Source organism: Actinacidiphila sp. bgisy160 (assembly GCF_057707815.1).
On the sequence record NZ_JBYIQW010000025.1, the window covers coordinates 1 to 100,522 of the forward strand.

96 protein-coding genes, 4 pseudogenes and 1 riboswitch are annotated in these 100,522 nt (G+C 72.8%); of the genes and pseudogenes, 45 read left to right on the forward strand and 55 right to left on the reverse strand.

The window, feature by feature from the left end; genetic code table 11:
* Window positions 1-6 precede the first annotated feature (6 nt).
* Window positions 7-1,185 carry an acyl-CoA dehydrogenase family protein gene (locus AC3EUJ_RS20285; RefSeq protein WP_431963296.1) on the reverse strand — a complete coding sequence of 393 codons (1,179 nt, stop codon included), beginning with the start codon at window positions 1,183-1,185 and terminating at the stop codon, window positions 7-9.
* A 354-nt stretch (window positions 1,186-1,539) separates the two neighbouring features.
* Between AC3EUJ_RS20285 and AC3EUJ_RS20290 the strand changes: the two genes are divergently transcribed.
* Window positions 1,540-1,980: a hypothetical protein gene (locus AC3EUJ_RS20290; RefSeq protein ID WP_431963298.1), complete on the forward strand. Its 441-nt coding sequence runs from the start codon at window positions 1,540-1,542 to the stop codon at window positions 1,978-1,980.
* 98 nt (window positions 1,981-2,078) lie between these two features.
* Here the strand turns inward: AC3EUJ_RS20290 and AC3EUJ_RS20295 are convergent, their stop codons facing one another.
* From AC3EUJ_RS20295 to AC3EUJ_RS20315, 5 genes are all read right to left on the reverse strand, one after another.
* A complete protein-coding gene (locus tag AC3EUJ_RS20295) occupies window positions 2,079-2,453 on the reverse strand; it encodes a hypothetical protein (protein ID WP_431963300.1) in 375 nt (124 codons plus the stop codon).
* Between the two features lie 116 nt (window positions 2,454-2,569).
* Window positions 2,570-2,962, reverse strand: coding sequence for a roadblock/LC7 domain-containing protein (locus AC3EUJ_RS20300; protein ID WP_431963302.1), 393 nt, complete (start codon window positions 2,960-2,962; stop codon window positions 2,570-2,572).
* A gap of 80 nt (window positions 2,963-3,042) precedes the next feature.
* Window positions 3,043-4,056: a transcriptional regulator gene (locus AC3EUJ_RS20305; RefSeq protein ID WP_431963304.1), complete on the reverse strand. Its 1,014-nt coding sequence runs from the start codon at window positions 4,054-4,056 to the stop codon at window positions 3,043-3,045.
* Window positions 4,053-4,436: a hypothetical protein gene (locus tag AC3EUJ_RS20310; RefSeq protein ID WP_431963306.1), complete on the reverse strand. Its 384-nt coding sequence runs from the start codon at window positions 4,434-4,436 to the stop codon at window positions 4,053-4,055. The genes AC3EUJ_RS20305 and AC3EUJ_RS20310 overlap by 4 nt, the downstream gene beginning before the upstream one ends.
* A 135-nt stretch (window positions 4,437-4,571) precedes the next feature.
* Window positions 4,572-5,912, reverse strand: coding sequence for an aminotransferase-like domain-containing protein (locus tag AC3EUJ_RS20315; protein WP_431963308.1), 1,341 nt, complete (start codon window positions 5,910-5,912; stop codon window positions 4,572-4,574).
* Window positions 5,913-6,046: 134 nt separating this feature from the next.
* Between AC3EUJ_RS20315 and AC3EUJ_RS20320 the strand changes: the two genes are divergently transcribed.
* Window positions 6,047-6,865: an alpha/beta fold hydrolase gene (locus AC3EUJ_RS20320; RefSeq protein ID WP_431963310.1), complete on the forward strand. Its 819-nt coding sequence runs from the start codon at window positions 6,047-6,049 to the stop codon at window positions 6,863-6,865.
* Here AC3EUJ_RS20320 and AC3EUJ_RS20325 read toward each other — a convergent pair.
* The 3 genes from AC3EUJ_RS20325 to AC3EUJ_RS20335 form a co-directional block, all read right to left on the reverse strand.
* Complete coding sequence (locus AC3EUJ_RS20325; RefSeq protein WP_431963312.1) at window positions 6,862-9,018, reverse strand: putative bifunctional diguanylate cyclase/phosphodiesterase; 2,157 nt, start codon at window positions 9,016-9,018, stop codon at window positions 6,862-6,864. The genes AC3EUJ_RS20320 and AC3EUJ_RS20325 overlap by 4 nt on opposite strands.
* Window positions 9,015-9,830: an SAM-dependent methyltransferase gene (locus tag AC3EUJ_RS20330; protein ID WP_431963314.1), complete on the reverse strand. Its 816-nt coding sequence runs from the start codon at window positions 9,828-9,830 to the stop codon at window positions 9,015-9,017. Before AC3EUJ_RS20330 ends, AC3EUJ_RS20325 begins: the two co-directional genes overlap by 4 nt.
* 204 nt (window positions 9,831-10,034) lie before the next feature.
* Window positions 10,035-11,165 carry a transglycosylase family protein gene (locus tag AC3EUJ_RS20335; protein WP_431963316.1) on the reverse strand — a complete coding sequence of 377 codons (1,131 nt, stop codon included), beginning with the start codon at window positions 11,163-11,165 and terminating at the stop codon, window positions 10,035-10,037.
* 2 nt (window positions 11,166-11,167) lie between these two features.
* Window positions 11,168-11,358: riboswitch (cyclic di-AMP (ydaO/yuaA leader) on the reverse strand.
* Between the two features lie 633 nt (window positions 11,359-11,991).
* On the opposite strand from AC3EUJ_RS20335, the gene AC3EUJ_RS20340 reads away from it, so the two are divergent.
* Window positions 11,992-12,999 carry an aldo/keto reductase gene (locus tag AC3EUJ_RS20340; protein WP_431963318.1) on the forward strand — a complete coding sequence of 336 codons (1,008 nt, stop codon included), beginning with the start codon at window positions 11,992-11,994 and terminating at the stop codon, window positions 12,997-12,999.
* Between the two features lie 69 nt (window positions 13,000-13,068).
* On the opposite strand, the gene AC3EUJ_RS20345 is transcribed toward AC3EUJ_RS20340, so the two are convergent.
* Window positions 13,069-13,701 carry a GNAT family N-acetyltransferase gene (locus AC3EUJ_RS20345; protein ID WP_431963320.1) on the reverse strand — a complete coding sequence of 211 codons (633 nt, stop codon included), beginning with the start codon at window positions 13,699-13,701 and terminating at the stop codon, window positions 13,069-13,071.
* A 93-nt stretch (window positions 13,702-13,794) separates the two neighbouring features.
* Between AC3EUJ_RS20345 and AC3EUJ_RS20350 the strand changes: the two genes are divergently transcribed.
* A complete protein-coding gene (locus AC3EUJ_RS20350; protein WP_431963322.1) occupies window positions 13,795-14,292 on the forward strand; it encodes a peptidylprolyl isomerase in 498 nt (165 codons plus the stop codon).
* Between the two features lie 64 nt (window positions 14,293-14,356).
* Here the strand turns inward: AC3EUJ_RS20350 and AC3EUJ_RS20355 are convergent, their stop codons facing one another.
* From AC3EUJ_RS20355 to AC3EUJ_RS20405, 11 genes are all read right to left on the reverse strand, one after another.
* Complete coding sequence (locus tag AC3EUJ_RS20355; protein ID WP_431963324.1) at window positions 14,357-14,806, reverse strand: phospholipase; 450 nt, start codon at window positions 14,804-14,806, stop codon at window positions 14,357-14,359.
* Between the two features lie 271 nt (window positions 14,807-15,077).
* Window positions 15,078-15,731, reverse strand: a complete 654-nt coding sequence (locus AC3EUJ_RS20360) for a cytochrome b/b6 domain-containing protein (RefSeq protein WP_431963326.1) — start codon at window positions 15,729-15,731, stop codon at window positions 15,078-15,080.
* Window positions 15,715-16,425, reverse strand: coding sequence for a molybdopterin-dependent oxidoreductase (locus tag AC3EUJ_RS20365; RefSeq protein WP_431963328.1), 711 nt, complete (start codon window positions 16,423-16,425; stop codon window positions 15,715-15,717). The genes AC3EUJ_RS20360 and AC3EUJ_RS20365 overlap by 17 nt, the downstream gene beginning before the upstream one ends.
* A gap of 82 nt (window positions 16,426-16,507) precedes the next feature.
* Window positions 16,508-17,689 (reverse strand): 4-hydroxybenzoate 3-monooxygenase, encoded by a 1,182-nt coding sequence (locus AC3EUJ_RS20370; protein ID WP_431963330.1) that lies wholly within the window; start codon window positions 17,687-17,689, stop codon window positions 16,508-16,510.
* 8 nt (window positions 17,690-17,697) lie between these two features.
* Window positions 17,698-18,873 (reverse strand): bifunctional 3-oxoadipate enol-lactonase/4-carboxymuconolactone decarboxylase PcaDC, encoded by a 1,176-nt coding sequence (gene pcaDC / locus AC3EUJ_RS20375; protein ID WP_431963332.1) that lies wholly within the window; start codon window positions 18,871-18,873, stop codon window positions 17,698-17,700.
* A gap of 144 nt (window positions 18,874-19,017) precedes the next feature.
* Window positions 19,018-20,445 (reverse strand): 3-carboxy-cis,cis-muconate cycloisomerase, encoded by a 1,428-nt coding sequence (pcaB, locus tag AC3EUJ_RS20380; RefSeq protein ID WP_431963334.1) that lies wholly within the window; start codon window positions 20,443-20,445, stop codon window positions 19,018-19,020.
* Window positions 20,414-20,980, reverse strand: coding sequence for a protocatechuate 3,4-dioxygenase subunit alpha (gene pcaG / locus AC3EUJ_RS20385; RefSeq protein ID WP_431963336.1), 567 nt, complete (start codon window positions 20,978-20,980; stop codon window positions 20,414-20,416). The genes pcaB and pcaG overlap by 32 nt, the downstream gene beginning before the upstream one ends.
* Window positions 20,977-21,759 (reverse strand): protocatechuate 3,4-dioxygenase subunit beta, encoded by a 783-nt coding sequence (gene pcaH, locus AC3EUJ_RS20390; protein ID WP_431963338.1) that lies wholly within the window; start codon window positions 21,757-21,759, stop codon window positions 20,977-20,979. Before pcaH ends, pcaG begins: the two co-directional genes overlap by 4 nt.
* A gap of 10 nt (window positions 21,760-21,769) precedes the next feature.
* Window positions 21,770-22,963, reverse strand: coding sequence for a thiolase family protein (locus AC3EUJ_RS20395; protein WP_431963340.1), 1,194 nt, complete (start codon window positions 22,961-22,963; stop codon window positions 21,770-21,772).
* Window positions 22,960-23,616, reverse strand: coding sequence for a CoA transferase subunit B (locus AC3EUJ_RS20400; protein WP_431963342.1), 657 nt, complete (start codon window positions 23,614-23,616; stop codon window positions 22,960-22,962). Before AC3EUJ_RS20400 ends, AC3EUJ_RS20395 begins: the two co-directional genes overlap by 4 nt.
* Window positions 23,616-24,386: a CoA transferase subunit A gene (locus AC3EUJ_RS20405; RefSeq protein ID WP_431963344.1), complete on the reverse strand. Its 771-nt coding sequence runs from the start codon at window positions 24,384-24,386 to the stop codon at window positions 23,616-23,618. The genes AC3EUJ_RS20400 and AC3EUJ_RS20405 overlap by 1 nt, the downstream gene beginning before the upstream one ends.
* Window positions 24,387-24,522: 136 nt before the next feature.
* On the opposite strand from AC3EUJ_RS20405, the gene AC3EUJ_RS20410 reads away from it, so the two are divergent.
* Both AC3EUJ_RS20410 and AC3EUJ_RS20415 read left to right on the forward strand, forming a co-directional pair.
* A complete protein-coding gene (locus AC3EUJ_RS20410) occupies window positions 24,523-26,184 on the forward strand; it encodes an IclR family transcriptional regulator domain-containing protein (RefSeq protein ID WP_431963346.1) in 1,662 nt (553 codons plus the stop codon).
* An 83-nt stretch (window positions 26,185-26,267) separates the two neighbouring features.
* Complete coding sequence (locus AC3EUJ_RS20415; RefSeq protein ID WP_431963348.1) at window positions 26,268-28,193, forward strand: M48 family metalloprotease; 1,926 nt, start codon at window positions 26,268-26,270, stop codon at window positions 28,191-28,193.
* Between the two features lie 25 nt (window positions 28,194-28,218).
* Here the strand turns inward: AC3EUJ_RS20415 and AC3EUJ_RS20420 are convergent, their stop codons facing one another.
* Window positions 28,219-29,610 carry a C39 family peptidase gene (locus tag AC3EUJ_RS20420; RefSeq protein WP_431963350.1) on the reverse strand — a complete coding sequence of 464 codons (1,392 nt, stop codon included), beginning with the start codon at window positions 29,608-29,610 and terminating at the stop codon, window positions 28,219-28,221.
* 292 nt (window positions 29,611-29,902) lie between these two features.
* Between AC3EUJ_RS20420 and AC3EUJ_RS20425 the strand changes: the two genes are divergently transcribed.
* Window positions 29,903-30,160, forward strand: coding sequence for a hypothetical protein (locus tag AC3EUJ_RS20425; protein WP_431963352.1), 258 nt, complete (start codon window positions 29,903-29,905; stop codon window positions 30,158-30,160).
* A gap of 126 nt (window positions 30,161-30,286) precedes the next feature.
* Window positions 30,287-30,556, forward strand: coding sequence for a chaplin (locus tag AC3EUJ_RS20430; RefSeq protein WP_431963354.1), 270 nt, complete (start codon window positions 30,287-30,289; stop codon window positions 30,554-30,556).
* A gap of 90 nt (window positions 30,557-30,646) precedes the next feature.
* On the opposite strand, the gene AC3EUJ_RS20435 is transcribed toward AC3EUJ_RS20430, so the two are convergent.
* From AC3EUJ_RS20435 to AC3EUJ_RS20445, 3 genes are read right to left on the reverse strand one after another with little or no spacing between them, the layout of a single operon-like run.
* On the reverse strand, window positions 30,647-31,744 hold the full coding sequence (locus AC3EUJ_RS20435) for a threonine aldolase family protein (protein WP_431963356.1): 1,098 nt from the start codon (window positions 31,742-31,744) through the stop codon (window positions 30,647-30,649).
* Window positions 31,723-32,487 carry an SDR family oxidoreductase gene (locus AC3EUJ_RS20440; protein ID WP_431963475.1) on the reverse strand — a complete coding sequence of 255 codons (765 nt, stop codon included), beginning with the start codon at window positions 32,485-32,487 and terminating at the stop codon, window positions 31,723-31,725. The genes AC3EUJ_RS20435 and AC3EUJ_RS20440 overlap by 22 nt, the downstream gene beginning before the upstream one ends.
* Before the next feature lie 26 nt (window positions 32,488-32,513).
* Window positions 32,514-33,932, reverse strand: coding sequence for a DUF6421 family protein (locus tag AC3EUJ_RS20445; protein WP_431963358.1), 1,419 nt, complete (start codon window positions 33,930-33,932; stop codon window positions 32,514-32,516).
* Between the two features lie 228 nt (window positions 33,933-34,160).
* Between AC3EUJ_RS20445 and AC3EUJ_RS20450 the strand changes: the two genes are divergently transcribed.
* Entirely contained in the window at window positions 34,161-34,856 is a 696-nt protein-coding gene (locus AC3EUJ_RS20450) for a glycerophosphodiester phosphodiesterase (protein ID WP_431963360.1), read from the forward strand.
* Window positions 34,857-35,034: 178 nt separating this feature from the next.
* Here the strand turns inward: AC3EUJ_RS20450 and AC3EUJ_RS20455 are convergent, their stop codons facing one another.
* Window positions 35,035-35,580, reverse strand: a complete 546-nt coding sequence (locus AC3EUJ_RS20455) for a GNAT family N-acetyltransferase (RefSeq protein ID WP_431963362.1) — start codon at window positions 35,578-35,580, stop codon at window positions 35,035-35,037.
* 40 nt (window positions 35,581-35,620) lie between these two features.
* Entirely contained in the window at window positions 35,621-35,902 is a 282-nt protein-coding gene (locus AC3EUJ_RS20460) for a hypothetical protein (protein WP_431963364.1), read from the reverse strand.
* A gap of 145 nt (window positions 35,903-36,047) precedes the next feature.
* Between AC3EUJ_RS20460 and AC3EUJ_RS20465 the strand changes: the two genes are divergently transcribed.
* Together AC3EUJ_RS20465 and AC3EUJ_RS20470 are read left to right on the forward strand one after the other, a co-directional pair.
* Window positions 36,048-36,482, forward strand: a complete 435-nt coding sequence (locus AC3EUJ_RS20465; protein ID WP_431963366.1) for a hypothetical protein — start codon at window positions 36,048-36,050, stop codon at window positions 36,480-36,482.
* Window positions 36,483-36,532: 50 nt separating this feature from the next.
* Entirely contained in the window at window positions 36,533-36,919 is a 387-nt protein-coding gene (locus tag AC3EUJ_RS20470; RefSeq protein ID WP_431963368.1) for a VOC family protein, read from the forward strand.
* A 14-nt stretch (window positions 36,920-36,933) separates the two neighbouring features.
* Here the strand turns inward: AC3EUJ_RS20470 and AC3EUJ_RS20475 are convergent, their stop codons facing one another.
* Window positions 36,934-38,394 (reverse strand): aminotransferase-like domain-containing protein, encoded by a 1,461-nt coding sequence (locus AC3EUJ_RS20475; RefSeq protein ID WP_431963370.1) that lies wholly within the window; start codon window positions 38,392-38,394, stop codon window positions 36,934-36,936.
* Here AC3EUJ_RS20475 and AC3EUJ_RS20480 point away from each other — a divergent pair.
* The 7 genes from AC3EUJ_RS20480 (at window position 38,393) to AC3EUJ_RS20510 (ending at window position 43,987) form a co-directional block, all read left to right on the forward strand.
* Window positions 38,393-39,298, forward strand: a complete 906-nt coding sequence (locus AC3EUJ_RS20480) for a DMT family transporter (RefSeq protein ID WP_431963372.1) — start codon at window positions 38,393-38,395, stop codon at window positions 39,296-39,298. The genes AC3EUJ_RS20475 and AC3EUJ_RS20480 overlap by 2 nt on opposite strands.
* Window positions 39,299-39,401: 103 nt before the next feature.
* The gene (locus AC3EUJ_RS20485; protein ID WP_431963374.1) at window positions 39,402-40,001 is read left to right on the forward strand and encodes a DUF5134 domain-containing protein; all 600 of its coding nucleotides are present in this window, start codon (window positions 39,402-39,404) and stop codon (window positions 39,999-40,001) included.
* A 72-nt stretch (window positions 40,002-40,073) separates the two neighbouring features.
* Window positions 40,074-41,012, forward strand: a complete 939-nt coding sequence (locus AC3EUJ_RS20490; RefSeq protein ID WP_431963376.1) for a M56 family metallopeptidase — start codon at window positions 40,074-40,076, stop codon at window positions 41,010-41,012.
* Window positions 41,013-41,022: 10 nt separating this feature from the next.
* The gene (locus AC3EUJ_RS20495; protein ID WP_431963378.1) at window positions 41,023-41,733 is read left to right on the forward strand and encodes a phosphatase PAP2 family protein; all 711 of its coding nucleotides are present in this window, start codon (window positions 41,023-41,025) and stop codon (window positions 41,731-41,733) included.
* 136 nt (window positions 41,734-41,869) lie between these two features.
* Entirely contained in the window at window positions 41,870-42,403 is a 534-nt protein-coding gene (locus AC3EUJ_RS20500; RefSeq protein WP_431963379.1) for an SMI1/KNR4 family protein, read from the forward strand.
* A gap of 84 nt (window positions 42,404-42,487) precedes the next feature.
* Window positions 42,488-43,183, forward strand: coding sequence for an HAD family hydrolase (locus tag AC3EUJ_RS20505; protein WP_431963380.1), 696 nt, complete (start codon window positions 42,488-42,490; stop codon window positions 43,181-43,183).
* 165 nt (window positions 43,184-43,348) lie between these two features.
* Window positions 43,349-43,987 (forward strand): TetR/AcrR family transcriptional regulator, encoded by a 639-nt coding sequence (locus AC3EUJ_RS20510; protein WP_431963382.1) that lies wholly within the window; start codon window positions 43,349-43,351, stop codon window positions 43,985-43,987.
* Here AC3EUJ_RS20510 and AC3EUJ_RS20515 read toward each other — a convergent pair.
* Entirely contained in the window at window positions 43,978-45,342 is a 1,365-nt protein-coding gene (locus AC3EUJ_RS20515) for an LVIVD repeat-containing protein (RefSeq protein ID WP_431963477.1), read from the reverse strand. The genes AC3EUJ_RS20510 and AC3EUJ_RS20515 overlap by 10 nt on opposite strands.
* 143 nt (window positions 45,343-45,485) lie before the next feature.
* Between AC3EUJ_RS20515 and AC3EUJ_RS20520 the strand changes: the two genes are divergently transcribed.
* The 3 genes from AC3EUJ_RS20520 (at window position 45,486) to AC3EUJ_RS20530 (ending at window position 49,152) form a co-directional block, all read left to right on the forward strand.
* The gene (locus tag AC3EUJ_RS20520; protein WP_431963384.1) at window positions 45,486-46,133 is read left to right on the forward strand and encodes a DUF305 domain-containing protein; all 648 of its coding nucleotides are present in this window, start codon (window positions 45,486-45,488) and stop codon (window positions 46,131-46,133) included.
* Between the two features lie 141 nt (window positions 46,134-46,274).
* Complete coding sequence (locus AC3EUJ_RS20525; protein ID WP_431963386.1) at window positions 46,275-47,621, forward strand: FAD-dependent oxidoreductase; 1,347 nt, start codon at window positions 46,275-46,277, stop codon at window positions 47,619-47,621.
* 118 nt (window positions 47,622-47,739) lie between these two features.
* Entirely contained in the window at window positions 47,740-49,152 is a 1,413-nt protein-coding gene (locus tag AC3EUJ_RS20530) for a nucleobase:cation symporter-2 family protein (RefSeq protein WP_431963388.1), read from the forward strand.
* Here AC3EUJ_RS20530 and AC3EUJ_RS20535 read toward each other — a convergent pair.
* Window positions 49,054-49,344, reverse strand: a pseudogene (locus AC3EUJ_RS20535) (ArsR/SmtB family transcription factor); the annotation flags it as partial. The gene AC3EUJ_RS20530 and the pseudogene AC3EUJ_RS20535 overlap by 99 nt on opposite strands.
* 144 nt (window positions 49,345-49,488) lie before the next feature.
* On the opposite strand from AC3EUJ_RS20535, the gene AC3EUJ_RS20540 reads away from it, so the two are divergent.
* From AC3EUJ_RS20540 to AC3EUJ_RS20555, 4 genes and pseudogenes are all read left to right on the forward strand, one after another.
* Complete coding sequence (locus AC3EUJ_RS20540; protein ID WP_431963390.1) at window positions 49,489-50,574, forward strand: sialidase family protein; 1,086 nt, start codon at window positions 49,489-49,491, stop codon at window positions 50,572-50,574.
* A gap of 31 nt (window positions 50,575-50,605) precedes the next feature.
* Window positions 50,606-51,214, forward strand: a pseudogene (locus AC3EUJ_RS20545) (uracil-DNA glycosylase); the annotation flags it as partial.
* A 50-nt stretch (window positions 51,215-51,264) separates the two neighbouring features.
* Window positions 51,265-52,044, forward strand: a complete 780-nt coding sequence (locus AC3EUJ_RS20550; protein ID WP_431963479.1) for an LURP-one-related family protein — start codon at window positions 51,265-51,267, stop codon at window positions 52,042-52,044.
* A gap of 126 nt (window positions 52,045-52,170) precedes the next feature.
* Complete coding sequence (locus AC3EUJ_RS20555) at window positions 52,171-53,046, forward strand: sirohydrochlorin chelatase (RefSeq protein ID WP_431963392.1); 876 nt, start codon at window positions 52,171-52,173, stop codon at window positions 53,044-53,046.
* A 91-nt stretch (window positions 53,047-53,137) separates the two neighbouring features.
* Here AC3EUJ_RS20555 and AC3EUJ_RS20560 read toward each other — a convergent pair whose 3' ends face one another.
* The 3 genes from AC3EUJ_RS20560 to AC3EUJ_RS20570 all read right to left on the reverse strand — a co-directional run bounded on the left by AC3EUJ_RS20560 (window position 53,138) and on the right by AC3EUJ_RS20570 (window position 57,598).
* Window positions 53,138-54,175, reverse strand: a complete 1,038-nt coding sequence (locus AC3EUJ_RS20560) for a lactonase family protein (RefSeq protein WP_431963394.1) — start codon at window positions 54,173-54,175, stop codon at window positions 53,138-53,140.
* A gap of 78 nt (window positions 54,176-54,253) precedes the next feature.
* Window positions 54,254-55,528: a nitric oxide synthase oxygenase gene (locus AC3EUJ_RS20565; protein WP_431963395.1), complete on the reverse strand. Its 1,275-nt coding sequence runs from the start codon at window positions 55,526-55,528 to the stop codon at window positions 54,254-54,256.
* A 564-nt stretch (window positions 55,529-56,092) separates the two neighbouring features.
* A complete protein-coding gene (locus AC3EUJ_RS20570) occupies window positions 56,093-57,598 on the reverse strand; it encodes an FUSC family protein (protein WP_431963397.1) in 1,506 nt (501 codons plus the stop codon).
* 370 nt (window positions 57,599-57,968) lie between these two features.
* Between AC3EUJ_RS20570 and AC3EUJ_RS20575 the strand changes: the two genes are divergently transcribed.
* The 5 genes from AC3EUJ_RS20575 (at window position 57,969) to AC3EUJ_RS20595 (ending at window position 62,928) form a co-directional block, all read left to right on the forward strand.
* The gene (locus tag AC3EUJ_RS20575; protein WP_431963399.1) at window positions 57,969-58,496 is read left to right on the forward strand and encodes a (2Fe-2S)-binding protein; all 528 of its coding nucleotides are present in this window, start codon (window positions 57,969-57,971) and stop codon (window positions 58,494-58,496) included.
* Window positions 58,483-59,472 carry an FAD binding domain-containing protein gene (locus AC3EUJ_RS20580; RefSeq protein ID WP_431963401.1) on the forward strand — a complete coding sequence of 330 codons (990 nt, stop codon included), beginning with the start codon at window positions 58,483-58,485 and terminating at the stop codon, window positions 59,470-59,472. Before AC3EUJ_RS20575 ends, AC3EUJ_RS20580 begins: the two co-directional genes overlap by 14 nt.
* On the forward strand, window positions 59,469-61,676 hold the full coding sequence (locus AC3EUJ_RS20585; RefSeq protein WP_431963403.1) for a xanthine dehydrogenase family protein molybdopterin-binding subunit: 2,208 nt from the start codon (window positions 59,469-59,471) through the stop codon (window positions 61,674-61,676). Before AC3EUJ_RS20580 ends, AC3EUJ_RS20585 begins: the two co-directional genes overlap by 4 nt.
* A 72-nt stretch (window positions 61,677-61,748) precedes the next feature.
* A complete protein-coding gene (locus AC3EUJ_RS20590; protein ID WP_431963405.1) occupies window positions 61,749-62,237 on the forward strand; it encodes an Lrp/AsnC family transcriptional regulator in 489 nt (162 codons plus the stop codon).
* A 25-nt stretch (window positions 62,238-62,262) separates the two neighbouring features.
* A complete protein-coding gene (locus tag AC3EUJ_RS20595; protein ID WP_431963407.1) occupies window positions 62,263-62,928 on the forward strand; it encodes an HAD family hydrolase in 666 nt (221 codons plus the stop codon).
* Window positions 62,929-62,947: 19 nt separating this feature from the next.
* Here the strand turns inward: AC3EUJ_RS20595 and AC3EUJ_RS20600 are convergent, their stop codons facing one another.
* A complete protein-coding gene (locus AC3EUJ_RS20600) occupies window positions 62,948-63,370 on the reverse strand; it encodes a secondary thiamine-phosphate synthase enzyme YjbQ (protein ID WP_431963409.1) in 423 nt (140 codons plus the stop codon).
* A 239-nt stretch (window positions 63,371-63,609) separates the two neighbouring features.
* Between AC3EUJ_RS20600 and AC3EUJ_RS20605 the strand changes: the two are divergent.
* The 4 genes and pseudogenes from AC3EUJ_RS20605 to AC3EUJ_RS20620 form a co-directional block, all read left to right on the forward strand.
* Window positions 63,610-63,878 (forward strand): annotated as a pseudogene (locus AC3EUJ_RS20605) (ABC transporter permease); the annotation flags it as partial.
* A 42-nt stretch (window positions 63,879-63,920) separates the two neighbouring features.
* Window positions 63,921-64,532: an ATP-binding cassette domain-containing protein gene (locus tag AC3EUJ_RS20610; protein WP_431963411.1), complete on the forward strand. Its 612-nt coding sequence runs from the start codon at window positions 63,921-63,923 to the stop codon at window positions 64,530-64,532.
* 40 nt (window positions 64,533-64,572) lie between these two features.
* Window positions 64,573-65,028 carry a hypothetical protein gene (locus AC3EUJ_RS20615; protein ID WP_431963413.1) on the forward strand — a complete coding sequence of 152 codons (456 nt, stop codon included), beginning with the start codon at window positions 64,573-64,575 and terminating at the stop codon, window positions 65,026-65,028.
* A 20-nt stretch (window positions 65,029-65,048) separates the two neighbouring features.
* Window positions 65,049-66,161, forward strand: a complete 1,113-nt coding sequence (locus AC3EUJ_RS20620; protein ID WP_431963480.1) for an NAD(P)-binding domain-containing protein — start codon at window positions 65,049-65,051, stop codon at window positions 66,159-66,161.
* A 363-nt stretch (window positions 66,162-66,524) separates the two neighbouring features.
* Here the strand turns inward: AC3EUJ_RS20620 and AC3EUJ_RS20625 are convergent, their stop codons facing one another.
* Window positions 66,525-67,550, reverse strand: a complete 1,026-nt coding sequence (locus AC3EUJ_RS20625; protein WP_431963482.1) for a LacI family DNA-binding transcriptional regulator — start codon at window positions 67,548-67,550, stop codon at window positions 66,525-66,527.
* Between the two features lie 178 nt (window positions 67,551-67,728).
* A complete protein-coding gene (locus AC3EUJ_RS20630; protein ID WP_431963415.1) occupies window positions 67,729-68,049 on the reverse strand; it encodes an L-rhamnose mutarotase in 321 nt (106 codons plus the stop codon).
* A 186-nt stretch (window positions 68,050-68,235) separates the two neighbouring features.
* Between AC3EUJ_RS20630 and AC3EUJ_RS20635 the strand changes: the two genes are divergently transcribed.
* Genes AC3EUJ_RS20635 through AC3EUJ_RS20645 form a run of 3 tightly spaced genes read left to right on the forward strand, consistent with a single transcriptional unit; the run spans window position 68,236 to window position 71,170 of the window.
* Window positions 68,236-69,000: a (Fe-S)-binding protein gene (locus AC3EUJ_RS20635; protein ID WP_431963417.1), complete on the forward strand. Its 765-nt coding sequence runs from the start codon at window positions 68,236-68,238 to the stop codon at window positions 68,998-69,000.
* Window positions 68,997-70,523, forward strand: coding sequence for a lactate utilization protein B (locus tag AC3EUJ_RS20640; RefSeq protein WP_431963419.1), 1,527 nt, complete (start codon window positions 68,997-68,999; stop codon window positions 70,521-70,523). The genes AC3EUJ_RS20635 and AC3EUJ_RS20640 overlap by 4 nt, the downstream gene beginning before the upstream one ends.
* The gene (locus AC3EUJ_RS20645; RefSeq protein WP_431963421.1) at window positions 70,520-71,170 is read left to right on the forward strand and encodes a LutC/YkgG family protein; all 651 of its coding nucleotides are present in this window, start codon (window positions 70,520-70,522) and stop codon (window positions 71,168-71,170) included. Before AC3EUJ_RS20640 ends, AC3EUJ_RS20645 begins: the two co-directional genes overlap by 4 nt.
* Window positions 71,171-71,181: 11 nt before the next feature.
* Here the strand turns inward: AC3EUJ_RS20645 and AC3EUJ_RS20650 are convergent, their stop codons facing one another.
* From AC3EUJ_RS20650 to AC3EUJ_RS20665, 4 genes and pseudogenes are all read right to left on the reverse strand, one after another.
* Window positions 71,182-72,837 (reverse strand): bifunctional 3'-5' exonuclease/DNA polymerase, encoded by a 1,656-nt coding sequence (locus AC3EUJ_RS20650; RefSeq protein WP_431963423.1) that lies wholly within the window; start codon window positions 72,835-72,837, stop codon window positions 71,182-71,184.
* A 69-nt stretch (window positions 72,838-72,906) separates the two neighbouring features.
* Window positions 72,907-73,226: pseudogene (locus tag AC3EUJ_RS20655) on the reverse strand (DoxX family protein).
* 136 nt (window positions 73,227-73,362) lie between these two features.
* The gene (locus AC3EUJ_RS20660; RefSeq protein ID WP_431963425.1) at window positions 73,363-73,974 is read right to left on the reverse strand and encodes a hypothetical protein; all 612 of its coding nucleotides are present in this window, start codon (window positions 73,972-73,974) and stop codon (window positions 73,363-73,365) included.
* A gap of 9 nt (window positions 73,975-73,983) precedes the next feature.
* Window positions 73,984-75,789: an ABC transporter ATP-binding protein gene (locus AC3EUJ_RS20665; RefSeq protein ID WP_431963484.1), complete on the reverse strand. Its 1,806-nt coding sequence runs from the start codon at window positions 75,787-75,789 to the stop codon at window positions 73,984-73,986.
* Window positions 75,790-75,884: 95 nt separating this feature from the next.
* Between AC3EUJ_RS20665 and AC3EUJ_RS20670 the strand changes: the two genes are divergently transcribed.
* Window positions 75,885-76,352, forward strand: a complete 468-nt coding sequence (locus tag AC3EUJ_RS20670; protein ID WP_431963427.1) for a MarR family winged helix-turn-helix transcriptional regulator — start codon at window positions 75,885-75,887, stop codon at window positions 76,350-76,352.
* Between the two features lie 66 nt (window positions 76,353-76,418).
* Here AC3EUJ_RS20670 and AC3EUJ_RS20675 read toward each other — a convergent pair whose 3' ends face one another.
* Together AC3EUJ_RS20675 and AC3EUJ_RS20680 are read right to left on the reverse strand one after the other, a co-directional pair.
* Window positions 76,419-78,122 (reverse strand): carbohydrate-binding module family 20 domain-containing protein, encoded by a 1,704-nt coding sequence (locus AC3EUJ_RS20675; RefSeq protein ID WP_431963429.1) that lies wholly within the window; start codon window positions 78,120-78,122, stop codon window positions 76,419-76,421.
* Between the two features lie 232 nt (window positions 78,123-78,354).
* Window positions 78,355-79,083 (reverse strand): L,D-transpeptidase family protein, encoded by a 729-nt coding sequence (locus AC3EUJ_RS20680; protein ID WP_431963431.1) that lies wholly within the window; start codon window positions 79,081-79,083, stop codon window positions 78,355-78,357.
* A 175-nt stretch (window positions 79,084-79,258) separates the two neighbouring features.
* Here AC3EUJ_RS20680 and AC3EUJ_RS20685 point away from each other — a divergent pair, with 175 nt between their 5' ends.
* Together AC3EUJ_RS20685 and AC3EUJ_RS20690 are read left to right on the forward strand one after the other, a co-directional pair.
* A complete protein-coding gene (locus tag AC3EUJ_RS20685; protein WP_431963433.1) occupies window positions 79,259-81,061 on the forward strand; it encodes an ABC transporter transmembrane domain-containing protein in 1,803 nt (600 codons plus the stop codon).
* Window positions 81,058-82,839: an ABC transporter ATP-binding protein gene (locus tag AC3EUJ_RS20690; protein ID WP_431963435.1), complete on the forward strand. Its 1,782-nt coding sequence runs from the start codon at window positions 81,058-81,060 to the stop codon at window positions 82,837-82,839. Before AC3EUJ_RS20685 ends, AC3EUJ_RS20690 begins: the two co-directional genes overlap by 4 nt.
* A 73-nt stretch (window positions 82,840-82,912) precedes the next feature.
* Here the strand turns inward: AC3EUJ_RS20690 and AC3EUJ_RS20695 are convergent, their stop codons facing one another.
* Window positions 82,913-83,704, reverse strand: coding sequence for a metal-dependent hydrolase (locus tag AC3EUJ_RS20695; RefSeq protein ID WP_431963437.1), 792 nt, complete (start codon window positions 83,702-83,704; stop codon window positions 82,913-82,915).
* A gap of 134 nt (window positions 83,705-83,838) precedes the next feature.
* Here AC3EUJ_RS20695 and AC3EUJ_RS20700 point away from each other — a divergent pair, with 134 nt between their 5' ends.
* Both AC3EUJ_RS20700 and AC3EUJ_RS20705 read left to right on the forward strand, forming a co-directional pair.
* Window positions 83,839-86,352 (forward strand): DEAD/DEAH box helicase, encoded by a 2,514-nt coding sequence (locus AC3EUJ_RS20700; protein ID WP_431963439.1) that lies wholly within the window; start codon window positions 83,839-83,841, stop codon window positions 86,350-86,352.
* Between the two features lie 37 nt (window positions 86,353-86,389).
* The gene (locus AC3EUJ_RS20705) at window positions 86,390-87,256 is read left to right on the forward strand and encodes an acyl-CoA thioesterase (protein ID WP_431963441.1); all 867 of its coding nucleotides are present in this window, start codon (window positions 86,390-86,392) and stop codon (window positions 87,254-87,256) included.
* Window positions 87,257-87,349: 93 nt separating this feature from the next.
* On the opposite strand, the gene AC3EUJ_RS20710 is transcribed toward AC3EUJ_RS20705, so the two are convergent.
* The 5 genes from AC3EUJ_RS20710 to AC3EUJ_RS20730 form a co-directional block, all read right to left on the reverse strand.
* Window positions 87,350-88,234, reverse strand: a complete 885-nt coding sequence (locus AC3EUJ_RS20710; RefSeq protein WP_431963443.1) for a DUF6397 family protein — start codon at window positions 88,232-88,234, stop codon at window positions 87,350-87,352.
* 96 nt (window positions 88,235-88,330) lie between these two features.
* Window positions 88,331-88,810 carry a macro domain-containing protein gene (locus AC3EUJ_RS20715; RefSeq protein WP_431963445.1) on the reverse strand — a complete coding sequence of 160 codons (480 nt, stop codon included), beginning with the start codon at window positions 88,808-88,810 and terminating at the stop codon, window positions 88,331-88,333.
* 52 nt (window positions 88,811-88,862) lie between these two features.
* Window positions 88,863-89,255, reverse strand: coding sequence for a DUF742 domain-containing protein (locus AC3EUJ_RS20720; protein WP_431963447.1), 393 nt, complete (start codon window positions 89,253-89,255; stop codon window positions 88,863-88,865).
* A 6-nt stretch (window positions 89,256-89,261) separates the two neighbouring features.
* A complete protein-coding gene (locus AC3EUJ_RS20725) occupies window positions 89,262-89,672 on the reverse strand; it encodes a roadblock/LC7 domain-containing protein (protein WP_431963449.1) in 411 nt (136 codons plus the stop codon).
* The gene (locus tag AC3EUJ_RS20730; protein WP_431963451.1) at window positions 89,663-91,939 is read right to left on the reverse strand and encodes a sensor histidine kinase; all 2,277 of its coding nucleotides are present in this window, start codon (window positions 91,937-91,939) and stop codon (window positions 89,663-89,665) included. Before AC3EUJ_RS20730 ends, AC3EUJ_RS20725 begins: the two co-directional genes overlap by 10 nt.
* 239 nt (window positions 91,940-92,178) lie before the next feature.
* Here AC3EUJ_RS20730 and AC3EUJ_RS20735 point away from each other — a divergent pair, with 239 nt between their 5' ends.
* Both AC3EUJ_RS20735 and AC3EUJ_RS20740 read left to right on the forward strand, forming a co-directional pair.
* On the forward strand, window positions 92,179-93,198 hold the full coding sequence (locus AC3EUJ_RS20735; protein ID WP_431963453.1) for an alpha/beta fold hydrolase: 1,020 nt from the start codon (window positions 92,179-92,181) through the stop codon (window positions 93,196-93,198).
* A 34-nt stretch (window positions 93,199-93,232) separates the two neighbouring features.
* Window positions 93,233-93,661, forward strand: a complete 429-nt coding sequence (locus AC3EUJ_RS20740) for a PPOX class F420-dependent oxidoreductase (protein ID WP_431963457.1) — start codon at window positions 93,233-93,235, stop codon at window positions 93,659-93,661.
* 27 nt (window positions 93,662-93,688) lie between these two features.
* Here the strand turns inward: AC3EUJ_RS20740 and AC3EUJ_RS20745 are convergent, their stop codons facing one another.
* From AC3EUJ_RS20745 to AC3EUJ_RS20775, 7 genes are all read right to left on the reverse strand, one after another.
* Entirely contained in the window at window positions 93,689-94,360 is a 672-nt protein-coding gene (locus tag AC3EUJ_RS20745; RefSeq protein ID WP_431963459.1) for a hypothetical protein, read from the reverse strand.
* 147 nt (window positions 94,361-94,507) lie between these two features.
* Window positions 94,508-95,098 carry a GTP-binding protein gene (locus AC3EUJ_RS20750; RefSeq protein WP_431963461.1) on the reverse strand — a complete coding sequence of 197 codons (591 nt, stop codon included), beginning with the start codon at window positions 95,096-95,098 and terminating at the stop codon, window positions 94,508-94,510.
* Window positions 95,079-95,474, reverse strand: coding sequence for a DUF742 domain-containing protein (locus AC3EUJ_RS20755; protein WP_431963463.1), 396 nt, complete (start codon window positions 95,472-95,474; stop codon window positions 95,079-95,081). The genes AC3EUJ_RS20750 and AC3EUJ_RS20755 overlap by 20 nt, the downstream gene beginning before the upstream one ends.
* 14 nt (window positions 95,475-95,488) lie before the next feature.
* Window positions 95,489-95,911, reverse strand: a complete 423-nt coding sequence (locus tag AC3EUJ_RS20760) for a roadblock/LC7 domain-containing protein (RefSeq protein ID WP_431963465.1) — start codon at window positions 95,909-95,911, stop codon at window positions 95,489-95,491.
* Complete coding sequence (locus AC3EUJ_RS20765) at window positions 95,908-98,403, reverse strand: sensor histidine kinase (RefSeq protein ID WP_431963467.1); 2,496 nt, start codon at window positions 98,401-98,403, stop codon at window positions 95,908-95,910. The genes AC3EUJ_RS20760 and AC3EUJ_RS20765 overlap by 4 nt, the downstream gene beginning before the upstream one ends.
* Before the next feature lie 119 nt (window positions 98,404-98,522).
* A complete protein-coding gene (locus tag AC3EUJ_RS20770; RefSeq protein ID WP_431963469.1) occupies window positions 98,523-99,293 on the reverse strand; it encodes an MHYT domain-containing protein in 771 nt (256 codons plus the stop codon).
* 134 nt (window positions 99,294-99,427) lie between these two features.
* Window positions 99,428-99,763: a YnfA family protein gene (locus tag AC3EUJ_RS20775; RefSeq protein ID WP_431963471.1), complete on the reverse strand. Its 336-nt coding sequence runs from the start codon at window positions 99,761-99,763 to the stop codon at window positions 99,428-99,430.
* A 6-nt stretch (window positions 99,764-99,769) separates the two neighbouring features.
* Between AC3EUJ_RS20775 and AC3EUJ_RS20780 the strand changes: the two genes are divergently transcribed.
* Window positions 99,770-100,426, forward strand: coding sequence for a class I SAM-dependent methyltransferase (locus AC3EUJ_RS20780; RefSeq protein ID WP_431963473.1), 657 nt, complete (start codon window positions 99,770-99,772; stop codon window positions 100,424-100,426).
* The last annotated feature ends 96 nt before the right edge of the window (window positions 100,427-100,522 follow it).

Consider the following 100,522-nt stretch of genomic DNA (forward strand, 5'->3'; position numbering starts at 1 on the left):
GTCGTCTCAGCGCTCCTTGCTCTCCGGGCCGGCGAGGCTGCGGGCGATCACCATGCGCTGGATCTGGTTGGTTCCCTCGACGATCTGCAGCACCTTGGCCTCGCGCATGTACCGCTCGACGGGGAAGTCGGCGGTGTAGCCGTAACCGCCGAGCAGCTGGACCGCGTCCATGGTCACCTGCATCGCGGCGTCCGTGCAGAACAGCTTGGCCATGGCCGCCTGCCGGGAGAACGGCCGGCCCGCGTCCCGCAGCCGGGCCGCCGCGAGGTAGAGCGCCCGGCCGGCCTCGATCTTGGTGGCCATGTCGGCGATCATGAAGCGCAGCCCCTGGAAGTCCACGACGGGACGGCCGAACTGCTGCCGTGTCATCCCGTACGCGAGCGCCTCGTCGAGGGCGGCCTGGGCGACGCCGATGGCGCAGGCAGCGATGCCGAGGCGGCCGGAGTCGAGGGCGGCCAGCGCGATGGTGAACCCCTGGCCCTCGTCCCCGACGCGGCGGCTGTCGGGGACGGTCACGCCGTCGAAGTGGACCTGGGCCGTGGGCGACCCCTTCATGCCCATCTTCTTCTCCGGGACCGCCGCGGTGAGGCCCGGCGCGTCGCCGGGCACCAGGTACGCGGTGATGCCGCGCGGGCCCTCGGCGCCGCTGCGGGCCAGTACCGTGTAGAAGTCCGCGACACCGCCGTGGGTGATCCACGCCTTGGTGCCGTCGATCCGCCACGCGTCGCCCTCCCGGGTGGCCCGGGTGCGCAGCGAGGCGGCGTCGGAGCCGGAGGAGGGCTCGGACAGGCTGTACGCGCCGAGCAAAGAGCCCCCGAGCATCGCGGGCAGGTGCTCGGTGCGCTGCTCCTTGCTTCCGAAGTGGGCGACCGCGTGACAGGCCAGGGTGTGCACGCTGACGCCGAGGCCGACGGTGAGCCGGGCCGCGGCCAGTTCCTCGAGCACCTGCAGGTACACCTCGTACGGCTGGCCACCGCCGCCGTACTCCTCCGCGTAGGGCAGTCCGAGCAGCCCCGCCTCGCCGATGAGGCGGAACACCTCGCGCGGGAAGACGCCGGCGTCCTCCTCCTCGGCCGCCCTGGGCTTGATCTCCCGCTGTGCCAGCTCGCGTACGAGCGCGAGCAGGTCGCGGGCCTCCTCGGTGGGAAGCTGTCGGTCCACCGGCTGAAGGCCGTCGTGGGACATGGCGGCACTCTCCTCCCTGTCGGGCGCTGCGGCGGCGTCCGCTCAGGGTGTGGCGGAGCTACCGGTTCGTCGACCGTCGACCGATGGTCTCCCGCCGGGTCACGGCATGGTCCGACCTGCGGCTTCGGCGCGTTGGAGTATGCCCGATCGGAGGCGTCGCAGTCACGGGGTGCCAGGCGCTCCAAGGCGTGCGCCCGCGCATTTTTTCATACCGCGCGCCTGGGAGCGGGCTTTTCACAAGGCTGTACGGGGCAATGGGCCGTTCGGGTTAGCGTCGTCACGCGCCCGGTGCGCTTGCGGGACCTGTGCGGCACATGTGCGGCCCGCGGCAGGAGTCGAGGAAAGGTGTTGCCGGTGTCCGTGTTCCCTGCGTGGGGCCCGAGGGTGGCCGCGGTGGCGGTCGTCGCGCTGGCGGTGACGGGCTGCGGCGGCCAGGACATCGAGACGGCGGGGGGTCCGGTCGCCCTGGAGCGCATCGGAGAAGCCGTCGGGTGCACCCCGCAGCTGCAGACCGACGTGCAGGAGCTGCGCCAGGGAGCGTGCACGACGGCACTCGGTGCCTATGTGATGCTCACCTTCGCCAGCGAAGCCGGCCAGAAGTCGTGGCTGGAGGAGGCGGAGCCCTACGGCGGCTCGTATCTGATCGGGGAGCGCTGGGTGGTGGAGGCCGACCCCGAGGCGCTGGAGCCGGTGCGCGAGAAACTGGGCGGCAGGGTCGAGGAGGGGGCGCACCACGGCCACTCCGCCACGTCGCCCTCGGGTCCCTCGTCCTCCGCGACCCCCATGAACCGGTAGCGGCCCCTGCGGGACGAGGCCCGGCACACGGCGGCCCGCGCCCGATGTGCCGGGCCGCCGTCGGCCGCGGGCTCGTGGGAAGGCGGGTCAGTAACGAATCAGACCTCCAGGTCGGATTCGATGCGCTTGAGCTGGTGGCGGGCCATCGCCAGGTTCGCGCGGTCCTTGTCCAGCGCGACGTAGAGGAACAGACCCTTGCCCGAACGCCCGGTCAGCAGCCGGATCATGTGGATCTGCGTGCTGAGCGTGATCAGGATGTCCTCGATGTGCTCCTTGAGGTTGAGCATCTCCATCGTGCGCATCTTGGCGCGGACGACGTCGGTGTTGCCCGCGGCCGCGACGGTCAGGTCGAGGTCCTTGGAGCCCCCGAGGGTGCCCAGGGCCATGCCACTGCCGTAGTCCACGAGAGCGACGCCCAGGACGCCCTCGATCGACGTCATTACATCCTTCAGCGCGGTCTCGGTGTTGGCCATTGCGGTCTCGCTTCCTTGTCGTTGTGTTCTCTGACGTGACGAATGCCTGGGTCCGGTGGCGGCGCGGCCGCGTCCCGTGCCCGACGGCTTGTCGGCTGATGTGCTGGGTCGTTCGGTCATCTCCGCTCCTGACGTTGGAGCGCGAGGTCGACGAGATCCTCGATCCGTCGACCGGAGCGACGGGCCTCCAGGTGCAGGCGGCCCACATTGGAGGCAGGTCCCGCCACCAGGGCGAGGGCCATGGCGCCGCCGGCGGCGTACGCGGCGATGTAGCCGCTGTCCCCCCTCACGAGCAGTTCCCGGAAGCCGCCGCGTCCGGTGGCCTCCGTGATACGGGCCGCCACGCCCAGTGCGGCGGCGGTCAGCGCGGCGACCCCCTCCGGTTCCGGCCCGCTCAGGTCGTGCGCGACGACCAGGCCGTCGACGCTGGCGACGAGACCGCCCGTCAGGTGCGGCACCCTCGCCCGCAGACTCCGGAGTTCGGACAGTACGTCGGCTTCGAGTGCCACCAGCTGTCTCCTTCCGGCGAGCTGCCGCAGAGCCTTCCTCCACGGTCGTTCGGCGGGCGCCGGGCGGGTCGGCAGGGCGCTCACAGGCGGGCCTCCAGGGCGGCACGAAGTCGTAGCAACAGGGCGACTGAGGGGTCGGAGGACAGCAGGACCGCCGGCTGCGGTCCGCCGTGGGCGTAGGGCGTGGGCGCCGCCGCCGGTGGCAGCCGCACGCGCGGCCCGGGCGCGGGGGGTGGTGGGGCGGGGGGCGGTGGCACGACCGGTGGGGGTGCGGGCGGGACGGGGGCGGGAGGCGGCGGGGCCGCGGCAGCCTGGGTGCGGACCGGCATGCTGATCCGGCCGCTCGCGGCCAGCCGGCGTACGTCCAGCAGGGTCGCGAAGGCGGAACGTCCCAGGTGCCATGCGATCTGGACGGGTGTACGGGATCCGTCCGCCGCTGCCAGCACCGCCAGCTGAGCGGGCGTGGGGGCCCTGGCCCGGCCGCCCGGTAGCTCGCCCCCGGAGCGGGGGACGACGGGGCCGGCGTCGGTGTCGTCCCACGGCCAGGCCCGCTCCAGTTGCGTCCGGCGCCGCTGCGTCTCCCTGGCCACGCGCTGGGCCGGGACCGGCAGGGAGATGGGGCCCAGCCGGGAGGTGGCACCCGGCTGGAACCGGTCGGGTTCCGAGTCGGGCAGCAGGGTGAAGTAGGCGGCGTCGAAGAGGGCCAGCAGATGGCACAGTTCGAGTTCCCCGCGGGCCACCCGCCCGGTGTCGACGAGGTGCCCGCCGACGCCGCGCCCGGCGCTCGCGGTGGTGACCGCCTCACGCCATTCGTCCGGGGAGAGCAGCCCGCAGGCCATGAGTCGTACCCCCAGGTCGGGGGCGCAGGGACTCTCGGCGTGCACGATCCCCCCGTCGCGCAGATAGACCGCCCCCGCCGATCCGTACAGCGCCCCGCTGGCCCTCGCCTCCGCGAGCCGGGCCAGCGCGGCGGTGAAGGCGTACGCGCCCACCACCCCTGCGCGCACCTGGGCCGGAGCGCCGCCGCGCGCCGGAGTGCGCCGGGGCAGACCGCGCACTGCCGGGGTGGGCCGCGCCGCCTCCGTGCCGGTCATACGAGCACCAGCCGCTCGGCGAGGGACTTGAGGCCCAGCCGGGCGACCGCCAGGTTGGCCATCGACCGGTCCAGCCACAGGTAGAGGATGACGTCGCTGTCGAAGGAGGTGTCGAGGAAGCGGATGAGGTGGTAGCTCCCCGGGGCCGTGATGATGATGTCCTCGACCGGCACCCTTCCGGACTCCTTGGCTGTGAAGGTGGCGCCCTCCACGACCGCCCGTGCCGCCTCGGTGGTGTCCGCGGCGGCCGCCTCGTGACCGTGTCCGGGCTCCTGCCCGACCGCCCCGAGGAGGAGGCCGCTGCTCCAGTCGACCACGCTCGCCCCGAGCACACCGGGAATCGCCAGCGCCTCGGAAAGGCACTCGTCTATGCCGGGCACGCGCACCCCTTCGCCGCCACTTCTGGTATATGGAACGACACGGAACGTTACTCACCCCGTACGCGAAAAAGGTGAGTTGGGGCATTTTCCGGAGGCATGTGCGGGCGACTCGCTAGGATTCGCCGCCCCTTGTGATCAGTCGGCGTAATTGTCCTCGGGACCGCCCCGTGCGATCCGCGCCAGGACCTCCAGCGCGTCGCCCAGGACCTGCGGAGACGGCGAGGCGAGGCCGATCCGCACGGCGTGCGGCGCGCTGCCGCGGCCCGCGGCGAAGGCGGCGGCCGGGGTGACGGCGATGCCCTGCCGCGCGGCGGCCGCGACGAAGGTGTCGGCCCGCCAGGGTCCCGGCAGCCGCCACCAGCAGAAGCAGGCGCGCGGATCGGCAGTGACCGAGAACCCCGCGAGGCGCTCGGCGGCGATGCGGGCCCGCGCGGCCGCGTCGCGCCGTTTGGCCGCCACCACCGCGTCCATGGCGCCGTCGGCGATCCACCGGCAGGCGGCGGCCAGCGCGAAGCCGGAGGGAGCGGCACCCGCCGAACGCAGGGCCGCGGAGAGGGGGGCGGACAGCTCCCGTGGAGTGAGCGCGACACCGACGGTGAGCCCGGGGGCGAGCCGCTTGGAGAGGCTGTCGACGAGGACCACCCGGTCGGGGGCGAACGCCGCGAGCGGCGGCGGGGCGTCGACGGCGAGGAAGCCCCAGACGGCGTCCTCGACGGCGTGCAGGCCCAGCCGGCCGAGGACGTCGGCGAGTTCGGCCCGGCGGCCTTCCGGCAAGGTGACGCCGAGCGGATTGTGCAGGGTGGGCTGGGTGTAGAGCGCCTGCAGCGGGGCGGCGCGGTGGAGTTCGGCGAGGGCGTCGGGACGTATCCCGTGCTCGTCGCAGGGAACGGGGACAAGGGCGATACCGAGCCGCGTGGCGAGCGCCTTGACCACGGGGTAGGTGAGCGCCTCCACGGCGAGCCGGCCACCGGGCGGGACGAGCGCGGCCAGGGCGGCGGCGATGGCCTGGCGTCCGTTGCCGGCGAAAAGCAGCCGCCCGGGGTCGGGGCGTGGGCCGGTGCGGGCGAGCAGCCCGGCGAAGGCGTCACGCGCGGCCGGGGTACCCGCGGCGGTCAGCGGGCGCAGCGCGGCGTCGAGGACGTCGGGTCGCTGCAGAGCGGCGAGCCCAGGGGCCAGGAGCCTCGACTGCCCCTCGGCGACGGGGTGGTTCAGCTCCAGGTCGATCCGCTGGGACGCCGGCTCGGCGAGGGCGGGTCCCGCGGCGGGCGGCGCCGCACGGACGAAGGTGCCGCGTCCCACCTCGCCCGTGACCAGGCCGCGGCGGGCGAGTTCGGCGTAGACGCGGATCGCCGTGGAGTTGGCGATGCCGTGCTGCCGTGCGAAGGCCCGCTGCGGCGCCAGCCGGTCGCCGGGGCGGAGCCGTCCGGCGGCGATGTCCGCCGCCACGGTGTCCGCGACCTTGCGGTAGTCGTCCATCGGCCTTCCCCCTTTGAGGCAATTCCCGCATTGCACCGAGAGCAAAGATCCTATTGCACCGAGCAGGGAGGGGAACCTAGCATCGCGGTCAACTCCCCTGCGGGGAGGTGACGATGCGAGGCGAGGAGATTCCCTTGGCGACGGCGGTGGTGGGCGGCGTCACGTTGGCGTACGACGACGAGGGGGACGGGCCCGGCTCCCCCCTGGTACTGGTGCACGGCCATCCCTTCGACCGCTCGATGTGGGCCCCGCAGCTCCCCGCGGCGGCGGCGGGCCGCCGGGTGATCGTGCCGGACCTGCGGGGCTACGGCGCGAGCGAGGTGGTCTCCGGGATCACCCCACTGGAGACCTTCGCCCGCGACATCGCGGCCCTGATGGACCACCTGGACGTTCCGGAGGCCGTGGTCGGCGGGCTGTCGATGGGCGGGCAGATCGTCATGGAGTTCCAGCGGCTGTTCCCCGCCCGGGTGACCGGGCTCGTGCTCGCCGACACCTTCCCCGGCGCCGAGACCGAGCAGGGGCGGCGGGCCAGGGACGCGATGGCGGACCGGCTGCTGACCGAGGGGATGTCCGGCTACGCCGACGAGGTGCTGGACCGGATGATCACACCGCACAATGCGACGGCGCTCACCGAAGTGGCCGCGCACGTCCTGCGGATGATGCGCGGCACCTCCCCCGAGGGCGCCGCGGCGGCCCTGCGCGGCCGCGCCCGACGGCGCGACTACGCGGCCGTGCTGACCGGGGTCCGGGTGCCCACGCTGATCGTGGTCGGCCGGGAGGACGTGTACACCCCCGTCGCCGAGGCCGAGGCCATGCACGCGGCCGTCCGCGGTTCGCGGCTCGTGGTCGTCGAGGGGGCCGGGCATCTGCCCAACCTGGAGCGGCCCGAGGAGTTCAACGCCGCGCTACTGCGGTTCCTCCGCGCGTGTCCCCCGGTGCCGTCGCGTCCCTAGGTCGTGGTGTCCACCAGGGAGAGCGAGTGCAGGCGGTCGGGCGGGCCGGGTCTGGCGTAGTACCAGCCCTGCGCGGTGTCGCAGCCCAGCGCCCGCAGGTGCTCGGCCTGGGTGCCGGTCTCCACGCCCTCCACCGTCACCGAGAGCCCGAGGGTGTGCGCCAGGTCGACGACGATCTCCACGATCTTGACGTCCACCGGGTCGGCCGGCTGCTGCTGCATGCCGCGGGTGAAGGAGCGGTCGAGCTTGAGCGTGGTGATGGGCAGCCGGCGCAGCGAGGCGAGGTTGGAGTAGCCGGTGCCGAAGTCGTCGAGGGCGATGGCCATGCCGAGTTCGGCGAATTCCCGCAGCGGGCGCATCAGTTCCTCGTCGGCGCCGATGAAGGCGCTCTCGGTGACCTCCAGGCACAGCGCGGTCGGCTCCAGCCCGGCGTCCTTGATCACCGCGAGGGTCTCCGGGACGAGGCCGGGGTGGCCGAGCTGGGCCGGTGAGAGGTTGACGTTGATCCGCAGCGGATGGCCGTCGCTGCGCGGGAACTGCCAGTCCCGCGCCTGCCAGGCGGCCTGCTGCAGCACCCAGTGGCCGAGCGGCACGATCAGCCCGGTGCTCTCGGCGAGCGGGATGAACTGGTCGGGACCGAGGATCCCGTGCACCGGATGACACCAGCGCACCAGCGCCTCGGCGCCGCGGACGCTGCCGTCGCCGAGCCGGACCAGCGGCTGGTACTCGATGAAGAACTCGCCGCGCTCCAGGGCCGTCGGCAGCCGGTTGGTCAGCCCGTGCCGTGTGATGGCGCGTGCGTCGGAGTCGGGGTCGGCCAGTTCGAAGCGGTTGCCGCCCGCGGCCTTGGCCCGGTACATCGTGATGTCGGCGCTGCGCAGCACCTCGGCGGGGCCCAGGGAGCCGGCCTGGCCCTCGACGATGCCGATGCTGCACCGCACGGTCAGCTCGCGGCCGTCCACCCGGATGGGGTCGGCCAGCGCGGCCAGGATCAGGTCGGCGAGGCCCGTGATGTCCGCGCGGCTGGCGGGGTTGACGACCAGGGCGGCGAACTCGTCGCCGCCGATGCGGGCCACGAGCTGGTCGGGGGTGGTGACGCAGGCCTGAAGGCGTTCGGCGACGGCGACCAGGAGCCGGTCGCCGACGGCGTGGCCGAGACTGTCGTTGACGTCCTTGAAGCCGTCGAGGTCGAGGTAGCAGACGCCGACGCCCATGCCGTCGGAGGCGTTCAGCGTCTGCTCCAGGCGCTCGAAGAAGAGGTTGCGGTTGGCCAGGCCGGTGAGCGCGTCGTGGGTGGCCTCGTACCGCAGACGCTCGCTGAGCAGGCGCTCCTCGGTGATGTCCTCCATCAGCGCGAGCATGTACTGCGGGGTCCCGGCGGGATCGCGCAGCAGGGAGACCGTCAGGTTGGTCCACAGGGCGCTGCCGTCCGGCCGGTGGTAGGCCTTCTCGATGCGGTAGTGGTCGCGCTCGCCCCGGTTGAGCTGGCGCTGCAGTTCCCAGACCTCGGGGGCGTCGTCCGGGTGCACCCAGTCGTAGACGTTCTTGCTCCGGATGTGGCGTTCCAGGCCGCCGAACATGGCGGTGAGGGCGTCGTTGACGTCAAGGATGCGGCCGTCCATGTCGGCGATGCCGATGCCTATGGAGGCGCCCTGGAAGACGGCCCGGAAGCGGACCTCGCTCTCGTGCAACGCCTGTTCGATGGCGGCCCGGGCGGCGAGCGCCGCGCGGGACAGCGCCTCCTGCTCGGTCCGCGTGCGTTCCTGCAGGGCGCGGGCGTACCCGGCGGCCACCCAGTGCTGCAGGCGGTTGCAGCGGGTGCGGCTCTCCTCGGGCGGCATGGCGGGGCCGGGCGGGCAGTACAGCAGCAGGTAGGCGTCGACGACGTCGAGGATACGGGCCAGCGCCTCGGGGTCGGTGCAGTGCGCGGCCACGAGCGCGGCACCGATCTCCTGGGCGGGACGGGGGTCGAAAGGCTGCGCGCGCAGGGTGGCGTTGAGGCGAGCGGCGAGCGGGAGCAGGTACTCCTCGAACTCGCCGCGCGTCATGGAGGTGGCGGTGGCCGGGTAGATCGCCCGGCTCCAGATGATCGCGAAGCGCCGTAGGCTGTCGACGGGCTCCGGCTCCGGGCCGGGTTCTCTGGTCACCGTCACGCCTTGCGGCCGACGCCCGCGAAGCCGCTGAAGACAACCGGGTCCGGCGCGTCGTCGTCCGTGCCGTCGGGACGCCACAACGGCGGGGAGACAAGGCCGGGTTCGACGAGGTCGAAACCGTCGAAGAAGCGCCCCACCTCGGCCCGCGACCGCATGATCAGCGGCGAGCTCGCGCTGCGGTAGACGTTCTCGACCCGCTCCCCCTCCTCGGGTCTGCGCGGACCTCCCTCGACCGAGGCGTGGGTGACGACCAGCAGGCTGCCGGGGGCGATGGCATCGCGCAGCTCGGCCACGGCCTTGGCCGGTTCGTCGGCGTCCTCGAGGAAGTGCAGGACCGCGACGAGCAGCAGGGTGACCGGGCGCTCCAGGTCGATGAGGTCGCGCACCTCCGCGCTGTCCAGGATGTCGCGGGGGGAGCGCAGGTCGGCGGCGACGATCGCGGCGTCCTCGCTGCCCTCCAGCACGGCGCGGCTGTGGGCGACGGCGACCGGGTCGTGGTCGACGTAGACGACGTGGGCGCCGGGACTGGCCGCCTGGGCGACCTCGTGGACGTTGCCGAAGGTGGGGATGCCGGAGCCGACGTCGAGGAACTGGGTGATGCCCTGGTCGACGGAGTAGCGCACTGCCCTGCGCATGAACGCCCGGTTGGCCTGCATGATCTTCGGGAGCCCCGGGAAGGCCTCGATGGCCCGCCGTCCCGCCTCCCGGTCGACCTCGAAGTTGTGCGAGCCGCCTAGGTAGTAGTCGTAGATGCGGGACACGCTCGGCACGGAAAGATCGATCCCATGAGGGGCCCAGGCAGGACGCTCCATCAACGGCTCCAGCTCGTCGGCGATCAGGACGCGTGGTCGTGGACACGACCATGTGCGTCAGAGGCTACTGATCGACCGTTCGAGAGGAAACATGAAATGGAAATATTCGATCCGTTTTCGGTCACAGACCAAAGGCATGTGCCCTGTTCCCCGAGAGAGGGGAACAGGGCACACCCTAGCGCCGGATGACGGTAGAACAGTTGATCAGACGTTGACGCCGTGGGCGCGGAGGTACGCCAGCGGGTCCATGTCGGAGCCGAAGTCGGGCGTGGTGCGCACCTCGAAGTGCAGGTGCGGACCGGTCACGTTGCCGGTGGCGCCCGACAGGCCGAGCTGCTGGCCGACGGAGACCGTCTGGCCGGCCGAGACCGACAGCGAGGACAGGTGGGCGTACTGGGAGTACCGGCCGTCGGCGTGCTTGACGACGACCTGGTTGCCGTACGAGCCGCCCCAGCCCGCGGAGACCACGGTGCCGCCGGCGATCGACTTCACCTTGGTGCCGGTGGAGGCGATGAAGTCGACACCGGTGTGGTAGCCCTTGGACCACATGGCGCCGGCCCGGTGGTAGGCGGTGCCCAGGGTGACGCGGTCGAGCGGGGCGGTGTAGCCGGAGGTGCTGGCGGCCTTGACGGCGGCCGGGGCGAACTTCGCGGCCTTGGGCGCGGTCTTGGCGGCGGCCTTCTCACCCAGGGACAGGACCTGGCCCGGGTAGATCAGGTTCGGGTTGCCGCCGATGACGGACTTGTTGTTCACGTACAGCTTCTGCCATCCGCCGTCGACCGACTGGGCGTCAGCGATCTTGGAGAGGGTGTCGCCGCCGGCGACCTTGTAGGAGCCGCCGGCGCTCTTCGGCGCCTCGGCCTTCTTGGCGGGGGCAGCGGGCTTCGCGGCGGGCTTCGCGGCCGACTTCGCGGCGGCGACGGAGGCGCTCGCCGGGGTCGCCGACGGGTTGGCCATCGCCTTGGTCAGACCGGCCTTGGGGCCGCACACGGGCCAGGCCTGCGGGCCCTGGGTCGCCAAAACCTTCTCAGCGACGGCGATCTGCTCGGCCTTGGTCGCGAGGTCGGCACGCGGGGCGTACTTCGTGCCACCGAAGCCGGCCCAGGTGCTCTGGGTGAACTGCAGGCCGCCGTAGAAGCCGTTACCGGTGTTGATGGACCAGTTGTTGGTGCTCTCACAGGCCGCGACCTTGTCCCACACGCTCACGGGAGCGGCGTGGGCACCGGTGGCGCCGACGATCGGGAGCGCCACCGCGGCGCCGGTGGTGCCGGCCAGGGCGCTGATACGGGTGATGCGGGTGTTCCGCGGACGACGGTGCTTTCCCTTACCGGGCATGCCGAATTCCTCTCCGACGCCTGCGAGGTAAGCTGTCGGGTTCGGACTGGAGATGCCCGGCCGCGATTGGGCATGCCAAATAAAGGCACGTCGCTGCGACTTCACCCCTAGCCGTCCCGAGACCAACGGGAACGGCAACTACCTGGGTCCCCCGCTCCTGCCGTGCGGTCTTGTCATCCGGCGTCCGGGCAGCGGCAGGACTAGGCGTTCCACCCGGAAGAATCTCGCAGGAATTGGTCCTGCGAGATCTGGAAGCTAAACGACGGAATCGTTCGGGAGCAAGGAGCGGAATCACGCCACCCGACGGACCGCAAGTCGATCAACAGCTTCTGTGACTTTACGTGAGAAGTGTCCGCTCTGCGTAGGCGAAAAATTGGCGCACGGTAATCGCGCGATATCGTACGGTTAAATCCGGTGGAGAAATTAGACGCTGCGTCGCCTAGGGCTCCCGCCGCGTATTCGGCACGTGACACCCATCACGCATCGATTCGCTATGCATGCACTGTGGGTGCATATGTCCGGTTAGATACCTCAATGCCGGATAAAGCAGGAGGCGTACCGCTCCAACCCGCCCCCGACCACGCCGTCCTGAGGACCCACCCGCAGGAACACCCTCTGAGCCAACCACCGAGCGCATCCCCCGATTCCCGGATGCGCCGCTCCGGCGCGGTCCGCGGTGTGGCGTGCGCCACAACCGCCCCTGCGGCGGGGCGAGAAGAGGGCACTGACGAGCGCCGCCGTCCGGAAGACGGACGTGACAGCGCCGATTGGGCGAAGGTAGCCTCCCAATCCCGCACATTTCCTCACATCGCCCGGGAGCCCTCGCGTGCCCTACCTCGCCGCCGACGACCGCTACGCCTCGATGGAATACCGCAGGACCGGGCGCAGCGGGGTCCTGCTGCCCGTCGTGTCCCTCGGCCTGTGGCACAACTTCGGCGACACCTCGCCGCTGGAGAAGCAGCGCGCGGTGCTGCGCCGCGCCGTCGACCGTGGCGTGGTCCACATCGACCTGGCCAACAACTACGGCCCGCCCGCCGGCTCGGCCGAGGCCAACTTCGGCACGATCTTCGCCCAGGACCTCCGCCCGTACCGCCACGAGCTCTTCATCGCCACCAAGGCGGGGTACGACATGTGGCCCGGCCCGTACGGCGAGTGGGGCAGCCGCAAGTACCTGCTCTCCTCCCTCGACCAGTCCCTGGGCCGCATGGGCCTGGACCACGTGGACGTCTTCTACTCGCACCGCTTCGACCCGGACACGCCCCTGGAGGAGACCATGGGCGCCCTGGACTCCGCGGTCCGCCAGGGCAAGGCCCTGTACGCCGGCATCTCCAACTACCCCGCCGAGGCGCACCGCCGGGCGACGGAGATCCTGCGCGATCTGGGCACCCCGCTGCTGATCCACCAGGCCGCCTACAGCATCCTCCAGCGCGACCCGGAGGCCGGCGTCCTCGACGCCGTCGGCGACACCGGCACCGCCCTCATCGCCTACTCGCCGCTCGCCCAGGGCCAGCTCACCGACCGCTACCTCGAGGGTGTGCCGGCCGACTCCCGGATGGCGCTCGGCCACTTCCTCAAGCGCGACGCCCTGACCGAGCAGAAGCTCACCTTCCTGCACGCGCTCGACAAGCTCGCCGGCGAGCGCGGCCAGACCCTGGCCCAGCTGGCCCTGACCTGGGTGCTGCGCGACCCGCGGGTCGTCTCCGTCCTCATCGGCGCGAGCAGCGTCGCCCAGCTCGACCAGAACCTCGCCGCCCTCGACGCGGGCCCGCTCGGCCCGGACGAGCTGGCCGAGATCGACCGGCTCTCGGCCGAGGCGGGCGTCCGCATCCCCTGACGACCGCCCCGCACGCGCGAATGGGCCGGCCCCCGTCGAGGGCCGGCCCATTCCCGTCGGTGTCGGGACTCAGGCGAGACGGGCCTGCAGGGCGGCACGGACGCCGGCCCACTCGTCAGCGAGGATCGAGTAGTACGCGCTGTCGCGGACGGTGCCGTCCACGGCGCGGGTGTGGGCGCGGCGCACCCCCTCGAAGCGGCCGCCGATGCGCTCGATCGCCGCCCGGGAGCGCGCGTTGCGCGCGTCCGTCTTCAGGGTGACGCGCAACACAGCCCACACGTCGAACGCATGGGTGAGCAGCAGCAGTTTCGCCTCGGTGTTGCAAGGGGTGCGCTGGGCGGAAGCGGCGAGCCAGGTGCTGCCGATCTCGGCGACGGTGGGCACGGCACCGCCGCGGGGCACGGAGCGGCCCGCGGGCCAGGCGGGGGTGGCCGTCCAGTAGTCGAGGTCGAGGAACCGGGTGGAGCCGATGAGGGCGTCGCGCCGGACGTCCCGTACGGCGAAGGGCAGCGCGGCCCCGGTCGCCTGGTCCTGGAGGGCCTCCTCCACATAGCGCGCCATGGCCTCACGTTCGGCCGGCACCTTGGTGTAGGCGTAGGTGTCGCGGGATTCGGTGGCGGCGCGCAGCAGCCCGTCCGTGTGCCGGGCGCTCAGCGGCTCCAGGCGGACGTGCTCGCCTTCCAAGATCACGGGTTCGGGCATGCCCCGGATGGTGGTGTCCGGCCGGGTCACCCGTCAAGCGCGTTTCCGCGGGGCGCGTCGGAGGCCGGGGGCCGCGGATGCGAAAATGGCCTCATGAACAGCAACGACGTGTTCTTCGACATCACGATCGACGGCGAGCCCGCCGGGCGGATCGTGTTCACCCTGTTCGACGACGTGGTCCCCAAGACCGCGCGGAACTTCCGTGAGCTCGCCACCGGCGAGCACGGCTTCGGTTACGAGGGCTCGCACTTCCACCGCGTGATCCCCGACTTCATGCTCCAGGGAGGCGACTTCACCGCCGGCAACGGCACCGGTGGCAAGAGCATCTACGGTGCGAAGTTCGCCGACGAGAACTTCCAGCTCAAGCACACCAAGCCCGGCCAGCTCTCCATGGCCAACGCGGGCCCGAACACCAACGGCTCGCAGTTCTTCATCACCACGATCGTCACCGACTGGCTCGACGGCAAGCACGTGGTCTTCGGCGAGGTCGTCGAGGGCATGGACGTCGTCAAGAAGATCGAGTCCCTCGGCTCCCGCACCGGCGCCACCAGCGCCCGCGTCGAGATCGCCAAGTCCGGCACGATCGGCTGACCCCGGTTCCACGGAAGCGGCCCGGCACCGGAGCTCCCGGTGCCGGGCCGCCGTGTCACCGGGGTCAGCCGAAGGCCTTGACCGCCTGGTAGTAGGTCCAGGCGGTGCTGTTGCAGGCGGTCGCGGTGGCGCCGCCGTAGTTGGCGCAGATGCGCTTGAGGTCCTCGTAGAAGGCGCTGTCGAGGCGGCTCTTGTTGGCGGAGAAGCTGCCCATCGCCTTGTAGTTGCGGTAGCCGAAGTCGTGCCGGGCGCAGGAGTTCTGGAACGGGAAGCCGAAGGGGTTGTCCGGGGAGCTGCTGCAGTAGTCGGTGGACCAGTCGAAGCCATAGGCCGCCCAGGCGCTCTGGTTGCCGCGGGCGGACCACCAGGCGTTGTAGCTGGAGGCGCTGGTCTGGGTCCAACTGGCGAGCACCTGGGCCTTGTCGGCGGGCGCGGCCTGGGCGGGGACGGTGAAGACGACGGTGGCGACGGCGGCGACGGCGGTGGCGGCGAAGCCGGTCGTGATTCGGCGCATGGGGACTCCAGTCACTGACAGGCGCGATGTGACGCGCGGGCATGGCGGTGCAACCGGATGCGGAACCGAACGGGTGGTACTGGTGTGCGAGGCCAGGATGGGGCCGCGAGGGTCTATGCGAGTAGATGCCGGACGGCAAAAATTACATGAACATGACGACGTGCCGTCGGCGACGAACGTCGACGGCACGTCAAGTGGCTGACACCGTTGCCTGGTTCACTTCCCCGTGGAACCCGCGGAGCCCGCGGGCCGCGCCCTCCCCTACGGGGCGTCAGGCGCCGGGGGTGCGCGGCCGGTCCCCGGACTCCCCCCGCCCCGACTCCGCACGCTCCCACCGCGGATGATGGCGGCGCGCCCATTCCGGTGTGACGAACCCGGTGCGCATCCCCAGCCGCGCCTGCGGGTCGCCCGCCGCCATCCACAGGTGTCCCGCGACCACCGCGGCCACCGCCAGCGCCAGCCAGTCGTGCACGAAGGTCGCACCGGTGCGCCACACCACGCCGCTCAGGTGCGGGAACATCATCAGCAGCCCGGTGCCGAGCATGACGAGCACCGCGCCCGCGGCAAAGGACGCGTACAGCTTCTGCCCCGCGTTGAACTTGCCCGCCGCACGCCGCTCGTGGGGCACGCGGCGCAGCGCGTCGCGCAGCCAGCCCCGGTCATACGGCGCGAACCGGTTGAGCAGCCGCAGGTCGTGCCGGAAGGCGCGGGAGGCGAGGCCGGCGAGGGCGGGCAGCGGCAGGGCGATGCCGGACCACTCGTGGACGGTGACCACCAGTCGCCTGCGGCCCACGAGTTCGGCGAGCGGGGGCAGGTAGAGGGCCGCCGCCGTGCAGAGGCAGACGAGCATCAGGACGGCCGTGGAGCGGTGCACCCAGCGCTCGCCACGGGTGAACCGGCGCACGGTCTCAGGACGTGGGGTCATCGTGGCGTCCGTTCGAGCGGCCGACCCAGGCGTCGACGTCATAGCCGTAGTGCTCCCAGTAACCGGGCCGCACGTCCCGGGTGACCTCGATGCCCGAGAGCCACTTGGCGGACTTGTAGAAGTACATGGGTGCCACGTAGAGCCGCACGGGGCCGCCGTGGGCCGCGGTGACCGGCTTGTCCTGCATCCTCAGGGCGACCAGGACGTCGTCCCTGCGGGCCTGTTCGAGGGTGAGGCTCTCGCTGTAGACCCCGTCGAAGCAGGTGAAGCGGACGGCGCCGGCACCCTCCCGCACACCGGCGAGGTCGAGGAGGTGGGACAGCCGCACCCCCTCGAAGGGCGTCCCGGGCACGCGCCACCCCGTCACGCACTGCACGTCGCGCACCAGCCGGGTCTGCGGCATCGCCCGCAGGTCGGCGAGGGTGTGGGCGGCCTTCCGGTCGACGAGGCCGGAGACGGTGAGGCGGTAGTCGGTCGCGTCCCGGCGGGGAACGGAGTTCGCCACGTTGTAGATGCGGAAGCCACCGCCCCCGGGAAGCAGCCCGCTGAGCCCGGTCGGGTCCTTGCCCGCCACCTGTGAGAGCGCCGAGTCCAGGCCGTCCTGGGCGCGGCTGCCGAGCGCCACCCCCAGGGCCCCCAGCCCGAGCATCCCCAGCACCACGCGCCGGCCGACCGGCGTGCCCTTGCCGTCCATGCGTCTCACGGTAATCCCGCGCGACGCGGTTGCGGAGCGCCGGGGTGGCACGTAAGCAAGACGTAAGGGGTCCGGCCCCGGATCAGCCGATCTCCAGACCCGCGTAGTTCTCGGCGAGTTCGGCCGCCGCGTGCGGGGACGCGGCGATCCGGTCGAGCTGGGAGATCTGCAGCCGGGTGTCGAAGTCGCTCTGCGCCGGGTCGGTGTGCAGGGTCGTGGTCATGAACCAGGAGAAGTGCTCGGCGCGCCACACCCGCCGCAGACAGGTGTCGGAGTAGGCGTCGAGCAGGGCGGTGGAGCCGGTCTCCTTCAGGAGGACCAGGGCACGGGCCAGGACGATGACGTCGGCGGCGGCCAGGTTGAGGCCCTTGGCTCCGGTGGGCGGCACGATGTGCGCGGCGTCGCCCGCGAGCAGGACGCGGCCCCAGCGCATCGGCTCGGTCACGAAGCTGCGCATCGGCAGCACGGCCTTGGAGGTGACGGGTCCGCGCTCGATCCGCCAGTCCCCTTCGACGGCGAAGCGGGCGTCCAGTTCGTCCCAGATCCGCTCGTCGGACCAGTCGGCGGGATCGGTGCCGTTGGGCACCTGCAGGTAGAGCCGGCTGACCTGGGCGGAGCGCATGCTGTGCAGCGCGAAGCCGCGGGGTGAGTGGGCGTAGATCAACTCGTCGCAGGACGGCGGGACGTCGGCAAGGATCCCCAGCCACGAGAAGGGGTAGACCCGCTCGTACGTCCGCCGGGCGGGCTCCGGCACCGCCGCACGCGTCACACCGTGGAAGCCGTCGCAGCCGACGACGTAGTCGCAGGTGAGCGTCTTCTCGCGGCCTTCGTGGCGGTAACGGATCACGGGGCGGTCCGTGTCGGCCCCCTCGACCGCCCGGGCATGGGCGCCGAACAGCAACGGAGCACCGTCCTCGACCTGGAGGGCGATCAGGTCCTTGACAACCTCGGTCTGAGCGTAGACCCATACGCGCCGGCCGCCGGTGAGGGCCGGGAAGTCCACCCGGTGGGAGCGGCGGTTCCACCGCAGTTCGATGCCGTCGTGGGCCAGACCCTCGCGGTCCAGGCGCTCGCCCGCGCCGGACGAGCGCAGCACGTCGACCGTGCCCTGTTCCAGGATCCCGGCACGCTGGCGCTGCTCGACGTAGTCGCGTTCACGCCGCTCCAGGACGACGCAGTCGATGCCGGAGTTGTGGAGCAGACGGGCCAGCAGGAGGCCGGCGGGGCCGCCGCCGATGATGCCGACGGTGGTGTGTCGCTGCATGTGTTCTCCTACTCCGCTTCTTCCTCGAGGACTCGGTTCGCGACGGCGAACGCGGCGTTGGCCGCGGGAACGCCGCAGTAGACGGCGGACTGGAGCAGGACCTCCTGGATCTCCTCCCAGGTCAGGCCGTTGTGCCGGGCGGCGCGCACGTGCATCGCCAGTTCGTCGAGGTGGCCGCGGGCCACCAGGGCGGTGAGGGTGACGCAGCTGCGGGTCCCGCGGCTCAGGCCCGGCCTGGTCCAGATCTCGCCCCACGCGTAGCGGGTGATGAAGTCCTGGAAGGGGGCGGTGAAGGCGGTGGTGCGGGCGATCGCCCGGTCGACGTGCGCGTCCCCGAGCACGGCGCGGCGGACGGCCATGCCCTCGGTGTGGCGGGCGCCGTCGTCGGCGGACGGCTCGGTCGCGAAGTGCTGCAGGAGCGCCGCGAGGACGGGCGCCGGACGTTCGACGCCGGCCAGGTGGGCGGCGCGCGCCACCTCGGTCAGGCTCGCCCCGGGGATGCCGTCGGCGAGGACGCGGGCGTCCGCGACCGGGGTCGCCGGGTCGCCTCGGCCCGCGACAACGAGGGTGGGCACGGAGATCCGGGCCAGGTCGGCGCGTACGTCGAAGGCGGCGAGGGCCTCGCAGAGGGTGGCGTACGACTCCGGGTCGGCGGCGCGCAGGTCGTCCAGGAGGGCGCCGGCGGCGGGCTCGTCGGCGAACTCCGGGGTGAACCAGCGGGCGGCCGCGGTGTCGGCGACGGGCCCGGTGCCCTTCGCCCTGACCAGGGCGGCGCGTTCCCGCCAGGGGTCCGGGGCGCCGAAGTCGGCGGAGGAGCAGACGATCGCGAGCGCGGCGACCCGTTCGGGGTGGTGGATCGCGAGCCAGGTCCCCACGGCGCCGCCGAGGGAGATGCCGGCGTAGGCGAAGCGTTCGGCGCCGAGCGCGTCGGCGAGGGCCAGCACCGAGTGGGCCAGGTCCTCGACCGTGCCGTCCTCCGGCAGCAGCGAGGCGGGGCTGCCGCCGTGGCCCGGCAGGTCCCAGCGGATGACCCGGTGGCCGCGGGCGAGGGCCGGGACCAGCGGGTCCCACACGGCGAGCGAGGTGCCCAGGCTCGGGCCGAGGATCAGCGGCGGCAGGCCCGGAGCGCCGTCCACCCGGTGGTGCGGCAGTCGCGGCTCCACGGCCTCGTACGGCGTGTTCATGCGGGCTCCTCGCGGATGGTGCTGACAAGTGAGTGCGGCGGTGTCCCGGCGTCCTTTCGCGGCCCGGCAGCCGGGCGGCTCCGAAGACGGCCCCCGACAAGGGTTACCCCGGCCGGCCCGGGTCACGGAAGGGGGCGAGGGAGGTCACGGGGACGTCGCCGCGGGGCCGGGGCGGCGCAGGGCCCGGTCGACGAGCGCACCGGCGGAGCCCGTGTAGCGGGTGGGGTCGGTGAGTTCCCGGAGGCGTCCTTCGGGGAGGAGGCCATCGAGGGCCGGGTCCGCGGCGAGGGCGTCGTCGAGCGCGATCCCCTCCTCGGCGACGCGCCTGGAAGCACGTGCGAGGGCGGACTTGGCCTCGCCGCGGCCCATGAAAGCGGTCAGGGCCGCGGCGAGACGTTCGGTGACCACCAGACCCCCGGTGCTGCCGAGGTTCTCGCGCATCCGCTGCGGGTGGACGCGCAGGCCCGCCGCGAGTTCGGCGGCTTCCCGGGCGGCGCCCCCGACGAGGCGCAGGGCCTCGCGCAGGGGCTGCCATTCGGCGTGCCAGGCGCCTGCCGGGCGTTCGTCATCGGCGGCCAGGGAGCCGTACAGGACGGCGGCGAGCGCCGGCACCTGGCGGGCCGCGGCGGCGATGAGGGTGGCGCGGACGGGGTTGGCCTTGTGAGGCATGGCCGAGGAACCACCGCCGGCGCCTTCGGTGACCTCGCCGATCTCGGTGCGCGACAGCACCAGCACGTCGGCGGCGACCTTGCCCAGCGCTCCCGCCGCGCAGGCGAGTGCCCCGGCGAGGTCGGCCACGGGCGTCCGCAGGGTGTGCCAGGGCAGCACCGGCTCGGCCAGTCCCGTCTCGGCGGCGTAGGCGGCCAGGAGCCGTGGGCCGGCGTCGCTCCTGCCGGAGGCGGCGCCGTCCGCCTCGGCGAAGGCGCCGAACGCGGCGAGTGTGCCCGCGGCGCCGCCCAGCTGCGCGGGCAGGTCGCCGCGGACTGCGGTCAGCCGGTCGTGCGCGTCGAGGATGAGGGAGCGCCAGCCGGCCGCCTTGAGTCCGAAGGTGGTGGGGACGGCGTGCTGCGTCAGGGTGCGTCCCGCCAACGGAGTGTCGCGGTGCTCCGCGGCGAGCCGCCCGAACGCCGCGGCCGCGGCCGCGAGGTCGTCCAGGACGGGGCGCAGCGCACGGGACGCGACGAGCATCGCCGCGGTGTCCAGGACGTCCTGGCTGGTGGCGCCGCGGTGCACATAGGGTGCGGCCTTCGCGTCCCGCTTCCTGGTGGCCTCGGTCAGGTCGGCCACCAGGGGGATCACCGGGTTGCCGCCGGACCGGGCGCGCAGTGCGAGGTCGCGGGCGTCGAACCGGCCGGGCTCGGCCGCGGCGGCGGTCACCGCGGCCGCCGCGGAGGCCGGCGCGAGCCCGAGCGCGGCCTGCGCCCGGATCAGCGCGGCCTCGGCGTCGAGCATGCCCCGGACGAAGGCGGCGTCCCCGGTCGCCTCCTCCGCGGCCGATCCGGCCCGCACCGGTGAGAGCAGGCCGACGTCCGCTCCGGGGTCAGTCGAATGCAAGGAAGACCGTCTCCTCATGGACCCCGTCGTACTGGAGCCGGACGTCGAAGCGGTGGACGCGCTCGCCCTCCGGAGTGGCGACCAGGGTGGCGCGCCGCACCGGCTCCAGGGAGCCGAGCAGCGGGTCGCCCTCGACGTCGCCGAGGTAGACCCGGGTGTGCAGGTGGTGGAGCAGACCGCGGGCGAAGACGATGAGCGACAGGTACGGGACGCCGCCGGGCGGGAGCGTGCGGATCACGTAGTGCCCGTCCGCGTCGGTGGCGATGCGCCCGAAGCCGGTGAAGACCAGTCCGTCGCGCCCCAGTACCGCGCCGGAGACCGGGTCGCGGCGCAGCGAACCGGGGGCGCCGTGGCGGGAGCCGTCCGGGGCGGGCTGCCAGACCTCGATCAGCGCGTCGGGCACGGGCTGCCCCGCTCCGTCGTAGACCCAGCCGTGGACGGTGACGGTGTCCGGGTGCCCGGCGGGGGCGAGGTCGCCGCCCTTGGGGAACGGCAGCGCGTGGCCGTAGAAGGGGCCCACGGTCTGCGACGGGGTGGGTGCCAGGAAGGTCATCGGCCCTCCTCGATCCAGGTGGCGGCCGGGCCGTCCAGGACGATGTCCCAGCGGTAGCCGAGCGACCGTTCGGGAAGGGACAGGTCGTGGTCGTACGTCGCGACCAGCCGCTGCCGGGCGGAGTCGTCGGTGACGGACTGCAGGATCGGGTCGTAGGCGAGGAGCGGGTCCCCGGGGAAGTACATCTGGGTGACCAGGCGCTGGGTGAACGCCGGGCCGAACAGCGAGAAGTGGATGTGGGCCGGGCGCCAGGCGCCCTGGTGGTTGCGCCAGGGATAGGCACCGGGCTTGATGGTGACGAACTCGTAGGAGCCGTCGTCCCCTGTCAGGGTGCGGCCGACGCCCGTGAAGTTGGGGTCCAGCGGGGCGGGGTGATCGTCGCGCTGGTGGGCGTAGCGGCCGGAGGCGTTGGCCTGCCAGATCTCGACGAGCTGGCCCCGCACGGGCCGGCCCGCGCGGTCCAGGACGCGGCCGGTGACCGTGATGCGTTCGCCCAGCGGCTCGGCCTGGTGCTGCCGCGTCAGGTCGTGGTCGAGGGCGGTGACGTCGGTGACGCCGAAGACCGGGCCCGAGAGCTCGGCGGCCTCGGGATCCCCGGCGGCCGATCCCGCCGCCACGGACAGCCGCTTGGGGTGCCGCAGGACGCTGCTGCGGTAGGGGGCGTAGGCCCGGTCGGGGTGGTGCCGGACGGCGCCGCCGTCGGCGAGGCGCCTGGCGTAGGCAGCGCGCTCGTCGGCGATCTCGGCGGAGATCTCGCCCTGGGTGGAGGGGCTGCTCATGCGGGGTCCCCTACCTTTCCAGGACGAGGGCGAGGCCCTGGCCGACACCGATGCACAGGGCGGCGAGGCCGGTACCCGAGCCCGCGGCCGCGAGCTGGTGGGCGACGGCGCCCGCGATGCGGGCGCCGGAGGCGCCGAGCGGATGGCCGACGGCGATGGCGCCACCGCGCGGGTTGACGATCGAGGGGTCGAGTTCGGGCCATCCGGCCAGGCAGCCGAGCACCTGCGCCGCGAAGGCCTCGTTCAGCTCGACGGTATGCAGGTCGCCGAAACCCTTGCCGGCCTTGGTCAGTGCCCTGCGGACGGCCTCGACCGGGGCGAGGCCGAAGTAGTCGGGCTCGATGCCGGTCACGGCGGAAGCGCGGATGCGGGCCAGCGGCTCGCGTCCGGTGGCCTTCAGTCCCTCCTCGTCGACGAGGAGCAGGGCCGCCGCCCCGTCGTTGAGGGGCGAGGAGTTACCCGCGGTGACGGTGCCGCCGTCCTTGCGGAAGGCGGGCCTGAGCCGGGCGAGCGCCTCCATGGAGGTGTTGTCGCGGATCGTCTCGTCCCGCGGCAGGTCCACTCCGTCGACCGGGACGACCTCGGCTTCGTACAGGCCGTCCTTCCAGGCGCGGGCCGCCTTCTCGTGGCTGGCGACCGCGTAGGCGTCCTGCTGCTCCCTGGTGATGCCGTGCCGGTCGGCGATCAGCTCGGCGCTCTCACCGAGCGGGATGGTCCACCGCGGGTCCATCCTCGGGTTGACCATGCGCCAGCCGAGGGTGGTGGAGTACAGCTCCTGGTGGCCCGCCGGGAAGGCGCGTTCCGGCTTGGGCAGCACCCATGGGGCGCGGCTCATGGATTCCACACCGCCGGCGACGGCGACGGAGACGTCGCCGACGGCCACGGCGCGGGCGGCCTGGATCACGGCCTCCATCCCGGAGCCGCAGAGCCGGTTGACCGTGGTGCCGGGCACGGTGACGGGCAGCCCGGCGAGCAGTGCGGCCATCCTGGCGACGTTGCGGTTGTCCTCGCCGGCGGCGTTGGCGTCCCCGAAGAAGACGTCGTCGATCCGGGCCGGGTCGAGGTCGGGCGTGCGCGCCACCAGCGAGGCCACCACGTGCGCCGCAAGGTCGTCGGGACGCACCCCTGACAGGGCGCCGCCGTACTTGCCGACCGGGGTACGGATGGCATCGACGACGTAGACCTCACGCAGTTGCCCGCTCATCGGGCGCTCCTTTCTGCGGCGACGGCGACGTGCACCGGAGCCGCGGTCTTCTCCAGGATCTCCTCCGTGGTGACCCCGGGCGCGGTCTCCACGAGGACGAGTCCCCCCTCGGTGACGTCGAGGACGCCCAGGTCGGTGATGATCCGGTCCACACAGGCCTTCCCGGTGAGCGGCAGTGCGCACTCCCGGAGGATCTTGGGGCTGCCGTCCTTGGCGGTGTGGGTCATGGTGACGATGACCCGGCGCGCGCCGTGCACCAGGTCCATGGCGCCGCCGATGCCGGTGACGAGCTTGCCGGGGATCGCCCAGTTGGCCAGGTCGCCGCGGGCGGAGACCTGCATGGCGCCGAGCACGGCGGTGTCGATGTGCCCGCCGCGGATCATCCCGAAGGACAGCGCGGAGTCGAAGAAGGCGGCGCCGGGCAGGACGGTGACGGTCTCCTTGCCGGCGTTGATCAGGTCGGGGTCGACGTCCTCCTCGTACGGGAAGGGGCCGGTGCCGAGGATGCCGTTCTCGGACTCCAGGACGACCTCGACGCCCGCGGGGAGGTGGTTGGGGATCAGCGTCGGCAGGCCGATGCCGAGGTTGACGTACTCGCCGTCGCGCAGTTCCCGGGCCGCGCGGGCGGCCATCTCGTCGCGTGTCCAGGCCATCAGGCCCGCACCTCCCTGGCCGTGACCGTACGGAATTCGATCTTCTTGTCGGCGGCCTGCTCAGGGGTGAGCGCCACCACGCGCTGGACGAAGATGCCGGGCAGGTGCACCTGGTCGGGGTCGAGCGCGCCGGGCTCGACGAGTTCCTCGACCTCGGCGACGGTGATCCGGCCGGCCATCGCGGCGAGCGGGTTGAAGTTGCGGGAGGACTTGTTGAAGACGAGGTTCCCGTGGCGGTCGCCCTTGGCCGCGCGGACCAGGGCGAAGTCGGTGGTGATGCCGCGCTCCAGGACGTACTCGGCGCCGTCGAAGGCGCGCACCTCCTTCGGCGGGGAGGCCAGCGCCACGCCGCCGTCCCCGTCGTAGCGCCAGGGCAGGCCGCCCTCGGCGACCTGGGTGCCGACGCCGGCCGGGGTGTAGAAGGCGGGGATGCCGCAGCCGCCGGCGCGCAGCCGCTCGGCCAGGGTGCCCTGCGGGATCAGTTCGAGCTCCAGCTCGCCGGCCAGGTACTGGCGGGCGAACTCCTTGTTCGCCCCGATGTAGCTGCCGGTGACGCGGGCGATGCGGCGCGCGGCGAGCAGGACGGCGAGGCCCGAGTCGAGGGCGCCGCAGTTGTTGGAGACGACGGCGAGACCGCCGACCCCGGCGTCGTACACGGCCTGGATCAGCGTGTTCGGCACGCCGCTCAGGCCGAAGCCGCCGACCGCCAGCGACGCTCCGTCCTGGACGTCCGCTACGGCCTCAGCGGCCGAGGCGACCACCTTGTCCATTCTGCGCCACCTTCTTGTTCGCCTGGTGAACTTAAGTTCACAATTTTTGCCACCCGAGTCTGATCCCCGGGCGCCCGCTGTGTCAACGTTGCGGGGCGGTACGGTTTCGACGACCTTTCGCCATGCTGGAGTGCTGATGACACCGCTGACCACCGCGACCGCTCCCCCGCCGCGGGAGGCCGTCGGCCCCCTGGTCCGGGGGCTGGCGGTGCTGCGCGAGCTGGCCGCGGCCGACGGCCGGCGCTCGGTCGGCGACCTCGTGCGCGCCACCGGTCTGGCGCGGTCCACGGTGGACCGGGTGGTCAGCACGCTCGTCCGCACCGGGTATCTGCGGGTCGAGGGCCGGGACGCCGTCCTCGCCCCCCGGCTGATGGAGATCGGCAACGCCTACCTCGCCGCCAGCCGCTTCCCCGACCTGCTGGGACCGCTCGCCGAAGCCCTCGCGGACGGTCTGGACGAGTCCGTGTCCATCGCCGTGCCGGACGGCGACGGGGTCCGCTTCGTCCACCAGGCGACCCGGCGCCGCGCGATGTCCCTGACCTTCCGCATCGGTGACCAGCTGCCGGCCGAACGCGGCGCCCCCGGGGCGCTGTTCGCCGGCGACTGGGACGACGCGGACTGGCAGCGCTGGCACCGGCGCCGCGCGGCGGACCCGCTGGACACCGGCTTCCCCGCGCTGCCGCGCGGGCGCGGGGAAGCCGCCGCCTCCTTCCAGGAGCGGGTCGCCGCCGCCCGCGCCCACGGCTGGTCGGTGGACGACCAGCTGATCGAGCCGGGACTGCTCGCCATCGCCGTGCCCGTACGGGACACCGCCGGGCAGCCGGTGTGCGCGGTGAGCGTGGTCAGCCACACCAGCAGGCACAGCGCCGACTCGCTGCGCGAGGCCGTGCTGCCCCGGCTGCGGGAGACGGTCGCGGCCATGGAGGACGCCCTCGCACGGCCCGCCGACGTGGCCGCCCCCTCCCCCGCCGGTGCTTCGCCCGCCGCCTGGACACGGGCCTCCAAGCAGGAACTCGGGCCTGAGTTCGTGGAGTCCCTGGCCCGCGGGCTGGCCGTGCTCACCGCCTTCGGCGAGGGCCGGGCCGAACTCCCGCTCACCGCCGTAGCCGAGGCCACCGGGCTGGCCCGCGCCACCGCGCGGCGCTCCCTGATCACCCTGGAGCACCTGGGCTACGTCGCCTCCGAGGACCGCCTCTTCCGGCTCACGCCGCACGTGCTGGAGCTGGGCTGCGCCCACCTGTCACGGCTGACGCTCCCCGAGATCGCCCAGCCCCATCTGATCGAACTGGTGGAGGCGGTGCACGACTCCGCGTCGATGGCGGTGCTGTCCGGCGAGGACATCCAGTACGTGGCGCGCGTCCCGACCGTCCGCATCATGAGTGTCAACATCACGGTCGGCACCCGCTTCCCCGCGTACGCGACCGCGATGGGGCGCGTTCTGCTGGCGGGACTGCCCGAGCGTGAGCGCGAGGCGCACCTCGCGCGCACCGACTTCACGCGGCTGACCCGGTACACCGTCACGGACGCACCGCGCCTGGCCCATGTCCTCGGCCAGGTCGCCGCCGAGGGGCACGCCCTGGTCAGCGAGGAACTGGAGGAGGGTCTGCGGTCCATCGCCGTCCCCGTCCGAGACCGCGGCGGCCGGGTGGTGGCCGCGATCAACGTCTCCATGCACGCCAGCCGCCGCTCCGTGGAGGTGTCCCGCTCCGAACTGCTGCCACCGCTCCGGGAGGCGGCCGCGCGCATCGGCGACGACCTCTGCGTGGTCGGCCGTTACGCGCGCGTACCGGCCGGCTGAGGGGGCCTGTGGACAAGTGGTCCATGGCGTCCGCGAGCGGGCATCATCGAGGGACGAGGGGGGACTCGCGGGGGGGGTGGGCGATGAGCACGGTATGGGCGTCGTTACGGGCGCTGCTGGCGATCGTGCTGCTGGCGGGGCTGGTCGTGCTGATCGGCGGGCTCGGGCTCGGCGTGCTGGGACTGCTCGGCCTCTTCCTGCTCGCGGCCCGTGACGGCCAGGCCGATCTGGCCATACGCGGGGTCGTCGTCGCGGCGGCCGCCGTCCCGCTGCTGCTGAGCATGGTCCAGGGGCTGGGCGCGATCACCCGGTCGGCGCCCCCGCGGACCGATGCGCTACCGGTCACGCGCGAAGAGGCACCCGGGCTGTGGGAGTTGGCCACCGGCATCGCCTGGCGGGCCGGCGCGCGCCCGCCGGACGTACTGCTGCTGACCGGGGACGCCAACGCCTCCGTGTCCGAGGACGGGGCCGCGCTGGGCCTGCTGTCCGGGCAGCGGCGACTCCACTTGGGCCTGCCCCTGCTGGCGAGCCTCACCCACGCGGAGCTGAGGGCTGTGCTGGCCCACGAGTTCGGCCACTTCTCCCACCGCCACACACGTTTCGGCGCGGTCGCGTACCGGTGCGACGTGGCGCTGGCCACGACGCTCGGTGAGTGGGACTCCGGCAGGAGGTGGTGGTTCTCGCTCCCGCACCTCGTGGTGCGCGGCTCCGTGCGGCTGTACGCGCTGGTCTTCCGCCGGCTCACCTTCGCGGTGCGACGCCACCAGGAACTGGAGGCGGACCGCACAGCCGCGCGCCTGGCCGGGAGCGAGGTGACGGCGTCGGCGCTGCGAGCCACGCACGGCACCGCTTCGGCGTGGCGGAGGTTCCAGCGGGAGTGGCTCGATCCGGCAGCCCTGGTGGGGATGCACCCCGACAACCCCTATCTGGCGTTCCGTTCGCTCCTCGGCGAACTGGGCGTCCGGCGCGTGCCGGTGGAGGAGGACCGCACCCGGCCGGGCCGGCGCGACTCGCACCCGCCGCTCGGTCTCCGGCTGCGCCGCCTCGCGGAACTCGACGTGCCGCCCGGGGAGGACGACGGGGCGGGTGCGCTCCGGCTGCTCCCCGAGGACGTGGGACGCGTGGTCGAGGAACTGCGCGGTCCGTCGGCCCACAGCCTGACGACCGTCCCGTGGGAGCGCTGGACCGAACTCTCGGCCAACCGCGTGGCGGGCACGCGCGCCTGGGGCCTGCTGCGCGCCGCCTCCCGCGCGACCGGGGAGCGTCTACCAGGGCTGGACACCGTACTGCGTGTGCTCGCCGAGGACGGCACGGAGCCGCTGGCCCGGGAGTTCGGCGGCACCCGCGAGGAACTGGCGGAGGCGCTCCACGGGCTGGTGGGCCACACCTTGCTCAGGGAGGGGCGGGCCTCCTGGGTCCCGCTGTGGGGCGGCGGCACCCGCCTGGTGTGTGAGGGCCTGGCCGACGACGGGCTGCGCGTGCTCGTCGCGGAGGCCCTCTCCGAGCCGCCCGAACTGGGCCGGTTGCGGCTGCACCTGAGGCTCCTGGACGTGGACCCCGACCGCTCGGGGCCGCCCGACCCGGCGCATCCGTGGCTGGAAGAGGACCCGGACGACGCGAAGGAGACGTCGTTCCAGGGATGGCGGTTCACGACCGTGGTGGACCCCGACGCGGAGGAGCAGAGGAAGCGCCAGACCCGTTTCGGTCTGGTGACGATCGGCGCCGCCGTCCTCGTCGGGATCCTCGTGGGGGTGGCGGGCGGCGGCGACGAGACGAAGCCCCCGCCCGGGATCCGCTGCCCCTACGTCGACGGCGCCCCGGACTGCCAGGCCCTGTTCCCCTCCCCGAACCCCAACCCGCCGCTGTGGAACTGGCGGACGGCCTACCCCTCGTACTACCCGACGTACGTTCCGTCCCTGCTTCCCGTTCCGGGCATCAGCATCTCGCTGCGGCCGGTCCCGAGGGTGTCCGATCTGGTGGTGCCGCTCACGCCCGCTCCCGCGCGCTGAAGCCGGCCGGGTCCCCCAGCGCGCCTTAGAACACCCCGATGCGCCGCAGGGCCCGCGCCTGACCGCCGGCGGGGCGCAGGGGCCAGTACAGGTAGCAGACGCCGCCCGTGCCGCTGCGCAATCGCCCGTCGGCGGTGTAGCGCTTCGTCCTGAGCCAGATGGTCTCGAACTGCGACCGCTTGTAGACGCGGCGCACCGAGGCGTCGTCGGGGCTCGCGGGGTCGTTGGCGATGACGTCGCCGTCGGCGGTGAAACCGATGACGCACATCAGGTGCCCGGAGGTCCCGTACCCCGCTCCGTCCAGCTCCGCGGCGAGGAAGGACTGGGACGTTATCACCGGGATTCCGGCACTGATCAGTAGTTCGACGTCGTCCAGGCTGCGCAGCCGGGTGATGACGCCGACCATGTCCCGGTAAGTGGCCGCGTAGGCCGCGTTGAACGGCCAGTTGCCGCAGCCCTCGTACTGGCTGTCGTAGGTGTGGCGGGCGGCGTGGTCGACCTGGGGGTCGGCGTAGGAGGGGTCGACCCAGGCCAGGTCGGCGGCGGTCGGCTTGCGACCCCAGTACTCGATGACCATCTGGGAGCCCGTGGGGCTGCACCAGGCCTCGCCGCCGTTGTCGTACTGCGGGTACTGCCCCTTGTGGATCTCCTGCGAGTAACGCGGCACGGGCAGTTCGATCCCTCGTCCCACGCCCGGCACGGACGCCGGCACCGTGAAGCGGTCCGGGACGTCGGAGGCCATGGCGCCGAGACGCCACACGGTGGGGGTGACCCGGGAGCCGGGGGTGCGCAGCAGGGTGAGCCGCAGGCGGTACGAGGCGAGCCGCAGGCCCGAGGCGGGGTCGTCGACGGCGAGGGTGTCGGTCCAGACGCTGGTCCTGCCGTCGCTCTGGTCGTCGACCGAGGTGCGCTTGATGTCGGCGTCGCCCGAGGCCCAGCGGCCCATCACGTACCAGGGGGACCGGTTGCCGTCGGTGTACGTGGCGCGCGACTCGACCTGGATCCAGGTGCCGGGAGGGGTGCGGGCGTTCCACGAGGCGACGATCTCGGTCGCCGGATGCCGGGGGGTGTGCTCGGGGGAGGTCCAGGTGGCGCACTCCCACGTGGCGGTGATCCCGGTGTGCGGGTCGGTGTACTCCATGGTGCCGGTGGGACGCACGATGGCCACACCGGGGCGCGGACCGGGCACGACGCCGGTGCCGGAGTCCCGCCCGCGGTACCAGTCGGCCCACCGGGTCCAGGCTCGGTAGTCCACCGCGGCCGCGTCGCCGTCGTGGGCGCCCGGCCTGCCGGCCACGTCGTCGGCCAGGTCGCACACGTCCTCGGCGGACGCGGCGAAGGACCGCGGGGCGGTCGTCGCCGCGGCTGCCGCGATGGCGGCGGCCAGCACCGTACGACGCGGGGTCGGTCGGGTCATGGCGGGTGTCCCCCTGTCATGGGCATGGACGACAGGTGCACAACTATCGCTCCACGCGGGCCTTTCGACCAGCACTCCCGAAAGGATCCGGGCACATTCATTGGTCGATACCTCTGACACAGAGAAAGGCGGGACCCGGGGAACCGTCAAGCATATCGCCGCCGTTTCGGCCCAATTAGTCATATTGAACTACCGAAAAAGCGTCGAACGGAGTGTCATGCCGCGTCGCGGGCGGCCCGATGAGAATGTGGCGCCGCCGGCCGACCTGACGCGGCCCCCGGAGGAATGGCCGATGCCACTCGCCGCCGCCAAGGGCAGACGTACGCCGGCCGGCCTCGCCCTGCCGGCCAACGGCGGCGCCGGATGGCAGGCGACCGCGGGCGATGCGGCCGCGCCGCTCCCGGCGGCCCGCCCGACGTCGGTGGCCTTCAGGTCCGGGACGGAGAAGTACCACGCCTTCCGCATCCCGGCGGTCGTGCGCAACCGCGAGGCCACCGCCCCGTCGAACTCGGTGACGGCACGGTCGGTCTGCTCTACGAGACCGGAATGACCTCCCCGTACGAGTCGGTGACGTTTGCGCGGTTGACGCAAGAGCCGAACGGGTGGATTTCCACATCCGGCCCCGCCACGGGTCGTTGAGCAGGGTCCACAGAGCGATCTTCCAAAAGGAGAACGAATGATGCGCATCGCGAAGGCCGCGGCCCTGACCGCTGTCGCCGGCGCCACCGTGCTGGGTGCCGCAGGCGCCGCCGGCGCGACCGACCACGGTCGCGGCTACGACCACGGCGGTGCCTCGGCGCAGGCAGATGCCGTCGGCTCACCCGGCGTGGCCAGCGGCAACGTCATCCAGGTTCCGGTCAGCGTGCCGATCAACCTGTGCGGCAACACCGTCAACATCTTCGCGCTGCACAACCCCGCGTTCGGCAACGCCTGCGTCAACGCGTGAGACGGCGCCCCCACGAGGGGCACGGAATGACGCACCGAGGGGCGTACGGGAAATCCCGTACGCCCCTCGGGCTTTGCGGAGAAGGCGGATTCAGCCGGAATGGGCGGCCATTTCCTCGGCCAGCGCCGCCGCGAAGGAATCCACGTCCTCCTCGGTCGTGTCGAACGAGCACATCCAGCGCACCTCGCCGGTCGACTCGTCCCAGAAGTAGAAGCGGTAACGCTTCTGCAGCCGTTCGCTGACCTCTCGCGGCAACCGCGCGAAGACCGCGTTGGCCTGGACGGGGTGGACGACGGCGACGCCCTCGACGGCGCGGACGGCCGTCTCCAGGCGCCTGGCCATCGCGTTGGCGTGGCCGGCGCTGCGCAGCCACAGGTCACCGGCGAGCAGCGCCTCGAACTGCACCGAGACGAAGCGCATCTTCGAGGCCAGCTGCATGGACAGCTTCCGCAGGTGCTTCATGGCCCGCACCCGCTCCGGGTTCAGCACCACGACGCACTCGCCCAGCAGCAGCCCGTTCTTGGTGCCGCCGAAGGAGAGCACGTCCACACCGGCGTCGGTGGTGAACTCGCGTAGCGGCACCCCGAGGGTGGCCGCGGCGTTGGCGATCCGCGAGCCGTCGAGGTGCACGGCCAGGCCCCGCTCGTGGGCGTGGTCGCAGATCGCGCGGATCTCCTCGGGCGTGTAGCAGGTGCCCAGTTCGGTGGACTGCGTGATGGAGACGACCTGCGGCTGCGCGCGGTGCTCGTCGTCGAAGCCCCAGGCCTCCCGGTCGATCAGCTCGGGGGTGAGCTTGCCGTCCGGGGTGGGCACGGTGAGCAGCTTGAGGCCGCCCATCCGCTCCGGGGCGCCGCCCTCGTCCACATTGATGTGGGCGGAGGCGGCGCAGATCACCGCGCCCCAGCGCTCGGTCAGCGCCTGGAGGGCCACGACGTTCGCGCCGGTGCCGTTGAAAACCGGGAAGGCCTCGGCCCGCGGGCCGAAGTGGCCGCGGAAGACCTCCTGCAGATGGGCGGTGTACTCGTCCTCACCGTAGGCGACCTGGTGGCCGCCGTTGGCGAGCGCGACCGCCGCCAGCACCTCGGGGTGGACGCCCGCGTAGTTGTCGCTGGCGAAGCCCCGGACCTCGGGGTCGTGGTGCCGGACCGCGTCGGTCGGGTGTGCGGTCACGGGCGGGGTGTCAGCCACTGGCGGGTTCCGTTCACTTCCTCGGCGGGCCGGGTCCATACGTCGGCGATGGCGTCGGCCAGGTCGGTCACATCGGTGAAGCCGGCGAACTTGGCGTTCGGGCGCTCCTTGCGCATCTGCTCGTGCACCAGCGCCTTGATCACCAGGACGGTGGCGGCGGCGGTCGGGCCCTGCTCCCCCGCGAGCTTGCGGAAGGAGTCGCCCATCGCCAGAGTCCAGGCCTCGGCGGCGGCCTTGGCCGCGGCGTACGCCGCGTTGCCCGCGGTGGGCTGGGAGGCCCCGGCGGCGCTGATCAGCACATAGCGCCCGAAGGGGCTGGAGAGCAGGCCGTCGTGGAAGGCCAGCGAGGTGTGCTGGACGGTGCGGATCAGCAGCTTCTCCAGGAAGTCCCAGTCCGCGAGGTCCGTCTCCGGGAAGGAGGCCGAACCGCGCCAGCCCCCGACCAGGTGGACCATGCCGTCGATGCGCCCGTGCTCCTTCTCGATACGGCCCGCCCACTCACGGGTGGCCTCCAGGTCCAGCAGGTCGACGATGTCACCCGTGATCCCGGCGCCGCCGGCGTCGAAGCGGGCCAGGTCCACGGCCTCGGCGAGCCGCTCCGCGTTGGCGTCCGCCGCGATGACCCAGGCGCCGGCACGGGCGAGCCGCTGCAGTGTCGCGCGTCCGGCGGGGCCACCGGCTCCCGCCACCGCGATCACGGCTCCGGCCAGGGGTCCCCTGGCCGCCTCGTTGGCTTCCGTCATCTCCGCCGCCTCCTCGCCTGAATCGGTCACGCGGCCACCTGGCCCGTGCCGTGGGCCGTGATGCCCTTGGTCGAGGCGATCACATCACGCAGCTTCTTGGCCAGGGCCTCGTAGAACATGCTGAGCGGAAACTCGTCCGGCAGCACGTCGTCCACGAGCTTGCGCGGCGGCTGGTCGAGGTCCAGGGCCTCCGGACCCTTGGCCCAGACCGAACCGGGGTGCGGCGAGAGGTAGCCCGCGACGAGGTCGTAGGCGGCGAACCAGTGCACGAGCTTGGGTCGGTCGATGCCGTCCCGGTACAGCGTCTCGATCTCGGCGCACAGCTGGTTGGTCACCTGCGGGGCGCGCTGCCAGTCGATGTGGAGCTTGTTGTCCGTCCAGCGTACGGCGTCGTGCTTGTGCAGGTAGGCGAAGAGCAGCTGGCCGCCGAGGCCGTCGTAGTTGCGGACGCGGTCGCCGGTGACGGGGAAGCGGAAGAGCCGGTCGAAGAGGATCGCGTACTGGACGTAGCGGCCCATGCCGTGGCCCTCGGCCTCCAGCTTCACGGCCTCCTTGAAGGTCGTGAGGTCGCAGCGCAGCTCCTCCAGACCGTACATCCAGAACGGCTGCCGCTGCTTGATCATGAAGGGGTCGAAGGGCAGGTCGCCGTGGCTGTGCGTGCGGTCGTGGATCATGTCCCACAGCGTGAAGGTCTGCTGGCTGAGGTCCTGGTCGCCGAGGAGCTCGACGGCGTCCTCGGGGAGCTCCAGGCCCAGGGTGTCCACGGCGGCGCGGCTCACGGCGCGGAAGCGGGCGGCCTCACGGTCGCAGAAGATGCCGCCCCAGGTGAAGCGCTCGGGCGCCTCGCGGACGGCGACGGTCTCGGGGAAGAGCACCGCGGAGTTCGTGTCGTACCCGGGGGTGAAGTCCTCGAAGGTGATCGGCACGAAGAGGGGGTTGTCGTAGCGGGTGCGCTCCAGCTCGGACAGCCACTCCGGCCAGACCACGCGCAGCGCGACGGCCTCCAGGTTGCGGTCCGGGTTGCCGTTCTGCGTGTACATCGGGAACACCACGAGGTGCTCCAGCCCGTCCTGGCGGTCGGCCGCCGGGTGGAAGGTCAGCAGCGAGTCGAGGAAGTCGGGCACCGCGAAGCCGCCCTCGGCCCAGCGGCGCAGGTCCACGACCAGGGCCTCGTGGTAGGCCTTGTCGTGCGGTACGAGCGGGGAGAGGTCCTCGACGGCGCGGACCACGCGCTCCAGTGCGCTCTCGACGGCGGTGCGCTCGGGCGCGCCCTCCGCGGAGAAGTCGATCGAGCCGTCCTTGCTCTGCCAGGGGCGGATCTCCTCCACCGCCTGCTTCAGGACCGCCCACGCCGGGTGCCGGACAATGCCGCCGCCGGACACACCGGTCTCGCTGGTGGCTGCGCTGTCCATCGATGCCGCTACCGGCGACAGAATTTCCGTCATGACCCCTCCTTCGCTGAAGAACCTCTTGTCGGCTCACCGTATATACGGCAGCTTCTCCCGTTCAAGTGGAGCCGGAGGAGATTCTTCCGCTGAAAGGGTCCCGGACCGAGGATCTTCCTGTGGGCGGCCGCGCCGTTCATTCGGCGTTCGGCCTTGCGCCGCAAGGGGCCGTTAGGCTGCCGGTGTCCGCCGATCACCCGCAGCACCCAGCACGGAAGCGATTCCCCTTTGAGCTTTCTCACCGTCGGCCACCGCGGTGTCATGGGCGTCGAGCCCGAGAACACCCTCCGTTCCTTCGTCCGCGCCGAACGTGAGGACATGGACCAGATCGAGCTCGACCTGCACCTCAGCAAGGACGGTGCCCTGATCGTCATGCACGACGTGAAGGTCGACCGCACCACGGATGGCTCCGGGCTGATCGGCGACCTCACCCTGGACGAGCTCCGCGAGCTGGACGCGGGCCACGGCGAGCGGATCCCGGTGTTCGAGGAGGTGCTGGACGCGGTCGGCAAGCCGATCCAGGCCGAGATCAAGGACGTCGCCGCGGCCCGCGTGCTGGCCGAGCTGATCCGCCAACGCGACCTGGTCGAGCGCGTCGACGTGCTGTCCTTCCACGACGAGGCGCTCGCCGAGATCCGCGAGCGCCTGCCCGACGTCCGCACCGTGCTGGTCGCCCAGGGCCCCATGGGCTCGGAGATCGTCACCCGGGCCCACGCGGTCGGCGCGAAGCTCGTCAGCCTGAGCCTGCGGCGGATCAGCCTGGCGCTGGTGCAGGAGTGCCATCGCGCGGGCATCTCGGTGATCGCCTGGACCGTGAACACCCCCGCCGACCTCGCGCTGTCGCGGGCCCTCGGCCTGGACGGCGTCGTCACCGACATGCCGGCCGTCAAGCGGGCGGTCGAGGGCGGTCTCACCGACTGGTGACCCGCCGGCCCCGCAACACGTCCGACACAGCCGTTCGGTCCGGCATGCGGGACCCGGTCACCAAGGCGTGGTGCCCGACCGCGGCACCGCCGACGTCTTCGGCGCCCCCGCCGGCGCACGAGCGCACCCGGCGCTTCCTGTCGCGGATCGAAGAGGCCGGCCGGCTCTGAGGCGGCCGTCAGCCGAGCTTCTTGACCAGCAGCTCGAAGGCGAGGTCGTCGCGCGTGGGAAGTCCGAACCGCGCGTCGCCGTACGGGAAGGGGCTGGTGCGCCCGGTCCGCGCGTAGCCGCGACGCACGTACCAGGCGATCAGGTCCTCGCGCTGGGTGATCACGGTCATGTGCATCTCGTCCGCCGCCCACTCCTCACGGGCCAGGCGCTCCGCCTCGGCGAGCAGCAGCTTGCCCATGCCGCCGCCCTGCAGGGCCGGGCGCACGGCGAACATGCCGAAGTAGGCATGCCCGTCGCGGTTCTCCAGCTGGCAGCAGGCCACGACGGCGCCGTCCGACTCGACCGCGAGGATCAGGCTGCGGTCGCCCTCGATGACGGCCGCCACGCCCTCGGAGTCGGTGCGCTGCCCCTCCAGCAGGTCCGCCTCCGTCGTCCACCCGGTGCGGCTGGACTCGCCGCGGTACGCCGACTCGATCAGCGCGACGAGCGCGGGGACGTCCTCCCGGGTGGCGGTACGGAAGACGGGGCGGGCGACGGGCTGCGCGGTCTCCATGGCGAGGGCGTCCTCTCTGCGGCGGCGGCTCGATCCGAGGCTAGCCGGTCGTGCCGGGAGGCGGCACGAAGCCCCTGGCCTCCACATGCCGCACGAACTCCTCGGGCGGCGCGCAGCCGCGCCGCCGGACCCCCTGCTCCCAGGCCAGGTCCCACGTCCAGGTGCCGTCGGTGGCCCGCCCGGGGCGGACGTACTCGTACGGCCCCTCGGCCAGGGGATCCGGGGCGTGGCTCACGGCGATCACGAGGATCCGGCCCCCTGCGAGGTAGTCCGCGAGCGGTTCGCGCAACTCCTCGGGCAGGCTCCCCGGGACGAGTCGCACCTGACGGCCCCTGCCGCGGCCGACGCGGGCGGGCGCGGCGGCATAAACGGGGTGGCCGTGGGCCGCCGGATTGGCGGGCCAGCGATGCCCTGGCGCGGTGGGCACGGAGCGCTCCTCGCCCGTGGGCGGCTGACCGGCCTCCAGCGTGACGGCGAACCCGCCCTTCCTCAGGCGGGCGGCCAGCAGCGCCGTCTGCGGCTCCGTGCCCCGCTCGCCCTCCCCCGGCGAGCGCGCGCAACCGTCCGCGGACCTCGGCGAGCGGCACGCCGAAAACCTCGCGGACCGTCTTGAGCGCACGCGCGCCCGCGGCGCCGGGCAGCGACTCGCCGCGCAGCACCACCTCGCCGTGGGCGGCGATCAGGGCGGCGCTGACGTGCGCGGGGACCTCGTCGCGCCCGCACTCCACCTCGCCGGACCCGCAGGCCTCGCAGGCACCCTCCACACCGCAGTGCAGGACGCCGTCGATGACGCACACGCCGGCGTGATAGCCGGCCTCGGCGCCGCAGCCGGTGCAGATCCGCAGCAGTGGGGCGATCGCGCCGGGTCCGTGGTCCATGCGGGGCAGCCTCGCGCAGCCTGAGGCGCCGTGTCAGCCGGTTTTCCCGGCGTCGCGTGGGTAGCTTCGGGCCCGTGACGAACGTATTGAGCAGCAGGATCCTGCTCCGGCCGACGGATCTGGAAAGGTCCCGCGCCTTCTACCAGGACGACCTGGGTCTGGCGGTCTACCGCGAGTTCGGGCCCTGGGAGGAGCGCGGCACCGTGTTCTTCCTGGGCGGAGGCTTCCTGGAGGTCTCGGGGCACGCCGACGGGCCGCCCGCCCCGGGACTCCAGCTCTGGCTTCAGGTCGAGGACGTGGCGGAGTGCCACCGGCGGTTCGCCGGACGCGGGGTCCGCGTCGTGCGGGAGCCCGTGCGGGAGCCGTGGGGGCTCGTCGAGATGTGGATCGAGGACCCCGACGGCGTGCGGATCTGCGTGGTGGAGGTCCCCGCGGATCACCCGCTGCGGTACCGGCCGTAGGACCTGGGTCCCGCTCATCGGTCCGCTCCTGCCACACCGGTCTCGGCGCAGGCCACGGCGAACCGGCGGACGCCCTCGGCGATCTCCTCGGTGCCGCTGGTGTCGGCGAAGCTCAGGCGGATGTACGGGGCCGGGGCCTCGGCGGCGAAGTAGGGACGGCCGGGGGCGACGGCGGTGCCGGCGCGCAGCGAGGCGGCGGCGAGGGCGGACTCGTCCGTGCCGTCCGGGAGCCGGAGCCAGAGCTGGTAGCCGCCGACGGGGACACGGAAGGCCTCGGCCAGGCCCGGCAGTTCGCGGTGAAGCGCGGAGAGCATCGCGTCGCGGCGGTTGCGCAGGCCCGCGGAGGCGGCGCGCAGATGGCGGGGCCAGGCAGGGGCGCCGACGAGTTCGAGGGTCGCCTCCTGGAGGGGGCGCGGCACGAAGAAGCTGTCGACGATCTGGATGGCGCGCAACCGCTCCATGACCGGGCCGCGGGCGACGAGCGCGCCGACGCGCAGGCTGGGCGAGGTGGGCTTGGTCAGCGAGGTGACGTGGACGACGGTGCCGTACGGATCGTCCGCGACCAGGGGCGGAGGTGGCTCGGCGCCGTGGCCGAGGCGCCGGGCGAAGTCGTCCTCGACGAGGAAGGCCCCGGCGGCGTGGGTGATCTCGGTGATCCGCCGGCGGCGGTCGGCGGCGAGGACGGCGCCGGTGGGGTTCTGGAAGAGCGGCTGGCAGAAGAAGACCCGTGCGCCGGTGGCGGCGAAGGCGTCGGCGAGCAGGTCGGGGCGTACGCCGTCGTCGTCCACCGGGACGGGCACGGGACGCAGTCCGGCCGCGCGGGCGACGGCCATGGCGCCGGGGTACGTCGGCGACTCGACCAGCACCGGCGAGCCCGGCGGGGCGAGCGCGCGCAGGGCGGTGGTGAGCGCGGCCTGGCCGCCCGCGGTGACCAGCACGTTGGCGGGGCCGAGGGCGCCGCCGGGGCCGCCCGCCTCGCGGGCGAACCAGGCGCGCAGCGCCGTCAGACCCTCCAGCGGGGGCATCTCCCAGGCGCCGGGGCGGCGGGCGGCCCGGGCGAGCGCGGCCCCGAGGGCCTGTCCCGGCTGGAGCGAGGGGTGCAGATAGCCGCCGTTGAAAGCGATGACCCCGGGCGGGGGGACGGCGAGGCTGGCGGTCACGCCGGAGGCGTCGACGACCCTGGGCACGGATTCGCCGTGCTGTTCCTCCACGGTGAGCGCGACCTGCTGCCAGGAGGTGTCGACGGCACGCGGGCCGCCGGCGGCACGCTGGGCACGGTAGGCGCCCGCGCCGGGGCGGGTGACGAGCAGCCCCTCGGCGGCGAGGGCGGCGAGTGCGCGCGAGACCGTGACCGGGCTGACGCCGAAACGCTCGACAAGGACACGGCTTGACGGCAGCTTCTCGCCTGGCGAGTAGCACTGAAGCTCATCGCGCAGGGCTTCCGCGAGATTTCCGGAACTGCTACCGTTGTTCATGACAGCACAGAATAGCGCTACTGCAGCTCCGCCGATAGCGGTCGGCGGCCGTACGGGCGGCACCGCACTCGCCGGGCTGGGCGTCGCCGCCTTCTCGCTGACCTTTCCCGCGACGCAGTGGGCACTCATGGGGTTCGGCCCCTGGACGGCCACGACCGTCCGGGGCGTGCTGGCGGCGGCCGTGGCGGCCGCGTGCCTCGCGGCGGCGCGGGTGCCGCTGCCCGACCGCCGGCACTGGGCGGGGCTCGCGGTCGTGGCGCTCGGCGTCGTCCTGGGCTTCCCCCTGCTGACCACCCTGGCGCTGCGCACCACGGACACCTCGCACGCCGCCGTCGTCGTGGGGGCGCTGCCGCTGGTCACCGCCGTGCTGGCCGCCGTACGCGTCGGGACTCGGCCCTCGAGGCTGTTCTGGTCGGCCGCCGTCGCGGGCGGGGCGGTCGTGGCGGGCTTCGCCCTGTGGCAGGGCGGCGGCGCCCTGACCACGGGTGACCTCTTCCTCTTCGCGTCGCTGCTGGTCTGCGCCGCCGGTTACGTCGAGGGCGGGCGGCTGGCCTCGGTCATGCCGGGCTGGCAGGTCATCGGGTGGGCGCTGGTCGGCGCGCTCCCCCTGACGGTGCCCGCGGCGGCGGTGGCGCTCACGCTCGAGCCCCTGCACCCCGGCGGGCAGGCGGTGGCGGGGCTGCTCTGGGTCTCGGTGGTGTCCCAGTTCCTCGGGCTGATGGTCTGGTACCGGGGCATGGCCGCCATCGGCGTGGCGCGTGCCAGCCAGTTGCAACTCGCCCAGCCGTTGCTGACGCTGGTCTGGGCGGCCGCGCTGCTCGGCGAGGACCTGGGCGCGCTGACCGCGCCCGCGGCTCTGGCGGTCCTCGTCTGCGTGGCCGTCACCCAAAGGGCCCGCGGCTGAGGCCGGTGACAGCCCCGCCGCGCTCCCCCGGTACGCCCGTGCGCTGGAGTGTGCGCCGCAGGGCCCGGGCATCCTCCGGGCAGGAGCCGAAGGAGGGCCGCTCATGCACGGACCGCCGCTGGTGGCCTGGCTGCTCGTGGTGCTCGGCGCCGCCACGGGGGCGTACTGCCTGTCCCGCACCCGACGCGGGTGTCCGGGCACCGGGCCCGACGTGCGCCGGATGGCGCGTGCCGAGGCGCTGATGGGGATGGGCATGGCCGTGATGGCGGTGCCGGTCTCGGTCCTCGACCCGCCACAGTGGGCCGCCGCGGCCTTCGGCCTGGTCTTCGGCGCGGCCGCGGTGCGCGCGCTGCTGCTGGCCCGGCACGGCGCGCACCATCTGCACCACGCGGTCGGCGCGGGGGCGATGGTCTACATGGCGGTGGCCATGGCCGAGGCGGGTACCGCGGGTGCCGCAGGGGGCACGGCCCACGCCGGTCACGCCCAGGCGGGCACGCCCGCGGCGACCGGGCTGCTGCTGGCGTACTTCGCGCTATACGTCCTGGCGGCGGGCGTCCGCCTGGTGTCGGCCCCCGCCACCGTGACGGCGACCGGTTCGGTGGCCGCGGGAGGCGTCGTGCCGGTGGCGCACGCGCCCGAACTGGCGTCGGCGTGCCGCGTGTCCATGGCGATAGGGATGTTCGCGATGCTCCTCACCCTGTGACGGCAGTGAGGCGCGTCACTTTCCCGTAGAAGACCGTACCCGTGCGGAGTGACGCACTCATAGTGTGGCGGCATGACCGTCCCGCTCGTGCTGCTCCTGCTCGGTGCGGTGGCGGCCGCCACGGCCCCGCGCCTGCTCACCCACGCCGTCTGGCCCGAGCGGGAACCGGTGCTGGCCCTGTGGGTCTGGCAGTGCGTGGTCGGCGCGGTCCTGCTGTGCCTGTTCCTGGCCATGGCACTCAGCGCCTCCGCCACGTGGACCTGGCTGCGCGAAGGGCTGTTCGCCCTCGCTCCCCATGACGTCGTCGACGCGTACGAGCTACCCGGTTACGGCCCGTGGGCGGGTTACCTGGCGGCCCTGCTGGCCTGCGGCGGTGCCTGGACGGCGGCCATGCTCGCCCGCGAGGTCCGCAGGGCCCGCGCGCGGCAGCGGACGCGCCGCGCCGAACTGCGGGCCCGCTCGCCGCGGCTGCCCGGCGAGGCCGCCGCCTCGGACGAGCGGCTGGTCGTCCTGGAGAGCGACCGCCCGGACGCCTGGTGGCTGACCGGGCCGCGACCGCAACTGGTCATCACCACGGCCGCGCTGCGCCGACTGAAGGGACGTCAGCTCGACTCCGTTCTCGCCCACGAGCAGGGCCACGCGCGGGCCCGGCACGACGTCCTCCTGCACTGCGCCGGCGCGCTGGCCTCGGGCTTCCCCCAGGTGCCGGTCTTCGCCGCGTTCCGCGACCAGGTGCACCGGCTCGTCGAACTCGCCGCCGACGACATCGCCTCACGCCGCTTCGGGCGGCTCACCACGGCCCTGGCCCTGGTGGAACTCAACGAGGACCGCGGCGTGTTCGGCCCCTGCCCGGCACCGGGCGCGCAGGTCCCGGTGCGCGTCAACCGGCTGCTGGACCCCGCGCCCCGCCTCACCCGCCTCGGCCGCGCCCGGGCGTCCGCGTGCGCGCTGCTGATCCCGGTCGTGCCGTTGCTCGTGGCCTTCGGCCCGGGAATCGGCGCACTCACGTAGCCTCGGCTGCATGCATGCCCCGCCCGCGCCCTCCGACGTCCGGGACGCCGACCGCGCCCTGCGCACCGCGTGCCTGAGCCAGTGCGCGGCTGCCTCCGCCGCCTTCCTGCTGCTGCTCGGACTCGTCGTGGCGCACTGGGGGCCGCTGCTGGCCGCCGACCGCCGCATCGCGGTGGCCCTGCACGCCGTCGCGGTACGGCACTCCGGCTGGACCCGGCTCAACCGCGTCCTCACCGACTGGGTCTGGGATCCACTGACGATGCGTCTGCTGCTGCTCGCGGCCGTGGTGTGGCTGCTCGTGCGGCGCGAGAACCGCCAGGCCGTGTGGCTGCTGCTGGCCGGCACCCTCGGCTTGGTCCTCCAGCAGGCCACCAAGGCCCTCGTCGGCCGGGAACGCCCGCACTGGCCGGATCCCGTCGACTCGGCCGGGTACGCGGCGTTCCCCTCCGGCCACGCGATGACCGCCGCGCTCGTCTGCGGCGCCCTGCTGTGGCTGCTGCTGCTCCGCGTTCCGGCCCGGTCACCCTGGCGCGTGGCCGCCTGCGCCGTCGCCTTCGTGTCGGTCGCCGGTGTCGGCTTCACACGCGTCTACCTCGGCGTCCACTGGCCCTCCGACGTCCTGGGCGGCTGGCTGCCGGCGGCGGCCGTCCTCGCCGGCACGGCGGCGCTCTGCGAACCATGGCGCACGGGCGCCGGGGAACCGGACGGGGCGTCCTCGTGAGACGCCGGACGGTCCCGCGGTGACGTCGGCGGCCACGTCGGCCGGGGCCGGGAGTTGATGCGAGTTCAGGGCAGATCGGGGCAGCCCGCATACTGCCCTCCCGCGCTGTCGGTACCGGCTGGTGTCCATGGTCGGCATGGACACCGAACACGCGTCCCCCGAGGACCTCGCCGCGCTCCGGGCGGCCTTCGACGTCGGCCACGGCGACGGATCGGCGCTCGGCTGGGAGGCCGTCCGCGCGTTCGAGGCGCGGCACGGTGTCGTCCTGCCCGAGCCCTACCGGACGCTCGTCGCCGAGATTACCGACGGGTCCTTCCAGGGGCCTCCCGACTTCGGGCTCGTGGCATTGGAGGAGTTGCCGGACGACTGGGGCGACGAGCGTCCCGAGCGTGACCTCAGCCGCCCCTTCCCGCTGACGTCGGCGTGGCTCCGGGAGGACGACGACCGGCCCGAGGAGGAACTCGCGCCGCTCCGTGCCCACGTGTTCGACCACGGCTCGATCGTGCTGGGCACGGACGGCTGCGGCATGTACTGGCACCTGGTCGTCACCGGACCGCAGCGCGGCCGCATATGGAACATCACCGGTGAGGGCGCCTGCCCGTTCGACGCGGGGTTCGCCGGGTGGGTCGGGCACTGGGCGGCCGGCAAGCCCTGGTTCGACGTCTCCTGACCCGGTGGGCCCGGCGCGGCGAGGACCGCGCGGCAGGGCGGGGTGCACCGCGTAGCGGCGGCCGGGGCGGGGAGGATGGCGGACATGACCATCAAGGGATGCATGTTCGACTTCTCCGGGACCCTGCTGCGGGCCGAGCCCGCCCGCCGCTGGCTGGGCGCCGTGCTGGAGCGGAGGGGGATCACCCCCGGCGAGGAGGAGCTGGCGACGTACGCGGAGCGGCTGGAGCGGGCCGGAGGGCTTCCGGGCGGGGCGGCGCCCGAGCGGGTGCCGGTACGGCTGGAGCGGCTGTACCGGGAAAGGGACCTGTCGGCGGAGCACCACCGCGCGGCGTTCACCGCGCTGGCGCGGGAGGTGGAGCTGCCGTGGGGGGATGTCCACGCGGCGCTTTACGAACGGCACATGGAGCCCGCCGCCTGGTCACCGTACCCGGACACAGTGGAGGTGCTGGAGGAGTTGCGGCGCCGGGGCGTGCCGGTGGCGGTGGTGAGCAACATCGGTTGGGACCTGCGGCCGGTGTTCCGCGCGCACGGACTCGACGGGCTGGTGGACGTCTTCGTCCTGAGCTTCGAGCACGGCATCCAGAAGCCGGACCCGCGGCTGTTCCGGATCGCGTGCGAGGGGCTGGGCCTGCCGCCGGAGCGGGTCGCGATGGTCGGGGACGACCGGCGTGCGGACGGCGGGGCGGCGGCGCTGGGCTGCACGCTGCACCTGGTGGACCATCTGCCCGTGGAGCAGCGGCCGTCGGGGTTGCTGCCGGTGCTGGAGCTGATCGCGTGACGGGGGCGTGAGGGCGCGGGCCGGGAGGTACCGAGTGCGGTACCCGGCGGTCCCCCGCGCCGCCGGGTACGTGCACCTCACCCCCGTCGCCCGCATGAGCATGCCACTCACACGGGGTCCGCTCTGAGTATATTGGCTCTCAGCCAGTCAACGCAGGAGTAAAGCATGTCCCCTCGGCGACCGTCAGTCAATGAAGCGATGCGCCGGCGTTCTCGGGAGCGTCTGCTGCAGGCGACGGTCGAACTGGTGGAGGAGCGCGGGTTCGAGGCCACGACGCTCGGGGACATCGCCGACCGCGCCGGGGCGGCGCGCGGTCTGGTGTCGTACTACTTCCCCGGCAAGCGGCTGCTGCTGCAGTCGGCGGCCCACCGGCTGATGCACACCGAGCTGGCCGCGGCGCTTGAGCGGGAACCCGGCCCCGCCGACGGCCGCGAGACACTGGCCCGGGCGATCGACGCCGTCCTGGCGCTGCCCGTGCACCATCCGGTCGTCATGCGGGCGCACATGGCCGGGATCCTCCAGACGGAGGGGTTCAGCGAGTGCGAGGAACGGCAGCGCCTGGCCGAACTGCTGCTGGGCGCCATACGGGCCTGGGGCTCGACCGACCCCGAGCAGGACTACCGCATGCTGCGGGCCCTGCTCATGGGCGGGGTGTTCGCACAGTTGATCCCGGGCGCGGCGATGCCGCTGCCGCGGCTGCGGGCCGACATGTTCCAGCGGTACGGCCTGCCCTGGGAACTCGGCGTTCCGCCGGGCGACCTGCCGCCCGGCGGAACGCCGTTGCCCGGGACCGCTCAGCGGTAGTCGGGCTGGGTCTGGACGTTGAGCTCGGCTATCCGGACGCCCCGGGCGCTGTCGGTGCGCCGGTCGGAGATCCTGAGGACGTCGAAGCCCTTGGCGATGTCGTTCGAGTAGATGTAGCCGTTGTAGTAGTAGGCGCTCCAGGAGCCGCCGAGGGTCAGGGTGTCGGCCGAGATGGGCCCGCGCTCGAAGTAGCCGATCTCCTTGGGGTGCGCGGAGTCGGTGAAGTCCCACACGGAGACGCCGCCTTGGTACCACGCCTGGACCATGATGTCGCGGCCCTTGGCGGGGATGAGCGACCCGTTGTGGGCCACGCAGTTCTCGGTGTCGGCCTGGTGGCGCGGGATCTTGTAGTAGTTGCGGAAGACGAGGTCGACCTTGCCGTGCTTGCGGACGATGTCGTAGATGCCGTCGGCACCGCGCTGCGGACCGATCGCGGTGTTGCACTCGGCGCCGCCGCCACCGCCCAGTTCGTCGGTGAAGACGACCTTGGTGCCGCTCTCGTTGAAGGTCGCCGAGTGCCAGAACGAGAAGTTGACGTTGTCCTGGACCCGGTCGAGGACCTTCGGACGTTCGGGGTCGGAGATGTCCATCAGGATGCCGTCGCCCATGCAGGCGCCGGCCGCTAGCCGCAGCTTCGGGAACGCGGTGATGTCGTGGCAGCCGGTGGTCTCACTGACCCGGGCCTGGGTGTCGGTGGGCGGGACGCCCGGGTTGCCGCCGTCGGGGAAGAGCACGGGGAAGGCCGTCACGGCCGCCTTCTCCGGGTGGCTGCGGGGGATCTTCACCACGGAGATGCCGTCGTGCGGCGGCTGGCAGTCCGGGAAGGACGCGCTGGGCGAGTAGGAGGACACATAGACGAACAGGTCGCGCTTGCCCGGAACGAGGGTGTGCGTGTGCGAGCCGCAGGCGGTCTCCACGGCGGCGACATAGCGCGGGTTGGCCTTGTCGCTGATGTCGAAGACCTTGATGCCCTCCCAGGAGGACTTCTCGGCGGCGGACTGGCTCGTGCTCGCGCAGGAGTTGTCGGAGCGCGAGGAGTCGGTGGACAGGACCAGCAGGTTCCCGGAGACCGAGATGTCGTTCTGGGATCCGGGGCACAGCACCTGGCTGACCACCTTGGGACTGGTGGGACGGCTGATGTCGTAGATGACGAAGCCGTCGTAGTTGCCCGCGAAGGCGTATCTGCCCTGGAACGCCAGGTCGGTGTTGAATCCCGCGAGGGATTGCTTGGGTATGTTGACCAGGTGGTCGACGTTGGCGCTCGTGACGACCTCGTCGACACCCGGGATGCTCCCGTCGGCCGTGGCGGGGGCCGGAACCGCCAGTCCGAGCAGCGTGACGGCCGCAGCCGCCAGGGCCGCCAGTCGTCCCGGGCGAGCGAGGGCTGTACGTAAGCGCTTCACCGCGTCCTCCCTTGTATCCGTTCGCGATTGAACTTCATGCGGACCCCGGCAGTATGGCCCTTCTCATGCGCGCGTCAAAAGATGACAATGCACTGGTGTTTTCTTCGCATCGCGTAACGACGCCGCCCCTGCTGGCCCTCGCCGCCTCCTTAGTCCTCACCCTGACCAGCTGCGACGGTGGTTCCGGGAGTAACTCCGCGCCCCCCGCGCCCTCGGTCATCGCGCCGGGCGCACCGGGGGAGAAGGCCACCACTCTCTCCAGGGACGAGGCGGCGAAGGCCCTGCCCGACGACTCCCCGAACGCGGCGGACCTCGCCTACGTGACGAACATGATCGCCCACCACCAGCAGGCGCTTGTCATGACCGCCCTCGCCGACAGCCACGCCTGGGACCAGCGGGTCCGGGGACTCGCCGCACGCATCGACGCCGCGCAGGGCCCGGAGATCGACACCATGGAGGCCTGGCTCAAGACCAACGGCGGCTCCCACGGCACCGCTCACGGCCACGACCACGCCTCGATGCCCGGGATGGCCACCGCGGCGCAGCTGGCGGCCCTGCGCGAGGCGCGCGGCAAGGAGTTCGACCGGCAGTTCCTGCGCCTGATGATCGCCCACCACCGCGGAGCGGTGACGATGGCCACCGACGAGCTCACACACGGCCGCAACGTCCAGGTCGGCGAGTGGGCGAACGAGGTGATCGCCCAGCAGAGCGCCGAGATCGCCCGGATGCGCGCCATGGGCTGACATCCGGCACCGCGACACGCTCCGGTGCCCTCCCCCGGGTGGTCACTCGGTGCGATGCTGGACATGGCCGCCCATCCCGCCCGTTCCGGGCGACGAACGGGCCGCCGAGGTCAATTCAGCCCTCGCCGAAGGGAGGCGCCCGTGCTGCGTGTGGCAGTGGTCGGATCAGGTCCCAGCGGGGTGTACACGGCCGAGGCGCTGACCCGTCAGGAATCGGTGCCGGACGTCGCCGTCGATGTGCTGGACCGGCTGCCCTGCCCGTACGGGCTGGTCCGGTACGGGGTCGCCCCCGACCACGAGAAGATCAAGTCTCTGCAGGGCACGTTGCGGCGGGTCCTGGAGGACCCACGGATCCGCTTCCTGGGCAATGTGACGGTCGGCGGTCCCGGTCTGTCGCCGCGAGCGCTGCTGGGGCTGTACCACGCGGTGGTGTACTGCGTCGGCGCCGCGACGGACCGCCGCCTGGGGGTCCCCGGCGAGGACCTGCCCGGCAGTTGCGCGGCCACCCACTTCGTCTCCTGGTACAGCGCCCACCCGGACGAGGCTCCCGACGGCTTCCCGCTGCACGCCCGCTCCGCGGTCGTCATCGGGGTCGGCAACGTGGCCGTCGACGTGGCCCGCATCCTGGCTCGCGGGGCCGGGGAGCTGCGGCACACCGATGTGCCCGAGGGAGTGCTGCGGGCCCTGGCGGACAGCCGGATCACGGACGTGCACATGGTGGGGCGGCGCGGGCCCTCGCAGGCGAAGTTCACCACCAAGGAGCTGCGCGAGCTCGGCGACCTGCCCGACGCGGACGTCCTCGTCCGCCCCGATGAGCTGGCGCTCGACCCCGCGTACGCTGATCCTCAGGGGCTCGTCCCGGTCGCCCGGCGCAATGTGGAGGTGCTGCGCGGCTGGGCCGCCCGGCCCGCGGCGGGCCGGCACCGCCGCATCCATCTGCGGTTCTTCCTGCGGCCGGTGGCGGTGCTCGGCGAGGACGGCGTGACGGGGGTGCGGTTCGAGCGGACAGCGCCGGACGGGCAGGGCGGGGTGCGGGGCACCGGCGTCCTGGAGGACATCGACGCCGGACTGGTGCTGCGGTCGGTCGGTTACCGCGGCGTGCCTCTCAAGGGGCTGCCGTTCGACGACCGGCTCGGCATCGTGCCCAACGAGCAGGGCCGTGTGCTGCGCGACGGCACGCCGTCGCCCGGCGAGTACGTGGCCGGCTGGATCAAGCGCGGGCCGACCGGCGTCATCGGCACCAACCGACCCTGCGCCAAGCAGACGGCGGCGGCCCTGGTCGCCGACGCACGGGAGCTGCTGGCCCGTGGCGCCGCGGCCGCCGATCCGCTCGAGGGCTTGCGGGCGCTGGGGCAGGACCCGGTGGAGTGGACCGGCTGGGAGGCCATCGAGGCCGCCGAGGCGGCGCTGGGACGGTCGCTGGGCCGCTCGACCGTGAAGATCTCAGACTGGGAAGGGCTGTTGGCGGCCGCTCGCCCCACGGGTTGAGAGCCGCGGGACTCCCCGAACTGCCTCCGCGGTCCACAGACTGTTTACGCTCACCAAGGTCCCGGGCAACCACTTCATCGTTCCACCGCTCACCCGCGCCGCGTTCGAGGAGCTGCCCATGGCGACGCCGCCGCACCGTCCCGCCGTCCATCCCGTCGACGAGGTCCTGCCCGCCGTCCAGCTCGGCGCGTTCGGGCTGCAGCACGTGCTGGCGATGTACGCGGGCGCGGTCGCGGTGCCGCTCATCGTCGGCGATGCGTTGAAGCTGTCGCCGCCCGACGTCGCCTACCTGATCACGGCGGACCTGCTGGTGTGCGGCATCGCCACGCTGCTGCAGTGCGTCGGCTGGTGGCGGTTCGGCGTCCGGCTGCCCATCATGCAGGGCTGCACCTTCGCGGCGGTCGCGCCCATGGTGCTGATCGGCCAGGACGGGGGACTCCCCGCGATCTACGGCGCCGTCATCGCCTCGGGCGTGGCCATGGTCCTGCTGGCGCCGGTCTTCGGGCGGCTGCTGCGGTTCTTCCCGCCGCTGGTGACCGGTACCGTGATCCTCATCATCGGGCTGAGCCTGCTGCCGGTGGCCGGCAACTGGGCGGCGGGCGGTGTGGGTTCGGCGGACTTCGGGGCGCGGCGGAACATCGCGCTCGCGGCCGCGGTGCTCGTGGCCGTCCTGCTGGTCCAGCGCTTCGCGCCCCCGGCCGTCGCGCGGATCGCGGTCCTGGCGGGCGTCGTACTGGGGACCCTGGCGGCCGTGCCGCTGGGCTTCACCGACTTCGGCGCGGTCGGCGACGCCCACTGGGTCGGGGTCAGCACGCCGTTCCACTTCGGCACACCGGACTTCCAGGGCGCGGCGATCGCCTCCATGCTCGTCGTCGCCCTCGTGACGATGACCGAGACGACCGGCGACATCATCGCCGTGGGCGAGCTGACCGGCCGCCACGTGCAGCCGCGGCGGCTGGCGGACGGGCTGCGCGCCGACGGCGTGTCCACGGTGCTCGGCGGGATCTTCAACACCTTCCCGTACACCGCCTACGCGCAGAACGTCGGCCTCGTGGGGATGACCCGGGTGCGCAGCCGCTGGGTGGTGGCGACCGCGGGCGGCATCCTCGTGCTGCTGGGGCTGCTGCCCAAACTGGGGGCGGTGGTAGCGGCGATCCCGGCGCCTGTGCTGGGCGGTGCGGGCCTGGTGATGTTCGGGACGGTGGCGGCGAGCGGCGTGCGGACCCTGTCGACCGTCGACTTCCACGGCAACGGCAATCTGACCGTGGTGGCCGTGTCGGTCGCGGTCGGACTGCTCCCGGTCGGCGTCCCGACGGTCTACGACGCCTTCCCCGACTGGTTCCAGACGGTGATGGACAGCGGGATCAGCGCGGGGTGCATCACCGCGATCGCACTGAACCTGCTCTTCAACCACCTGCCCGGGGGCTCCGGTTCAGGCGCGTACGGGGACGGCGGTCCCGCCGAGCCGCCGGTCCTGCCCATCGGCGGCGGCGAGGACGCCGTCCAGAAGCCCGGGGAAGAGCGCATCTAGGTCCGCCCGGCGCGGCGCGTTCATCCTGGACGTGCCCCGGTGGGTCCGGCTGATCACCCCGGCCTCGCGCAGCACCCGGAAGTGGTGGGTGCAGGTCGACTTGCTGACCGGCAGTCCGACCTCGCAGCACGCCGCCTCCGCGCCCCGCGCCGCCGGCGTCCGCACCACGCGCAGGCGCATGGGGTCGGACAGCGTTCACGCCGCGGAGTGTCGCGCACCACGTCCGGCGCAACCCCCTTCTGCGGGGGAAAAGCGCGCCGCGGCCCCGGCTGTCGGTGGGGCGGTGCAGAATCTGTGATGCAGAACACATACCCCATAGCTTGGAGATGGTGCGTCATGGACGACGTCGTACTCGCGATCGGCACACGCAAGGGACTGTTCCTGGGGCGGCGGGGTGGCGCCGGGTCGTGGGAGCTGACCGGCCCGCACTTCCCCATGCAGGCGGTGTACTCGGTGGGCATCGACACGCGCCGCGCCGTGCCCCGGCTGCTGGTCGGCGCGGACAGCTCACACTGGGGGCCGTCGGTGTTCCGCTCCGACGACCTCGGGCGCAGCTGGGAGGAGCCGGCGCGGCCCGCGGTGCGGTTCCCCCAGGACACGGACACCTCCCTGGAGCGCGTCTGGCAGATCCAGCCCGCCGGCACCGGCGCCCCGGACCTGGTGTGGGCCGGGACGGAGCCGGGCGCGCTCTTCCGTTCCGACGACGGCGGGGTGACCTTCGAGTTCGTGCGGAGTCTGTGGGAACACCCGCAGCGGGAGCTGTGGGGCGCCGGTTTCGGCGGGCAGGCGGTGCACACGGTGATCACCGATCCGCGCGACGCGGACGCGGTGATCGCGGCCGTGTCCTCCGGCGGGGTCTACCGCTCGTCCGACGGCGGCGCGAGCTGGGAGGCGTCCAACACCGGGCTCAAGGCGGAGTTCCTGCCCGACCCGTACCCGGAGTTCGGCCAGTGCGTGCACAAGATCGCCCGGGACGCCGAGGATCCGGACCGGCTGTACCTGCAGAACCACGGCGGGGTCTACCGCAGCGACGACGCCGGCGCGACGTGGACGGAGATCGGGAAGGGGCTGCCCGCGGACTTCGGCTTCGCCGTCGCCGCCCACCCCCGGCGCGGCGGCGTCGCGTACGTCTCCCCGGTCAACGACGGCAGTGACCGCTACCAGCCCGACTACCGCTGCCGGGTCTACCGCACCGAGGACGCCGGTGCCTCGTGGACCGCCCTGTCCGCCGGTCTGCCCAAGCAGGAGCACTACGGCGTGGTCCTGCGCGACGGGCTGCGCACCGACGACGCCGACCCGGTCGGCGTGTATTTCGGCAACCGCAACGGCGAGGTGTACGCGAGCGCCGACGAGGGCGACACTTGGCGGCTCGTGACCTCGCACCTGCCCGACGTGCTGTGCGTGCGAGCGGCCGTGGTCTGAGTGTCGGTGTGAGCCACTAGAGTGACTCACCGTGGCAGCACGACCGTTGAACGAAATCGTCGAAGAAGGCTGGGCCAAGGCCCTGGAGCCGGTCGCCGGGAGGATCGCCGAAATGGGCGACTTCCTGCGCGCCGAGATCGCCGCCGGCCGCACCTACCTGCCGTCGGGGGCGAACGTGCTGCGCGCGTTCCAGCAGCCCTTCGACGACGTCCGGGTGCTGATCGTGGGCCAGGACCCTTATCCCACCCCGGGGCACGCCGTGGGGCTGTCGTTCTCGGTGGCCCCCGAGGTACGGCCGGTGCCCCCCAGCCTGCAGAACATCTACCAGGAGCTGAACACCGACCTCGGCCTGCCCCGGCCCTCCAACGGCGACCTGACCCCCTGGACCCGGCAGGGCGTCCTGCTGCTCAACAGGGCGCTCACCACCGCGCCGCGCACGCCGAGGGCGCACCGCGGCAAGGGCTGGGAGGCGGTCACCGAGCAGGCCATCCGCGCACTCGCCGCGCGCGGCAAGCCGCTGGTGTCCATCCTGTGGGGCTCCGACGCGCGCAGCCTGCGGCCACTGCTGGGAAGCCTGCCGGCCATCGAGTCCGCCCACCCCTCCCCCATGTCGGCCGACCGCGGTTTCTTCGGCTCGCGCAATCGAACACCCCGGCGGGCTGGTACCCGGACCCGCACGGCACGCGGAACCTGCTGCGTTACTGGGACGGGTCCCAGTGGACGGAGCACACCCACGCGGGCGGGGCACAGGTCCCGCCGCAGCCCAAGGACAACCCCTGGGAGCTGGGCGTCGACGGGGGCCCCGACCCCGCGCGCATCCAGCGCCAGGTGCAGCAGCAGGCGGGCGTGGCCCCCACCGGTCCTGGTGGGGGCACCCTCTTCAGCGAGCCCGTCCTGGTGGTCAACCAGAAGGCCAAGCTCATCGAGCTGAACAACGAGTACAGCGTCTTCGACCAGCAGGGGCGCCGGCTCGGCTCGGTGGTCCAGGTCGGCCAGAGCACCGCGCGCAAGGTGCTGCGCTTCGTCGCGAGCGTCGACCAGTTCATGTCGGTGCGCCTGGAGGTGCGCGACGCGCACGGGCAGCCCCAGTTGCTGCTGACCCGGCCTGCGAAGCTCATCAAGTCCAAGGTGATCGTGCAGCGCGCCGACGGCATGACGCTCGGCGAGATCGTGCAGCAGAACGCCATCGGCAAGATCAACTTCGCGTTCGAGGTGAACGGCCAGAAGATCGGCGCGATCAAGGCCGAGAACTGGCGCGCCTGGAACTTCGCCATCGTCGACCACACGGACACCGAGGTCGCCCGGATCACCAAGACCTGGGAGGGCCTGGCGAAGACGATGTTCACCACGGCCGACAACTACGTGCTGCAGATCCACCGGCAGCTGCCGGACCCCCTGCTGAGCATGGTCGTCGCCTCCGCCCTCACCGTGGACACCGCGCTCAAGCAGGACTCGCGCGGACTCGGCTGAGCGTGGCACGCATACGGTGCCGGGGTGCGCGGACCCGGCACCGTATCAGGACAGAACCGGACAGGTAACCCCTGCGATGGACCCGCCCGAACAACAGAGCGCGCAAAGGCACTAGCATGCCTCGCCATGAGCACTGCCGAAGGCCCCGCACCCGGCCTGCCCGTTCGTATGCCCCGCCCCCGCCAGCCCGGGCGGCACCGGCGGCCGGAGCCGCTGACCACGCCCGAGGGCGCCCCCGCGCTGGTCCTCGCCGTGCCCGGCACCCCGTCCTCCGCGATACGCAGTCTCGCCGAGGAGATCGTCAGCATCGCCCGCATCGAGCTCTCCGGACTCGACCCGCGCATCGGCTACGTCGACGGCGACGGCGAGGAGTACCCGACGCTCGAGTCCGTGCTGGCCCAGGCGGCCACCGAGCGTGGCGACCAGGCCCCCGCCGCCGTCGTGGTCCCGCTGCTGGCCGGTCCCGAGGCGTCGGTGATGCGCCGGATCCGCCAGGCCGTGGCGGACAGCCGCGCCGCGGCCGAGGTGACCGACGTGCTCGGCCCCCACCCGCTGCTGGCCGAGGCACTGCACGTACGGCTCTCCGAGGCAGGACTGGCCCGCGCCGACCGCGCGCGTCTGTTCACGGTGGCCACGGCCGCCGACGGCATCATCCTGGCCACCGTCGGTGGCGAGGAGGCCGTCCAGGCCGCCGGTGTGACCGGTCTGCTGCTGGCTGCGCGCCTCGCCGTGCCGGTGCTGGCCGCCGCGCTGGACATCGAGGGCTCGATCACCCAGGCCGCCGAGCAGCTGCGCTCTTCCGGCTCGACCACGCTGGCGCTCGCGCCGTACGTGATCGGTCCCGAGGTCGCCCCCGAGGTGCTGCACGACGCCGCCAAGGAGGCCGACTGCTCCGCGGCCGACGCGCTGGGTCCCTACCCGACCATCGGCAAGCTGGTCGTCTCCACGTACACGGCGGCCCTGGGCATCGCCCAGCCGTCGCAGGGCGCTCCCCTGGGCTGAACCCCCGGGACGTCGACGACAACGGCGTGGTGGTGCGCTCCGGGCTCCCGGGGCGAACCACCACGCCGTTGCGCGTACGGGGCGGCCGCCGTCAGCCGAAGACCACGCAGGACGCGGCCGGCACGGCCACCGAGCCCGCGAGCTTCGGCGTGCCGGTGGCCGGGTCCAGGTCGAACCAGCTGACGTCGCCGGAGCGCTCGTTGGCCGCGTAGAGCCGCTTCCCGGAGGGGTCGAGGGTCAGGTGGCGGGGCCAGTCGCCGCCGCAGTCCACCGTCTCCAGCAGCTCCAGCCGGTCACCGCTCTCGTCGACGGACAGGACGGCGATGCTGTTGTGCCCGCGGTTGGCGGCCCAGGCGAACCGGCCGTCGGGCGAGACGACCAGCTCGGAGGGGTAGTTCGGACCGGAGGCGGCCGCGGGCAGCACGGAGACCTCGGCGACGGGCTTCAGACGGCCCGCCTCCGCGTCCCAGTGACAGACCGTCACCACGGAGTCCAGCTCGTTCATGACGTAGGCGCGGTCACCGCGCGGGTGGAAGGTGAGGTGGCGCGGTCCGGTGCCGGAACGCAGGCCCATCTCGCGTTCCACTTCCAGCTCCCCGCTGTCCGCGTCGAGTTCGCAGACGCGCACGGAGTCCGTGCCGAGGTCCACACTGAGCACCCAGCGCCCGGAGGGGTCGGGCAGCACCATATGGGCGTGCGGGCCCTCCTGCCGCTCCGGGTCGGGGCCGTCGCCCTCGTGCTCCAGGACGTGGCGCGGCGCGCCGAGCGCGCCGCGGTCGTCGACCGGCAGCACGCTGACGGTGCCGGAGGCGTAGTTGGCGGTGAGCAGGTGGCCCCGGTGCAGGCACAGATGGGTGGGCGCGCCACCGCCCACCGGCACCGTGGCACCCAGCGGCTGGGGGCGGGCGGGGTCGCCCAGCGAGAACACGGCCGCGCCGCCGGCCTCGGCGTGCTCACTGACGGCGTAGAGCAGGCCGCGATCCTCGGAGAGCACGAGGAAGGAGGGGTCCTCCACCGCGGAGTCGGCGCGCAGCACCGTCAGCGCTCCCGAATCGGGCTCGACGGCGGCGGTGGTCAGCCCTTTTCCGCCCGCCGAGGTGAACGACCCGATGTAAACGTGCCCGGCCACTGCCGTACCTCTTCCGCAGGTTGTCTGTACGGCGGCTGAGATTAACGCAGTGGCCGGAAACCGATCCCGTTGCCCCCGTCACACCAGCGTCTCACCGCGGGAGAGGGCGAGGGACTGGGGGTGGTGGACGTAGGCGGGGGTCGGATCGCCGGTGTCGTAGTAGCGGTGGAAGACACCGGTGGCCGAGCCGGAGATCGGCGGCACGATCCACGACCAGTCGGCGGGCACGGGACGGCCCTTGCGCTCCTCCCGTTCGATGTGGGCGAGGAAGCGCCGGGACTCTGTGTGGTGGTCGGTGATGCTGACGCCGACGCGGTCGAAGGAGTGCAGTACGGCCCGGTTGAGCTCGACCAGGGCCCGGTCGCGCCAGAGCGAGCGGTCGCTGCCGGTGTCCAGGCCGAGGCGGTCGGCGAAGCGCGGCAGGAGGTCGTAGCGGTCGGTGTCGGCGAAGTTTCGGGCGCCTATCTCGGTGCCCATGTACCAGCCGTTGAAAGGCGCGGCCGGATAGCAGACGCCGCCGATCTCCAGGCACATGGAGGAGATGGCCGGGACGGCGTGCCAGCGCAGGCCCCACTCCGCCAGCCAGTCGAACTCCGGGTGCACGATCGGCACCTCCAGCACCGCGTCGGCCGGCAGCGGGAAGTGGCGCGGCGGTTCGGCTCCGCCCTGGACGACCAGTGGCAGGACGTCGAAGGGGGTGCCGGGGCCGCCGGACCAGCCGAGCCGCCGGGCCGCCTCGGTGATGCCGGTGTTGCCCGGATCGCCGAGCACTCCGCCGTCGGGCCGCGGGTACCCGGCGTAGCGGATCAGCTGGTCGTTCCAGATCCTCGGGCCGGGCCGGTCCGGCGCGTCCGGGGCGAAGACGGTGATGACCGGGCGGATCCGCCCGCCGTTGGTCGCGGCCCTCAGGTGGGCGGCGGCTTCCAGGGCCACCCCGCGCGCCGTCGCGACGTGGCGGCGGTCGCGGACCTGCAGGGAGTTCCAGTACAGCCGCCCTATGCAGCGGTTGCTGTTGCGCCAGGCGACGCGCGCGCCGAAGACGAGTTCCTCGTGGGTGTGCCGGTAGGTGCCCGTCGCGTCGATCTCGGCGAGCACCGCGGACAGGCGCCGTTCGGCGTCGCCGGCGGCGCCGGCGGCGCCGGGCAACTCGCGGTGGTACTGGCCCAGGAAGTCGATGGCAAGCGCGCGGACGTCCACGTCCTTGTGCCGGACGGAGGGGGCACCGTCCCCGCCGGCCGCGCGGTCCACGGGACAGGAGGCCGCCGCGCCCTCGGGAGGCCGCCCCTCGGCACCCGCCTCCGCCGCCTGCGGGTGTCCGGCGGGCCACCCGGCCAGTGGCTCGGGGCCGTCCATCCGCGCGTGCTCCGCCGCGGGAGGCACGCGGCCCGGCCCGGTACTCCGTTCGTTCTTCCCCCCGGTACGGCGCAGAAATCTCAGCACGCCTGGCACCCCCAAGACCGCCTGCGCGAACCGTTTCCCTCACGGTCCGCGGGTACGGCACGAGACTGGAATCGGTATGACCGCTTGTCCGGAGTCAGTCATCCTGGCACGCGGCGCCGAACTGGACGTCGAATCAGGCGAATTGACGACATCGCTTCCCAGGTCGGACACATCCGGTCACGTGATGACCGTGACCGGTCCCGATCCGCCCGGGGCGCGTACGAACCCGCCTCGCGCACGCCCGGCGCCGCCGCTGGACCTCCGCACGGCAGGGGCGCGCCCCTCGGGCGGGTGCGTCGGGCGGGTGCGTCAGCCGGGCCGGGAAGACGCCCCCGGGGCCGGCCGGCGTACGGATACATGCCCGCGGTTCGCCGAGGGCATCGGGCACCGCACCGCGATCTCGACCCGGCGGCACGCCGCCGTAAGCGCTCGTCATGGCAGGCGTACCGGCAGGACCGCGCCCCGCGGCCGGGCGCCTCAGACGGACCCGGCAGGCCGCGCCGGACGCGGGGCCGCGCCGAGGGGCGCGGCCAGGCCGCTGAGCGCCGCCTCCAGACCCCGCAGGTGCTCCAGGGCCCGGTCGGCGTGCGGATGAGAGCCGCTGACCATGACCGACGCCGGGGCACCATCCCCGGCCGCGCCCGGGGGCACCAGACGCCGCACCGCGATCTCGACCCGGCGGCACGCCGCCGTGAGGCGCTCGTCATGGCAGGCGTGCGGGTCGGCCACGACCTCCGCGAGGCCGCGGACCTGGCGGGCGCACTCGTCGAGCAGGGCGAGGACGGTACGCGCCCGGGCCTTGCGACGCCGCAGCGGGCTGAGGGGATGCACCAGCGGGGCGACGGCGGCGCGCACCCGCTCCAGGAGGACGTCGAGCTCGGCCACATGGCGCGCCAGGTCGTGGCCCGGGCCGCCGGCGAGGTGACGGGCGGCCTCGCCGGTGAAGTCGTGGACCGCCTGCAGTGCGCGGCGGATCCAGGCGTCGGTCGCCGCGTGCGTGGTCACCGGCAGCACCATGAGGACCGCGACGGCCGCACCCAGGGCGCCGACGGCGGTCTCGCCCAGCCGCAGCACCAGCAGCCCGGGGTGGAGGATGCCGAGCAGGCCGTAGAGCAGCCCCGCCATCACGGTCACGAAGAACATCATCCAGCTGTACGAGACCGGGGCGGTGTAGAAGATCCCGAAGACGCAGACGGCGACGAGCCCGGCGGTCGGGGCGGGCGCCCCGTGCAGCGGAAGCGCCACGGCGAGCCCGGCGGCGATACCGGTGACGGTGCCGAGGACCCGGCGGAAGCCGCGCACGAGGGTCTCGCCCCGCGAGGTGGTGTTCACGAAGATCCACCAGGCGGTGCCGACGGCCCAGTACCAGCGGTCCTCGGACAGCGCCTGGCCCACCGCCACCGCGATGCCGCCAGCGAGCACCGCCTGGAAGGCCTGCCGGGTCGTCGGTCGGCGCAGCCCCCGCGGCTGGGGCGCGGAGACGGCGGGTGCCGGGGCGGCCGCGCGCTCGTAGCACCAGAGGCCGAAGCGGACGAGGGCGGCGCAGCCCAGCCCGAGGCCCACGGCCCCGTACAGCTCCGGCAGCAGTCCCGGCCCGGCCCGCAGGAACTGGGCGATGAAGAACATCATGAAGGCGAATACGCCCAGCGCGTGGCCGCGCGGCCCCCAGCGGCGGGCGTAGACCCCGGCGAAGACCACCGCGAGGAAGGCCGCGTCCCGTGCGCCCGGGTACGGGTGAAGCCACGCGGCCAGCGCGAGGACGGGGAAGGCCACCACGGGCGTCAGCGCCGTCGTCACGGCCTGGCGGGCCGGGCCGGGGTCGGCGACGACGAAGAGCGCGAGCAGCGCGGCCAGCCCGCCGACCACGACGGCGGGCAGCGGCAGCCCGGCCGCCGCCACGGCGGCGACCGCCCCCGCGATGCCCAGGACCGCGCGCGAGCCGCTGCGCAGCCGCGCGCGCCCCGGGTCCGGTGCGATGAACATCCGCCTCAGCACGTGCGCGTCCCGCCCCTTCGTTCGTGCCGCGGTGTGTGTCCGCGCATGGAAAAGGCGCTGCGGGGACCTCGTGTCCGCCGCAACGCCATCGTCGCCTACAGGAAAACATCCTTCGGGCCCGTGGCTCAACCGACCGCGTCCCCACTGGGCCATTGGCCCAGGCCCCATTCCGCCGGCCAGGGCGGGGACGGACCAGTGGCCCATGCCGGAACGCCCATTCGGCGTATATTGAGGAGAAAGGCGGACGTATTGACGCGAAAAAGTCGATCCCGCCTTTAAAGGCGCCCGACGAACCAACTCACCGGATCCGCCCCAGGAGGGGCCCGAGTCGAAGCCGACCCGTCCGGAGGAGGACGCGATGAGGGACGTGGCGAGCGAGCGGGACGTGGGCCGTCCCGGAACCATCGAGCGCGTCGTGACACTCGACGTCAACGGCCGGTCATACACCCTTCGCCTGGACACCCGGGTGACGCTGTTGGACGCGCTGCGGGACCGGCTGGGCCTGACGGGCACGAAGAAGGGCTGCGACCAGGGAGCCTGCGGTGCGTGCACGGTCCATCTCGACGGCAGGAGAGTGCTGTCCTGCCTGACACTGGCGGCGCAGGCCGAGGGCCGGGCGATCACCACCATCGAGGGCGTCGCGGGCACGGAGGGGCCGCACCCGGTGCAGCGGTCCTTCATGGACCACGACGGCTTCCAGTGCGGTTTCTGCACCCCCGGGCAGATCATGTCCGCGGTGGCGCTGATGGCCGAGGGCCGGACCGGCTCCGACGAGGAGATCCGGGAGTTCATGAGCGGCAACCTGTGCCGCTGCGGCGCCTATCCCAACATCGTGGCCGCGATCCGTGAGGCGGCATCAGGGGGAGGTTACGATGCGCACCTTTGAGTACGTGCGGGCGACCGACACCCAAGAGGTCGTACGGATGCTGGCGGAGGACCCGTCGGCGTCCTGTCTCGCGGGCGGCACGACCCAGCTGGACCTGATGAAGGACGGGGTCCTTGAGCCGCCGACGCTGATCGACATAACCCGGCTCCCGCTGCACGGCATCGAGCGGCGCGGCGAGTCGCTCCACGTGGGGGCGCTGGCCACGATGGAGGAGCTGGCCGCGGACGCCACCGTCGCCGAGCGGCTGCCGGTGGTGCGCGAGGCCCTCCTGCTGGGCGCGTCGACGCAGTTGCGCAACATGGCGACGATCGGCGGCAACCTGCTGCAGCGCACCCGCTGCCGCTACTTCCGCGACCCCAATGTGCTCGAGTGCAACAAGCGCGCTCCGGGCACCGGCTGCGCGGCCGTGCGGGGCGTGGCCAGGATGCACGCCGTCCTCGGCGTGAGCGAGAACTGCATCGCGCTGCACGCCTCGGACCTCGCCGTCGCACTGGTGGCGCTCGACGCGGTCGTGCACATCCAGGGGCTGTCGGGCCGGCGCACCGTCCCTCTGACGGAGTTCTACGTGACGGCAGTCGAGAGCCCCCAGCGGGAGAACGTCCTGGAGCACGCCGAGCTGATCACCGAGGTGGAGATCCCGCTCCCACCGCCGTCCGCCCGCTCGGGCTACCTCAAGGTCCGCGACCGGGTGTCCTACGAGTTCGCCCTGACCTCGGCCGCGGTGGTGCTCGTCGTGGAGGACGGCACGATCCGTCAGGCCCGGGTCGGCCTCGGCGGGGTGGGGTCGAAACCCTGGCGGGCCTACGAGGCCGAGCACGTGCTGACCGGCGCGCCCGCCACGTCGGCGACGTTCGTCGACGCGTCCGAGGCGACGATGCGCGACGCCTGGACCGTGCCCGGCACGGCGTTCAAGGTGCCCCTGGCCCGCCGGACCCTCGTCCGCGAGCTGCAGACAGTGTCAGGAGTGACGGCATGAGCACGGTCGAGAGCAGGCCGTTGGTCGGCGCGGGCCTCAACCGGGTCGACGGACCGCGCAAGGTCACCGGCGCCGCCCCCTACCCGATGGACTTCAGCGTCCCCGGCCAGGCCTACGGCGCCCTGGTGCAGAGCACGGTCGCCTCGGGCCGGATCGTCCGCATGGACACCGAGGAGGCCGAACGCTCCCCGGGTGTGATCTCGGTGCTCACCCACGAGAACGCCCCGCGGGTCGGGACCGGCCCCACCACGGTGCTCGGCGAGTCGCCGCCCGCCCCGCTGCGCAACGACCGGGTCATGCACCACGGGCAGCACATCGCCTTCGTGGTGGCCGAGACACCCGAACAGGCCACCGCCGCGGCACGGCTGGTGCACGCGGAGTACGAGGCCGCCGAGCCTTTGCTGGACCTGCAGGACCCGCGGGCGCAGCATCTGGTGGACCCGTGGAAGATGGACCACTCGCGCGGCGACGCCGCCGCGGCACTGGAGGCCGCCGACGTCGTCGTGCGCGGTACGTATTTCACGGCGGACAACACCAACAACCCGCTCGGGCTGTTCGCCACGCTGGCCGTGTGGGAGGGGGACACCCTCACCGTCCACGACACCAGCCAGTGGCCGTCGATGGTGCGCACCACACTCGCCATGGCCTTCGGCATCCCCGAGAGCTCGGTGCGGGTGCTGGTGCCCTACGTGGGCGGTGGCTTCGGCGCCGGGCTGCGGGCGTGGCCGCACGTGATCCTCACCGCGATGGCCGCCCGGACGACCAAGCGCCCGGTGAAGCTCGTGCTGACCCGGCCGCAGATGTTCACCTCCGTCGGGCACCGTCCCAGCGGGGTGCAGTGGCTCAGCGTGGGCGCCTCGCGCGACGGCGAACTGGTCGCCCTCGACCACCGCAGCCTCAGCTCGCTGAGCATGGAGGACAACGACTACGAGCCGTTCTCCCACGGGACCGCCTTCTCCTACCGGTGCCCGAACGTGATCACCCGCGACGAGCAGGCCAAGCTCAACATCGCCGTGCCGACCTCGATGCGCGCCCCCGCGGAGGCGCAGGGCTCCTTCGCGCTGGAATCGGCCCTCGACGAGCTGGCCTACACCCTGCGCATGGACCCGCTGGAGCTGCGGATCCGCAACCACACCGAGGTCGACCCGCGCAACGGGCTGCCCTGGTCCGGTAAGGCACTCCTGGAGTGCTACGAGGCCGGGGCGCGGCGCTTCGGCTGGTCCGACCGGAACCCGGAGCCGCGGTCCATGCGCGACGGCAACTGGCTCGTGGGCTACGGCATGGCGAGCGCGATGTTCCCGTACTTCGCGACGCCGTGCATGGCCGAGGTCACCGTCAACCGCGACGGCAGCGCGTTCGTGCGCAGTGCGGCGACGGACATCGGCACCGGCACGTACACCGTGATGGCACAGCTGTCCGCCGAGGAACTGGGCCTGCCCATGGACAAGGTCCGCTTCGACCTCGGCGACTCCGACATGCCCGACTCGATGATGGCGGGCGGCTCCGGGCTGACCGGTGCGCTCGGCAACGCCGTGCACGACGCCTGCCGCAGGCTCGTGGGGCTGTTCGCCGACCTCGCCCGCGGGGACGCCGGCTCGCCGCTGCTGGGCGCCTCCCCCGAGGACGTCGAGGCCTCCGGCGGCGGGGTCCACCTCGTCGGCCGCCCGGACCGCGGGCAGTCGTACGCCGACATCCTCGCCCGGCACGGGCTGCCCCAGCTCACGGCGACCGGGAGCAGCACGCCCCTCGTCCCGGCCGAGATCGGCATGTCGCCGGCCGGGGCCTACGGCGCGAAGTTCGTGGAGGTGCGCGTCGACGCCGACCTCGGCATCGTCCGTGTCGCCCGCGTGGTGTCCGCGATCGACGGCGGCCGCATCCTCAACGAGAAGACGGCCAGGAGCCAGATCATCGGCGGGACGGTCGGCGGGATCGGCATGGCCCTGTTCGAGGACACCGTCACCGACCCGCGTACCGGCCGGATCGCCAACGGGACGTTCGGGGACTATCTCGTCGCCGTGAACGCCGACATCCCGGAGCTGGACGTGATCTTCGTAGGCGAGCCCGACCGCGGCACGCCGACCGGCACCAAGGGAGTCGGCGAGGTCGGCCTGGTCGGCATCGCGCCCGCCATCGCCAACGCCGTTCACCACGCCACCGGCAAGCGCATCCGCGACCTGCCGATCACCATCGACGACCTGCTCTGAGCGGCGCGCACGGGCCGTCGGTAGCGTCGGATCCCCTGCCGTACGCCCGGGACCCCAAGGAGGCCGCGCCCCGTGCCCGCTGACGAGCTGGACGCCCGGATCCTGGCGCTGCTGCTGGAACAGCCGCGCACCAGCGTCCGCGAGTACGCCCGCATCCTGGGTGTGGCGCGGGGGACCCTGCAGGCGCGGCTGGACCGGCTGGACCGGGACGGGGTGATCACCGGGTACGAGCCGCGGCTGTCGCCCGAGGCCCTGGGGTACCGGGTGCTGGCCTTCGTCCACCTGGAGGTGACCCAGGGTCATCTGGACGACGCGGGCGAGGCCCTGGCCGCTGTGCCCGAGATCATCGAGGCGTTCTCGATCACCGGCGGCGGGGACCTGCTCACCCGGGTGGTCGCCCGGGACGCCGCACACCTGGAGGACGTGATCCAGCGTCTGATCCAAGTGCCGGGTGTGGTGCGCACCCGCACCGAGGTGGCGCTGCGCGAGCGGGTGCCGCAGCGGATGCTGCCGCTGGTCCGGGAGGTCGGCCGGGACGCCGCGGCCGGGCGCACGCCGTGATCGCGGGCTTGGCATGCTGGGGGTCATGACGCTCCCCGCGGTGATATTCGACCTGGACGGCACCCTCGTGGACAGCGAGCCCAACTACTTCGAGGCGGGCCGCCGGCTGCTGGCCGCGCACGGCGTGGACGACTTCACCTGGGAGCAGCACCGGCGCTTCGTCGGCATCGGCACCAAGGAGACGCTGGCGACCCTCCGCGAGGAGTACGGCCTGCCGGCGTCCGTCCAGGAGCTGCTGGACGGCAAGAACCGGCTCTACCTGGAACTGGCCCACGGGGCCACCCACGTGTTCCCGCGGATGCGCGCGTTCGCCGAACTCCTGGCGCAGGCCGGGCACCCCATGGCGGTGGCCTCGGGCTCCTCGCGGGAGGCGATCCGGGCGGTGCTGGCGGGGACCGGGCTGGACGCCCTGCTGACGACCGTGGTCTCGGCGGAGGAGGTCGACCACCCCGCCCCGGACGTCTTCCTGGAGGCGGCGGCCCGGCTCGACGTGGACCCGGCGGACTGCGTGGTCGTCGAGGACTCGCCGCCCGGCGCGGAGGCGGCGCACCGGGCGGGCATGCGGTGCGTCGCCGTCCCCTACCTGGCCGTGCAGGCCGACGATCCCGCCTTCGCGACGGCCGGTCTGCTGGTGCGCGGCGGGCAGAACGCCTTCGACGCCCGCGCGGTGATGGACTGGCTGACGGCCTGACGCGCGGGCGGTGCGGCGTTCAGCCGAGGAAGCTCAACCGGACCTGGCGTCGCGGGTTGTCGCGGTTGGTGTCGACCAGGACGACGGACTGCCAGGTGCCGAGTTCCAGCCGGCCGCCGATCACCGGGAGCGTGGCGTGCGGCGGGACGATGGCAGGCAGCACATGGTCGCGGCCGTGGCCGGGGCTGCCGTGGCGGTGGCGCCAGCGGTCGTCGGCAGGGAGCAGGTCGTGGAGCGCGGTCAGGAGGTCGTCGTCGCTGCCCGCGCCGGTCTCGATGACGGCGATCCCGGCGGTGGCGTGCGGGACGAACACGTTGAGCAGCCCGTCGCGTCCATGGGCGACGTCGTCGAGGAAGTCGGCGCAGGCGCCGGTCAGGTCGTGGACCGTCTCGCGGCTGCCGGTGGTGACGTCGATGGTGCGGGTGGAGAAAGCGTCGGCCATGTGACCATGGTGACTCACCCGGGAACACCGCGCGTTCCGGGGCCGTCGCGGGCGTTCCGAGGGCCGAGACACCGTTGGAGCCATCTGGACGGCCTGGCTACGTTCGTCGGCATGTCGCGTCCCGTTCTGTTCACCACGCGCGGTCACATCGACCTACTGCGGGTGGCCTCCGCCGCCTGTCGCCGCGGCTGCTGACGCCTCCACATCTTTTCACGCGCCTTCCCGCGCGCCCCCAACCCGTCGTGCCGCCGGGCGCGCTGCTGCCCGGCGCGATGACGGGGCTGCGCTCATCGCTCGCGACCGCGTGGCTCGCGATGGGCTTCGGGGAGCAGATCAACGCCTCCGACGGCATCGGCTTCCTGATGAACCAGGCACGGCGCTTCCTGCGGACCGACGTGATCGTGGTCTGCCTCGTCGTCCACGCCTTCCTCGGCCTCACCGCCGACATCGCCGTCCGCCTTGTCTAAGGCTGCTGCCGCAACGGCGACCGGCCTCCACCGGCCAGTGAGCCAACGCCGCGGAAACCGTGGGCGGTCCAGCGGCCGTGCGCGTGACCGGGCTGACCCGCTCCTTCAGCGGCCGTCCCGTCATCGACGGCCTCGGCCTCACCTTGCGGCCGGGCGAGTTCACCGCGCTGCTCGGCCGCAGCGGCTGCGGCAAGAGCACGCCGCTGCGTGTCCTGGCCGGGCTCGACCGGGAGATCGAGGTCACCGTGCTGGTTCCCGAGGCGTGCGGTCGACTTCCAGGCACCACGGCTGATGCCGTGGAAGCGGGTGTGGCCCGACGTCCTGCTCGGACTGCGGGGGCGGCCGGATCGGGCGCCGGCGAGGCCGCGTTGGACGAGGTCGGACTGCGGCAGCGGTCCGGTGCCTGGCCGAAGACGCTGTCGGGCGGTGAGACCCAGCGTGCCTCGCTCGCCAGGGTGCTGGTCCACGAGCCCGATCTGCTGCTGCTCGACGAGCCGTTCGGCGCGCTGGACGCCCTGACCCGCATCAAGGCGCAGCGCCTCGTCGCCGGCCGGCCGGCGTCCGCGCCGGACGGGGCGGGGCGCCGCTGCTGCGGTCCGGAGGCCGCTGAACGGGGCCGCACGACAGGGGCGGCTGTCCTGATCCGGGCGGCCGGCCCTCGATTGGTCTGGACCACTTGCCGTCCCTCGGGATAGGGTCGGCAGCGCCCGCCCGAGCGCCAGAGGGGGACCCCCCGTGTACGCACCGCACCGCGTCGCCGCGCTGGTCGACGTCTGCCTGCTGCCCGCCGGTCAGACCCGCAGACCGCCGGAATGGCTCCGGCGCGGCCTGGAGCGGGCCGGGGCGGTCACCATCGACGTGCCCGCCGCGCTCAGCGGGCCCGCGGTCACGGAGCTGCTGCGGGACGAGTTGGGCGACGGCGCGGTCGTGATCAGCGAACCGCTCGATACCGACGAGGTCGTGGAGGGCTGGGGCGTACCGGGGGCAGCCGTCCTGGCCTGGCTCTCGGGCGTGGACCTGCTCCAGCTCGGGCCCGGCTGCGGCACGGGCGTCCGGGAGGCCATCCGCACCGCGGCCACCCGCGCGGTCGCCGACGGCGACCTGCCGCTGTCCCGCCTTGAGGAGGCCGCCGCGCGGGTGGCCCGGCTGCGGCGCGAGGTGGCCGCGGGAAGCTTCCACGAAGGCGCGTAGTTAGTGGAAGCGTGAACCATGTGGATGTGGACGTCGCCGTCATCGGTGCCGGGCAGGCCGGGCTCTCCGGTGCGTACTTCCTGCGACGGGCCGGGATGCGGCCCGACGAGGACTTCGTCGTCCTGGACCACTCCCCCGGCCCCGGCGGCGCCTGGCAGTTCCGCTGGCCGACGCTGACCTACGGCAGGGCGCACGGGGTGCACTCGCTGCCCGGCATGGAGCTGGAGGGCGCCGACCCCGGCCGGCCGTCCGCCGAGGTCGTCGCCGAGTACTTCGGCCGCTACGAGCGCACCTTCGACCTGCGGGTGCACCGCCCGGTCGGCGTCTCCACGGTCCGCGAGGGCCCGGGCGGGCGCCTGCTCGTCGAGTCCGACGCCGGCACATGGGCGGCCCGCGCACTGCTCAACGCCACCGGGACCTGGGACCGGCCCTTCGTGCCCCGCTACCCGGGTCAGGAGACCTTCCGCGGCCGCCAGCTGCACACGGCGGGGTACCGCGGGCGCGAGGAGTTCGCCGGGAAGCACGTGATCGTGGTCGGCGGCGGCACTTCGGCCGTCCAGCTGCTGTTGGAGCTCCACGAGCCGGGTGGCGCGGCCGCGACGACCTGGGTCACCCGGCGGCCTCCCGTCTATCGCACCGGCCCCTTCGGCGAGGAGCAGGGCAGGGCGGCGGTCGCGCTGGTCGAGGAGCGCGTCAAGCAGGGCCTGCCGCCCCAGAGCGTCGTCAGCGTGACGGGGCTGCCCATGACCGAGGCGATGGAACGCGCCCATGAGCGCGGCATCCTCGAACGCCTCCCCATGTTCGACCGGATCACCCCGGACGGCGTGACCTGGGCGGACGGCCGCCACGTCACCGCCGAAGTCATCCTGTGGGCCACCGGTTTCCGCGCGGCCCTCGACCACCTCGCCCCGCTGCACCTGCGCGGGTCCGGCGGCGGCATCCGGCTGGAGGGACTCACCCGGGTCGCCGCTGACCCCCGGGTCCACCTCATCGGCTACGGCCCCTCCGCGAGCACGATCGGCGCCAACCGGGCCGGCCGCAGCGCCGTCCGCGAGATCCGCGCCTACTTGCGGGACCGGGACCGCGCCCTGGACGATCCCCGGGCGCCGGAGCCGGTGACCGCGGCCGGCTGACGGCGCCGCCGCCCGGCAGGGGCACCGACCCGCGTCAAGGAGGGGCTCCTCGGTACGGCCGTGCCGGACGCCCGGACCCCTGCGGCGCGCGACGGGCGGTGCCCCACGACGGCAGGTACCCCACGACGGCACCAGGTGGCACCCCGGCGGGAGTGACGTGCCCGGGGATGCCTCAGCAGCGGTGGGCCGCCCTGCCCACCCGGTCCGGGACCGAAAACAGGTGCCGAGATCCGACGGCACCGGGCGCACCGCCACGCGCGCCCTCGGCTCGGCGGAAGGTGGGCGGTACGGGCGGACCGGACCGGCTTACGGCCGGGGCACGGACGGCCACGGCCTGGCACGGCCCGGCGGGCACCGCAGGGCTCAACGGGCGGCGCGGCCACTCTTGCCGAGGGTGGAGGCACGGACGACGAGTTCGGGCTGGAAGACGATGCGCCGGTGCTCGTGCTCCTCGGCCGCGTCCCCGGTCTCCTCGATGAGCAGGTCGGCCGCCGCCCGGCCCATCCGGTACGCGGGCTGCCGCACGGACGTCAGCGGCACCGCGGCCGCCGCCGCGAACTCGATGTCGTCGTAACCGACCAGTGCGATCTCCTCGGGCACCGCGATGCCCGCCGCGTACAGCGCCTGCAGCACGCCCAGCGCGAGCAGGTCGTTGGCGCAGAAGACGGCCGTCGGACGGTTGGCCATCCCCAGCAGGCGGGCCCCGGCGTCGCGTCCTGAGGGGACGTCGAGCCGCTCCGTCTCGATGTGCGCCAGGGACTCGGCGGGGAGCCCCGCGGCGGCGAGCGCGTCCAGGGCGCCGGTGCGCCGGTCCTGGCACTGGGCGAGGTGCATCGGACCGCTGACGTAGACGATGCGTTCGTGGCCGCGCTCGATGAGGTGGTCGACCGCGAGGCGGCCGCCCTCGATGTCGTCCACGGACACCGAGCAGGCCTCGGCGCTCGGCACGACGCGGTCCACGAAGACGAAGGGGATGCCGTGCCGCCGGAAGGAGGCGATGTTGCGGCCGCTGGTGTCCGCGGGCGTCACCAGGACGCCGCGCACCCGCTGTTCGGCGAACAGCCCCAGGTAGTCGGCCTCCTCCGAGGGGCTCTCGCCACTGTTGCAGAGCATCACGCCGAGCCCGGTCTCGCGGGCGGCCCGCTCGGCGCCCGAGGCGACGTCCACGAAGAAGGGGTTGGCCATGTCGAGCACGAGCAGCGCGATGATCCTGCTGCGGCCCGCCCTCAACTGCCGTGCGGACTCACTGCGCACGTAGCCGAGTTGTTCGATGACCGACAGCACGCGGGCACGCGTGTCCTCGGAGACCATGTCGGGCCGGTTGATCACGTTCGACACCGTGCCGACCGAAACGCCCGCCTGCCGGGCGACATCCTTGATCCCCACCATGCGTGTCACGAGCTCCGCCCTACCTCCTGCCGCCGGCCCGCCACAGGCCGCGGGTTCATGCTACGCATAGGTGACGGCGTCGGCGCCCACTGTGTCCGGCCGGCCGAACGGCGGCGGTGGCGCGGAACGGTGGCCTGCGGGGCGGGGCGGATCGTCCGCGCGGGCGTGGGCCGCGCCGTCACGCCAGGTGGAAGACCTCCGTGAGCGGCCGCATGGCCTCGTCGGGCCGGGCCCCGTCCAGCGCCTCGAAGAAGTCCGCCACCTCCGCCTGCCAGCGGGCGTTGACGTCGGTCGCCGCCATGGCCTCCTGCGCCGCCGCGAAGTCCTCGGTCTCCAGGTAGCCGACGAGCAGGCCGTCCTCGCGGAGGAAGAGGGAGTAGTTGTGCCAGCCGGTTGCGGAGAGGGCGTCCAGCATCTCGGGCCAGACGGCGGCGTGGCGCTCGCGGTACTCGGCGAGCCGGTCCTTCCGGACCTTCAACAGGAAACAGACGCGCTGCACGGTCAACCCTGGCCTCTCGGTCTGATATGAAAGGTTTCAATCAATGGCAGGGACGTTAGGACACCCCGACATGGCTCGTCAATGGCACGCTCTGCGACGTGCAGACATCCGATCTCTGCCCCATGGTGTGGGGCACATACGGCAGTATGAGCCCACGGGTGGCCGTGCCGAACGTGAGGAGGCCGCATGCGCGTAGCACTGTTCGTCACTTGCGTGAACGACACGCTGTACCCCGAGACGGGGAAGGCCGTCGTGACCCTGCTGGAGCGGCTGGGGGTGACCGTGCACTTCCCCGCCGCGCAGACCTGCTGTGGCCAGCCGCAGTTCAACACAGGCTACCGGCACGAGACGGAGCCCCTGGTCAAGCGATACACCAAGGCCTTCGAGGGCTACGACTACATCGTCACCCCGTCCGGTTCATGCGCCGCGATGGTGCGCGACAACTACCCCCGCATCGGCGACCGCGCCCGCGCTGAGGGGCGGGGCGAGGCCCTCGCCGCCGCCGCCGCGTCCGTCGTGCCGCGCACCTACGAGCTGACCGCGTTCCTCACCGACGTGCTCAAGGTGACGGACGTCGGCGCCTACTTCCCCTACCCCGTCACCTATCATCCGACCTGTCATGGCCTGCGGATGCTGGGGCTGGGCCGGCGCCCGCAGGAGCTGCTCAGACATGTGAAGGGGCTGGAGCTGGTCGAGCTGCCCGGCGCCGAGGAGTGCTGCGGCTTCGGCGGCACCTTCGCGGTCAAGAACGCGGCCGTGTCCGCGGCGATGGGCGCGGACAAGGCCCGCAACATCACCTCCACCGGCGCGCGCGCCGTGTGCACGGTGGACAACTCCTGCCTGATGCACATCGGCGGCACTCTCGCCCGGCTCGGCGCCGAGGTGCGGCCGGTCCACCTCGCCGAGATCCTCGCGTCGACCGAGGAGCAGCCCTACGGAGGCATCCGATGAGCGGCACCTACCTGGGCATGCCCGCCTTTCACGTCGCCGCCGGCGAGGCCGTGCGCAACACGACGCTGCGCGGCAACCTGCGGCACGCCACCCACACCATCCGGGACAAGCGGGCCCGCGCCGTCGCCGAACTCGACGACTGGCAGCAACTGCGCGCGGCGGGCAAGCAGATCAAGGACGACGTGCTGCGCCATCTCGACCACTACCTGGTGCGCCTGGAGGAGGCGGTCACCGCCGCGGGCGGCACCGTCCACTGGGCAGCCGACGCGGACGAGGCCAACCGCGTGGTGGCGGACCTGGTGCGCGCCACCGGTGAGACCGAGGTCGTCAAGGTCAAGTCCATGGCGACCCAGGAGATCGGCCTCAACGAGGCGCTCGCCAAGGCCGGGATCTCCGCCTACGAGACGGACCTGGCCGAGCTGATCGTGCAGCTCGGCGACGACCTGCCGAGCCACATCCTCGTGCCCGCGATTCACCGCAACCGCTCCGAGATCCGCGACATCTTCACCGGCGCCATGGGCCGCTGGGGCCGTCCCGCGCCCGAGGGGCTGTCGGACTCCCCCGCCGAACTGGCCGAGGCCGCACGGCTCCACCTGCGGGAGAAGTTCCTGCGCGCCAAGGTCGGCATCTCGGGCGCCAACTTCATGATCGCCGAGACCGGCACCCTGGTCGTGGTGGAGTCCGAGGGCAACGGCCGCATGTGCCTGACGCTGCCCGAGACCCTGATCTCGGTGGTCGGCATCGAGAAGGTGCTGCCGAGCTGGCAGGACCTCGAGGTGTTCCTACAGCTCCTGCCGCGCTCCTCCACGGCCGAGCGGATGAACCCGTACACGAGCACCTGGACCGGGACCACCGACGAGGACGGGCCGCGCACCTTTCACCTCGTCCTGGTGGACAACGGCCGCACCGACACCCTCGCCGACGAGGTGGGCCGGCAGGCCCTGCGCTGCATCCGCTGCTCGGCCTGCCTCAACGTCTGCCCCGTCTACGAGCGGGCGGGAGGGCACGCCTATGGCTCCGCCTACCCGGGGCCGATCGGCGCCATCCTCACCCCGCAGCTCCGGGGCACGGACACCGCGCTCGACGCCTCGCTCCCGTACGCCTCGTCCCTCTGCGGCGCCTGCTACGAGGTGTGCCCGGTCGCCATCGACATCCCGGAGGTCCTCGTCCACCTGCGCGAACGCGTGGTGCAGGGCGGCGAGGTGACCCGGGCGGGCAACAAGGTGACGCTCAGGCCCGCCAAGGGCCACGCGGCGGAGCGGGCGGCCATGCGCGCGGCGCGCTGGACGCTGGACCACCCCGGGGCGTTGCGCGCCGGCCAGCGCCTGGCGTCGCGGACCCGCAGGTTCCACCCGAGGCGGCTGCCAGGGCCCGGGAAGGCGTGGACCGACACCCGGGACGTCCCGTCGGTGCCGGCGGAGTCCTTCCGTGACTGGTGGCGGCGCACCCGGGGACCGGGCGCCGCGGGCGCCGCGGGCGCCGGCACCGGCACCGGCACCGAGAGCAGGGAGGGCACCAAGTGAGCGGCAGCCGTGACCAGATCCTGGGGCGGATCCGCCGCGCCCTCGCCGGCGCGCCGCACCAGGCGGCACCGGCGCGCGGCGCGGTGGACCGCGATTATCTGCGCGTCCATGGGCGGCGGGACCCGGCGCAAACCGCCGACCTGCTGGCCGAGAACCTCGCCGACTACCGGGCGATCGTCCACCGCGCCACCGGCGAAGAGCTGCCCGGCCGCCTCGCGGGGCTGCTGGCCGCGCGGGGCGCCCGCCGCATCGTCGTCCCGCCCGGCCTGCCGGAGCAGTGGCTGTCGGCGGTGCGGAACGTGGAACGAATGGCCGACTCCGCCGAGCTGACGGCGCGCGATCTGGACGCCTTCGACAGCGTCGTCACCGGCTGCGCGGTGGCGATCGCGGAGACCGGGACCATCGTGCTGGACGCCGGACCCGACCAGGGGCGGCGCAGGATCACGCTCGTCCCGGACCATCATGTCGTCGTCGTGCGCGTTCCGGAGCAGCTCGTGGACTCGGTGCCGCAGGCGCTGGAACGGCTCGACCCCGTCCGGCCGTTGACGTGGATCTCCGGGCCCTCGGCCACCAGCGACATCGAGCTGGACCGGGTGGAGGGCGTGCACGGGCCACGCACGCTGGAGGTCGTGCTCGTGACGGACTGACCGCGGGGCGCTCATTTGGCGTCCGCGTAGCACTCGACCACGTGGGTCTGCAGCGGGAAGGGCACCGGCGTCGGGCCGAAGAGCAGGCGCCGGGCCTCCTCCGCGGACTCCGCGACGGCGCGCTCCACGGCGGGGGCCAGCTCCTGGGGCGTGTGCACGATGACCTCGTCGTGCAGGAAGAACACCAGGCGGGCCCGTGCGTCCAGCGCGGTCAGGCGGCGGCGCAGGGAGGCCAGCACGGCCAGCGCCCATTCGGCGGCCGTGGCCTGGATGACGAAGTTGCGGGTGAAGCGGCCCCAGGCGCGGGCCTGGGTGTCGGTGAGCTCCTGAGGGTCGGCGGACGGGGCCGGTGACGTACGCCCGAGGTGGGACCGGACGACGCCGCCGCCCTCCCCGGTGCGGGCGGCGGACTCCACCAGGCGCATGGCGTCCGGGAAACGGCGGCGCAGCACCTCGAGCAGCGGCCCCACCTCACCGCTGGTCTGGCCGTACATCGCGCCCAGCAGGCCCAGTTTGGCCCGCGCGCGGTCACCGCCGAAGGCCGTGCGCGCGAGGGCGGCGTACAAGTCGCCCTCGGCGGCGGCCGCCGCCAGCCCGGGATCGCCGGAGAGGGCGGCCAGGACGCGGGGTTCCAGCTGGCCCGCGTCGGCGACCACCAGCCGGTGCCCGGGGTCGGCGACCACGGCGGCGCGGAGCTGCCGGGGGATCTGCAGGGCGCCGCCGCCGCGGGTGGCCCAGCGGCCGGAGACGACACCGCCGACGACGTACTCCGGGTGGAACCGGCCGGTGGGCGCCCACTGTTCACGCCAGGCCCAGCCGTGGGCGCTGTGGATGCGGGAGAGCTCCTTGTAGCGCAGCAGCAGCGCGGCGGCCGGGTGCTCGACCTCGCGCAGCACATGGGAACGGGTCGAGCTGATCCGCACGCCCACGCGCTCGAAGGCGGGCAGCAACTGGACGGGGGAGTCGGGGTTGACCGGGCGGCCCAGCGCTTCCTGGATGCCGGTTGCGAGCTCGGACAGCACCTTGGGGCGGACACCGCCCGCCGGACGGGGGCCCAGCAGACCGGTGAGCACCGCGTCGTGGGCGGCGGCGCTCCAGGGCAGGCCGTCCCAGCTCATCTCGGCGGCGGCCAGGGCGCCGGCGGACTCGGCGGCGCACAGCAGGCGCAGCCGGTCGGGGTGTTCGGACAGGGCGATCCGGCGCTGCTGGTCGGCGTGGACGGCGACCACGGCCTCCAGCGGGTCGGTGCCCGGCGGCAGGTGGTGGCGGTCGGCGGCGAAGAGCACCGGCTGATCGTCGGGGCCGCCCTCGCGCGCGTCGTCCGGCACCGGGAGACCGCGCAGCCGGGCCCAGGCGGCGCCGAGCGAACGGGGCAGGCCCCAGCGCTCCTCCGCACCGAGCAGCAGGGATTCGACGAGCTTGAGGTCGTGGCACCGGGCCGGACGTGCCGGCAGCCGTTCCAGCAGCGGCGGGTAGATCTCGTCGGTCGCCGCCCACACCCAGCGCGGCGCCTGCCGGGCCTCGCGATCGGCGACGGCCGCCGCGAGGTCGCCGACGGTCTGCGGGGGACCGTCCGCGGTGCCGTCCTCGCGCAGCACCTGCAGCCGCCCGCCGGTCCCCAGGGAATCGGCGACGACGGCGACGGACAGGGTCCTGGGCGAGGTCACCGTTCGAGAGTAGAACGAGGCACCGACAACGTCCTGCGGGCCGGTCAGGGGGCCTGCCGCAGCTCACCTTCAGGCCCACAGCACCAGCCGCGCCCGGAGCGGCAGCCGGGCGCAGGCGGCGTTCCGCAGGAGCACGGGCCGCCACCGCCGGTCCCGGGCCCCCTTCACGTTTGCGGGGCGTACGGCGGTGGGGAGGCCCGCCGTCGGCAGGGGGTTCGCCCGGCGGGTACGCGGCAGCGCCATGCCCGCGGCAAGCACCAGGTCCACGGCGCCGCTGACGTAGGTCCGAATGCGGCTCGCCGGGCAGGGGCGTGCGGGACGATCGCGCCGAAGGGCCGCGGCATCACGAAGTGGGCGGTGCCCGCGGCGAGGAGTCCGGCCGGCAGCAGGGCGGAACGGTCGGACGCGGCCGTCGGGTACCTCCTGAGGACTCCGCGGCCTCCGCGGCGCCGCTCACGTCGGCGCCGGTGGCCCGGCCCGTCGCTGATCGGCCGGGCCGGGGTGAGCTCGCCGGCTCACCGGGGTCTACGGGGCGGTGCCGGCTGGTCCGGTGAAGGGCGGCAGGGCCGCGAAGTCCGGGGCGACGTGGAGCGAGACGGCGAGTTGGGCGAGCGCGTCCCGGACCCGGGTGAGGGGGTGTTCCGGGAAGTGCACGTCGTAGTGGGGGGCATCACCCCAGTGGAAGGGCAGGCCCTGCCTCAGGTCGGAGGCGTACGGGTGGGGCATGAAGTAGCGCTCGGGGCCGAGTTCGATGAGCACCTGCGCCTCCCGGGCGCCGGTCGTGCCCTGCTCCAAAGCCTGCACCTTCACGACGGCGCTGCACGAGGCGCGGGGCAGGGTGTAGCTGCCCAGGAACGCCTGGCCGGTGGGGCGGTCGGGCAGGGGGACCTTGATGACCTGCCGCAGCGTGGGCACCGTTCCCAGGTGCAGGACGTCGGCCTCGATGAGGCCGCCGCCCGCCCCGGCCGTGTAGTGGGCCAGGGCGTGCCGCAGGCGCGGCAGGTCATCCAGGGGCGCGGGTATGTCCGGCGGCACGTCGAACCAGTGCAGGCTGACGAGGTCGCCGTGGTCATTGGTCCAGGCGTCCGTCTCGATCTGCCGGTAGCCGGGGAGTTCCGCCCCCGCGATGGGTCCCATGGCCGAGGATCATGCCGTATGGACGAGTTGGGCGTCACGGCGGATCAGGGCGGCGTAGCGGCCGTCCAGGGCGAGCAGTTCGTCGTGGCTGCCGCGTTCGACGATCCGGCCGTGGTCGAGGACGACGATCTGGTCGGCGTCGCGGACGGTGGACAGCCGATGGGCGATGGTGATGGTCGTGCGGCCCGCCGAGAGGGCGTCGATGGCGTCCTGGACGGCGTGTTCGGTACGGGTGTCCAGCGCGCTGGTGGCCTCGTCGAGGATGAGGACCGCGGGGTCGCGCAGGATCGTCCGAGCGATGGCCAGGCGCTGCTTCTCACCTCCGGAGAAACGGTAGCCGCGTTCGCCGACGACGGTGTCGTAGCCGTCGGGCAGGCCCGCGATGTGGTCGTGGATCTGCGCGGCGCGGGCGGCGGCGACGACCTCCTCGTCGGTGGCGTCGGGCTTTGCGAAGCGCAGGTTCTCGGCGACCGAGGCGTGGAAGAGGTATGTCTCCTGGGAGACGACGCCGACCGACGCGGCGAGCGTGTCGAAGGCGAGGTCCCGCACGTCGACGCCGTCGAGCGTGACGCGCCCTTCGGTGACGTCGTACAGCCGGGGCACGAGGTAGCTCAGGGTGCTCTTGCCGGAGCCGGTGGCGCCGACGACGGCGAGGCTGCCGCCGGCCGGGACCGCCAGGTCGATGCCGTCGAGGGTGCGCCCCGGCGAGGCGGGGTCGTAGGAGAAGCCGACGTTCTCGAAGCGGATGTCGCCGCGGACGCACGGGATGCGTATCGGGTCGTCCTTCTCGGTGATGTCGACGGGCAGGTCGAGGTACTCGAAGATGCGCTGGAAGAGCGCGAGTGAGGTCTGCACCTGGACGCCGGTCGACAGCAGGCTGACGGTGGGCCGGAACAGGCCCTGCTGAAGCGAGACGAAGGCCACGAGCGTGCCGATGGACACGGTGCCGCCCGCTCCGTGGACGGCGATTCCGGCGACCCAGTAGATGAGCGCGGGCATCGCGGCCATGACCACGCCGATGGTGGACATGCGCCAGCGTCCGGCCATGTTGGAGCGCACCTCGAGGTCGACCAGCCGGTCGGACTCCTCGGCGAAGGAGCGGGTGAGGGAGTCGGCGCGTCCCATGGTGCGGCCGAGGAGGATGCCGCTGACCGACAGCGACTCGGTGACGATGGCGGACATCGCCGCCATCTGCTTCTGGCGCTGGGTAGTGATCTTCTTGCGTTCGGTGCCGACCCGGCGGCTGATCCACACGAAGACCGGGAGCAGCAGCAAGGAGGCGATGGTCAGCCGCCAGTCCAGGGCGATCATGGCGACGACGGTGGCCACGACGCTGGTGAGGTTGGAGACCAGCGAGGTCGCGGTGGAGGTGACGGTGGCCTGCATGCCGCCGATGTCGTTGGCTATGCGGGACTGCACCTCTCCGGTGCGGGTCCGGGTGAAGAAGGCGAGCGACATGCGTTGCAGCCGCTCGTAGACGGCGGTGCGCAGGTCGTGCATGACGCGCTGGCCGACCGTGGTGGAGATCAGGGTCTGCAGGACGCCGAACACGCTGTTGAGGACGGCGGTGGCGATCATGCCGAGGGCGAGCAGGCTCAACAGCCCGGTGCGGCCCTGCGGGATCGCGGTGTCGAGGATCTCGCGCAGCATGAAGGGCGAGGCGACCGAGACGAGCGAGGCGGCGCCGACGAGGAGCCCCACGAGGGTGAGGCGAGCGCGGTAAGGACGGAAGAGCCGCAGGACGCGGCGTACGTCGGTGGGACGGGTGGGATCCTTGGGCGGCGGGGTCCACCGCGGGGTTTCATCGGGGTGCAAAGGGCCTCCGAAAGGTCCGGGCATGGCTGGACGATGAGAGTGTAGTTCATTGTTACCTATACTCACAGTGAATTGCATCCTGATACCCTCTGACCATGGAATCCCGCACCTCCGCCGCGGACGCCGACGAGACCACCGGGCGCCTCGCCGACCAGTTGCTGTGGCTGACCCGTCGGCTGCACCGCACACAGCGGCGCCACCTGGAGCCGGTGGGCGTCACACCGGCCCAGGCACGCATGCTGCGCACGGTCGCGCACGTCCTCAAGCACGGGACCGCCCCCCGCATGGCCGACCTCGCCGAACGGCTGGATGTCGTGCCGCGCGCGGTGACAAGCCTGACCGACGCCCTGGAGCAGCGGGGGCTGGTCCGCAGGGTGCCCGACCCGGCGAACCGCAGGGTGGTGCGCATCGAGCTCACCGAGGAGGGCGACGAGGCCGTACGGCGGCTGCGCCGCGCCCGCCGGGCGGCGGCCGAGGAACTGCTCTCCCCCCTGGACGCGGACCAGCGCGATGCCCTGACGGAGTTGCTCGCCGTCCTGGACACCGCGCCGGGGCGCTGCTGAGGGGCCGGAGGACCGAGGGGCCGGGCGCGCCCTGACGCGCCAGGACCCCTCAGGCACGCCGGCGCGTCAGGTGCGCCAGGTGTCGCTCAGCGTCACCTTGCCGCTCGCGGGGACGGTCGCCGTGCGGTTGGCGCCGGACTCCCAGGTGACGTTCCCACTGCCGTCCTTCTTGATGTACTTGTACTCGAAGGACGTGCCCGCGCCCATGGAGACGTCGAGCTTCCACACCGGGTAGGCCGCCGAGGACAACGGGAGGGCGTTGCCGGTGTTCCAGTTGCCGAGCGCGGCGTTGTTGCCGACGACGTAGACGTTCTGGCCCCACACCGTGGTGGCGTTGACCGAGAAGGACGCACCGCTCGCGGGGGTCGTGCCGCCGCCGGCGCCGCAGGGGGCTCCGGCGTAGAGCGCCACCGCGTCATTGGCGCCGATGGTGGCGGTGAACCCGCCGTCCGAACCGACGGTGTAGGTGGCGCCGCTGTGCTGCACGTCACAATAGGTGCCGGCGGGCAGCGAGGTGGTGAAGGTCCGCGTCAGCGGGCCGCTCTCGTGGTTGATCGCAACGTAGCCCTTGCTGCCGCGCCCGAAGGCGATGGCGTTGTTCCCGTTGGACCACCAGTTGGTCACCGCGGTGCCGGCCACCGCGTTGCGGAAGCCCACCATGCCCGCGATCTGCGGCCAGGCGTGCTGGCACTTCCAGCCGTCGCTGTAGCAGGCGTTGACGGTGCCGCCGTTCGGCGGGCCGGCGTCGTTGTCGGAGAACTCGTAGCCGGAGTAGACGTTCGGCGAGCCGTAGGGCCAGGCCAGCATGTAGACGTTGGCCAGGGTGTAGGTCGCGCCGGCCTTGTAGTTGAGGGTCGAGCCGTTGCGCTCGGTGTCCCAGTTGTCGACGAAGGTGCGCGAACTGCCGCTCGGGAGGTAGCCCGCACCCCAGGAGGCGCCCCAGTTGCTGAGGTAGGCGAGCTTCTCGTTGCTGAAGATCCGCTTGAGGTCGTACGCGCCCTGGAAGGCGTCGACGTCACCGGTGCCGGTGTACTCGCCGGGCTGCACGGCCTCCCCGGAGCCGTAGATGACCTCCTGCGCCCAGAAGACGGAGGGGTTGCTGAGCTTGGCCTTGATGGCGGCCAGGTCCGCTGCCGCCATGTGCTTGGCGGCGTCGATACGGAATCCGTCGACGCCCAGTGAGATGAGGTTGTTCAGATACGCCGCGATCGTCGAGCGCACGTAGTCGCTGCCGGTGTTCAGGTCCGAGAGACCGACGAGTTCGCAGTTCTGGACGTTGTCGCGGTTGCCGTAGTCGGAAATGTTCGTCCGGCAGGAGTGGAAGTCCTGGTCCTGGTAGAACCCCGGGTAGTTGTACTTGCTGTACGACGTGCCGCCGGTACCGGTACCCGAGCCGGCACTCATGTGGTTGACGACGGCGTCGGCGATGACCTTCACCCCGGCGGCGTGACAGGTGTCGACCATGTTCCTGAAGGCCGTGCCATCGCCCAGCCGGCCCGCTATGCGGTAGCTGACGGGCTGGTAGGAGGTCCACCACTGCGCGCCCTGGACGTGCTCCTGGGGCGGCGACACCTCGACGTAGCCGTACCCGGCCGGGCCGAGGGTGTTGGTGCACTCCTTGGCGACCGAGGCGAACTTCCACTCGAAGAGGGTGGCGGTGACGTCCTTGCTCCCGGGCGGTGCTGCCTGGGCCGGCTGCTGCGAGACGCCGACGAGCCCTGCCGTGCTGAGCAGGGCGGCCAGACCCGCGCGCAGAAAACGCGATCTCATGGTGCGGCTCCTTCGTGTTCGGGCACAAAGGTGCCCCGAAGACAGCCACGCGCCGGGCCATCGAGTGTGGGGGCGGAATTCCCGCCCGTGGGAACTCCGGGTAGGAGACTGGCCCCACCACCGGGTAGCGTCAATACATCGCGTGGAAAAACTTTCAACTTCTTGCGGAAAGGACCTGCTTCGATCTTGCAGCCGCCCTGCCGGCCTTGCGGCAGGGCATTCTGAGCGGGCGTCAGGCCGCCAAGTGGGCCCGGTCCCCCATCACCACGACCGGGTGCAGCGCCGGGTCGAGCGTGCGCAGCAGATACTCCATGTCGGCCTTGGACTGGCTGACGCAGGCCGACGTGCCGCTGCCGTGGTCCATGTGCAGCCAGATGCCGCCGCCCTTGGACTGCCCCTGGGGGCGGGTCGGATCGAGCGGGGAGGTGCCCTTGACCCGGTTGTAGTCGATGGCGATGACGAGGTCGAAGTCGTGCCAGTGCGACCGGGACCACGACCGCGGCGCGGCGAAGGCGGAGGAGCGGTGGTACGGGAGCCGTGACCCCGGCTCGGCCAGTACGCCGCCCGCGTCCGACAGCGTGAAGACGCCCACGGGACTCTTCTTGTCCCCCTCGTGATGGTCGGTCGTCCAGCCGCGCTTGCCGTTGTGCCCGGACCACGAGCGCTCGCGCTTCCACAGGTCGCCCTGCCGAGTGTACAGCACGATGGCCGAGTCGGCCGATTCGGCACCGTCCCCGTACACCGCGACGACCTGGCGGGAGCCTGCCGGGATGCGGGACCGCAGCGTGGGACCGACGCCCGGTATCACACGTGTGGCAGCCGCCTGGGTGGCGCGCGGCGACTGCTTCACGGCTCGCCCCGGCGCGTCCTGGCGCTCTTCCACGCCCCTGGCACAGCCGGCGAGCAGCACAAGCGCCGCCGCGACGCCCACCGCCCCCGCCCCCGCCCCCGCCCCGCGCATCACTCGAACCGTCCCTCTTCCCGGCAGTCGCGTTCCATCTTCGCACCCTTCGACGAGGACGGACGCGGACCCTGGCCCGTTCCACTCGGTCCAGGAAAAACGGGTTGAATTCGTCACGCCGGTGACGCGACGCTGGCACGTCTCCTCCCTCCCCCAGCATCCATGTCGGGACGTCATGTCGCTACGCGCTCTCCCCCATGCCGACCCGGGTGTCCCCGACACCCGCTCCGGCTTCCGATTCCTGCTCTGGCTGGAACGACGCCAGATCGGTGCCCAGATCAAGGCCACGCTGTGGGGCACCCTCCACATGGCGGCGGTGGCCTGCTTCCCGGCCGCCGTCGGCCTCGCCGTGCAGGCCGTCGTCGACGGCTCCGGTGGACGCCTCGCGCTCGCGGGCGGCCTGATCCTCGCCCTGGGCATGGTGACCGCCGTCGGCGACACCATGCTGCACCGCACCGCCGTCACCAACTGGATCACCGCGGCCGCCCGGGTGCAGCTCCTGCTGTCGCGCAAGACCGTCGAACTGGGCTCGCTGCTCACCCGGCGGGTCGCGGCGGGCGAGGTCGTCGCGGTGAGCACCGGCGACGTCGAGAAGATCGGCTGGTTCGTCGAGGCGCTGGCCCGCTTCGCCTGCTCCCTGCTGGCGACCGTCGGCGTCACCGTCGCCCTGCTGGTCTACCGGCCCGAGCTGGGGCTGATCGTGGCCGCGGGCGTGCCCGTACTGGCCCTGGCGGTGCTGCCGTTGCTGCCGCACGCGACGCGGCGCGCCGACGAGCAGCGCGCCAAGGCGGGCAAGGCCACGGAACTCGCCTCCGACACCGTGGCGGGGCTGCGCGTGCTGCGCGGCATCGGCGGCGAGGAGCTGTTCCTGTCCCGCTACCGGCGGGCCTCCCAGGAGGTCCGCAGCGCCGCCGTCCGCAACGCGCGGATGTGGGCGCTGATCAGCGCCGTGCAAGTGGCCCTGCCCGGGCTGCTGCTGCTCGCGGTGACCTGGTACGGCGCGCGCCTGGCGCTGGACGGACGGATCACGGTGGGCGAACTGGTCACGGTCTACGGGACGGTGGTCTTCCTGCTGTTCCCCCTGCGGGGATTCGAGGAGATCGCGATGGCGTACTCCTTCTCGCGGCCGTCCGCCACGCGCGCCGCCCGGGTGCTCGCACTGCGGCGGGACACCGCGGGCGACCACGACGGGCCCGCGGCGGACCCGGACCGGCTGCCGGAGGGCGACCTCCACGACCCGCTGACGGGCCTGCTCGCCCCGGCCGGGAGACTGACCGCCGTGGTGTGCGGGGACCCGGACGCGGCGGGCGCGCTCGCCGACCGGCTGGGCGGCCACACCCCGGCCGGGACCGGGGACGCCCCCTCGGTGCTGCTCGGCGGGACGGCGCTGGACGACCTGCCGCTGGCGGCGGCCCGCGCGGCCGTGCTGGTCCAGGACAAGGACCCGGTGCTGCTGTCCGGAACGCTGACCGGGCTGCTGGACGTACCCGCCTCCGGCCGGGTCACCGCGGCCGAGGCCCTCGCGGCGGCGCAGTGCGGCGACGTGCTCGACGCGCTGGCCCAGGCCTCGGTGGACGACTCCGGGGACCCGATGCGGTCCCGGATCACCGAGCGTGGGCGGTCCCTGTCGGGCGGCCAGCGGCAGCGGCTGGCGCTGGCCCGGTCGCTCGTCGCCGACCCCGGGGTCCTGGTGCTGGACGAGCCGACCAGCGCCGTCGACACGCACACCGAGGCCCGGATCGCCCAGGGCCTCAGGGCACTGCGTGCCGACCGGACAACGGTGGTCCTCACCTCCAGCCCGCTGCTGCTGGACCTCGCGGACCGGGTCGTGTTCGTAGAGGACGGCGTGGTGCGCGCGTCCGGCACGCACCGCGAACTGCTCCGCGCCGACCTCGGCTACCGCGCCGTGGTCACCCGCGAGACCGAGCAGGAGCCCGGGGAATCCGCACGATTCGAGAAAGCCGAGGAATCCGCATGATCGGCGTGAAACCGCCGGAGTACGACCCGGCCGCGCCGCGGCACGTGACGACCCTGCCGGTGGGCTCGGCCGCCACGGTGCGCGGTTACGTCCGCGAGCTGGCCAGGCGGCACCGCGGCGCGTTCACCATCCTCGTCTCGGTGAACGCCGTCGCCGTCGTCGCCTCGATGGTCGGCCCCTATCTGCTGGGCGGGCTCGTCGAGGACTTGGCTGCGGGCCACCGCGACCAGCACATCGGACGCTCCATGGCGCTGTTCGCCGTCGCGCTCGCCGTACAGACGGTGTTCGTCCGGGAGGTGCGGCTGCGCGGCGCGATCCTGGGCGAGCGGATGCTGGCGGACCTGCGCGAGGACTTCCTCGTACGGTCCGTGGGGCTGCCCCCGGGCGTCCTGGAACGGGCGGGCACGGGTGACCTGCTCTCCCGCATCACCACCGACATCGACCGGCTGTCCAACGCCATGCGGGAGGCCGTCCCTCAGCTGGCGATCGCCGTGGTGTGGAGCGGGCTGCTGCTCGGCGCGCTGACGGTCACCTCACCGCCCCTGGCGCTGGCGGTGCTGGTGGCCGTACCGGTGCTGCTCGCCGGCTGCCGCTGGTACTTCCGGCGCGCGCCGGGGGCGTACCGCTCGGAGGCGGCCGGTTACGCGGCCGTCTCGGCGGTCCTCGCGGAGTCGGTGGACGCCGGGCGCACCATCGAGGCGCACCGGCTCGGTGACCGCCGCGAGGAGCTGTCACGTACCCGCATCCGCCAGTGGGTGGCGTGGGAGCGCTACACGATGTGGCTGCGCAGCGTGCTCTTCCCGGTGATCAATGTGACGTACATGCTCATCCTCGCGTCGGTACTGCTGATCGGCGGGACGCTGGTGCTGCACGGCCGGGTGTCGGTGGGCGAGCTGACGACGGGCGCGCTGTACGCCCAGATGCTGGTCGACCCGATCAACCTCATCCTGCGCTGGTACGACGAGCTGCAGGTGGCCCAGGTGTCGCTGGCCCGGCTGGTCGGCGTCCGGGAGGTCGACCAGGGCGCCGGGGACGAGCGGGTGGCGCCGGACGGCCGCGACGTCCACGCCGATCAGGTGCGCTTCGGCTACCGCACCGGTAGCGACGTGCTGCACGGGGTGAGCCTGCGGGTCCGCCCGGGTACCCGGCTGGCCCTGGTCGGCCCCTCCGGGGCGGGCAAGTCGACGCTGGGGCGGCTGCTGGCCGGGATCTACAGCCCGCGGGCCGGTGAGATCACCCTGGGCGGCGCCCAGCTGGCCCGGATGCCCGCGGAACGGGTCCGTGAGCACGTGGCCCTGGTCAACCAGGAGCACCACGTCTTCGTCGGTACGCTCCGGGACAACCTGCTGCTGGCCCGCGCGGGAGCCGGTGACGACGAGTTGTGGGCGGCGCTCACCGCGGTCGACGCCGACAACTGGGCACGGGCGCTCGACGACGGCCTGGACACCGAGGTCGGCTCGGGAGGTACGGCCCTGACCCCGGCCCAGGCGCAGCAGGTGGCCCTGGCACGACTGGTCCTCGCCGACCCGCACACCCTGGTGCTGGACGAGGCCACCTCGCTGCTGGACCCCCGCGCGGCGCGCCACCTGGAGCGGTCGCTGGCCCGTGTGCTCGACGGCAGGACCGTGGTGGCCATCGCGCACCGGCTGCACACCGCGCACGACGCGGACCTGATCGCCGTGGTCGAGGACGGCCGTATCAGCGAGCTGGGCAGCCATCACCAGCTGGTGGAAGCCGACGGCGCGTACGCGGCGCTGTGGCGGTCCTGGCACGGATAGTGCGGACCGGCACGGCGCCGCGTCACGGCATGGCGCTGCGGCGTGGCATGGCAGTGCGGCGTGGCAGGGGCTCTCAGCCGAAGAACAGGGCCCCGGCCGCGCCCACGCCGCCGATCACGAAGAAGACCGGCGTCAGCACCTTGACCTCGACCTTGCTACCGGCGCGGAAGCGCATGAACTTCGGCGTCCCGAGCGGGTACCAGCGCCTGCGCCCGATCGGGATGGGCCACAGCACCGGGCAGCCGGACACGGTCAGGGCGTCGCCGATGCAGTGCACGATGGAGCCCAGCACGATGGGGATGCCGATCCACAGGTAGTGCTGGCCGGGATCGGTGAACAGCCAGGCCTTGCCGCTCTCGGTGCTGTCCAGGGCGTCCGCAAGCACCCATGCGCTGGTCGCCCCGAGCAGCCAGACCAGGATGTCGCTGGAGACCCGGGCCTGCCGCCACAGCAGCCCCTCGACGGCCAGTACCGCGTGCACGAAGAGGATGACGAGTACCGCCCACCGGCCGCCCGCCAGGGCCAGGCCGGAGGCGGCGGCACCCATCAGGACCGCCCACAGCCAGGTGTGGGTGAGGGTGCGGTGTCCGCCCTGGCGCACGGGGTCGCCGGGCTTCCGGGTCTTCTTGTAGGTGGCGTAGGAGAGCTTGTCGATGATCTCGCACAGCCCGCGCGATATGGGGCCGAAGGCCCGCGAGATCGTCGCCGCCTTGTGGTCCAGGTCGGGGGCGAGAGCCGCGCCGGCGCAGATCAGCGCCCCGACCACGATGGTCGGCCACGGCATCGGATGACCGAGTCCCGCGGAGACTGCTCCCACCGACAGCCACGCCGCCGCTCCGGAGAGGGAATGTGCCGGTCCCATCATGGTGTGTGCCCCGCCCTTTCACCCCGCCCCGAAAGCGGAGTTGACGCATAATCGACGGCACACCATACCGCCGGTCGATCTTCCTCCGTACCGCCGGTTCATCCCCTGGTCCCTGGGACAGGCAAGATGGTGGTGTGACCCTCATCGATCAGCTGCCTGCCGAGCCCGACCCCGACACCCTCTTCGAGGCCTTCTCGTCCTGGGCGGAGGGCCGGGGCATCACCCTCTACCCCGCCCAGGAAGAGGCGCTGATCGAGGTGGTGTCGGGGGCGAACGTCATCCTGTCGACCCCCACCGGCTCGGGGAAGAGCCTCGTCGCGGCCGGTGCGCACTTCGCGGCGCTGGCCCGGGACGAGGTCACCTTCTACACCGCGCCGATCAAGGCGCTGGTGTCGGAGAAGTTCTTCGACCTGTGCAAGCTCTTCGGCACCGAGAACGTCGGCATGCTCACCGGCGACGCCTCCGTCAACCCGGACGCACCCGTCATCTGCTGCACGGCCGAGGTGCTGGCGTCGATAGCGCTCCGGGACGGCAAGGACGCCGACATCGGCCAGGTCGTCATGGACGAGTTCCACTTCTACGCCGAGCCCGACCGCGGCTGGGCCTGGCAGATCCCGCTGCTGGAGCTGCCGCAGGCGCAGTTCCTGCTGATGTCGGCGACGCTCGGCGACGTCACGCGCTTCGAGAAGGACCTCACCCGCCGCACCGGCCGGCCCACGGCCGTCGTGCGCTCGGCGACGCGGCCGGTGCCACTGTCGTACGAGTACCGGCTCACCCCGCTCACCGAGACGCTGACCGAGCTGCTGGAGACCCGCCAGGCCCCCGTCTACATCGTGCACTTCACGCAGGCTGCCGCCGTGGAACGAGCGCAGGCGCTGATGAGCATCAACATGTGCACGCGCGCCGAGAAGGACGCCATCGCGGAGCTCATCGGCAACTTCCGCTTCACCACGACGTTCGGCCGCAACCTGTCGCGCTTCGTCCGGCACGGCATCGGGGTGCACCACGCCGGCATGCTGCCCAAGTACCGGCGCCTGGTGGAGAAGCTGGCGCAGGCGGGACTGCTGAAGGTCATCTGCGGCACGGACACCCTCGGCGTCGGCGTCAACGTGCCGATCCGGACCGTGCTCTTCACCGCCCTCACCAAGTACGACGGCAATCGCGTGCGCGTGCTGCGCTCGCGTGAGTTCCACCAGATCGCGGGTCGCGCCGGACGCGCCGGGTTCGACACCTCCGGCTTCGTGGTGGCCCAGGCGCCGGAGCACGTGATCGAGAACGAGAAGGCCCTCGCGAAGGCCGGCGACGACCCCAAGAAGCGCCGCAAGGTGGTGCGCAAGAAGGCGCCCGAGGGCTTCGTGGCGTGGACGGAGAACACCTTCGAGAAGCTCATCGCCTCCGACCCCGAACCGCTCACCTCCCGGTTCCGGGTCACCCACGCGATGCTGCTGTCGGTCATCGCCCGCCCCGGCAACGCCTTCGACGCGATGCGGCGGCTGCTGGAGGACAACCATGAGGACCGCAGATCCCAGCTGCGGCACATCCGGCGGGCCATCGCCATCTACCGTTCGCTGCTGGCGGGTGGGGTCGTGGAGCGGCTGGACGAGCCCGACGAGGAGGGGCGCATCGTCCGGCTGACGGTGGACCTGCAGCAGGACTTCGCGCTCAACCAGCCGCTGTCCACCTTCGCGCTGGCCGCGTTCGAGCTGCTGGACCCGGAGTCCCCCTCCTACGCGCTGGACATGCTGTCGGTGATCGAGTCGACGCTCGACGACCCCCGGCAGATTCTCGCCGCCCAGGAGAACAAGGCGCGCGGTGAGGCCGTCGCGGCGATGAAGGCCGACGGAGTGGAGTACGAGGAGCGGATGGAGCGGCTCCAGGACGTCTCCTACCCCAAGCCGCTGGAGGAGGTGCTGTCGCATGCCTACGGCGTCTACCGCAAGAGCCACCCGTGGGTCGGCGACCACCCGCTGTCGCCCAAGGCGGTCGTACGCGACATGTACGAACGGGCGATGACCTTCTCCGAGTTCGTCTCGCACTACGAACTGGCCAGGACCGAGGGCATCGTGCTGCGCTACCTGGCGGGCGCGTACAAGGCGCTGGAGCACACCGTCCCCGACGACCTGAAGTCCGAGGACCTGCAGGACCTCATCGCCTGGCTCGGCGAGCTGGTCCGCCAGGTCGACTCCAGCCTGCTGGACGAGTGGGAGCAGCTCGCCAACCCCGAGGAGATGACGGCCGAGGAGGCGCAGGAGCGGGCCGACCAGGTCAAGCCGGTCACGGCCAACGCCCGTGCCTTCCGGGTCCTGGTGCGCAACGCCATGTTCCGCCGGGTGGAGCTCGCCGCGCTGGATCGGTTCGGCGAACTCGGCGAGATGGACGCCGGCTCCGGCTGGGACGCGGATGCCTGGTCCGAGGCCATGGATGCCTACTGGGACGAGTACGAGGACCTGGGCACCGGCCCCGACGCGCGCGGCCCGAAGCTGCTGCAGATCGAGGAGCGCCCCGCGGAGGGGCTGTGGAAGGTCCGCCAGACCTTCGCGGACCCCGAAGGCGACCACGACTGGGGCATCTCCGCCGACATCGACCTCGCCGCCTCCGACGAGGAGGGCCGCGCGGTGGTCAAGGTGACGTCCGTGGGCGCGCTGTGACGGCGACAACCACGCCCCGCACGAAGGAGCGCACCCGATGACCAACCCGGCCGAGCGGCTGGTGGACCTCCTCGACCTGGAACGGATCGAGGAGGACATCTTCCGCGGGCGGAGCCCCCAGGAACGCCTCCAGCGGGTGTTCGGCGGACAGGTGGCGGGCCAGGCGCTGGTCGCGGCCGGGCGCACGACGGACGGCAGCCGTCCGGTGCACTCCCTGCACGCGTACTTCCTGCGCCCGGGGCGTCCCGGGGTGCCGATCGTGTACCAGGTGGAGCGGATCCGCGACGGCCGCTCCTTCACGACGCGGCGTGTGGTCGCGGTGCAGCAGGGCCGGACGATCTTCAACCTGACCGCCTCCTTCCATGTGCCGGAGCCCGGGTTCGAGCACCAGTTGCCGATGCGCGAGGTCCCGGCCCCGGAGAGCCTGCCGAAGCTGAGCGACGAGCTCCGTGAGCACCTCGGCGAACTGCCCGAGCAGCTCGAGCGGATGGCGCGACGGCAGCCGTTCGACATCCGCTACGTGGACCGCCTGCGCTGGACCGCCGAGGAGATCGAGGGCGCCGAGCCGCGCAGCGCGGTCTGGATGCGCGCGGTGGGCCCGCTCGGCGACGACCCGCTGGTGCACACCTGCGCCCTCACGTACGCCAGCGACATGATGCTGCTGGACGCCGTGCGCGTACCGGTGGAACCGCTGTGGGGGCCACGCGGCTTCGACATGGCCTCGCTGGACCACGCGATGTGGTTCCACCGGCCGTTCCGCACCGACGAGTGGTTCCTGTACGACCAGGAGTCCCCCGTCGCGACCGGCGCGCGCGGCCTGGCCCGCGGGCGCATCTACGACCGCGAGGGCCGGCTGCTGGTCTCCGTGGTCCAGGAGGGGCTGTTCCGGAAGCACGGCGGCTGAAGGTCGTGGCCGGCGGTGCCGGGCGGGGCCGGGTCCCCCTCCCGCCGCCCGGGCCTCAGCGCATGCGGACGCGCCCTGTGAGGCCCGGCACGGTCAGTCCAGTCGGAGGAGGCGTCGCCAGCGGCTGCGCGGCGCCGCGGAGGGCGGCGGGGGTGCGGCAGGAGGTGGTGGGGCGATCGGCGCGACAGCGGTGGCGGCCGGGGTGCCGCGCTCGGGGTGCGGCGCGGGGCGGGTGGTGCGGGCCCTGAGCAGCGCGTCGGTGAGCGAGACCTGGGCGAAGGTGATCTCGTCCGGGTCGGAGGCCACGGTCTGGGCCTCGATCAGCTCACGTGTCGCGTACGAACCCGTGCTTCCCGGTGGAATCGCCGGGCACAGCCGGCGCAGATAGGCCCGTTCGCGAGGGTCCGGCACCGCGTCGGCGGCCGCTGCCGGGCCCAGCAGGGCGGACCAGGCGGCCGCCTCGCCCCAGGCGTCCTCCGCGTCGCGCACCAGTTCCTCGATGCGGCGGGCCCGCCAGCCGCGGGCGCGGTGATCCTCGCCCTCGTCGAGGGCGTCGCGCAACTCGGCCGGCAGCCGGCCCTCCAGCAGCGCCGGATGGGACCGGGCGAACCGCCGCACATCTTCGGCGAGATAGAGCCACACAACGGCGCGGTAGCGGTTGACGTACCAGCGGACCGGGCGGAGGAAACCGCCTCTGGCGAGCCGGGTGAAGCGTTCCCGGCTGATCCCGATCAGCGCCGCGCCCTCGATGCTGCCGACCAGTTCCAGCCGCGCGCGCAGGCGGTCGGGAAAGCCCTCCTCGGCGCGCAGGCGGTCCACGTCCTCCCGCACGACGCGCCGACGTCCGCCGACGGCCGGTGCCGTGCGCACCTCGCCGGTCTGCAGCGCGACCTCGAACTCCGCCGACTCCAGACACAGTTCCTCCCGGGCGCGCTGCATGCCGAGCGCCTCCCGGACGGCGGTCTCCTTGACAGCCATGCCACTCCCCCTGACCTTCCGTAGCGATCCATCACTGACAGTCACGACAATAGGTCCTCGCGGCGACATCCGCCCGGGCCTGTGGATAACTCCGCGTCACGCCCCGTTGTCGTACACGGTCACGGAGATCCCGCGGCGCACGAGCCGCTCCTCGATCGACGGCGCGACCCGCTCCCACCGCCCGCCCGCGAGCCCGCACCCGATGCGCGGCATGTGCACGGACGCGTCCAGCTCCGCGGCCCTTCGCGCCACCAGGTCCAGCCCCGCGTCGATCGCCTCGTACCGTACGGGCACGCCCTTGCTGCCCCTGCGGATGCCGTGCTGGCCCACGAGATTGGCCACCCAGACCCGCTCACCGACCCGGACGAACTGGACCGCGCCCAGGGCGAAGTCGTTGCCGGCGCGCTCGCGGTGCCATCGCCGGTACGCGGCCTCGGGCTCGGGCCAGCGGCGGGAGAGCGCGACCACGAATCCCTTGCCCCAGCCGCCCAGGTCGTTGCAGACGTGGACGATCAGCTTGACACCCTTGCCCTGCGGCGCGGTGGCGTCCCCCCGGACGTACGTGATCCCCTCCATGTGATCACCGTACGCCTAAGCTCCGACAGCGCCGCCAGGGCGACAGCCCGGCTCACAGGGCGCGCAGGCCGTTGATGACGTCCTTGAGCAGCCCCACGTCGGGCAGGTCGGCCGGAGGCACGGGCCGGATGGCGCGCAGATGGCCGCCCCGAAGGAGGTCGCCGAGCAGCACCCGGACGACGCCGAGCGCGAGATCGGCGTCCGCGGCCAGTTCGGCCACGGTGAGCGGGCCGTCACGGCACAGATCCAGGAGGGCCAGGTGCTCCTCGTCGAGGTCGTCGTCCGAGGCCGCGCCGGCGGCCGGGACCATGACGGCGATCAGGTCGACGTCACCGTCGGAGTCCGGCCGGGTGCGGCCACCGGTGATGGTGTAGGCGCGCACCATCGGACCGGCCTCGTCGTCATACCAGAGCGCGCCCTCGTCTCCCGGCGGGCTCGGGTTCATGCTTCATCACTCCCCCGGTGCCGCCGCGTCGTGCCGGCGCGGCGTGACACCGAGGTGTTCACCGACCCGGTGGACCATGAGGGTCATCTCGTAGGCGATCTGCCCGACATCGGCCTGCACACCACTGAGCACCGAGAGGCAGCTGCCCTCGCCCGCGGCCGTGACGAACAGGAAGCCGTCGTCGAACTCGACCATCGTCTGGCGCACACCGCCCGCGTCGAAGTGCCGCCCAGCGCCTTTGGCGAGGCTGTGGAACCCGGACGAGACGGCGGCCAGGTGCTCGGCCGTGGCACGGTCCAAACTGGTGCTCGCCCCGGTCACCAGACCGTCGCCGGAGAGCACAAGCGCGTGCCTGACGTGCGGCACCCGCTCTGTCAGATCGTCCATCAGCCACGTGAGTCCATTGCTCACCGCCATCCCCCGATCTCCCCTGACTCCGCAGTTCCTTGCGGTGCTGCGGCGTCCCTGCCGCGGGCCAGGCCGCGGGCGAACGCCGTGATGGTGGAACGAGCCTCTTCCGGAGATCGTTCCCTTTCGTCTCCCCCACCGGACGTCTTCGCCGGGCTCTGGTGCACTCCCTCGTCCCTCAGTTGCGCTACGAGACTGGCCTGCCGCTGCCGCTTCGGCAACCCCGTCACCGTGCGGCCTTCCTCGCGCGGCCGGGTCGGTCCCCGCCGCGGCCTCGGTGTGCGCGGCGCCGCGTCCGCGCGGTCCGGCCCCGGCGGTTCGGGTACGGCCCGTGGACGGAGCACGTGCTCCCCGGTCTCGACATCGTCGCCCGAGGCGTCCACGAGCACCGACTGCGGTATGAACACCACCGCCACCGTGCCGTCGAACCGCCCTCGGCGCAGGGTGACGCGCACTCCCTGCCGCGCGGCGAGCCGCCCGACGGTGAACAGGCCCAGGCGGTCGGTCTCGGGGAGTTCCGTCCCGGCCCCGGCCTCGCCGAGTTCGTTGTTGGCCGCGGCGAGCCGCTCGGTGCTCATGCCCAGGCCGCGGTCCTCGACCTCCAGGACGTAGCCGCCGGCGACGACCTCCCCACGCACCTCGACCTTGGTGTCGGGTGGCGAGAACGCCGTGGCGTTGTCGATGAGTTCCGCCAGCAGGTGCACTACGTCGGCGACCGCGGGGCCGGTCAGCGCCACCCGGGGCATGCGCCGGACGGTGACCCGCTGGTAGTGCTCGACCTCGCCGACCGCGGCGCGTGCCACCTCCGCGAGCCGGACCGGGCGGCGCCAGGCGCGGCCCGGTGCGTTGCCGGAGAGGATCAGCAGGCCCTCGGCGTGCCGGCGCATGCGGACGGCGATGTGGTCGACGCGGAAGAGGTCGTCCAGATCCGCCGGGTCACCGGAGCGGCGTTCCATGGCGTCGAGCAATGTCAGCTGACGGTGCAGCAGCACCTGGCTACGGCGGGCCAGGTTGGTGAAGACGGCGGAGACGCCGCGGCGCAGCTTCTCCTGGTCGACGGCCGCCTGGACGGCGGCGCGCTGCGCGTTGTTGAAGGCCCGGCCGACCTGGCCGATCTCGTCGGCGCCGAAACGCAGGTCAGGTGCGGCACGGGCGACCGCCTCGTTGTCGAGTTCCTCACCCGCGCGCAGCCTGCGGAGCACTTCGGGCAGGCGCATTCCGGACAGCTCCAGGGCCTGGTTGCGCAGCAGGGTGAGCCGGCGGGCGATGCCGCGTCCGATGAGCAGGGAGACGACCACCGACAGGACGACCAGGAACAGTCCGGCGAGGCTGACCGCACCGGTCCGCACGAGCACGTCCATGCCGTCGGTGCGCGCTTGCTCGCCGACCTCACGGGCGGCGTCCAGGTTGATGTCGCTCAGTTCGGCCAGCGCCCGGTCGGCGTTCTGCCGCCAGCGGTCCTGGGAGACGACGAGTCCGACGTCCTTGGCGCCCGCCGAACGGGCCGCGGTCTCCATGGAGTCCAGCGTCCAGGCGACGCTGCCGCCCTCGAACTCGTCGAGCCGCTCCTTGGCGGCCTTGGTCAGCTCGGGGTCGACGATGGAGTGCAGCAGCTTGCGCCCGTCGATGGTCCCGATGAACTCACGGTACTGACTCGACGTCATGGCCGGACCGACCTGTGCGGCGGTGAGCATGGCGTCCTCGCGGGACAGCAACTCCCTGGCGCGTGCAAGGTCGATGACGAACCCGCCCTGCCGGGCGACCTCGCCGCTCTGGAGCGCGGCAAGAGAGCCCCGGAGCCGGAAGATGGGGTCGATCACAGCCGAATAGCGGTGGAGCGTCATCGACCAGCCGACATCGCGCTGCCGGACGTCCTCACGCAGCGGCTCCAGGTCCTTCGCCGCGGTGATCAGCTCCGTGATCCGCCGGCGCTGTGCGAGGTCCAGTTCGGTGCCCTGCGCCTGATCGCGCGCGTGGTCGCGGACGACCGCGAGCAGCCGGTCGGTGGTGCGCTCGAGGCGCTCCAGTTCGTCCCCGCCGTCGGCGCCGTCGGACGCCACATAGGCGACGGCGACGCGCCGCTCGACCTGCAGGGCCCGTCCGAGGTCGTCCGCGGGGGTTCCGTAGTAGCGGTAGGTGTCGGCGATCCCCATGAGGGCGAAGGCCCCGCGCACCGAGGTCGCGGTGCTGTATGTCCACAGACCCGCCAGCGAGATCAGCGGCACCAGAAGAAGTACCACGAGTTGCGTGCGGATGGTGCGGGGGCGCAGGCGCATGCGTGAGGTCCTCGGTCGACCATGGGTTCGATGGGGAGGGGCACAGTCTGACCCACGAACACCCCTTTGGTGGTGTCGACTGTGACATCTCACAATCCCTTTCCCCAAGGGCCCCCGGGGTGCGGGACCCTGGGAGGCGACGTATCCTGCCACCGCACGCCCACACCCGCGCAAGCGCGTTCACGCCGTGCTAACGGCGCGGCATTGCGGGGGAAACCCCGCTGTCGCACGCTGGACGCATGGAACGGGGACAGGTCGTGCGCCGGGTCCACCCTCTCGCCCCGGACGCGGAGGACGGTTCGCAGGGCGTTCCTCTGGTCCATCGCGACATCCACGGCTACCGGCGCGCGTTCCGGCTCGGCGGCAGCGGGCCGCCGCTGCTGCTGATCCACGGTCTCGGCGACTCGTCGGCGACGTGGGCGCACATACTGCCCCGGCTGGGGCGCCGGCACACGGTCATCGCGCCCGATCTGCTGGGACACGGCGACAGCGAGCGGCCCCGCGCCGACTACGCGGTGGCGGCCTACGCCTGCGGCATGCGCGACCTGCTGGGCGTGCTCGACGTCGACCGGGTGTCGGTCGTGGGCCACTCGCTCGGGGCGGGTGTCGCGATGCAGTTCGCCTACCAGTTCCCGGAGCGGTGCGAACGCCTGGTGATCGTGGGCGGCGGCGGCCTGGGGCCGGAGGTGCACCCGCTGCTGCGGCTGGCCGCGGGCCCGGGTTCCGAGGTGACGCTGCCACTGGCCACCTCGCCGCCCGTGCGCAGGGCTCTGCGGCTGCTGGCACCGCTGCTGCGGGCCACCGGCGGGCTGGGGCTCGGCCGCCACGACTTCGACTACGTCCTGGAGCGCTACCTCATGCTGGACAGCTCCATGACGCGTCAGGCCTTCCTGCGCACCCTGCGTGCCGGAGTCGATGTGCGGGGGCAGGTCATCACGATGATGGACCGCAGTTATCTGACGGCGGGCCTGCCGACCCTCATCATGTGGGGTGAGCACGACGGGGTGATCCCGGTGCGCCACGCGCGGAGGGCGCACACCGCGATGCCGGGCAGCCGGCTGGAGTTGTTCAAGGACGCCGGGCATTTCCCGCATCATGACGCGCCCGGGCGTTTCGTCGACGTACTGGAGGACTTCCTCGCCACCACCACGCCGCAGGAGTACGACCCGGTGCTCTGGCGCCGGCTGCTGCGGCGCGGCCGGATGGACGTACCGCTCTACCAGGAGGCCGAGCCGCAGCACCCCTCCAGTGGGTCCTGAGGCCACCGGCCGCCGTCCGGGGCAGGATGGGGGCATGGGACACAGGATGACCGAGGAAGAGTGGCGGGCCTTCGTCTCCGCCGGCACGCGGACGGGGAAGCTGGCGACCACGCGGGCGGACGGCACGCCCCATGTGGCACCCGTCTGGTTCCTGCTGGACGGCGACGACATCGTGTTCAACACGGGCAAGGACACGGTCAAGGGCCGCAACATCGCGCGCGACGGCCGGGTCGCCCTGTGCGTGGACGATGACCGGCCGCCGTTCGCGTACGTGGTCCTGCGGGGACGGGCGGAGGTGAGCGAGGAGCCCGGTCCCTTGCGGGAGTGGGCCACCCGGATCGCCGCCCGCTACATGGGCGAGGACGTCGCCGAGGAGTTCGGGGCGCGCAATGGGGTGCCCGGCGAACTCCTGGTGCGGGTGCGGATCGACAAGGTGCTCGCCGAGTCCGGTGTGGCGGACTGAGCGTCGCGGGCCCCGCCCCTGCCCGGGTCAGCGGATCGGCTTGCCGCCGTTGGCCTTCTTGCCGTTGGCGCCCATGGCCCACCAGGTGCCGCCCACGGCGTGGCCGTTGGTGTCACCGGGCTTGGTGTCGCCGACGTACCAGTAGACGGGCCAGCAGTTGTACGACAGCTGCTTGGTGCCGTCCGGACGGGTGTAGGTGCTGACGAGCTTGGGGTTGAGACCGGCGGCCTCGGCCTGCGCCTTGGTGACGGGCTTGGCCGCCGGCCACTTCTTGAGGCACTCGCCGGTGCAGTTGGACACCATCGGCCAGTCGGTGTCCTTGTCGAAGCGGTACAGGGTACGGCCCTTGAAATCGACGAGGATGTCGCCGAGCTTGGCGTCGTTGACGACGGACAGGATGGGCCACTTCTTGTCGGAGGCGGCGTCCGCGCTGCCGCTGTCGGAGATGTCGTCCGCACCACCGGCGTATCCGTCACCGGTGCCCGAGGAGGGGTCGGCGGAGGTCTCGCTGTCGTACCCGTAACCGCTCGAGGAGGACCCGGAGCCGGGCTGCGAGGTGGGCGACTGGGCCGCGTCCTGCTGCTGGGCCGCCGGCGCCACGCTGCCGGCCTGGTTGTAGCCGTTCGACCCGCCGCAGGCGGTGACGAGCAGGAGGGCAGCGGCCGTTCCGGCGACTGCGGCACCGATCCGCTTGTGCATCTGGACTCCTTGCGCGGTAGGGGCGTCGGGGCCCGTGCGCCCCGTCTGGCCACCTGTACGCATCCGGTTCGGCTGCCTCTCAATGCACTGTGAATTCCTTTTTCCGCGGCACCGTTCTGCTAGGGTGCCCCGCCCCTGCACGGAGCGTCAGCGCACCGACTCCAGAAGGCGTGCCGCGTGCATCCGCCCGGCGTGCTCGACGAGGGCGATCAACACCTCCTTGCCCGATGCGCGGTCCCGCGCGTCGCACAGGACGACGGGGGTGCCGTCCTGCAGGTCGAGGGCACGCGAGACGTCCTCCGGGCGGTGCTCCAGCGCGCCGGGGAAGCGGTTGACGGCGACGGCGAAGGGGATCTTACGGTGCTCGAAGAAGTCCACGGCCGGAAAGCAGTCCTCAAGGCGGCGGGTGTCGGCGAGCACGACCGCGCCGAGCGCCCCTTGTGACAGCTCGTCCCACAGGAACCAGAAGCGGTCCTGGCCGGGGGTGCCGAACAGGTAGAGCGAGAGACCGGCCCTGACGGTGATCCTGCCGAAGTCCATCGCCACGGTGGTGGTGGACTTCCGCTCGACTCCGCCGATGTCGTCCACATGGCGCCCGGCCTCGGTCAGTTGCTCCTCGGTGCGCAGCGGCCGGATCTCGCTCACCGCGCCCACCATGGTGGTCTTGCCGACCCCGAAGCCCCCCGCGATGAGGATCTTCAGGGCCATGACCGGCGTCTCAGAGTGCCCGGAGTCCATTGATCACCTCTCGCAGGATGCGCTCGTCAGGTAGCTGCGCCGGCGGTACGGGAGTGCTCACCCGTACGCTGCCGAGCGTCAGGAGGTCGCCGAGGAGGACGCGTACGACGCCCAACGGCAGGTCGGCGTCGGCTGCCAGCTCGGCGACCGACAGGGGCTCGTCCCGGCACAACGCGAGCAGCGCGGTGTGCTCGGGTCCGAGTGTGGGATCGTCGGTGGCGCCGGGTTCGGCGAGCACCAGGGCGATCAGGTCCAGGGCGGCGACCGCCGTCCCGGGCCGGGTGCGGCCGCCGGTCATGGCGTACGGGCGCACCAGGGGTCCGGCCGCGTCGTCGTACCAGTGGCCGTCCGGCCCGCGCGGGTGCCCGCCGTTCATCACCTGTGCGCCGGTCAGCCGGCGGCCGGGCCTGCGGCGCCGAGACGCGGCGGGGTGTGCAGGTGCTCGCCCACGCGCTTGACCAGGCGGGCCATCTCGTAGGCGATCAGGCCGACGTCGGCTCCCGCGCCGGTGAACACCGCGAGGCACGAGCCCTCGCCCGCGGCCGCCACGAAGAGGAAGCCGTGGTCGAGTTCGACCATGGTCTGCCGGACCTCGCCGGCGGCGAAGTGGCGTCCGGCGCCCTTGGCGAGGCTGTGGAAGCCCGAGGCGACGGCCGCCAGGTGCTCGGCGTCCTCCCGGGTCAGGCCGCGTGAGGAGCCCACGGCCAGGCCGTCGCCCGACAGGACCACGGCGTGACGGACGTTGTCCACCCGGTCGGTGAGGTCGTCCAGCAGCCAGTCCAGTTCACCGGACCGGTTCGATGCGTCGATCATCCATGCTCTCCTTCGCGGGATGCCGGGTCCGAGGTGCGGGCGTGGCCCTGCTCGCCGTCCTCGGGCGTCGTGTCCGAGCCGTCGTCGTGGCCTGACCCATCGGGACCGGGCCGGACGCCTCCGGGCTGCGGTGCGGACCGCAGGGGGCGCGGCCCGGTCGGTTCCCCGTCGGCGGCGTCACGGGCTCCGGCACCGCCGCCGCGGACCCAGCCGCGACGGAAGGCTGCCATCGTCGAGCGCGCCTGCTCCGCCGTCCGTTCGGGTACGTCGTGCCCCGTGTCCTGCGGCATGGGGGCGCGTTCGGGTGCGCGTGGTTCCAGGAGCTGTGGGGCGAGGCTCGCACGGCGGACGCGGCGCGGGAGTCCGCCACCGGCGGCGGGAGCGGCCCCAGGGGCGCCGACGGGCGCGGGAGTGGGCGCCCCGCCGCGGGCCGGGGTGGGCGCGGGATCGGGGGCGGGCACGGGGGCCGTCGCCGGCTCCGGCAGACGAACGGGCCGGGGCGCGGCGGGGCGCGGCGGCCCGTCGCCGTCGCCGCGCGGGGAGGCGGCCGCCGGGGGCGGTACCTCCGTGAACCCCTGGCGGGGTCCGTGCGGGCCGGACGCCGCGCCTCTCGTCCCCGCGCCTCGTGGGGCGCGGGCTTCTGGTGCCCTCATGTCGAGCACGGCGGTGGGCAGCAGGACGACGGCGGTGGTGCCGCCGTACGCGGAGGAGCGCAGGGAGACCCTCACGTCGTGCCGCCGGGCGAGCCGGCTGACGACGAAGAGGCCGAGCCGGTCGCTGTCGAAAAGGTCGAGCGCCTGGGTCTGCGCGATGCGCCGGTTGGCCTCGGTCATGGCCTCCTTGCCCATGCCGAGCCCGCGGTCCTCGATCTCCAGGGCGTAGCCGTTGCCGACCTGTTCGCCGTAGACGCGCACCTTGGTGTGCGGCGGGGAGAACTGGGTCGCGTTCTCGACGAGTTCGGCGATCAGATGGGTGAGGTCGGCGACCGCGGAGCCGACGACCGCGGCGACGGGGAGTCGTCGGACCTCGACACGGGCATAGTCCTCGACCTCGGCGACGGCGGCACGCACCACATTGGTGAGGGGCACGGGCTTGCTCCAGGCGCGGCCGGGAGCGGCGCCGGACAGGATGATCAGACCCTCGGCGTGCCGCCGCATGCGGGTCGTGAGGTGGTCCAGCTTGAACAGGTCCTCCAGCTCGCCCGGGTCCTCGGTGCGCCGTTCCATGCTGTCGAGCAGCGCGAGCTGACGGTGCACCAGGACCTGGCTGCGGCGGGCGAGGTTGACGAAGACGCCGGAGACACCGTTGACCAGTTCGGCGCGTTCCGCGGCGGCCTGCAGCGCGGCGCGCTGCACGGTGGCCAGGGCCCCGGCGACCTGGCCGATCTCGTCGGCGCCGTGCCTGCCGAGGGGTGCCTCCTTGCCGAGGTCGATCTCCTCGCCGGCGCGGAGCCGTCGCATGGCGCGGGGAAGTTTGCGGCGGGCCAGTTCGAGCGCGGTGTTGCGCAGGCCGACGAGTTCGACGACGAGACCGCGGCCGATCCGTACGGAGATGAGCAGGGACGCGACGACGGCGAGGAGGCCGAGCAGGACGGCGATCCCCGAGGTGCTCAACAGGCCCTGTGTGACGGGCCGGTCGGCGGGCGCGGCGGTCGTGGCGACCTTCTCCAGACCGGACAGCACCTGTCCGGCGGCCCGGTCCCAGGAGGCGGGGCTCACGCCGTCCACGGCCGCCTTGCCGGGGCCGGCGTCGAGGACGGCGTCCTCCATGGCCTCGAGGTCGGTGTACGCGATGGAACGAGCCAGCCGCTCCCAGGTGCTGCGGCTGTCGCCGCCGAGGTCGGCCGCGGAGCCCGCGAGCAGGACGCGGCGGGCGGTGACGGCGCCGCTCAGGTCGCGGTAGCGGTCCGTGGGGAGGCCACGGGTGAGGGCGGCCGCCGCGAGCAGGGCGTCCTCGCGGGACAGTTGTTCCGCGGCGCGGCCGATCTCGAGGGCGGCGCGCTCGCCGCGGGACGTGGCAAGGGTGCTGCCGATCGCGAACCCGTCGGTCACGGCGTCGGTGTAGGCGCGGTACGTCCGGCGCCAGTCGGCCGCTCCCTTGGCGATGCCGGGCCGGAGCCTGCGCAGACGCTCCAGGTCGCCGACGAAGGTGCGGACCCGCACGGCCGCGGTGCCCGGCAGCCCGGTGCCGTCGGCGACGGTGTGGCCGCCGCCCAGTTGCAGCAGGGCGACGGCGCGGTCGGTGGCCCCGGCGCGCCTGTTCAGTTCGGCGGCTGCCTCGGTGGTGGGCCGGGCCAGGTAGCCGGTGGCGGCACGGCGTTCCGCCTGCAGGGTGGTCACGGTGTCGGCGACCGGCTCGCGGATCGTTTCTGCGATGCGCTGGGCACGCAGCCGCCCGGAGATGTCCTGGGCCGTGGTGACGGCGGCGAAGGCCCACAGCGCCATCAGGGAGACGACGGGCACCATGAGCAGGGACACGATCTTCGCGCGCACGCTCCTCGGGCGCAGGCTCAGCCGGGACCTGGTCCCGCCGTCCCGTCCGCCGTCGGTCGCGTGCGGGGACACCTCTTCCGCGGGGGGCCCCGCGTGGGCTCTGCGGCCCCGTGGCGGCGTCACAGGGCGCCCTCGCCGATGCGCTGGGCGGTCGCGGAGGCGATGCGCTCCCTCGTCGTCGGGGAGAGCGCGACGAAAGCGGAGGTGAGGAAGAGGTAGGAGCCGAGACCGACGATGAGGGGAAAGAGGAACGCGGTCGCGCCAGCGCCGGATAGCGCGTCCGTCGAGGGCCTGACCCTGACGTGCACGGCGAGCATCCCCGTGTAGTGCATGCTGCTGACCGCCGCGCCCATCACCAGGGAGGCGCCGGCGACCACCACGGGGCGGTGGATGGTGAGCGCGGCCCACAGGGCGGCGGTCGCGGCGGCCCAGGCGATGCCGACGGACAGCGCCACGAGCCACGGTTCGTAGGACACCGCGCCGTGCAGGCGTACCGCGGCCATGCCCAGGTAGTGCATGCTGGCCACGCCGACACCCGTGGTGAGGCCGCCGATCGCCAGGGCCCGGAGGCGGCCCTGGCCGTACCCCACGGTGAAGACGCCGAGGCCGACGACGACCATGGCCACGGCCAGGCTGAGGACGGTCAGGGGAACGCTGTAGCGGATCTCGGTGCCGGTGACGCGGAAACCGAGCATGGCGACGAAGTGCATCGTCCAGATGCCGGTGCCGAGAGCGCTCGCGGCGGTGATCAGCCAGTTGCGCCGGGAACGGCCGGTCGCAGCCAGGGCCCGGACGGTGCAGCGCAGTCCGAGCGCGGCACCGACGCACGCCATGGCGTACGAAAGCAGCGGGGTCAGCCAGCCGAAGGCGGCGTGGTCGATGTGTCCCATGGCCCCGGGACGCTAGTGCGGGGGTGGCCGCGCGCTCGGGCCATGTCGAAACCCTGCCTTATTTGACAACGTGCTTTCCGGATGCGGTCCCCGACGATCGCCCGCGGCACGAACCTGCACAAGGGGAGCGTGTTTCAGCCGCTGCGTGGCGCATACATGGTGATCCCCACGCCCACCAGGCAGACCAGGGCGCCCAGCACGTCGTAGCGGTCGGGCCGGTAACCGTCCGCCACCATGCCCCACGCGAGGGAGCCCGCGATGAACACCCCGCCGTAGGCGGCGAGGATGCGGCCGAACTCGGCATCCGGCTGCAGGGTGGCGACACACCCGTACAAGCCCAGGGCGATGACGCCGGCCCCGATCCAGACCCATCCGCGGTGCTCGCGCAGGCCCTGCCAGACCAGCCAGGCGCCGCCGATCTCCAGCACCGCGGCGAGCAGGAACAAGGCGACGGAACGGAACGGGATCATGCGACCATGATGCCCCGCGTCCCGTGCGCCCCGGCGCGCGCCCCGAACCGGAGGTGGACCGTCGTGCACACCGACCCCGCGCAGATCCGCGCGTTCTTCGCCGCCCGCGCCGCCGACTGGGAGACCCGCTACCCCGACGACGCCCCCGCCTATCGCGCCGCTGTGGCCGAACTGGGCCTTGCGGAGGGCCAGGCGGTCCTCGACGCGGGGTGCGGCACGGGCCGGGCGCTGCCCTTCCTGCGCGCGGCCGTGGGGGCTTGCGGGACGGTCGTGGGCGCCGACCTGACGCCCGAGATGCTGGCCGCCGCGGTACGGGCCGGGCGCGGGGAGCACGGCGCCCTGCTGCTGGCCGACTGCGCCCGGCTGCCGCTGCGCGACGCCACCCTGGACGCCGTTTTCGCCGCGGGACTGATCGGTCACCTGCCGGACCCCCGGGCCTGTCTGCGGGAGCTGGCCCGGGTCACCCGGCCCGGCGGCCGGCTGGCGCTCTTCCACCCGATCGGCCGGGCGGCGCTGGCCGCCCGGCAGGGCCGCGAGCTGACCCCGGACGACCTGCGCGCCAAGTCCAGCCTGGGGCCGTTGCTGGCGTCCTCGGGGTGGACCATGACCTCCTACACCGACACCGACGAGCGGTTCCTCGCGATGGCGTCGACGAAGGCGTAGGCGTTGTCGAACATGATGTTTTGACATCCTCCCTGCCCTAAGGGACGGGGATTCCTGGCTCACGTTGGCTGGGGACCAGCGGTCCGCCAGCGCTTA

Coding starts and splice junctions, on each gene's coding strand:
- AC3EUJ_RS20690 (WP_431963435.1), top strand. CDS start 81,058: ATGATCGGCGTGAAACCGCCGGAGTACGACCCGGCCGCGCCGCGGCAC.
- AC3EUJ_RS20670 (WP_431963427.1), top strand. CDS start 75,885: ATGGAATCCCGCACCTCCGCCGCGGACGCCGACGAGACCACCGGGCGC.
- AC3EUJ_RS20695 (WP_431963437.1), bottom strand. CDS start 83,704: ATGATGGGACCGGCACATTCCCTCTCCGGAGCGGCGGCGTGGCTGTCG.
- AC3EUJ_RS20440 (WP_431963475.1), bottom strand. CDS start 32,487: ATGACGGAAGCCAACGAGGCGGCCAGGGGACCCCTGGCCGGAGCCGTG.
- AC3EUJ_RS20455 (WP_431963362.1), bottom strand. CDS start 35,580: ATGGAGACCGCGCAGCCCGTCGCCCGCCCCGTCTTCCGTACCGCCACC.
- AC3EUJ_RS20640 (WP_431963419.1), top strand. CDS start 68,997: ATGAGCGGCACCTACCTGGGCATGCCCGCCTTTCACGTCGCCGCCGGC.
- AC3EUJ_RS20485 (WP_431963374.1), top strand. CDS start 39,402: ATGCACGGACCGCCGCTGGTGGCCTGGCTGCTCGTGGTGCTCGGCGCC.
- AC3EUJ_RS20365 (WP_431963328.1), bottom strand. CDS start 16,425: ATGGACGGCAAGGGCACGCCGGTCGGCCGGCGCGTGGTGCTGGGGATG.
- AC3EUJ_RS20735 (WP_431963453.1), top strand. CDS start 92,179: ATGGAACGGGGACAGGTCGTGCGCCGGGTCCACCCTCTCGCCCCGGAC.
- AC3EUJ_RS20500 (WP_431963379.1), top strand. CDS start 41,870: ATGGACACCGAACACGCGTCCCCCGAGGACCTCGCCGCGCTCCGGGCG.
- AC3EUJ_RS20555 (WP_431963392.1), top strand. CDS start 52,171: ATGAGCACTGCCGAAGGCCCCGCACCCGGCCTGCCCGTTCGTATGCCC.
- AC3EUJ_RS20350 (WP_431963322.1), top strand. CDS start 13,795: ATGAACAGCAACGACGTGTTCTTCGACATCACGATCGACGGCGAGCCC.
- AC3EUJ_RS20480 (WP_431963372.1), top strand. CDS start 38,393: ATGACAGCACAGAATAGCGCTACTGCAGCTCCGCCGATAGCGGTCGGC.
- AC3EUJ_RS20410 (WP_431963346.1), top strand. CDS start 24,523: ATGACACCGCTGACCACCGCGACCGCTCCCCCGCCGCGGGAGGCCGTC.
- AC3EUJ_RS20540 (WP_431963390.1), top strand. CDS start 49,489: ATGGACGACGTCGTACTCGCGATCGGCACACGCAAGGGACTGTTCCTG.
- AC3EUJ_RS20360 (WP_431963326.1), bottom strand. CDS start 15,731: ATGACCCCACGTCCTGAGACCGTGCGCCGGTTCACCCGTGGCGAGCGC.
- AC3EUJ_RS20405 (WP_431963344.1), bottom strand. CDS start 24,386: ATGGACAAGGTGGTCGCCTCGGCCGCTGAGGCCGTAGCGGACGTCCAG.
- AC3EUJ_RS20305 (WP_431963304.1), bottom strand. CDS start 4,056: ATGACCGGCACGGAGGCGGCGCGGCCCACCCCGGCAGTGCGCGGTCTG.
- AC3EUJ_RS20490 (WP_431963376.1), top strand. CDS start 40,074: ATGACCGTCCCGCTCGTGCTGCTCCTGCTCGGTGCGGTGGCGGCCGCC.
- AC3EUJ_RS20565 (WP_431963395.1), bottom strand. CDS start 55,528: ATGGACGGCCCCGAGCCACTGGCCGGGTGGCCCGCCGGACACCCGCAG.
- AC3EUJ_RS20770 (WP_431963469.1), bottom strand. CDS start 99,293: ATGGGACACATCGACCACGCCGCCTTCGGCTGGCTGACCCCGCTGCTT.
- pcaB (WP_431963334.1), bottom strand. CDS start 20,445: ATGAGGAGACGGTCTTCCTTGCATTCGACTGACCCCGGAGCGGACGTC.
- AC3EUJ_RS20710 (WP_431963443.1), bottom strand. CDS start 88,234: ATGGCTGTCAAGGAGACCGCCGTCCGGGAGGCGCTCGGCATGCAGCGC.
- AC3EUJ_RS20430 (WP_431963354.1), top strand. CDS start 30,287: ATGATGCGCATCGCGAAGGCCGCGGCCCTGACCGCTGTCGCCGGCGCC.
- AC3EUJ_RS20680 (WP_431963431.1), bottom strand. CDS start 79,083: ATGCGCGGGGCGGGGGCGGGGGCGGGGGCGGTGGGCGTCGCGGCGGCG.
- AC3EUJ_RS20445 (WP_431963358.1), bottom strand. CDS start 33,932: ATGACGGAAATTCTGTCGCCGGTAGCGGCATCGATGGACAGCGCAGCC.
- AC3EUJ_RS20780 (WP_431963473.1), top strand. CDS start 99,770: ATGATGCCCCGCGTCCCGTGCGCCCCGGCGCGCGCCCCGAACCGGAGG.
- AC3EUJ_RS20315 (WP_431963308.1), bottom strand. CDS start 5,912: ATGGACGACTACCGCAAGGTCGCGGACACCGTGGCGGCGGACATCGCC.
- AC3EUJ_RS20530 (WP_431963388.1), top strand. CDS start 47,740: ATGGCGACGCCGCCGCACCGTCCCGCCGTCCATCCCGTCGACGAGGTC.
- AC3EUJ_RS20625 (WP_431963482.1), bottom strand. CDS start 67,550: ATGGTGGGGATCAAGGATGTCGCCCGGCAGGCGGGCGTTTCGGTCGGC.
- AC3EUJ_RS20330 (WP_431963314.1), bottom strand. CDS start 9,830: ATGGAGCGTCCTGCCTGGGCCCCTCATGGGATCGATCTTTCCGTGCCG.
- AC3EUJ_RS20675 (WP_431963429.1), bottom strand. CDS start 78,122: ATGAGATCGCGTTTTCTGCGCGCGGGTCTGGCCGCCCTGCTCAGCACG.
- AC3EUJ_RS20355 (WP_431963324.1), bottom strand. CDS start 14,806: ATGCGCCGAATCACGACCGGCTTCGCCGCCACCGCCGTCGCCGCCGTC.
- pcaG (WP_431963336.1), bottom strand. CDS start 20,980: ATGACCTTCCTGGCACCCACCCCGTCGCAGACCGTGGGCCCCTTCTAC.
- AC3EUJ_RS20720 (WP_431963447.1), bottom strand. CDS start 89,255: ATGAACCCGAGCCCGCCGGGAGACGAGGGCGCGCTCTGGTATGACGAC.
- AC3EUJ_RS20580 (WP_431963401.1), top strand. CDS start 58,483: ATGCGCACCTTTGAGTACGTGCGGGCGACCGACACCCAAGAGGTCGTA.
- pcaDC (WP_431963332.1), bottom strand. CDS start 18,873: ATGAACACGCCGTACGAGGCCGTGGAGCCGCGACTGCCGCACCACCGG.
- AC3EUJ_RS20570 (WP_431963397.1), bottom strand. CDS start 57,598: ATGTTCATCGCACCGGACCCGGGGCGCGCGCGGCTGCGCAGCGGCTCG.
- AC3EUJ_RS20395 (WP_431963340.1), bottom strand. CDS start 22,963: ATGAGCGGGCAACTGCGTGAGGTCTACGTCGTCGATGCCATCCGTACC.
- AC3EUJ_RS20600 (WP_431963409.1), bottom strand. CDS start 63,370: ATGGCCGACGCTTTCTCCACCCGCACCATCGACGTCACCACCGGCAGC.
- AC3EUJ_RS20335 (WP_431963316.1), bottom strand. CDS start 11,165: ATGCCCGGTAAGGGAAAGCACCGTCGTCCGCGGAACACCCGCATCACC.
- AC3EUJ_RS20475 (WP_431963370.1), bottom strand. CDS start 38,394: ATGAACAACGGTAGCAGTTCCGGAAATCTCGCGGAAGCCCTGCGCGAT.
- AC3EUJ_RS20510 (WP_431963382.1), top strand. CDS start 43,349: ATGTCCCCTCGGCGACCGTCAGTCAATGAAGCGATGCGCCGGCGTTCT.
- AC3EUJ_RS20585 (WP_431963403.1), top strand. CDS start 59,469: ATGAGCACGGTCGAGAGCAGGCCGTTGGTCGGCGCGGGCCTCAACCGG.
- AC3EUJ_RS20760 (WP_431963465.1), bottom strand. CDS start 95,911: ATGATCGACGCATCGAACCGGTCCGGTGAACTGGACTGGCTGCTGGAC.
- AC3EUJ_RS20750 (WP_431963461.1), bottom strand. CDS start 95,098: ATGGACTCCGGGCACTCTGAGACGCCGGTCATGGCCCTGAAGATCCTC.
- AC3EUJ_RS20685 (WP_431963433.1), top strand. CDS start 79,259: ATGTCGCTACGCGCTCTCCCCCATGCCGACCCGGGTGTCCCCGACACC.
- AC3EUJ_RS20285 (WP_431963296.1), bottom strand. CDS start 1,185: ATGTCCCACGACGGCCTTCAGCCGGTGGACCGACAGCTTCCCACCGAG.
- AC3EUJ_RS20595 (WP_431963407.1), top strand. CDS start 62,263: ATGACGCTCCCCGCGGTGATATTCGACCTGGACGGCACCCTCGTGGAC.
- AC3EUJ_RS20415 (WP_431963348.1), top strand. CDS start 26,268: ATGAGCACGGTATGGGCGTCGTTACGGGCGCTGCTGGCGATCGTGCTG.
- AC3EUJ_RS20420 (WP_431963350.1), bottom strand. CDS start 29,610: ATGACCCGACCGACCCCGCGTCGTACGGTGCTGGCCGCCGCCATCGCG.
- AC3EUJ_RS20575 (WP_431963399.1), top strand. CDS start 57,969: ATGAGGGACGTGGCGAGCGAGCGGGACGTGGGCCGTCCCGGAACCATC.
- AC3EUJ_RS20400 (WP_431963342.1), bottom strand. CDS start 23,616: ATGGCCTGGACACGCGACGAGATGGCCGCCCGCGCGGCCCGGGAACTG.
- AC3EUJ_RS20755 (WP_431963463.1), bottom strand. CDS start 95,474: ATGAACGGCGGGCACCCGCGCGGGCCGGACGGCCACTGGTACGACGAC.
- AC3EUJ_RS20370 (WP_431963330.1), bottom strand. CDS start 17,689: ATGCAGCGACACACCACCGTCGGCATCATCGGCGGCGGCCCCGCCGGC.
- AC3EUJ_RS20295 (WP_431963300.1), bottom strand. CDS start 2,453: ATGGCCAACACCGAGACCGCGCTGAAGGATGTAATGACGTCGATCGAG.
- AC3EUJ_RS20715 (WP_431963445.1), bottom strand. CDS start 88,810: ATGGAGGGGATCACGTACGTCCGGGGGGACGCCACCGCGCCGCAGGGC.
- AC3EUJ_RS20745 (WP_431963459.1), bottom strand. CDS start 94,360: ATGCACAAGCGGATCGGTGCCGCAGTCGCCGGAACGGCCGCTGCCCTC.
- AC3EUJ_RS20660 (WP_431963425.1), bottom strand. CDS start 73,974: ATGGGACCCATCGCGGGGGCGGAACTCCCCGGCTACCGGCAGATCGAG.
- AC3EUJ_RS20495 (WP_431963378.1), top strand. CDS start 41,023: ATGCATGCCCCGCCCGCGCCCTCCGACGTCCGGGACGCCGACCGCGCC.
- AC3EUJ_RS20730 (WP_431963451.1), bottom strand. CDS start 91,939: ATGCGCCTGCGCCCCCGCACCATCCGCACGCAACTCGTGGTACTTCTT.
- AC3EUJ_RS20775 (WP_431963471.1), bottom strand. CDS start 99,763: ATGATCCCGTTCCGTTCCGTCGCCTTGTTCCTGCTCGCCGCGGTGCTG.
- AC3EUJ_RS20345 (WP_431963320.1), bottom strand. CDS start 13,701: ATGCCCGAACCCGTGATCTTGGAAGGCGAGCACGTCCGCCTGGAGCCG.
- AC3EUJ_RS20725 (WP_431963449.1), bottom strand. CDS start 89,672: ATGGCGGTGAGCAATGGACTCACGTGGCTGATGGACGATCTGACAGAG.
- AC3EUJ_RS20705 (WP_431963441.1), top strand. CDS start 86,390: ATGACCAACCCGGCCGAGCGGCTGGTGGACCTCCTCGACCTGGAACGG.
- AC3EUJ_RS20505 (WP_431963380.1), top strand. CDS start 42,488: ATGACCATCAAGGGATGCATGTTCGACTTCTCCGGGACCCTGCTGCGG.
- AC3EUJ_RS20425 (WP_431963352.1), top strand. CDS start 29,903: ATGCCACTCGCCGCCGCCAAGGGCAGACGTACGCCGGCCGGCCTCGCC.
- AC3EUJ_RS20740 (WP_431963457.1), top strand. CDS start 93,233: ATGGGACACAGGATGACCGAGGAAGAGTGGCGGGCCTTCGTCTCCGCC.
- AC3EUJ_RS20635 (WP_431963417.1), top strand. CDS start 68,236: ATGCGCGTAGCACTGTTCGTCACTTGCGTGAACGACACGCTGTACCCC.
- pcaH (WP_431963338.1), bottom strand. CDS start 21,759: ATGAGCAGCCCCTCCACCCAGGGCGAGATCTCCGCCGAGATCGCCGAC.